The 113,785-nt window shown below is 58.5% G+C and carries 110 protein-coding genes and 1 tRNA gene; 52 read left to right on the top strand and 59 right to left on the bottom strand.

Features of this window, described 5'->3' with window-relative positions; all coding sequences use genetic code 11:
- Positions 1-71 precede the first annotated feature (71 nt).
- The 5 genes from GOX88_RS21145 to glyA all read right to left on the bottom strand — a co-directional run bounded on the left by GOX88_RS21145 (position 72) and on the right by glyA (position 5,570).
- Positions 72-494 carry a universal stress protein gene (locus GOX88_RS21145; protein ID WP_170328709.1) on the bottom strand — a complete coding sequence of 141 codons (423 nt, stop codon included), beginning with the start codon at positions 492-494 and terminating at the stop codon, positions 72-74.
- A gap of 77 nt (positions 495-571) precedes the next feature.
- Positions 572-1,945 (bottom strand): alanine/glycine:cation symporter family protein, encoded by a 1,374-nt coding sequence (locus GOX88_RS21150; RefSeq protein ID WP_170406703.1) that lies wholly within the window; start codon positions 1,943-1,945, stop codon positions 572-574.
- Positions 1,946-1,969: 24 nt separating this feature from the next.
- A complete protein-coding gene (lipA, locus tag GOX88_RS21155; protein ID WP_170406706.1) occupies positions 1,970-2,911 on the bottom strand; it encodes a lipoyl synthase in 942 nt (313 codons plus the stop codon).
- 14 nt (positions 2,912-2,925) lie between these two features.
- Positions 2,926-4,305 (bottom strand): dihydrolipoyl dehydrogenase, encoded by a 1,380-nt coding sequence (gene lpdA, locus GOX88_RS21160; RefSeq protein WP_170406709.1) that lies wholly within the window; start codon positions 4,303-4,305, stop codon positions 2,926-2,928.
- Positions 4,306-4,316: 11 nt separating this feature from the next.
- Positions 4,317-5,570 carry a serine hydroxymethyltransferase gene (gene glyA, locus GOX88_RS21165; RefSeq protein WP_170406711.1) on the bottom strand — a complete coding sequence of 418 codons (1,254 nt, stop codon included), beginning with the start codon at positions 5,568-5,570 and terminating at the stop codon, positions 4,317-4,319.
- A 146-nt stretch (positions 5,571-5,716) separates the two neighbouring features.
- Between glyA and GOX88_RS21170 the strand changes: the two genes are divergently transcribed.
- Positions 5,717-6,319: a helix-turn-helix domain-containing protein gene (locus GOX88_RS21170; RefSeq protein WP_170406714.1), complete on the top strand. Its 603-nt coding sequence runs from the start codon at positions 5,717-5,719 to the stop codon at positions 6,317-6,319.
- 46 nt (positions 6,320-6,365) lie between these two features.
- Here GOX88_RS21170 and GOX88_RS21175 read toward each other — a convergent pair whose 3' ends face one another.
- From GOX88_RS21175 to GOX88_RS21195, 5 genes are all read right to left on the bottom strand, one after another.
- Positions 6,366-7,490, bottom strand: coding sequence for a mandelate racemase/muconate lactonizing enzyme family protein (locus GOX88_RS21175; RefSeq protein WP_170406717.1), 1,125 nt, complete (start codon positions 7,488-7,490; stop codon positions 6,366-6,368).
- Between the two features lie 3 nt (positions 7,491-7,493).
- Positions 7,494-8,582 (bottom strand): alcohol dehydrogenase family protein, encoded by a 1,089-nt coding sequence (locus GOX88_RS21180; protein WP_254443396.1) that lies wholly within the window; start codon positions 8,580-8,582, stop codon positions 7,494-7,496.
- Position 8,583: 1 nt separating this feature from the next.
- Positions 8,584-9,693, bottom strand: a complete 1,110-nt coding sequence (locus GOX88_RS21185) for a mandelate racemase/muconate lactonizing enzyme family protein (RefSeq protein ID WP_170406719.1) — start codon at positions 9,691-9,693, stop codon at positions 8,584-8,586.
- 28 nt (positions 9,694-9,721) lie between these two features.
- Positions 9,722-10,273 carry a TetR/AcrR family transcriptional regulator gene (locus tag GOX88_RS21190; RefSeq protein WP_170406722.1) on the bottom strand — a complete coding sequence of 184 codons (552 nt, stop codon included), beginning with the start codon at positions 10,271-10,273 and terminating at the stop codon, positions 9,722-9,724.
- Positions 10,274-10,460: 187 nt separating this feature from the next.
- Positions 10,461-11,342, bottom strand: a complete 882-nt coding sequence (locus GOX88_RS21195) for a LysR family transcriptional regulator (RefSeq protein WP_170406725.1) — start codon at positions 11,340-11,342, stop codon at positions 10,461-10,463.
- Positions 11,343-11,622: 280 nt separating this feature from the next.
- Between GOX88_RS21195 and GOX88_RS21200 the strand changes: the two genes are divergently transcribed.
- The 11 genes from GOX88_RS21200 (at position 11,623) to GOX88_RS21250 (ending at position 23,606) form a co-directional block, all read left to right on the top strand.
- Entirely contained in the window at positions 11,623-14,076 is a 2,454-nt protein-coding gene (locus GOX88_RS21200) for a GcvT family protein (RefSeq protein ID WP_170406727.1), read from the top strand.
- A 15-nt stretch (positions 14,077-14,091) separates the two neighbouring features.
- Positions 14,092-15,612 carry a trimethylamine methyltransferase family protein gene (locus tag GOX88_RS21205; RefSeq protein WP_170406729.1) on the top strand — a complete coding sequence of 507 codons (1,521 nt, stop codon included), beginning with the start codon at positions 14,092-14,094 and terminating at the stop codon, positions 15,610-15,612.
- 57 nt (positions 15,613-15,669) lie between these two features.
- Positions 15,670-16,680 carry an Ldh family oxidoreductase gene (locus GOX88_RS21210; protein WP_170406732.1) on the top strand — a complete coding sequence of 337 codons (1,011 nt, stop codon included), beginning with the start codon at positions 15,670-15,672 and terminating at the stop codon, positions 16,678-16,680.
- 15 nt (positions 16,681-16,695) lie between these two features.
- Positions 16,696-17,940, top strand: coding sequence for an NAD(P)/FAD-dependent oxidoreductase (locus GOX88_RS21215; RefSeq protein ID WP_170406735.1), 1,245 nt, complete (start codon positions 16,696-16,698; stop codon positions 17,938-17,940).
- 223 nt (positions 17,941-18,163) lie between these two features.
- Positions 18,164-18,976, top strand: coding sequence for an RNA ligase family protein (locus tag GOX88_RS21220; RefSeq protein WP_170406738.1), 813 nt, complete (start codon positions 18,164-18,166; stop codon positions 18,974-18,976).
- Entirely contained in the window at positions 18,966-20,117 is a 1,152-nt protein-coding gene (locus tag GOX88_RS21225; protein ID WP_254436325.1) for an AAA family ATPase, read from the top strand. Before GOX88_RS21220 ends, GOX88_RS21225 begins: the two co-directional genes overlap by 11 nt.
- Positions 20,118-20,393: 276 nt before the next feature.
- Positions 20,394-21,527, top strand: a complete 1,134-nt coding sequence (locus GOX88_RS21230) for an RNA ligase RtcB family protein (RefSeq protein WP_170406741.1) — start codon at positions 20,394-20,396, stop codon at positions 21,525-21,527.
- Positions 21,524-22,165, top strand: coding sequence for a peptide chain release factor H (gene prfH, locus GOX88_RS21235; protein ID WP_170406744.1), 642 nt, complete (start codon positions 21,524-21,526; stop codon positions 22,163-22,165). Before GOX88_RS21230 ends, prfH begins: the two co-directional genes overlap by 4 nt.
- Positions 22,166-22,468: a hypothetical protein gene (locus GOX88_RS21240; RefSeq protein WP_170406747.1), complete on the top strand. Its 303-nt coding sequence runs from the start codon at positions 22,166-22,168 to the stop codon at positions 22,466-22,468. It begins immediately after the preceding gene.
- Positions 22,469-22,679: 211 nt separating this feature from the next.
- Positions 22,680-23,054, top strand: coding sequence for a hypothetical protein (locus GOX88_RS21245; RefSeq protein ID WP_170406750.1), 375 nt, complete (start codon positions 22,680-22,682; stop codon positions 23,052-23,054).
- Between the two features lie 123 nt (positions 23,055-23,177).
- The gene (locus tag GOX88_RS21250) at positions 23,178-23,606 is read left to right on the top strand and encodes a MarR family winged helix-turn-helix transcriptional regulator (protein ID WP_170406753.1); all 429 of its coding nucleotides are present in this window, start codon (positions 23,178-23,180) and stop codon (positions 23,604-23,606) included.
- A 40-nt stretch (positions 23,607-23,646) separates the two neighbouring features.
- On the opposite strand, the gene fahA is transcribed toward GOX88_RS21250, so the two are convergent.
- The 9 genes from fahA to GOX88_RS21295 form a co-directional block, all read right to left on the bottom strand.
- Positions 23,647-24,897 carry a fumarylacetoacetase gene (fahA, locus tag GOX88_RS21255; protein ID WP_170406758.1) on the bottom strand — a complete coding sequence of 417 codons (1,251 nt, stop codon included), beginning with the start codon at positions 24,895-24,897 and terminating at the stop codon, positions 23,647-23,649.
- 10 nt (positions 24,898-24,907) lie between these two features.
- Positions 24,908-25,540 (bottom strand): maleylacetoacetate isomerase, encoded by a 633-nt coding sequence (gene maiA, locus GOX88_RS21260; protein WP_170406762.1) that lies wholly within the window; start codon positions 25,538-25,540, stop codon positions 24,908-24,910.
- A gap of 89 nt (positions 25,541-25,629) precedes the next feature.
- A complete protein-coding gene (locus GOX88_RS21265; protein ID WP_170406765.1) occupies positions 25,630-26,175 on the bottom strand; it encodes a VOC family protein in 546 nt (181 codons plus the stop codon).
- A 37-nt stretch (positions 26,176-26,212) separates the two neighbouring features.
- Positions 26,213-27,529, bottom strand: a complete 1,317-nt coding sequence (locus GOX88_RS21270; protein ID WP_170406767.1) for a TRAP transporter large permease — start codon at positions 27,527-27,529, stop codon at positions 26,213-26,215.
- Positions 27,526-28,074, bottom strand: coding sequence for a TRAP transporter small permease (locus GOX88_RS21275; protein ID WP_254436324.1), 549 nt, complete (start codon positions 28,072-28,074; stop codon positions 27,526-27,528). The genes GOX88_RS21270 and GOX88_RS21275 overlap by 4 nt, the downstream gene beginning before the upstream one ends.
- A 3-nt stretch (positions 28,075-28,077) precedes the next feature.
- Positions 28,078-29,112 carry a TRAP transporter substrate-binding protein gene (locus GOX88_RS21280; protein ID WP_170406770.1) on the bottom strand — a complete coding sequence of 345 codons (1,035 nt, stop codon included), beginning with the start codon at positions 29,110-29,112 and terminating at the stop codon, positions 28,078-28,080.
- A 20-nt stretch (positions 29,113-29,132) separates the two neighbouring features.
- Complete coding sequence (locus GOX88_RS21285; protein WP_170406772.1) at positions 29,133-29,321, bottom strand: DUF2783 domain-containing protein; 189 nt, start codon at positions 29,319-29,321, stop codon at positions 29,133-29,135.
- Positions 29,322-29,326: 5 nt separating this feature from the next.
- Positions 29,327-30,949: an FAD-dependent oxidoreductase gene (locus GOX88_RS21290; protein ID WP_170406775.1), complete on the bottom strand. Its 1,623-nt coding sequence runs from the start codon at positions 30,947-30,949 to the stop codon at positions 29,327-29,329.
- Between the two features lie 71 nt (positions 30,950-31,020).
- A complete protein-coding gene (locus GOX88_RS21295; RefSeq protein ID WP_170406778.1) occupies positions 31,021-31,971 on the bottom strand; it encodes an MBL fold metallo-hydrolase in 951 nt (316 codons plus the stop codon).
- 827 nt (positions 31,972-32,798) lie between these two features.
- On the opposite strand from GOX88_RS21295, the gene GOX88_RS21305 reads away from it, so the two are divergent.
- On the top strand, positions 32,799-33,074 hold the full coding sequence (locus GOX88_RS21305; RefSeq protein WP_170432226.1) for a hypothetical protein: 276 nt from the start codon (positions 32,799-32,801) through the stop codon (positions 33,072-33,074).
- 95 nt (positions 33,075-33,169) lie between these two features.
- Here the strand turns inward: GOX88_RS21305 and GOX88_RS21310 are convergent, their stop codons facing one another.
- From GOX88_RS21310 to GOX88_RS21340, 7 genes are all read right to left on the bottom strand, one after another.
- Complete coding sequence (locus GOX88_RS21310) at positions 33,170-34,405, bottom strand: Tm-1-like ATP-binding domain-containing protein (RefSeq protein WP_170406787.1); 1,236 nt, start codon at positions 34,403-34,405, stop codon at positions 33,170-33,172.
- Between the two features lie 23 nt (positions 34,406-34,428).
- A complete protein-coding gene (locus tag GOX88_RS21315; RefSeq protein ID WP_170406790.1) occupies positions 34,429-35,361 on the bottom strand; it encodes a phosphotransferase enzyme family protein in 933 nt (310 codons plus the stop codon).
- Positions 35,358-36,653, bottom strand: coding sequence for an aspartate aminotransferase family protein (locus tag GOX88_RS21320; RefSeq protein ID WP_170406793.1), 1,296 nt, complete (start codon positions 36,651-36,653; stop codon positions 35,358-35,360). The genes GOX88_RS21315 and GOX88_RS21320 overlap by 4 nt, the downstream gene beginning before the upstream one ends.
- Positions 36,654-36,668: 15 nt before the next feature.
- Positions 36,669-38,153: an aldehyde dehydrogenase gene (locus tag GOX88_RS21325; protein WP_170406796.1), complete on the bottom strand. Its 1,485-nt coding sequence runs from the start codon at positions 38,151-38,153 to the stop codon at positions 36,669-36,671.
- 7 nt (positions 38,154-38,160) lie between these two features.
- Complete coding sequence (locus GOX88_RS21330) at positions 38,161-39,693, bottom strand: tripartite tricarboxylate transporter permease (RefSeq protein ID WP_170406798.1); 1,533 nt, start codon at positions 39,691-39,693, stop codon at positions 38,161-38,163.
- Between the two features lie 8 nt (positions 39,694-39,701).
- Positions 39,702-40,238, bottom strand: coding sequence for a tripartite tricarboxylate transporter TctB family protein (locus GOX88_RS21335; protein WP_170406800.1), 537 nt, complete (start codon positions 40,236-40,238; stop codon positions 39,702-39,704).
- Between the two features lie 62 nt (positions 40,239-40,300).
- Positions 40,301-41,230, bottom strand: a complete 930-nt coding sequence (locus tag GOX88_RS21340; protein WP_170406803.1) for a tripartite tricarboxylate transporter substrate binding protein — start codon at positions 41,228-41,230, stop codon at positions 40,301-40,303.
- 108 nt (positions 41,231-41,338) lie between these two features.
- Between GOX88_RS21340 and GOX88_RS21345 the strand changes: the two genes are divergently transcribed.
- Positions 41,339-42,118: an IclR family transcriptional regulator gene (locus GOX88_RS21345; RefSeq protein WP_170406806.1), complete on the top strand. Its 780-nt coding sequence runs from the start codon at positions 41,339-41,341 to the stop codon at positions 42,116-42,118.
- Between the two features lie 32 nt (positions 42,119-42,150).
- The gene (locus tag GOX88_RS21350) at positions 42,151-43,503 is read left to right on the top strand and encodes an aminotransferase class III-fold pyridoxal phosphate-dependent enzyme (protein ID WP_170406808.1); all 1,353 of its coding nucleotides are present in this window, start codon (positions 42,151-42,153) and stop codon (positions 43,501-43,503) included.
- Between the two features lie 36 nt (positions 43,504-43,539).
- Here GOX88_RS21350 and hpaR read toward each other — a convergent pair whose 3' ends face one another.
- Positions 43,540-43,980 (bottom strand): homoprotocatechuate degradation operon regulator HpaR, encoded by a 441-nt coding sequence (hpaR, locus tag GOX88_RS21355; protein ID WP_170406811.1) that lies wholly within the window; start codon positions 43,978-43,980, stop codon positions 43,540-43,542.
- Between the two features lie 105 nt (positions 43,981-44,085).
- Here hpaR and GOX88_RS21360 point away from each other — a divergent pair, with 105 nt between their 5' ends.
- The 11 genes from GOX88_RS21360 to GOX88_RS21410 all read left to right on the top strand — a co-directional run bounded on the left by GOX88_RS21360 (position 44,086) and on the right by GOX88_RS21410 (position 55,041).
- Positions 44,086-44,484, top strand: coding sequence for a 5-carboxymethyl-2-hydroxymuconate Delta-isomerase (locus GOX88_RS21360; RefSeq protein ID WP_170406814.1), 399 nt, complete (start codon positions 44,086-44,088; stop codon positions 44,482-44,484).
- Positions 44,485-44,487: 3 nt separating this feature from the next.
- Positions 44,488-45,999: a 5-carboxymethyl-2-hydroxymuconate semialdehyde dehydrogenase gene (gene hpaE, locus GOX88_RS21365; RefSeq protein ID WP_170406816.1), complete on the top strand. Its 1,512-nt coding sequence runs from the start codon at positions 44,488-44,490 to the stop codon at positions 45,997-45,999.
- 57 nt (positions 46,000-46,056) lie between these two features.
- On the top strand, positions 46,057-46,911 hold the full coding sequence (gene hpaD / locus GOX88_RS21370) for a 3,4-dihydroxyphenylacetate 2,3-dioxygenase (RefSeq protein WP_170406819.1): 855 nt from the start codon (positions 46,057-46,059) through the stop codon (positions 46,909-46,911).
- A gap of 43 nt (positions 46,912-46,954) precedes the next feature.
- Complete coding sequence (gene hpaD / locus GOX88_RS21375) at positions 46,955-47,797, top strand: 3,4-dihydroxyphenylacetate 2,3-dioxygenase (RefSeq protein WP_170406822.1); 843 nt, start codon at positions 46,955-46,957, stop codon at positions 47,795-47,797.
- Positions 47,798-47,821: 24 nt separating this feature from the next.
- The gene (locus GOX88_RS21380; protein ID WP_217354282.1) at positions 47,822-49,303 is read left to right on the top strand and encodes an NAD-dependent succinate-semialdehyde dehydrogenase; all 1,482 of its coding nucleotides are present in this window, start codon (positions 47,822-47,824) and stop codon (positions 49,301-49,303) included.
- Positions 49,303-50,157, top strand: a complete 855-nt coding sequence (locus GOX88_RS21385; RefSeq protein WP_170406825.1) for a fumarylacetoacetate hydrolase family protein — start codon at positions 49,303-49,305, stop codon at positions 50,155-50,157. The genes GOX88_RS21380 and GOX88_RS21385 overlap by 1 nt, the downstream gene beginning before the upstream one ends.
- Complete coding sequence (hpaH, locus tag GOX88_RS21390; RefSeq protein ID WP_170406828.1) at positions 50,154-50,954, top strand: 2-oxo-hept-4-ene-1,7-dioate hydratase; 801 nt, start codon at positions 50,154-50,156, stop codon at positions 50,952-50,954. Before GOX88_RS21385 ends, hpaH begins: the two co-directional genes overlap by 4 nt.
- A 14-nt stretch (positions 50,955-50,968) precedes the next feature.
- Positions 50,969-52,024 (top strand): aldolase/citrate lyase family protein, encoded by a 1,056-nt coding sequence (locus GOX88_RS21395; protein WP_170406830.1) that lies wholly within the window; start codon positions 50,969-50,971, stop codon positions 52,022-52,024.
- A 13-nt stretch (positions 52,025-52,037) separates the two neighbouring features.
- On the top strand, positions 52,038-52,775 hold the full coding sequence (locus GOX88_RS21400) for a metallophosphoesterase family protein (protein ID WP_170406833.1): 738 nt from the start codon (positions 52,038-52,040) through the stop codon (positions 52,773-52,775).
- 388 nt (positions 52,776-53,163) lie between these two features.
- Positions 53,164-53,622 (top strand): phage regulatory CII family protein, encoded by a 459-nt coding sequence (locus tag GOX88_RS21405; protein ID WP_170406700.1) that lies wholly within the window; start codon positions 53,164-53,166, stop codon positions 53,620-53,622.
- A gap of 78 nt (positions 53,623-53,700) precedes the next feature.
- Positions 53,701-55,041, top strand: a complete 1,341-nt coding sequence (locus GOX88_RS21410) for a type IV secretory system conjugative DNA transfer family protein (protein WP_170406836.1) — start codon at positions 53,701-53,703, stop codon at positions 55,039-55,041.
- A gap of 66 nt (positions 55,042-55,107) precedes the next feature.
- Here GOX88_RS21410 and GOX88_RS21415 read toward each other — a convergent pair whose 3' ends face one another.
- Positions 55,108-55,704, bottom strand: coding sequence for a hypothetical protein (locus tag GOX88_RS21415; protein WP_170406839.1), 597 nt, complete (start codon positions 55,702-55,704; stop codon positions 55,108-55,110).
- Positions 55,701-56,477: a hypothetical protein gene (locus GOX88_RS21420; protein ID WP_170406842.1), complete on the bottom strand. Its 777-nt coding sequence runs from the start codon at positions 56,475-56,477 to the stop codon at positions 55,701-55,703. The genes GOX88_RS21415 and GOX88_RS21420 overlap by 4 nt, the downstream gene beginning before the upstream one ends.
- Before the next feature lie 44 nt (positions 56,478-56,521).
- Between GOX88_RS21420 and GOX88_RS21425 the strand changes: the two genes are divergently transcribed.
- Both GOX88_RS21425 and GOX88_RS21430 read left to right on the top strand, forming a co-directional pair.
- Positions 56,522-57,205, top strand: a complete 684-nt coding sequence (locus GOX88_RS21425; protein WP_170406845.1) for a hypothetical protein — start codon at positions 56,522-56,524, stop codon at positions 57,203-57,205.
- Between the two features lie 110 nt (positions 57,206-57,315).
- Positions 57,316-58,152, top strand: a complete 837-nt coding sequence (locus tag GOX88_RS21430; RefSeq protein WP_217354283.1) for a hypothetical protein — start codon at positions 57,316-57,318, stop codon at positions 58,150-58,152.
- A gap of 399 nt (positions 58,153-58,551) precedes the next feature.
- On the opposite strand, the gene GOX88_RS21440 is transcribed toward GOX88_RS21430, so the two are convergent.
- From GOX88_RS21440 to GOX88_RS21465, 6 genes are all read right to left on the bottom strand, one after another.
- A complete protein-coding gene (locus GOX88_RS21440; protein ID WP_170406853.1) occupies positions 58,552-59,610 on the bottom strand; it encodes a ferredoxin--NADP reductase in 1,059 nt (352 codons plus the stop codon).
- Between the two features lie 12 nt (positions 59,611-59,622).
- The gene (locus GOX88_RS21445; RefSeq protein ID WP_170406856.1) at positions 59,623-60,096 is read right to left on the bottom strand and encodes a hypothetical protein; all 474 of its coding nucleotides are present in this window, start codon (positions 60,094-60,096) and stop codon (positions 59,623-59,625) included.
- An 18-nt stretch (positions 60,097-60,114) separates the two neighbouring features.
- Positions 60,115-61,266, bottom strand: a complete 1,152-nt coding sequence (locus tag GOX88_RS21450) for an aromatic ring-hydroxylating oxygenase subunit alpha (protein ID WP_170406858.1) — start codon at positions 61,264-61,266, stop codon at positions 60,115-60,117.
- 9 nt (positions 61,267-61,275) lie between these two features.
- On the bottom strand, positions 61,276-61,539 hold the full coding sequence (locus GOX88_RS21455) for a hypothetical protein (RefSeq protein WP_170406861.1): 264 nt from the start codon (positions 61,537-61,539) through the stop codon (positions 61,276-61,278).
- Positions 61,539-62,126: a TetR/AcrR family transcriptional regulator gene (locus GOX88_RS21460; protein WP_170406863.1), complete on the bottom strand. Its 588-nt coding sequence runs from the start codon at positions 62,124-62,126 to the stop codon at positions 61,539-61,541. The genes GOX88_RS21455 and GOX88_RS21460 overlap by 1 nt, the downstream gene beginning before the upstream one ends.
- Positions 62,127-62,692: 566 nt before the next feature.
- Positions 62,693-62,767: transfer RNA gene (locus GOX88_RS21465), tRNA-Gln, on the bottom strand.
- Positions 62,768-63,186: 419 nt separating this feature from the next.
- Between GOX88_RS21465 and GOX88_RS21470 the strand changes: the two genes are divergently transcribed.
- On the top strand, positions 63,187-63,690 hold the full coding sequence (locus GOX88_RS21470) for a ferritin (protein ID WP_170406867.1): 504 nt from the start codon (positions 63,187-63,189) through the stop codon (positions 63,688-63,690).
- Positions 63,691-63,728: 38 nt separating this feature from the next.
- Here the strand turns inward: GOX88_RS21470 and GOX88_RS21475 are convergent, their stop codons facing one another.
- Positions 63,729-64,196, bottom strand: coding sequence for an SH3 domain-containing protein (locus tag GOX88_RS21475; RefSeq protein ID WP_254436184.1), 468 nt, complete (start codon positions 64,194-64,196; stop codon positions 63,729-63,731).
- Between the two features lie 191 nt (positions 64,197-64,387).
- Here GOX88_RS21475 and GOX88_RS21480 point away from each other — a divergent pair, with 191 nt between their 5' ends.
- The 5 genes from GOX88_RS21480 to GOX88_RS21500 all read left to right on the top strand — a co-directional run bounded on the left by GOX88_RS21480 (position 64,388) and on the right by GOX88_RS21500 (position 72,696).
- A complete protein-coding gene (locus tag GOX88_RS21480; RefSeq protein WP_170407004.1) occupies positions 64,388-65,374 on the top strand; it encodes a 2-hydroxyacid dehydrogenase in 987 nt (328 codons plus the stop codon).
- Positions 65,375-65,420: 46 nt separating this feature from the next.
- Positions 65,421-67,214 carry a gamma-glutamyltransferase gene (ggt, locus tag GOX88_RS21485; RefSeq protein ID WP_170406869.1) on the top strand — a complete coding sequence of 598 codons (1,794 nt, stop codon included), beginning with the start codon at positions 65,421-65,423 and terminating at the stop codon, positions 67,212-67,214.
- A gap of 12 nt (positions 67,215-67,226) precedes the next feature.
- On the top strand, positions 67,227-68,633 hold the full coding sequence (locus GOX88_RS21490) for an FAD-binding oxidoreductase (protein WP_170406873.1): 1,407 nt from the start codon (positions 67,227-67,229) through the stop codon (positions 68,631-68,633).
- An 82-nt stretch (positions 68,634-68,715) separates the two neighbouring features.
- On the top strand, positions 68,716-70,050 hold the full coding sequence (locus GOX88_RS21495; RefSeq protein ID WP_254443397.1) for a hypothetical protein: 1,335 nt from the start codon (positions 68,716-68,718) through the stop codon (positions 70,048-70,050).
- 138 nt (positions 70,051-70,188) lie between these two features.
- A complete protein-coding gene (locus tag GOX88_RS21500; RefSeq protein WP_170406876.1) occupies positions 70,189-72,696 on the top strand; it encodes a GcvT family protein in 2,508 nt (835 codons plus the stop codon).
- A 45-nt stretch (positions 72,697-72,741) separates the two neighbouring features.
- On the opposite strand, the gene GOX88_RS21505 is transcribed toward GOX88_RS21500, so the two are convergent.
- The 3 genes from GOX88_RS21505 to GOX88_RS21515 all read right to left on the bottom strand — a co-directional run bounded on the left by GOX88_RS21505 (position 72,742) and on the right by GOX88_RS21515 (position 74,870).
- Positions 72,742-73,077, bottom strand: a complete 336-nt coding sequence (locus GOX88_RS21505; protein WP_170406879.1) for a carboxymuconolactone decarboxylase family protein — start codon at positions 73,075-73,077, stop codon at positions 72,742-72,744.
- A gap of 69 nt (positions 73,078-73,146) precedes the next feature.
- Complete coding sequence (locus GOX88_RS21510; protein ID WP_170406882.1) at positions 73,147-73,800, bottom strand: DUF938 domain-containing protein; 654 nt, start codon at positions 73,798-73,800, stop codon at positions 73,147-73,149.
- Positions 73,797-74,870 carry an NAD(P)/FAD-dependent oxidoreductase gene (locus GOX88_RS21515; RefSeq protein WP_170406885.1) on the bottom strand — a complete coding sequence of 358 codons (1,074 nt, stop codon included), beginning with the start codon at positions 74,868-74,870 and terminating at the stop codon, positions 73,797-73,799. Before GOX88_RS21515 ends, GOX88_RS21510 begins: the two co-directional genes overlap by 4 nt.
- A gap of 143 nt (positions 74,871-75,013) precedes the next feature.
- On the opposite strand from GOX88_RS21515, the gene GOX88_RS21520 reads away from it, so the two are divergent.
- Together GOX88_RS21520 and GOX88_RS21525 are read left to right on the top strand one after the other, a co-directional pair.
- Positions 75,014-75,394: a hypothetical protein gene (locus GOX88_RS21520; RefSeq protein WP_170407010.1), complete on the top strand. Its 381-nt coding sequence runs from the start codon at positions 75,014-75,016 to the stop codon at positions 75,392-75,394.
- Positions 75,395-75,397: 3 nt separating this feature from the next.
- Positions 75,398-76,630, top strand: coding sequence for an HlyD family secretion protein (locus GOX88_RS21525; protein WP_170406888.1), 1,233 nt, complete (start codon positions 75,398-75,400; stop codon positions 76,628-76,630).
- Between the two features lie 277 nt (positions 76,631-76,907).
- Here GOX88_RS21525 and GOX88_RS21530 read toward each other — a convergent pair whose 3' ends face one another.
- The 10 genes from GOX88_RS21530 to xdhA form a co-directional block, all read right to left on the bottom strand.
- Positions 76,908-77,591, bottom strand: coding sequence for a hypothetical protein (locus tag GOX88_RS21530; protein ID WP_170406891.1), 684 nt, complete (start codon positions 77,589-77,591; stop codon positions 76,908-76,910).
- A gap of 47 nt (positions 77,592-77,638) precedes the next feature.
- A complete protein-coding gene (locus GOX88_RS21535; protein ID WP_170406894.1) occupies positions 77,639-77,782 on the bottom strand; it encodes a hypothetical protein in 144 nt (47 codons plus the stop codon).
- A gap of 189 nt (positions 77,783-77,971) precedes the next feature.
- A complete protein-coding gene (locus tag GOX88_RS21540) occupies positions 77,972-79,045 on the bottom strand; it encodes a BMP family ABC transporter substrate-binding protein (RefSeq protein WP_170406897.1) in 1,074 nt (357 codons plus the stop codon).
- A 31-nt stretch (positions 79,046-79,076) separates the two neighbouring features.
- Positions 79,077-79,997, bottom strand: coding sequence for an ABC transporter permease (locus GOX88_RS21545; protein ID WP_170406899.1), 921 nt, complete (start codon positions 79,995-79,997; stop codon positions 79,077-79,079).
- 3 nt (positions 79,998-80,000) lie between these two features.
- Positions 80,001-80,312 (bottom strand): hypothetical protein, encoded by a 312-nt coding sequence (locus GOX88_RS21550; RefSeq protein ID WP_170406902.1) that lies wholly within the window; start codon positions 80,310-80,312, stop codon positions 80,001-80,003.
- Positions 80,312-81,394, bottom strand: a complete 1,083-nt coding sequence (locus GOX88_RS21555; RefSeq protein ID WP_170406904.1) for an ABC transporter permease — start codon at positions 81,392-81,394, stop codon at positions 80,312-80,314. The genes GOX88_RS21550 and GOX88_RS21555 overlap by 1 nt, the downstream gene beginning before the upstream one ends.
- Before the next feature lie 35 nt (positions 81,395-81,429).
- On the bottom strand, positions 81,430-82,947 hold the full coding sequence (locus tag GOX88_RS21560) for an ABC transporter ATP-binding protein (RefSeq protein ID WP_170406907.1): 1,518 nt from the start codon (positions 82,945-82,947) through the stop codon (positions 81,430-81,432).
- Positions 82,944-83,891, bottom strand: coding sequence for a xanthine dehydrogenase accessory protein XdhC (xdhC, locus tag GOX88_RS21565; RefSeq protein WP_170406913.1), 948 nt, complete (start codon positions 83,889-83,891; stop codon positions 82,944-82,946). Before xdhC ends, GOX88_RS21560 begins: the two co-directional genes overlap by 4 nt.
- Positions 83,891-86,293: a xanthine dehydrogenase molybdopterin binding subunit gene (gene xdhB / locus GOX88_RS21570; protein WP_170406916.1), complete on the bottom strand. Its 2,403-nt coding sequence runs from the start codon at positions 86,291-86,293 to the stop codon at positions 83,891-83,893. Before xdhB ends, xdhC begins: the two co-directional genes overlap by 1 nt.
- A complete protein-coding gene (xdhA, locus tag GOX88_RS21575) occupies positions 86,290-87,648 on the bottom strand; it encodes a xanthine dehydrogenase small subunit (protein ID WP_170406918.1) in 1,359 nt (452 codons plus the stop codon). The genes xdhB and xdhA overlap by 4 nt, the downstream gene beginning before the upstream one ends.
- A gap of 344 nt (positions 87,649-87,992) precedes the next feature.
- Here xdhA and dnaE point away from each other — a divergent pair, with 344 nt between their 5' ends.
- The 4 genes from dnaE to GOX88_RS21595 all read left to right on the top strand — a co-directional run bounded on the left by dnaE (position 87,993) and on the right by GOX88_RS21595 (position 93,210).
- A complete protein-coding gene (gene dnaE, locus GOX88_RS21580) occupies positions 87,993-91,493 on the top strand; it encodes a DNA polymerase III subunit alpha (protein ID WP_170406921.1) in 3,501 nt (1,166 codons plus the stop codon).
- A gap of 85 nt (positions 91,494-91,578) precedes the next feature.
- Positions 91,579-91,803, top strand: coding sequence for a YMGG-like glycine zipper-containing protein (locus GOX88_RS21585; protein ID WP_170406925.1), 225 nt, complete (start codon positions 91,579-91,581; stop codon positions 91,801-91,803).
- 5 nt (positions 91,804-91,808) lie between these two features.
- The gene (locus tag GOX88_RS21590; protein ID WP_170407013.1) at positions 91,809-92,177 is read left to right on the top strand and encodes a hypothetical protein; all 369 of its coding nucleotides are present in this window, start codon (positions 91,809-91,811) and stop codon (positions 92,175-92,177) included.
- A gap of 127 nt (positions 92,178-92,304) precedes the next feature.
- Entirely contained in the window at positions 92,305-93,210 is a 906-nt protein-coding gene (locus tag GOX88_RS21595; protein WP_170406927.1) for a hypothetical protein, read from the top strand.
- 14 nt (positions 93,211-93,224) lie between these two features.
- Here the strand turns inward: GOX88_RS21595 and GOX88_RS21600 are convergent, their stop codons facing one another.
- Positions 93,225-93,419 carry a SlyX family protein gene (locus GOX88_RS21600; protein ID WP_170407015.1) on the bottom strand — a complete coding sequence of 65 codons (195 nt, stop codon included), beginning with the start codon at positions 93,417-93,419 and terminating at the stop codon, positions 93,225-93,227.
- 130 nt (positions 93,420-93,549) lie between these two features.
- Here GOX88_RS21600 and hisS point away from each other — a divergent pair, with 130 nt between their 5' ends.
- Genes hisS through hisG form a run of 3 tightly spaced genes read left to right on the top strand, consistent with a single transcriptional unit; the run spans position 93,550 to position 96,815 of the window.
- Positions 93,550-95,037 (top strand): histidine--tRNA ligase, encoded by a 1,488-nt coding sequence (gene hisS, locus GOX88_RS21605; protein ID WP_170406930.1) that lies wholly within the window; start codon positions 93,550-93,552, stop codon positions 95,035-95,037.
- Between the two features lie 3 nt (positions 95,038-95,040).
- Positions 95,041-96,129, top strand: coding sequence for an ATP phosphoribosyltransferase regulatory subunit (locus GOX88_RS21610; RefSeq protein WP_170406933.1), 1,089 nt, complete (start codon positions 95,041-95,043; stop codon positions 96,127-96,129).
- Entirely contained in the window at positions 96,126-96,815 is a 690-nt protein-coding gene (gene hisG / locus GOX88_RS21615; RefSeq protein ID WP_170406935.1) for an ATP phosphoribosyltransferase, read from the top strand. Before GOX88_RS21610 ends, hisG begins: the two co-directional genes overlap by 4 nt.
- On the opposite strand, the gene GOX88_RS21620 is transcribed toward hisG, so the two are convergent.
- Positions 96,812-97,243, bottom strand: a complete 432-nt coding sequence (locus GOX88_RS21620; protein ID WP_170406938.1) for a DUF1489 family protein — start codon at positions 97,241-97,243, stop codon at positions 96,812-96,814. The genes hisG and GOX88_RS21620 overlap by 4 nt on opposite strands.
- Positions 97,244-97,372: 129 nt before the next feature.
- Between GOX88_RS21620 and GOX88_RS21625 the strand changes: the two genes are divergently transcribed.
- Both GOX88_RS21625 and GOX88_RS21630 read left to right on the top strand, forming a co-directional pair.
- Positions 97,373-99,655 (top strand): adenosylcobalamin-dependent ribonucleoside-diphosphate reductase, encoded by a 2,283-nt coding sequence (locus tag GOX88_RS21625; protein WP_170406941.1) that lies wholly within the window; start codon positions 97,373-97,375, stop codon positions 99,653-99,655.
- A 524-nt stretch (positions 99,656-100,179) separates the two neighbouring features.
- A complete protein-coding gene (locus tag GOX88_RS21630; RefSeq protein WP_170406944.1) occupies positions 100,180-101,313 on the top strand; it encodes a ferredoxin--NADP reductase in 1,134 nt (377 codons plus the stop codon).
- A gap of 102 nt (positions 101,314-101,415) precedes the next feature.
- Here the strand turns inward: GOX88_RS21630 and GOX88_RS21635 are convergent, their stop codons facing one another.
- Positions 101,416-101,847: a MarR family winged helix-turn-helix transcriptional regulator gene (locus GOX88_RS21635; protein WP_170406947.1), complete on the bottom strand. Its 432-nt coding sequence runs from the start codon at positions 101,845-101,847 to the stop codon at positions 101,416-101,418.
- 43 nt (positions 101,848-101,890) lie between these two features.
- Positions 101,891-102,355 (bottom strand): MarR family winged helix-turn-helix transcriptional regulator, encoded by a 465-nt coding sequence (locus GOX88_RS21640; protein WP_170406950.1) that lies wholly within the window; start codon positions 102,353-102,355, stop codon positions 101,891-101,893.
- Positions 102,356-102,581: 226 nt separating this feature from the next.
- Between GOX88_RS21640 and GOX88_RS21645 the strand changes: the two genes are divergently transcribed.
- The 5 genes from GOX88_RS21645 to GOX88_RS21665 all read left to right on the top strand — a co-directional run bounded on the left by GOX88_RS21645 (position 102,582) and on the right by GOX88_RS21665 (position 104,937).
- The gene (locus tag GOX88_RS21645; protein ID WP_254443398.1) at positions 102,582-103,073 is read left to right on the top strand and encodes an anthrone oxygenase family protein; all 492 of its coding nucleotides are present in this window, start codon (positions 102,582-102,584) and stop codon (positions 103,071-103,073) included.
- Between the two features lie 38 nt (positions 103,074-103,111).
- Positions 103,112-103,501, top strand: a complete 390-nt coding sequence (locus GOX88_RS21650) for a hypothetical protein (RefSeq protein WP_170406953.1) — start codon at positions 103,112-103,114, stop codon at positions 103,499-103,501.
- Positions 103,502-103,513: 12 nt separating this feature from the next.
- Entirely contained in the window at positions 103,514-103,849 is a 336-nt protein-coding gene (locus GOX88_RS21655) for a c-type cytochrome (RefSeq protein ID WP_170406955.1), read from the top strand.
- A gap of 2 nt (positions 103,850-103,851) precedes the next feature.
- Positions 103,852-104,355: a cytochrome b gene (locus GOX88_RS21660; RefSeq protein ID WP_170406958.1), complete on the top strand. Its 504-nt coding sequence runs from the start codon at positions 103,852-103,854 to the stop codon at positions 104,353-104,355.
- A gap of 246 nt (positions 104,356-104,601) precedes the next feature.
- On the top strand, positions 104,602-104,937 hold the full coding sequence (locus GOX88_RS21665; protein WP_170406961.1) for a hypothetical protein: 336 nt from the start codon (positions 104,602-104,604) through the stop codon (positions 104,935-104,937).
- Between the two features lie 205 nt (positions 104,938-105,142).
- Here GOX88_RS21665 and GOX88_RS21670 read toward each other — a convergent pair whose 3' ends face one another.
- The 6 genes from GOX88_RS21670 to GOX88_RS21695 all read right to left on the bottom strand — a co-directional run bounded on the left by GOX88_RS21670 (position 105,143) and on the right by GOX88_RS21695 (position 110,903).
- The gene (locus GOX88_RS21670; RefSeq protein WP_170406964.1) at positions 105,143-105,901 is read right to left on the bottom strand and encodes a hypothetical protein; all 759 of its coding nucleotides are present in this window, start codon (positions 105,899-105,901) and stop codon (positions 105,143-105,145) included.
- Positions 105,902-106,074: 173 nt separating this feature from the next.
- On the bottom strand, positions 106,075-107,037 hold the full coding sequence (locus GOX88_RS21675; protein WP_170406967.1) for a mechanosensitive ion channel family protein: 963 nt from the start codon (positions 107,035-107,037) through the stop codon (positions 106,075-106,077).
- A gap of 92 nt (positions 107,038-107,129) precedes the next feature.
- The gene (locus GOX88_RS23555; protein WP_170406970.1) at positions 107,130-107,942 is read right to left on the bottom strand and encodes a transporter; all 813 of its coding nucleotides are present in this window, start codon (positions 107,940-107,942) and stop codon (positions 107,130-107,132) included.
- A 114-nt stretch (positions 107,943-108,056) separates the two neighbouring features.
- On the bottom strand, positions 108,057-108,800 hold the full coding sequence (locus GOX88_RS21685; protein ID WP_170406973.1) for an outer membrane beta-barrel protein: 744 nt from the start codon (positions 108,798-108,800) through the stop codon (positions 108,057-108,059).
- A gap of 140 nt (positions 108,801-108,940) precedes the next feature.
- On the bottom strand, positions 108,941-110,338 hold the full coding sequence (locus GOX88_RS21690) for a DUF1214 domain-containing protein (protein ID WP_170406976.1): 1,398 nt from the start codon (positions 110,336-110,338) through the stop codon (positions 108,941-108,943).
- Between the two features lie 220 nt (positions 110,339-110,558).
- Complete coding sequence (locus GOX88_RS21695; protein ID WP_170406980.1) at positions 110,559-110,903, bottom strand: helix-turn-helix domain-containing protein; 345 nt, start codon at positions 110,901-110,903, stop codon at positions 110,559-110,561.
- 59 nt (positions 110,904-110,962) lie between these two features.
- Here GOX88_RS21695 and GOX88_RS21700 point away from each other — a divergent pair, with 59 nt between their 5' ends.
- A complete protein-coding gene (locus tag GOX88_RS21700; protein WP_170406983.1) occupies positions 110,963-112,102 on the top strand; it encodes a helix-turn-helix transcriptional regulator in 1,140 nt (379 codons plus the stop codon).
- 46 nt (positions 112,103-112,148) lie between these two features.
- Positions 112,149-113,537, top strand: coding sequence for an adenylate/guanylate cyclase domain-containing protein (locus tag GOX88_RS23815; protein ID WP_170406986.1), 1,389 nt, complete (start codon positions 112,149-112,151; stop codon positions 113,535-113,537).
- Positions 113,538-113,785: the final 248 nt, after the last annotated feature.

The raw sequence follows: 113,785 nt of genomic DNA on the forward strand, positions 1-113,785 counted from the left end.
TACCGCCCAACTCAACATGCAAGTCATACAACGGTGTGCGCTTAATATCGGTCATCTCAAAAACCTTTCAATCAGCGGGACTGGTCGCGAACGACCATGACGGTGCAATGTGCGTTGCGCACGACACGGGCCAGGTTCGGACCAATCTCATAGTTCGGGAAATCGCCTTTGGTCGAAGCCATGACGATCAGATCGAAGCCGTCCTTGTAGGCGAGTTTCAGGATTTCGCGGTAGACGCTGCCTTCTTCGATGTGGATTGCCACGTCGGAGGCATTGCCGTGATCCAGAATGGCCTGAACAGCATTGCGCACGTGCTCTTTGGCGCCGGCGCCATAGTTGGCGGGCAGGTTCGGCAGCTGGATGATCTCGGGGATGACAGCAACCGCGTGCAGTTCGGCTCCGTAGAATTTCGCCTGTTCCAATGCGACCGGCAGGGCATTTTTCCACGAGCGATCGTCGGTGTGATCAATGGGCAGCAGGATTTTCGTGGCCATCACGTCTCTCCTCGAGATATGGAATTCTGTTTCAAAGGCGGGGGGCCGGGATGGCCCCCCGTTTTTTCGTTCCGAGGTTACTCGGCGGCTGTGCCGCCTGGCTCTTCGGATTTGCCATCGCTGGCGAAGAACTCTTTCGTCAGTTTGAAGACGATCGGGCTCAGCAGGGCCAGGGCGATCAGGTTCGGGATGGCCATCATGGCGTTCAGTGTATCCGCCAGTAGCCAGACAAAGCCCAGATCCGCGGTCGCGCCGAAGTAGATCGCTACGATCCACAGCACGCGGTACGGCATCAGGGATTTGACGCCCAGCAGGAATTCCACGCATTTCTCACCGTAGAAGGACCAGCCCAGAATGGTGGTAAAGGCGAAGATCGACAGTGCAATGGCGATCAGGTGTCCACCAAATCCGGGCAGCGAGGTCTCAAACGCCAGACGGGTCAGAGCCGCGCCAGATTCACCGCTGGTCCAAGCGCCGGACGAAATAATCGCCAACCCGGTGATCGAGCAGACGATGATGGTGTCGATGAACGTACCCAGCATCGCGATCAGGCCCTGGTTGACCGGACCTTTTGTCTCTGCTGCCGCGTGCGCGATCGGGGCGGAGCCCAGACCGGCTTCGTTCGAGAACACACCGCGTGCCACACCAAAGCGGATCGCCGCCCAGACTGCCGCGCCAGCGAAGCCACCTTCGGCGGCCGAAGGCGTGAAGGCATAGGTGAATACCAAGCCCAACGCGTCGCCGATAGCGCCGATGTTGATCAGCAGGACCAGCAGGCCGGCGAGGATGTAGGCAACCGCCATGAACGGAACCAGCTTACCTGCAACAGCACCGATACGGGTGATGCCGCCCAGGATAACGCCTGCAGTCAGGACCATCAGCACAATGCCGGTAACCGAGGTGTTGACGCCAAAGTTCGAATCCAGAACCTGTGCCACACCATTGGCCTGCACCCCGTTACCGATGCCAAACGCCGCTACCGCGCCGAACAGAGCGAAGGCCCAACCCAGCCAGTGCCAGTTCGCGCTGAGACCATTTTTGATGTAGTACATCGGGCCGCCGACAAAGTTGCCCAGCTCATCCTTCTCGCGGTATTTCACCGCGCAGACGGCTTCGGCATATTTGGTGGCCATGCCCACCAGGGCGGTCATCCACATCCAGAACAAGGCGCCCGGACCGCCCAGGAAGACAGCAGTGGCCACACCGGCGATGTTACCCGTACCGATGGTCGCCGACAGCGAGGTCATCAGCGCGTTGAACGGGCTGATCTGCCCTTCACCCTGACCCTCACGGCCTTTGAACAGCAGGCTGAAGCCTGTGCCAATGCGCAGGATCGGCATGAATTTCAGCCCGACCTGCAGGAAGAAGCCGACGCCCAGAATGAGAACCAGCATCAGCGGCCCCCACACGACGCCATTGATGGCCCCTACGATTGAATTTAACGCTTCCATGGTATCCCTCCCATTTGCGTTTGGTTATGCCCCGGCAATGGCCCGTTGGCGGGCCTGCTTGAGGGCGGCAAAGTCTTCGTCCGCGTGGAACGAGGAACGGGTCAGCGGAGTGGCCGACACGTGCAGAAAGCCTTTGGAGCGCGCGATCTGCTCCAGTTGGGCGAACTCTTCCGGTGACCAGAACCGGTCAATCGGGTGATGTTTCGGGGTTGGCTGCAGGTACTGGCCGACGGTCAGGAAATCGACATTCGCGGCGCGCAAATCGTCCATCACCTGCCGCACGTCGTTCATGCTTTCGCCAAGCCCGACCATCAGGCCGGATTTGGTGAAAATCTCGGGGTTTGCGCGTTTGGCATCGTCCAGCAGCCGGAGTGAGGTGTAATACCGCGCGCCGGGGCGGACCGTCGGGTACAGATGCGGGACGGTTTCCAGATTATGGTTGAACACATCCGGGGCAGCCTCAAAGACCACATCCGCAGCGTCACCCTTGCCCAGAAAGTCGGGGGTCAGAACCTCGACCGTGGTGCCGGGGTTCTGATGACGTACGGCGCGGATGGTCTGGGCGATATGCTCGGCACCGCCATCGACCAGATCATCACGGTCGACCGAGGTGATCACCACGTGACGCAGACCCAGTTTTTTCACTGCGGCCGCAACCCGGCCGGGTTCGAAAGCGTCCAGCGCGTCCGGTCGCCCGGTCGCCACATTGCAGAAGGAACAGCCGCGTGTGCAGACCTCGCCCATGATCATCATGGTGGCGTGACGTTTGGACCAGCATTCGCCGATATTGGGGCAGGCGGCCTCTTCGCACACCGTCGCCAGATCATGGTCGCGCATCAGGCGGCGGGTTTCGTAGTATTCCGCACTTTCGATCTTTTTGCGGCGGATCCATTTGGGCTTGCGCGGGACGACACTGTCGGCCTTTTTGGCCTTTTCGGGGTGGCGGGGGCGAAGCTGGATGGTCATCTGGCGGTTCCCTTTTAAGCGTGGATCGCGCGGCCCATGGCGTCGAGGCAGGCTTCTTTGACCGCCTCCCCCATGGCTGGGTGTGCATGACAGGTGGCGGCGACTTCGGCGATGGTGGCGCCTTTGGTCATGGCCAGAACCAGCTCGGCGATCAGATCGCCACCATGGGCGCCGCAGATATGCGCACCGAGGATTTTGCCGTTCGGGTCGGCCAGAACCTTGACCGCACCATCGGTTTCGCCGGTCGAGCGGGCGCGCGAGTTTGCCATGAAGGCGAACTTTCCGACCGAGTATTCAGCGCCTGTTTCCTTCAGCGCCTCTTCGGTCAATCCGACCGAGGCGACCTCGGGGTCGGTATATACAACGCCCGGAACGGTGTTGTAATCGACGTGACCAGATTGACCTGCCAGCATCTCGACACAGGCCACGCCGTCTTCTTCGGCTTTGTGCGCCAGCATCGGGCCAGGCACACAGTCGCCAATAGCATAGATGCCGGGAACCGAGGTTTGGAACGCATCGTCCACCTCGATGAAGCCGCGCGGGTTCACCGCAACGCCCAGATCTTCCAGGCCCAGCCCACGGATGACAGGGCGGCGTCCGATGGCGATCAGGACCTTGTCGGCCTCAATCACTTCTTCCTTGTCCTTGCCGACACGATCCACAGTAAGCGTTAGCCCGGCGTCAGACTTTTCGACGGACTTCAGCGCACGACCCAGCTGAAACTTCAGTCCGCGTTTCGACAGCGCACGCTGTGCCAGTTTCGCGATCTCTCCATCGATGCCGGGCAGCACGCGGTCGAGATATTCGACAACAGTGACCTTGGCGCCCAGACGCGCCCAGACCTGACCCAGTTCCAGTCCGATCACCCCGGCGCCGACGACGACCAGATGGTCGGGTACGGTTTCCAGCGCAAGCGCACCGGTCGAGCTGAGGATGTCCTGCTCGTCAATCTCGATGCCATTCAGAGGCGTCGGTTCCGAACCGGTGGCGATCAGGATGTTCTCGGCCTCATGCACATCATCGCCAACCTTGACCTGCCCGACGGCGGGAATACTGGCCCAGCCCTCGATCAGGTCCACGCCGTTTTTCTTGAACAGAAACGCGATGCCCTTGGTCAGATCACCGACGATCTTGTCCTTACGGCCCATCATCGCGGGGACATCGATGCTGGCCCCCTCGACCGCAATGCCATGGGAGGAGAGATGTGCAAGTTCGGCATATTTGGCCGAGGAGGTCAGCAACGCTTTGGAGGGAATGCACCCCACATTCAGGCAGGTTCCGCCCAGTGCCCCGCGTCCTTCGACGCAGGCCACTTTCAGTCCCAGCTGTGCCGCGCGGATGGCAGCAACATAGCCGCCCGGGCCGCCGCCGATGACAATAAGGTCGTAGGTCATTTCTTGGTCTTTCAGTAGATCGGGTGGCTTGCGCACAGGGTGCGGACTTTTTCGCGGGTCGCTTTTTCGATGGCTTCATCGCCGTTGGGCGACTGCGCCAGCGCATCCAGCACGTCGCCGATCAGGTGGCCGATCTGCTTGAACTCCTCGGGGCCAAAGCCGCGGCTGCATCCGGCCGCTGTGCCCAGACGGACACCGCTGGTGACGGTGGGTTTTTCCGGGTCGCCCGGTACGCTGTTCTTGTTGCAGGTGAATCCAGCACGCTCCAGCGCCGCTTCGGCGTCCTTGCCAGTCACGCCGACGGGGCGCAGGTCGACCAGCATCAGGTGGTTCTCAGTCCCGCCGGATACGATGTCACAACCGCGCGCCATCATGACGTTGGCCAAGGCCGCCGCGCTGTCGACCACGCGCTGTATGTAGTCCTTGAACTCGGGCTTCAGTGCCTCGCCAAAGGCCACCGCCTTGCCTGCGATCACGTGCATCAGCGGGCCACCTTGCAGGCCGGGGAAAACGGCCGAATTGATCTTTTTGGCCAGCGCCTCGTCATTGGTCAGGATGATGCCGCCGCGAGGGCCGCGCAGGGTCTTGTGGGTGGTCGAGGTGACCACATGCGCGTGACCGATGGGCGAGGGGTGCAGACCGGTGGCAACCAGCCCGGCGATATGGGCCATGTCGGCCAGCAGCCAGGCGCCAACCTCATCAGCAATGGCGCGGAAACGGGCAAAGTCGATCTTTTGCGAATAGGCCGACGCACCGGCGATGATCAGCTTGGGCTTTTCGGCCTTGGCCAGCGCCTCGACCTGATCATAGTCGATCAGACCGGCCTCGGTCAGGCCGTATTGTACCGGGCGGAACCATTTGCCGGATTGCGCGGGCTTTGCGCCGTGGGTCAGGTGACCGCCAGCATCCAGTGACATGCCAAGGATCGTGTCGCCGGGGCTGAGCAGCGCCAGCTTGACGGCGCCGTTTGCCTGCGCGCCCGAATGCGGCTGCACGTTGGCGTATTCACAGCCGAACAACTGCTTCAGCCGGTCGATCGCTTCGACTTCGACCTCATCCACATATTCGCACCCGCCATAGTAGCGGCGGCCGGGATACCCTTCGGCGTATTTGTTGGTCAGCACCGAACCCTGCGCCTCGATCACGGCCTGAGAGACGATGTTTTCGGATGCGATCAACTCGATCTGTTCGGCCTGACGTGTGCCTTCGCGCGCAATCGATGCGGCGATCTTCGGGTCGGCCTCGGCCAGCGACGTCTTGAACATAGTCTCCTCCTCTTCTTCGAATCCCCAGTTCGAGAATTTGTTTCCTATAGTGGAATTAGTTCCCGCAAATCAACAAAAATCTCGTATTCGTAAAGTTGCGTGCGAATAGGGGAACGTGTAACCTGCGGTAGAATAGGGAGATTTTTATGGGCGAAGACCAAAGGAACGAAGCCTCCGCACCTGAGGAGCTGGACGAAGGTGCCGCTTTGGGGCGTTCGATTCGGGATGCGCGGCGGGAAAAAGGCTGGACGCTGGAAGAGGCTGGACGCGCTGCAGGAATCGGGCGTTCCACCTTGTCCAAGATCGAAAACAACCAGACAAAACCCAGTTTCGAGATCGTGCGACGCCTGACCCAGGCGCTGGATCTGAAACCACCGCAGCTGTTTCTTCAATCAGGTCAGACGGGTATCACCGGTCGACGGGATTATACGCCGAAAGGGCAGGGCGAGTTTCGTGAAACCGCAACCTATCTGCACGAGCTGCTGTGCTCGGACCTGACCAGCAAACGGATGCTGCCCTATGTCGCTACGATCCGGGCGCGGGATATTTCCGAGTTCGACCCGTGGGTGCGCCACTCGGGCGAAGAGTTCATGTATGTGCTGAGCGGTGAGTTGATCTTTATCTCGGAGCACTACCGGCCATTGCCGATGAAGGCGGGGGATTCACTCTATTACGACAGCAGCATGGGTCATGGGTGCGTGTCCACCAGCAAGGAGGACGCCCAAGTTCTTTGGGTGTCGCTGGAGTAATCCGAGGAAGGGGGGTAAGCCGGGGCATGCGCTGCCCCAGAGCCCGCTATGCCTCCCAGGTCGCGATCGGGTCGCCTAAGAGGGCGCGATTGACTGTGACACCCAAGCCGGGCGCATTGGGCGGCACCACACCGCCATCCTTGATTGGCGCGTCGAAGCTGCCGGTTTGAACCGTCACCATGTCCCGCGGGTCAAGTACGCAGCGCAACAGGCGCTCGGGCACGGTGGCCCCCATGTGAAAGATCGAAGCGGCTGACAGGGTGGAACCGACCGTGTCCTGCACGCTGATCGTAAGACCGGCGGCCCGACAAATGTCGCGATGGCGGCGGGCGTGGGTCAGGCCGCCCGCCTTCGATATCTTCAGCCCGATCCCGTCCGCCACGTCCAATGCCACCAGTTTGGCGATGTCGCCATCTTCCTGCGCAAGCTCGTCAAGGATGATCGGAACGTCGCATCGTTGGCGCAGTGAAAGGGTCTCGCGCCAGGTGGCGCAGGGGGCTTCCAGCACGAAATCCAACCCGTCCGGCAGGGCGCGGAGCATCCGCAGGGCGGTTTCGGGGATCAGCCCACCATTGGCATCGACGATGAAGTACTCGCCCGGCTGACGATCCGCCAGCGAGGCTGCGATACGTTCGGCATCCAGTTGCGGGCCACCTTCGCTGTCCAGTGCGCCGACTTTCACGGAATGGCCCATATAGCCCATTTTGCGATGTTCGGCGACGCGCGCGCGCATGTCTTCCGGGGTGCCGGCATAGATTGAACTGATCGTCGGAAGCCGGTTTCCCGTGCCGCCGCCCAACAGTGTATAAACCGGCAGGCCCACGGATTTTCCGAACATGTCCCAACAGGCCAGATCGATGGCGTTTTTGGCGTGGTTGTGCCCCAAAAGTGCCTCGTCCATCGCGTCGTTGATCCGATCTACATCGCGCGGATCACGGCCGATCAGATGTGGTGCGATCTCTTCGATCCCGGCGCGTGCGCCACGGGCGTGGGCGGCGATGTAATTGGGGCCGAAGGGGGTGCTTTCACCCCAGCCCTCGGTGCCATCGTCGGCGGTCAGGCAGACCATGACGCTGTCGAACCCGGTATAGATCCGACCGCCCGACAGCTCGTAGCTGCCGCCGGAATAGGGCATGTGCAGCTCGAAAAGGTCGATTTTCCTGATCTTCATCGATCACTCCTGCGGCGGGATCAGCACAAGCTGGCCGGTGTGCTTCTTGGCCAGAAAGTCTTCTTGAGCGGTGGCGATGTCGGACAGCGGATAGGTCTTGGCCACAACAGGACGGATTTCACCCGCCTCGATGTATTTCACCAGGTTTTCGAACACGACGTCTTCCTGGAACGTGCAGCCGTACAGCGTCAGGTCTTTCAGGTAGAGCGTGCGTACGTCGATTTCGCAGATCGGCCCGGCGATGGCCCCTGCGGTGGCATAGCGGCCCCCCCGGCGCAGCACGTCCAGCAGGCTGGGCCATTGCGGACCGGCTACCAGATCGACGACAACGTCGATCGACCCTGCGCCCAGTTCGGCCACCAGATCGGCATCACGATCCAGAATACGGTCAGCACCCAGCGCCCGGACGGCCTCGACCTTAGAAGGAGAACACAATGCGATCACCGTGGCACCGCGCCGCTTGGCCAGTTGCACGGCAGCTGAGCCGACACCGCCCGAGGCGCCGGTGATCAGAACCGTTTCGGCCCCGACACCTGCGCGGTGCAACATGCCTTCGGCAGTGGAATAGGCGCAGGGGATTGCGGCCAGTTCAGCGTCGGACCAGTCACAGTCAACCGCGTGGGTCTCTTGCGCGGGGGCTTTGCAGTATTGAGCGAACCCGCCGTCGCATTCGCTGCCGATGGTCCAGCATTCATAGGGGCGGTAATCCACATAGGTCCGCAGCATGTTGCGTACGATCACCCGCTCGCCAAAACGGGCGGGGTCCACGCCCTCGCCAACGGCAACAATATGGCCGCAAACATCCGCGCCCTGAATGCGCGGAAAGGTCAGCGGCACGCCCGACCAGCTTGCGTCATCGTCATCGACCGTGTCGAACCCTTCGGCCCCGCCGGTTTCGGTATCGGCCGTCACGGCCTTGGAATACCACCCGATACGCGTATTGATATCGGTGTTGTTCACACCCGCTGCGGCGACGTGGATCAGCACCTCGCCCGGCCCCGGCTGCGGCGTGGGCACGTCGGCACGATAGTCCAGTTTGTCGATACCGCCATGGCCTGTCAGCAGGACGGCTTTCATTGTTTCAGGGATCATCTCAGCCACCAAAAGACGCAACGGGTGCGCCAAAGAGCGCCTCATCAGGGGTCACGCCCAGACCCGGCCCGGTTGGGCGATCGATATGGCCGCCCACAATCTGTATGCCATTCTCGGCGTCGTAGTTGCCTTCGATATAGGGCGCGGCCAGCCAGACCCCTTCGCACAGTTCGGGTTTGACGGTTGCGCCGATCTGGGTGCAGGCGGCGGCAATGATGTCTCCGCCCCAGCTGTCGTCGCAGGTATGCGGCAGGTTGCGGGCCTCGCAAATGTCGCGGAATGTGCGCATATGGGTCAGACCGCCGATGCGTGTGACCTTCATGCCAAATCCATCCACCAAACCGGTGCCAGCGGCCGAAATGACCGTGTTCAGATCGACGCTGTTTTCATCCATGTAGATGCCGTGGCTGACCTGCGGGCGGATCTTTTCCAGATCCTGCACGGTGTTGCAGGGCTGTTCCATGATGAAGGGCACATGCGGCAATTCCCGGCTGACGCGCAGGGCGTCGCGGGTTGTCCAGCCGCGGTTGCCATCCACCGCCAGACGCATACCAGATCCTTTGACGACCTCCCAGACTTTTGAGATCGTCTCGATGTCGATCTCGACCGGGCGACCGCCAACCTTGACCTGCAGACGCGGATAGCCTTCGTCCAGCTTCTCTTTGGCCAGTCTTGCAATGTCGTCCGGCGCGCCGACGCCGGTGGCGTAGTAGGACGGCACACGGTCAGTCACCGCGCCCCCCAACAGGTCGGCGACATTGACGCCCAGCGATTTGCCGAAAAGGTCATAGGCAGCGATATCCAGCGCGGCCTTGGCATAGTTGTGACCGGTCAGCAGAGTGTCCATCTTGCGGCGCAACGTGCCAGGTGTTGCTTCGGCGCCGATCAGCCCTTCGGCCATCACCTTCAGTGCAGCACGCGCGCCGTCCGCATGGGCCTCGGCATAGGTTGGGCCGACCGGGCAGGTCTCGCCCCAGCCGACATGACCCGTGTCCGACACCAGTTTGACGAGAGTGGTGTCCAGTGCCCAGACAGCGCCGCTGGCCATCGTATAGGGGCCATTCTTGACCGGTAGGTCATGGGAATAGATGTGGACTTCCTTCAGTTTCATGTCAGGGCTTTCTGTTGGTTTGAAGGGGTTATTCAATGCCCGCCGCAGCCAGGATCAGGCCTGCGGTTCGGAGTGTCTGGCGGCTGGCCCGCTCCGGCCCGATCAGGCGGGCGGCTTCGGTCAGACCTTCGTGCAGAACAAACAACTGGTCGACCAACGTGTCCGCATCACAATCCGGAGAGACATCAAGAAGCCGACGGCGAAACTGTGCCCGCACTTCGGACTTATGTGCCTCGACCGCTGCAAGTATCGGGGCGCTGTCGGGGTAAGCGGATAAGGCATTGCGAAACAGGCAACCGCTATTCGATATCCCGAACAGCCAATCGGACAACCGTTGAAGAACATGGACAACACGCGCTGCGCCGTCCTCGGGGCCTTCGCCGATCCAGTCTGCATAGGCGCGGTCCCGGTGCTGCAGCGCGCCCACGACCATTGCCTCGCGGCTGGGAAAATACTTGTAGAGGGTTCTCAGCGAAACATCCGCGCCCGCGCGCAGAGCCTCGACGCCGGGTCCGGCAAAGCCCATTTCCTCGAACTGACCATGCAGACGGGCGGCAATCTGGTTTTTCATGTCGATCATAAAAAGGTGGTAGAGTGATCGCTCTACCTTGGGCTTCACTAAAACCGACGTGTTTCAAGGCGGCGGCGACACGACGCCGGGCCGGCACTCAAAGTAATCGTTCGGAATCAATTGAGCACTGAAATTCCACTGTAGTCGCCGAAGGGTGTGTAAAGAATGCTCTAAGCCACGAATAAGGAAAGAAAATTTAGGTGGTTTCCGCCAGCCATTGATACACAAGATTGGCACGATCAGATGCAGTGTTGTGGAGCGCGACGTAGAAGTCCAGCGGTGAGGAGATCGCCTGCGGCAGCAGGCTGACCAGCTTCCCGGATGCGACAAGCTCAGACGTCAGCCCTTCCCATCCCAGCACGGCTCCCATGTCGTCCTGTGCGGCCTGAAGGGCAATGGTGTAATTGTTGACGCGATGTGCCGAGTTCAAAGGCCCGTCGTAGCCCAGTTGGTTGGTCCACTCGCGCCAATCCGTCCACCCCGTTCCCGGCGCATCAAGATGAATCAAAGGGATACGCGCCAGGTCCTGGATGCCGGTAATGCGGTTCTGTTCCAGAAACCGAGGGCTGCCGAGGGCCATGATGCGGTCGCGAAACAGAACACGGTGGTTCGCCTTTTCAAGCGAGGCGTCCCCATAGAAAATGCTGAGATCGCATTTCGAAGTGTCGAACCCCAAATCCGTGACCACTTGCGTCACCGATATATGCCCGTAGCTTTTCCAGAATTGCGCCAGTCGGGGCGTCAGCCAAAGCGAACTGACGGCCGTGCTGGACCGAATTGTCACTCCGGATCTGTCATATTGCGACCGCAGCTGCTGCAAGGCCTCGCTGATACCTTCGAACCCTCGCTGCAGGGCGACCAGCAGGTAGGCCCCGCTTTCGGTCAGCTCAACCCCGCGATGGTGACGACGAAACAACGAGCAGTTCAGCTCCTGCTCCAGTGATTTCACCTGGTGGCTGATTGCCGCAGGGGTCACGTTCAGCTCTGCCGCGGCGTTTTTGAAGCTGACATGGCGCGCCGCAGCCTCAAAGCTGATCAACGAACCAAACGGGGGAAGTTCATATGGGCCTTTGGGCAAGGTTCTCTGACCTGTAGTGGCTGATTTCCGGTATTTTATTTATGAACGCGTCATTCTTGGGTTAGCTCAATTAACTCAAAGTGAATTTTTTTGCAATTGCCTATTGGCCCGCTGACCGCAATGCTAGCCCTCAACATTCGGGGAGGTGCCTGTCTCAGGCAGCAGGGGGGCGTTCATGGTGACGTACTTGCCTGCATTCCCGGACAAACCCGGCTTCAGCGGCTTGCCAGAAGGTCCGGGTTTCTGGCCGGTTTTCGGCGCAAGTTAGGGAGTCGATTGAATGAAGTCGCATGCAAAAGTTGTGGTTGTCGGTGGCGGGTGCGTTGGGGCATCGATCCTTTATGGCCTGACCGAACATGGGTGTTCGGACGCGGTCATGCTGGAGCGTACGACGCTGACCTCGGGATCGACCTGGCACGCAGCGGGTTTGCTGGTGACCTTTGTGCGGTCGCACAATGTCTCGAAGATGACGATGGAAACCATCCGCATCTATTCCGAGGTTGAGGAAAAGATGGGTGCCTCGGTCGGGCTGCGTAAAGTGGGACAGCTGCGTGTCGCCAATACCGAGAAGCGCTGGGATGAGTTTCAGTCCTACATTTCGATCGCCGAAGCCGCAGGCGTGCCCTGCAAACTGGTAACACCGGAAGAGATCGCCGAGATTCATCCGCTGCTGAACCAAAGCCCCGACATTCGCGGTGGCATCCTGCATACCGAAGATGGCTATGTGAACCCTGCCGATATCACCATGGCACTGGCCAAGCTGGCGCGGGATGCAGGTGCAAAAGTCTATCAGAATACCGAAGCGCAATCTTACGAAAAGCTGGACAATGGCCACTGGAAAGTGACCACCAACCAGGGCGAGATCACCTGTGAACACCTGATTTTCGCCACCGGCAACTATGCCCGCGAGAACGCGCGCCGGGTGGGGCTGGACTTGCCCTGTATTCCGATCGTTCACCAATACTGGACCACCGAAACCGTGCCGCTGCTGAAAGAGCGTCGCGCGCAAGGCCTGTCGGAATTCCCGATCCTGCGCGACGAGGATTACGGTGCCTATCTGCGCGAGGACGTCGGTGGTATCCAGTTCGGTCCCTATGAGTTCACCAAAGACCTCAAACTGTTTGCCGAAGACCGCGTGCCGCCCGAATTTGGCGCCGACCTGCTGCCCGAAGATTTCGACGCGGTGGAAACCCAGTGGGAGCGCGCTATCGAACGCGTCCCGACGCTGGGCGAGGTCGGCATCAAGGCCAACACCCGCGGCCCGTTCCAGATGACCCCGGATGAACTGCCGCTGGCCGGTCCCGCACCGGGGCATGACAACCTGTGGCTGGCCGAAGGTATGCCGGGCGGCATCCTGTGGGGCGGCACCGTGGGCCATCGTCTGGCCAAGTGGATCGTCAACGGCGATCCAGGCATGGACATGTCGGAACTCGACCCGCGCCGTTTCTCGGATTACGCGTCCAAGCGCTGGACGATGGACAAGGTGCGCGAGACCTGGGGCACCCACATGAACGCGCATGTTCCGGGTGAAGACTTCCCCGAGGCGCGCCCGATGAAGACCATGGGTTCTTACGATCTGCTGACAGCCCAAGGCGCGGTTTGGACCAGCTTCAATGGCTACGAATTCCCCCGCTGGTTCGCCAAATCGCCGGAAGAGGCCATTCCCGAGCACAGCTTCCGTCGCACCGATCACATGGAACTGGTGCAGGAAGAGGTGCGCCGCACGCGGGAAGAGGCCGGCTTCATCGAGATGTCGCCGATGACCAAGTTCACGGTGCGCGGACCGGGCGCCGCCAAATGGCTGGACGGCCTGATGGCGAACAAACTGCCCAAAATCGGCCGTATGACCCTGTCGCTGATGCTGAACGACCAGGGTGGCATGGATGCGGAATACACCATCGTTCGGTATGCCGAGGATGACTTCTATCTGATCTCGACCCCGAACTGGCGGGCTTATAACTGGGATCAGATACAGCGCTTGCTGCCCAAGGACGGCTCGGTCATCATGGAGGATATCTCGGAGCAGCTGGGCGTGATCGCTCTGGCTGGTCCGAATTCGCGCGAGATCCTGTCGAAGCTGACGGATAACGATCTGTCGAACGAGGCCTTCCCGTGGCTGTCGGCGCAGATGGGCGAAGTGGGGTATGCCAAGGGTGTGCACCTGCTGCGTGTGTCCTACACCGGTGAGCTTGGCTGGGAGTTGCACCACCCGGTTGGCTACAACCGTCACATCGTGGATCAATTGCTGAAGGCGGGCGTGAAGCCGTTCGGGCTTGAGGCGCTTGAATCCATGCGGCTCGAAAAATCCTATCGCGCCATCAATCGCGAAATCTGCAAGGATCTCACCCCGTATGAGGCCGATCTGGGCCGTTTCGTGGCCATGACCGAAAAAGTCGGCGGGCAGGTCTGCGAACGTGACTTCATCGGCAAGGCGGCGCTTCTGGCTCAGAAAGAGGCGGGCGGGTATAATATTCTGGTCACGCTGAAACTGCCGTTCTGCGATACCTCGGTAATGTTCGACGAGGGCGTGTACGCCGACGGCAAACTGATCGGTCGCGTCACCTCCGGCGGGTTCTCGTACTACTGCAACCACGACATTGCGATGGCACTGGTACCGCAAGACATGGCCGCACCGGGCACCAAGATGCAGGTGCAGGTGCACAATGAAATGCGCGATGCCGAGGTGATCGACACCTGCGCCGTTGACCCAACCAGCGCCCGCGCGCGCGCCTGATCCGGAGGAGGTGCAATGACACAAGCAAGAGCACGTTCTGGCCGAGGCGGTCGTGCAGCGCGGGTGCAGGCCCGCACCAATCCGCCGCCGGTTTACCTGCCGACGCTGAACCGCAAAGTCGGGCCGATTGATCTGCTTGGCCCCGAAGGGGTCGAGAAGATCCACAACGCGGCCATGACGATCCTTGAGACCACCGGTATCGAATTCCGTGACCCGGTGGCCCTGGCCGACTGGAAGAAATACGGCGCCGATGTGCAGGGAGAGCGAGTCCGTATTGGTCGGGACATGCTGATGGACCTGATCTCGGCGGTTCCGTCGGAATGGGGTTATGCGGCACGCAATCCGGACCGTTCGTTGCGGGTTGGCAACCGGAACTCGGTGTTCGCCAACGCCTATGGCGCCCCGTTTGTCTATGGTCTTGATGGTGTGCGCCGCCCGTCGATGCTGGAAGATGCGCACAACTTCTTCAAGCTCAGCCAGATGAGCCAGTCGATGATGGTTCCGGGCGTCCTGCCGGTCGAACCGCAAGACGTGCCCGTGCCGCAGCGCCATCTTGAGCTTGTCCATGCGGCGCTGACGCTGACGGACAAGCCGATCAAAGGGTCGGTGCTGTCGGAACAGGCCGCACGCGACTCGGTTGAGATGACGCGCATCGTGTTTGGCGAAGAATTCGTGGACAACAACGTGGTGATGGCCGCGCTGCTGAACTGCAACACGCCGCTGGTGTGGGACGAAACCATGCTGGAAAGCCTGCGGGTTTACGCCAGTGCCAACCAGCCCTGCCTGCTGTCACCCTTTGTTCTGGCGGGGGCGTCAACGCCCGCCAGCCCGCAGGGCGGTGTGGCGCTGCTGATCGCGGAATCGCTGGCGGGTATGGCTTATAGCCAGATCATCCGGCGTGGCGCGCCGATGGTTCTGGGCGTGGCGATCATGGGTGTATCGATGAAGACCGGTGCGCCAATGATGGGCTCGCCCGAGCCGGGCCTGATGAACCTGTTGGTGGGTCAGATGGCGCGCTTCTATGGCGTGCCATGGCGAACCTGCACGATGTGGACCGGGGCAAAGTCCCCGGACATGCAGGCGGCGTTTGATACGGCCAACACCATGTGGCCGGTGCTGCTGGGCGGTGCCAACTACATCGTGCATTCGGCAGGTTTTCTGGAAGGCGCGCTTGGGGTCAGCTACGCGAAATGGGTACAGGACACACGGCAGCTTGAGAACTTCCACCGGTTCTTCAGCGGGCTTGAGGACGAAAACCTGGATGCGATTCTGGATGACATTGCCGAGATCGGTCCCGGTGGCCACTTCCTGGGGACGGACCATACCCGGGAAAATCCGCTGCACATGAACCCGCTGCAGAACAATGACAGTTTCGAACAGTGGGAAGCGGAAGGGTCGAAAACCGCCGAAACCGTCGGCAACGAAGAGGCGCAGCGCATTCTGGACAACTACGTCAAGCCGCCGATGCCGGATGATCAGCGCGGGGCGCTTGACGAATTTGTTGCCAAGAAGAAGCTGGAATATCAGAACTCGTAACTGAAAACGCGGGCGTGCAAGCGCCCGCCAGCCAGACACAAGGACAGGATGAGGCTTATGACTGACGCCCCGACGAAAACGCTCTCACTCGAAGAGGTGAAAGCATTGGCCAAATCTGTCCTTGTGTCCGCAGGCATGGACGAACGCGGAAGTGATATTCTGGCAGATCTGGTTATGCGGTCCGAACGTGACGATCCGCGCAGCCATGGATTGCGGATGCTGCCGGTCTATGCGCAAAGCTTTGAATCGAAATATGCAAACCCTACGGCCAATCCCACCGTTGAACGCATTGCACCGGGCGTTTTGCGCGGTGATGGGGACAATGGCTACTACCAGATCGTCGGGGCGGATGCGCGGGATGAGTTGATTGGGATGGCCCGGGAAAACGGGATCGCGTCCTTCACCTGCGCCAATTGCCACCATCTGGGCGCGCTGCGGTTCGATACGGAGCCGCTGGCGCAGGCGGGGCTGGTCGCGCTGGGGGTTGTGAATTCGTTGTCGATGGTCGTGCCCCAAGGGGGCCTACGTCCGGTCTTCGGCACCAATCCGATGTCCTTTGCCTGCCCGCGCCAAGAGGCCGAGCCGGTGGTCTGGGATCAGGCCTCATCCGTTGCTGCACTGATGGACGTGCGCATGGCCGCCGCCGAAGGGCATGACCTGGCGCGGCCCAGTGGGCTGGATACTTCGGGTCAGCCGACAACCGATCCGAACGCCATTCTGGAAACCCGCAGCCTGCTGCCCTTTGGCGAACACAAAGGTGCGGCCATTGCCTTCCTGATCGAGGTGCTGGGTGCGGCGCTGGCCGGAGGCACCTTGTCGGTCGACAATAAGGAGCGCGAGTCCTTTGGCGCCCTCAACATCAAAGGTGGTGCAACCCTGATCGCGATTGACCCAAGCCGGTTCGGCAATCCCGCGTTCAACGACTACGTTACTCGTATCTGTGCCGAGATCGAGGGCAACGGAACCGCGCGCGTGCCCGGTGACGGGCGGCTGAAAAACCGTGCGGCGACCGAAGCGAACGGAGTTTCGGTCGCGCCGGACCTGATGGCACAGTTGCAGGCGTTGTAGGAAAGGTCGCAAGACATGCCCGATTTGGTGGTGATCGGCGGTGGCGTCGTGGGTATCTCGTGCGCGCTGGCTTTGCAGGCCGAGGGGTTTCATGTCACCGTCATTGAGCCGGGTCCGGTGGGTGAGGGGGCCAGCTGGGCCTCGTGCGGATGCATCGCAGTGGGCGAGATCGTTCCTTTGTCTCAACCCGGAATGCTTCTGAAAGTTCCCGGCCTGTTGATGCATCCCAAGGCGCCTTTGACATTGCGCCCGAGCTCGGCCCTGCGACTGACACCGTGGTTCACCCGGTTTGTCGCCAATGCACGCCCTTCGAAAATGCGGGCAATTGCAGCGGATTTGGCGCGGCTAACCTTTAGGGCAACCAAGGATTTCAAGGCGCAATTGGCCGATATCGGGCGCCCGGAACTGTTGGTGGAACGCCCTGTCATCAAACTGTTTGACGGGGATGACGATCGCGCCAGTATGACTGCGGCCTTTGATCTGGCGCGCGATCTGGGATGTTCGATCGAAGAAGTCAGCGGCGGGGATGCACATGACATGGACCCGGCCATCGCACCGGATTTCAAATATGCCGCCCTGCTACGGGACTGGAGCTTCGTGACCGAACCCAAGCGACTCGTTGAGGCGATGCACGAAACCTTCGTAAATCGTGGTGGAACGGTCATTTCTGGCAGCGCAATCGGGTTCGACCGGAACGGTCGTCAGATAACGGCCGTGAAACTGCAAGATGGCCGCGCCATTGCGGCAGACGAGTTTGTCTTGGCCGCTGGCACGCGGTCCCGTGATCTGGCGGTGGAACTGGGCGTTCCGCTGCAGATAGAAGGCGTCATTGGCTATTCCACGGCCCTGAAGAACAGCGGAGTCGACCTGTCCCATACCGTGTTCTACGCAAAGGGCGGGTTCGGCATCACACCTTACGACGGTGCGCTTGCCGTTGCCGGGACAATTGAATTTGCCGGGGCCGAGGCCCGCCCAAACTGGAACCGTGCGGATATTCTGGTTGAAAAGGCACGGCGGGTTCTGCCTGGGCTACAGACAGGCAGCGCCGAACACCGGTTCGGACGGCGGCCGCTGACACCGGACACTCGTCCGATCATTGGCCGCAGCGGAAGGCTGGCCAATGTCACCTTCGCAACGGGCCACGGGCAATTGGGTTTGACGCTGGGCGCGACAACGGCCCGGCTGGTGGCGGACGAGGTTGCAAACCGGCAGTCGCCGATCGACATACAGGCATACAGCCCGGATCGTTTCTCGGGGTAAACCGCCACCGGGCTATTTCGTGCGGCGTGACTTTTTCGACAACGAAGGTCTCTAACCCAAAGCCCTGTATTGATTTTTTGCAAGGCGGTGGTTATGCAGCGCGTTCTGTTTCACCCCGAACCCCACGGAAGACCAATGTAACGCTTACGCACATATCCAATCCTTCAACCTGACCATTCTGGCCGGGTGATTTTGTGCGGCTTCATTACATTGTGAGACAGTTATGGAAATCTACAAATACCCGCGCACGCGGCACATTGAAGGTTCGCGCCTTCAGGTCGGCGATCTTGCGGATGACAAACCCATCAAAGAACTGGCAGGCCAACATCTGATCGTCGAGGAAAAGCTCGACGGTGCCAACGCGGCCGTTTCGTTTGATAAAGACGGAAACCTGCTGCTGCAAAGCAGGGGGCACTATCTGTTGGGTGGCGGCCGAGAGCGCCACTTTGCGCTGTTCAAAACCTGGGCGGCGGCACATGCACACACGTTCCTGCCTGTGCTTGGCCAGCGCTATGTCATGTATGGCGAATGGATGTATGCCAAGCACACGGTCTTTTACGATCGCCTGCCGCATTACTTCATGGAATTCGACGTGCTTGACCGTGAAGCTGGCGTGTTTCTGAGCACCGCAGCGCGCCGTTCCTTGCTGGCAGGGTTGCCGGTCATGCCAGTGCCCGTCGTGCATGAGGGCGAGATTGCGTCCGTCGATCAGCTCAATGCCATGGTCCGACCTACACCGTACAAATCACACGATTGGCGGGATGCTTTGGCGAAGGCGGCGGTTCTGTCGAACAGCCGCCCTGACATGGTGCAGCAGCAGACCGAAGACAGCGATCTTGCCGAAGGGTTGTACATCAAGCTTGAGGACGCGAGCCAGGTGCAGGACCGGTTCAAATTTGTACGCGGTGACTTCCATCAGGCGATTCAGGCGTCGGATGGCCATTGGCATGATCGCCCGATCCTGCCCAATGCGCTGGCCGACGGGATCGACATCTTCGCGCCGAAACTTGGCGTGGAGGGATCGTATGATGCGTAAATTTGCAAATCCCGCAGTGGCGCATCAGCAGTTGTTGAGCATGGTTCCATCCGGTCCGCTCTGGCGCGTCGATTGGGGGGCGATCTGGAATGTGTGGCCTGAATTGGCCGCAATGGATGACTGCCCACAAGACCCCTTCCACCATGCCGAAGGGGATGTTGGCACCCATACGCGGATGGTGGTTGAGGCGCTTGTCGCCGATGAAGACTGGCGGTCGCTGCCGCCAGACGCGCAGAGTTGTGTGTTCTGGGCGGCTGTTTTGCATGACATCGGCAAGCCCTTTGTCACAAAGCACGAAGAGGACGGGCGCATTACCTCTCGCGGTCATTCGCGGGTTGGGGCGTCTGTCGCACGGCAGCTGCTGTGGCACACAGGAACCCCATTTGCATGGCGCGAAAGGCTGTGCGGCATCATCAGCCAGCACCAATTGCCGTTCTGGCTGATCGAACGGGATGATCCGCAACGGCTGGCCATCGAAACGTCCTGGCGTTGCCGTCCCGATCTTCTTTGTCTGCATGCCAGAGCGGACGCTTTGGGGCGCACCTGTGCGGATCAGCAATCGATACTGGATGGCGTTGAACTGGCCGTCGCAACGTTCGAGGAGGCAGGGTGCCTGAACCGCCCGTTTGCTTTCGCGAATGATGAAAGCCGAGTGTCCTATTTCGATTTGCCGGATCGTGACCCGCACTATGCGGCGCATGAAGAGTTCAGATGCAAGGTGACGGTCATGTCAGGCCTGCCGGGCGTGGGAAAGGATACCTGGATTGGCAACAATCGACCGGACCAATCCGTTGTCAGCCTTGACCTGATCCGCGAGGAGTTGGGCGTTTCGGCAACGGACAATCAAGGCCAGGTCATCCAGACCGCGCATGAACGTGCACGGACGCACCTGCGGGCGGGCAGGGATTTCGTCTGGAATGCGACCAACGTCACAAAGCAGAACCGATCACGGATTTTACGGCTCCTGCGGGACTACAACGCACGGATTGAGATCGTCTATCTCGAGGTAGGCCCGGAACAGCTGAACCGGCAGAACCGAAACAGACCGGACGCAGTTCCGGATGCTGTCATCGACCATTTGGCGAAGAAGCTGGAGCCGCCCGAGGCTTGGGAGGCGCACCGCGTAACGACAGTGGTCTGAGTGGCCGCTTGGCCACGATCCTGTTGCGTTTTGGTGACAAGGAAGTCTGACTGCATCCAAAACACTTTGAAGGAATCGGCGTGGTTCAGTAAATGACGGTCTCCATCCGGTCCATTGGGCCTAAATCGTAACCCCAAACAGGAAAGGGACATACATGCTTATTCGTCAATTTGCCCTTTCGGGGCCGATCAACACCTAAGCTGAAATCAGGTCAGGTTTGATCCAGTCGTCGGCGCTTGGCCGACGTATCTTTATACGTATTTTGGGTACTATCTCATGGGCAATTCTGTCTTGGATGGTCGCGCACCTGCTGTGTCCGGCGGTGGCATCATCACGAAATTCTATACATCTGCGGCCTGGATCGAAGGACGGGCCGAACAACAACTGGAAGAGATCGCCGGCTGGGCCGGCGTGCAAAAAATCGCGGCGTTTCCTGACCTGCACCCCGGTAAGCACGGGCCGGTCGGGTGTGCCGTCCTGACGGATCGGATTTTCCCGCAACTGATCGGCAACGACATCGGCTGCGGTATGTCCCTGTTCCAGCTGGATTTGCCTCTGCGCAAGTTGAAGTTGGAAAAGGCGCTGCGTCGGATGCGGGTTCTGGGTGAACCAGCGTCACAAGATCATCGTGGGCGTCTCGAGGAGGTCGATCTGCCCCCGGATCAGTTTGCCGCCTCTCTGGGCACGGTGGGTGGCGGTAACCACTTTTGCGAAGTGCAGGCCTTAGTTGACGCCGACGAATGCGTCGACCTCGACAAGTCACGGCTTTTTCTGCTGGTGCATTCCGGGTCACGCGGGTTCGGCTCTGCCGTTCTTGATGCTTTGCCGCAAGATGCACTTAAAGGCATGGCCGCTGATGGCGAAGAGTTGCACGAATACCTGCAAGATCACGACAGAGCGGTCCGCTGGGCCAGCCTCAATCGCCGGATCATTGCCGAACGCGCATCCGAGGCCCTGCGGGCCGATCTGACCTTGCTGGTGGATGCGCCACATAACCTGTTGGAGCAGCACGTTGACGGTTGGTTGCACCGCAAGGGTGCCGCTGTCGCGGGGGCAAGGTTTGTACCCTTGGCCGGATCGCGGGCAAGCGCCAGCTATCTGATGTCTTCTGCGGATCATGGCGATGCGTTGAACAGCCTCGCCCATGGTGCAGGGCGGCGGTATGATCGGTCCTCCATGCATGGTCGTGTGCGCGCAAAACGGTCCGACATCGAAGCCATGCAGCGCACGCCCTATGGGGGGCGCATCCTGTGTGAGGATCGCGATCTTCTGATCGAAGAGGCGCCACTGGCCTATAAGTCGAGCAAGGCAGTCGCCGAGGATTTGGAGCGCACGGGCGCTGCGCATTGTGCGGCAGAGTTCCATCCGCTTTTAACGTTCAAGAAAACACGCGAGCGGAGGCGGTCATGACAGCGGCTGGACATCTTACGCTTTTGATCACCAGTGGCAGCGGCCCGGCAGAATGCCAACAGGCCGTTGCGGGTGTGCTGAACGCGATGCGCCACGAGGCCGAGTTTTTCGCGGTGGATTTGGATGCAAGTGGATCGCCCACGAAACACGGGTTCAAATCGGCTGTTGTTTTGCTTGGTGGTGCTGACGCCAAAATCTTCGCCAACCGCTGGCGCGGCACAATCCGGTGGCGGGCGAAAAGCAATCTGCGCCCTCAGCACAAACGCGCCAACTGGTTTGTCGGAGTGTTTGACCTTGCGGCGCCTGCGCTGGCATCGGATCGATTTCATGAGCGGGACGTTAAGTTTGAGACTTTCCGGGCAGGTGGGCCCGGTGGGCAGCACCAGAACACGACGGACAGCGCAGTACGTGCGGTGCACGGGCCGACCGGGCTTGCGGTGGTTGCGCGTGAGGAACGTTCGCAGCATCGCAACAAGTCCCTGGCTTTGGCGCGCCTGCGGCAGTTGCTGGCCGCCCGGATTGCAGCGGATGAAGTTGCGCAAAAGGCCGCCCGAAACCAACTGCACCACACTTTGGAACGCGGCAATCCGGTGCGGTGTTTCAAGGGCCACGACTTTCGCGAAGAGCAAGGGGGCTAGATGGAAATGTTCGATCAACTCCTGTCCAACGCTCCGGCCAGCGATTTCTTGGCGGGTGGTTTGGCGCTTGGCGCATTCGGCGTGGTGGCGGCTTTTCAGCGTGTCGCTCGGATCGCGCTCTATCAAGTGGCGGTCAGGCGCATCTGGGTTAGCCTGACCTTGGACAACCGGAGCGCGGCCTATCGCCAATTTTGCATTTGGATGGAGCACAACAACATATTAGTCCATTTTCGGCATGTGCGTAGGACGGACAGCAGATGGGTCAGTGGCACCAATGGCTATCCGAGGTCAAAATACCGGTGACCCTCGGGCCGCATCCACGGCTGGATATCTCGGAAAAGGCGCTGAAAATCCGCGATCAGGTCCCCGACCCGAGCCGTGTGCGTACGGCCTGACAGGCGCGGCATTGTTGCCCCCTGCCGTCGCCGTTGCGGCGGCCGTCGGCAGGCCCGACGTCTACGCGGGTGAACTGCCTGTCTGTTTATTCCAACTGGTCGACGGGGCCTAGGTCACGATGAATGAACTGCAGGATCATGCCCACGCCTATATCGACGAGCGTCCCGCCTGGCCCAAGCAGATCTTTATCGTGGACGAGGTTCCGCTGACTACTGTGGGCAAGATCTACAAACCAACGCTACGTACCGAGGCCGTCAGGCGTGCCATTACCGAGCTGATCCAAAAGGCGCACAACCTTCCGGACGCAGACATCACCGCCACCGACGGCGGCGCCCGAGAGTTGCACGTGACCGTGACTCTGCCGGAACAGTCCGGCTCTACCGTTGCGGCAGTAGAAGAGGCGCTTGCAGATACCAGTTCTCTGCGCCGGCGCAGATCCGGTAAGCGGTGGCGGATCAAAAAGGGGTGTCGATCCCGGCACCCTCTTTCCTGACCACAAACATACCCACAGCATCGCCTTCGTATAGCGAAGAAAACCCTTTTTTACATCGGCTAAGGACGGTGAGTATTCAGCATCGTTGCAGGTGAAACGATATTGAACTACGCTACACGGAACATGCAGCTCGATTCTTTTTTTCCCTACCGATTGGCCGTGGCGTCCGAAGCTTTCTCACGAAACCTGACAGACGTCTACGAACGTGAACTGGGCCTGTCGCGAGAGGAATGGCGTTTGTTGTTTCTGCTGGCAAACGCAGAAAGTGTCACCTCCCTCGACCTCGCGCGCCGTACAACGCTGGACAAGGTGCAGGTCAGCCGGGCTGCAAAGCGGCTTGACGAAAAGGGGCTGATCGTTCGCGAGATCTCAGACACAGACCGTCGGATCCGTGTGTACCGCTGCACGCCCGAAGGGCTTCGTGAATTTCAGCATTTGGAGCCGAAGGTGCGAGAACGGGCCAACAGTATGCTCGACGCGCTATCGCCCGAAGATCGCGAGGCGCTGGAGCGGGGCATAACAGCGCTGATGAAAGTGGCCAAAACCGACTGAAAAATGGGGCAGAGGCCGAAATGACCTCTGCCCGTTCCTGTTACTGCTGATCGGCGGCCGCAAGCAGTGTGCCCGTGCACGGGCCAAACCCGATACGGTAACCATTGCCATGCGCCGCACCACGCAGGGTCAGCGTATCACCGTCTTCAAGGAAGCTGCGTTCTTCTCCACTGTCCAGGGTCAGAGGTTCTTTGCCGCCCCAGCTGAGTTCCAGCAGGCTGCCACGGTTTTCCTTTTCCGGGCCGGAAATCGTACCCGATCCAAGCAAATCACCCACACGCATCGGGCAACCGCTGGTCGTGTGATGGGCCAGTTGCTGGGCCGCGGAATAATACATTTCATTGTAGTTTGTGCGCGCGATCACTGTTTCCGCTGTACCTTCCGGAGCCAGCCCGACCTCAAGTGCGATGTCGTAAAGCATCGGGCCAGGTTCTTGCAAATAGGGAAGCAGTTCCTTCTCGCGCTCAGGCGTTGAGGTGCGGAAGGGTTCCAGCGCTGCTTTGGTCACGATCCACGGGCTGATCGTGGTTGCTGTGGCCTTGGCCTGAAACGGGCCGAGCGGCTGGTATTCCCACGCCTGAATGTCGCGCGCCGACCAGTCGTTGAGAAGGACATAGCCAAAGATCATGTCATCGGCCTGCTGTACCGATACGGGACCATTCGAAGGCTGCCCGACGATTGCGCCCATCTCAAGCTCCAGATCAAACCGCCGGGACGGCGCAAAGATCGGCGCCTCCATATCTGGGCCTTTGAGCTGTCCCCAGGGACGGCGCACATCGGTACCGCTGACCACGACCGAGGACGCCCGGCCGTTATAGCCGATGGGGATATGTAGCCAGTTCGGGGGCAGGGCGTTTTCAGCGCCACGGAACATGGTGCCGACATTGAACGCATGATTGCGGCCCGCGTAGAAATCCGTGTACTCGGCGACGTCGAACGGCATTGCCATCGTGACCGAGGCCATCGGCACCAGATAGGCGGTCAGTTCGTCCTGGCGGGCCGAACCAGCGGCCAGTGCCTCGGTCAGCATGGCGCGGAACTCTTCCCAGACCCCGGCACCAAGCGCCATGAAGCTATTCCACGATCCGTTCGAAAACACAGACGCCTTGGGAAGATCAAGTTTGTTGTCCACTTCCATCTGCGTCAGGTCGAGGATCATATCGCCAATGGCCACACCACAATGCAGCGCGCCCGGGTCGGTTCCGAAAACGCCGTAGGGCAGGTTGTTGAGCGGAAAGTCGGTCGTGGCAGAGTTTGCGCTTTCGACCCACGAGGGTAGCAGTTTCGTCATAATTTCACCTTTAGGCCGCGTCGGGCTGGTTTTCGGGGCGCGCGTCGTTGAACGCCGCAAGAGACAGGGCGCGTTCCTCGATCTCGAGAAGGCGGGGGAAGGGGGACATATCAACGCCCCAGCGATGCGCGTTGTAAAGCTGAGCAACAAGGCAAATATCGGCGAGGTCGGGAGTTTCCCCGAAGCTGAACGCCGTGCCTTTTGGCAGCAAAGCCTGATAGGCGGCAAACCCTTCGGTCATCCAATGGTGGAACCAGTCAAGCTGCCCGTCGGCTGTAAGCCCCATTTGGGCCTTGAGATAGGTCAGGACCTTGAGGTTGTTCACCGGATGGACGTCCAGCGCAATGGTCTGTACGGCAGCCTGAACGTGGGCGCGCATCAGCGGTTCTGTCGGCAACAGCGGCGGCTCTGGCACCGTGGCGTCCAGATATTCGATGATCGCAAGCGACTGGGTCAGAACGGTGCCATCCTCAAGAACAAGGGTCGGAACCCCCTTGCCGGGATTGAGGGCGGCGTAATCGGGGGCACGCTGCTCTCCGGTTACCAGATTGACCGGGGAGGTTTCATAGCTGAGACCTTTGAGATTCAGGGCAATTCGGACCCGGTAAGAGGTCGTAGAACGCCAATAGGAATAGAGTTTCATGACCTCTTCCAGCAATTCTTAGCGTGTTGCCAAAACCCGTCAGCAATCAGGTCCCGCGCCGGATCAGACACCCGGCGCGGGACAGTGCATCAGGTGTTTTTGTTAAGCTCTTTGGCGTGCAGCCAATCCGCGTGTTTCGGTGCTTTCTTGGTTTTCGACCAATCTTCGAGCATCAGCCATTTCACTTCGTCCATCCGCGCCAGCATCGCTTCTTCCTCTGGATCGGGGCAGGCCAGTTCAATCCGGTGGCCCGAGGGATCGAAGAAATAGATCGAGTGGAAGATCGAGTGATCTGTCACACCAAGAACCTCGACGCCGTTGGCCTCGAGATGCTCTTTGAACTCGAGCAGAGTTGCACGGTCTTTGACCTTGAAGGCAATGTGCTGAACCCAGATTGGCGTGTTCGGGTCGCGGCCCATCTCGGGCTTGGTCGGCAGTTCGAAGAACGCCAGAACGTTGCCGTCACCTGCATCCAGGAACAGATGCATGTAGGGGTCCGGCTCGTGGGTCGAGGGCACGTGGTCCTCGGCAATGGCCAGAATGAAATCCATGTTCAGCATCTTGCCATACCACTCGACGGTTTCCTTGGCGTCTTTGCAGCGATAGGCGACGTGGTGAATTTTTTCGACTTTCATCGTGTCTTCCTTTCCGAATGGGTTGGGTTTGGGTGTTTCACATCAGCCCCACAAGCCAGAGCGACAGTGAGGGAATGAGGATGAGCAAGGCCAGCCGCAGGATGTCAGCGATCCAGAAGGGCAGGACGCCCTTGAAGATGGTCGCTAGCGACACGTCCTGAAGAACGCCTTTCAGTACGAAGACATTCATGCCGACCGGGGGTGTGATCAGGCTGATCTCGGTTGCGACAACAACGACGATGGCGAACCAGATCAGCGCGTTTTCGGGGTCGAGCAACAGTTCGTTGGCAAACTCCAACTCGAACATCAGCGGATAGAATACCGGCACCGTCAGCAGGATCATCGACAGGCTTTCCAGCACACAGCCAAGCACCATGTAGACCAGAATGATGAACACGATCACGGCCCAGACCGGCATTTCGTTGTCGATCACAAAGCTGGACAGCGCATCGGGCAGACCGGCGAAGTTGATGAAATTGGTGAACAGCTCGGCCCCGATGATGACAGCGAAGATCATCGCGGTTGCTCGGATGGAATCCATCGTGGCGGCAAAGAATCCGCCCCAGGTCATGGACCGCAAGGCCACAGCGATCAGCACCGATGCGCCTGCGCCCATGCCCGCGGCTTCGGTCGGCGTGAAGAACCCGCCATAGATGCCGGTCATGATGAACAGGAACAGGCCCAGCACACAGAAGACGCCAACCAGATCAGTACGGCTCATCGGTTCGGTGTTTTCTTCCTCCGGCGCCAGCGCCGGGTTCACGCGGACCGCCACCATTACCGCACCCAGATACAGCACCACACCGATAATGCCCGGGATGATCCCGGCGATGAACAGTTTGGCGATGTTGGTTTCGGTCAACAGCCCATAGATGATCAGGATCACCGAGGGCGGGATCAGGATACCCAGCGTGCCGCCCGCCGCGATTGACCCTGTGGCCAGCTTGTCATCATAGCCAAACTTGCGCATCGAGGGCATCGCCACCTTGGACATGGTTGCAGCCGTCGCCAGCGAGGACCCGCACACTGCGGAGAAGCCACCACAAGAAAAGACCGATGCCATGGCGAGACCGCCGCGCAGCTTGCCGAACAGCCGGTCAGCGCCTGCAAACAGGCCATGCGCCACGCCGGACCCGGCCAGCACGTTGCCCATGAAAATAAAGAGAGGAATGACCGACAGGCTGTAGGACAGCGCGGTGTCGAATGCCACCTGGCCGGTCATCGCCCAGGCGGGCTCCCAACCGCGCATATAGGCAAAGCCGAACCCGCCAACTGCTGCCATGGCAAAGGCAATCGGCACCCGCAAAAGGATCAGCCCGAGGAGGACGGCAAAACCGATCAGCGATTCAATCATGGCAGAGCCTCCGGAGGGGTTCGGTTGGTGTCGCGCTCTTTCGGCGGTTGCAGGCCGCGCAGAAAGGCGATGAAGGCCGAGACCATGCAGGACACGCCAGCCAGGTAGCCAAAGGGGGCCAGCGGAACCTCCAGCGCGTTACTGACCGCGCCGTCATGGGCCGCCTTGGCCGCATGGGTAAACAACCGCCAGGCGAAGGTGGCCAAAAGGGCCGCGGAAAAAAGCCCGGCAAAGGCGGTAAGAAAACGCTGGGCATGTTTGCCGAGGGCCATGTTGAGCAAGTCGACTTCGATATGTTCGCGCCGCTCTGTCGTCAGGGGCAGGGCCAGGAAGACTAAAGCTGCAAGCAGAATTTCGGTAAGCTCGAATGCACCAGCCAGTGGTGCATTCAAAAAGTAACGCCCGATCACATCCACACAGGTAATGAGAATGAGGCAGAACAGGATCAAAGCGGCGCCGACACCAAGCGACCTGTCAAGCAGCAGCCCGATATCCAGCCCCTCTTCCGGGGGCTGGTCGGGGAAACGATGGCGAAGCCGCTCCATGGATCAGAAGTCCACGCCAGACTGCTTGCGCAGTTCGTGCAGGGCTGCTGTTCCGTCATAGCCATCCGCCGAGATTGCTTCGGACCACGCTGTTTCGGCGTTAGCGGCCTGAGACTTGATCGCTTCAACGACAGCGGCTGGTGCGTCATAGACTTCAATCCCGGCCTTTTCAGCAGCAGCGCTGCCTTTTTCGTCGGCACCAACCCAGGCCTCGCCAACCAGGGTGGCAAAGGCTTCGCCCGAGATTGCTTCGATCGCAGCCTGGTCCTCTGCGGAAATCTCGTTCCACTTGCCCTCGTTCATGACCATGAACCAGGTCGTGTTATAGAGACCGCCGGGCACTTTCATCGTGTATTTGACGTCCTCGGTCAGCTTGAAGGCGGCAAGGGCGTCATAGGGGAAGGTCACCCCGTCAATCACACCGCGAGACAGTTTCTCATAAACCTCACCCGAAGACATGAAGAGCGTCGTGGAGCCCATGCCTGACATCAGATCGGAAATATAGCCGCCGGGAACACGGATCTTCAGACCGGCAAAATCATCAGTCGTTTCGATCTTGCGGACGTTGTTGTGCAACATGCCGGGGCCATGCACGAACAGTCCCAGAAGCTTGGTACCTTCATGCTCTTTCTGCGCTTCCAGTGGACCGGCGTAAACATTCCAGAACGCTTTGGAACCAGCAACGGCGTCATCGCCGATGAAAGAGAACTGGCCGATCCGCGAACGTGTGAAACGGTCGTCCGTGGTAAAGGAATGCAGGCCGTAGGTGATGTCGGCAATACCGTCGGCGGCCATGTCGTAATGCGCAGGCGGCGGCCCCAGAGGTTTGGCCAGAACACGGACAGTTACCCGACCATCCGTGACCTCTCCAACCTGTTTGGCCCAGGGTTTGATTGCGCCGGCCACGATCGGGTGGCGCGGTGGCAGCCAGCTGGACAGGGCCAGGGTGGTTTCGGCCATTGCGCTTGTTGCAAGCGACAGGGCGATGGTTGTTGCGCCAACGCAGGCGAGGGCGCGGGTTTGCAGATTCAATTTCATAATCTCCTCCCTAGGAAGTGTTAGATTTCGGCGGCTTTGATCGCCTCGGTCAGAACCGAGCGCTCGCCGATGTGATTGGCAAGGATGAGGATCAGGCGGGCACTGAGTGCGTCGCTTTGGTCTTTTTCCAGCCCGTCATGGGCGGCCAGAAGCTCGGCATAGAAATCGTCGACGCCATCGATGTTGGGGGTCAGGATCAAGTCAGTCATGGGGCTTACTCCTTGCCGACTGTGCGCCGGATCGAGGCGCGGATTGCATTTTCGTCAAAGCTGGGGCGGCGGGCGGCCACGTGCTGATCCGGGCGGATCAGGTAAACCGCGCTGTCGGCATCGCCGAGGTACCGCTTTTTCAGGGCGCCGGTTTTGTCATCCTTGACCGAAAGGGCCAGGCGCGTGACCTGAACGCCGTCTTCCTCGATCATGTCGGGGGCATCGGCATCGATGGTCAAAAGGATGAATTTGTCACCCAGTTTGGACAGCAGGAAATCGTCGCCCAGCGGTGCATCCGGGCATACCGAGCCGGGGCGTGACCGCGCGGGGCCATCCAGAGCATCTGCCGAGTTGAGTGGTGAGCCGTCATAGGTGCAGGGCACCGACAGGCGACCGGAGTTCACCATCGGGCGCGCAAATTCGTACTTATCGGACAGCGACAGCACGGCATCGCGCAGAAGGCGGCTTGTTTCGGATTTCGGGGTGATGAAATCGGTCGAACGAGTCGAATTCAGAATGTTCTCATCCGCGCCGTGGATGCGTTCGACGTTATATGTGTCCAGCAGGCTTTCAGGGGCTTCACCGCGCATCACCATACCCAGTTTCCAGCCGAGGTTATCGACATCCTGCATGCCCGAGTTTGCGCCGCGTGCGCCAAAGGGTGACACCTGATGCGCTGCGTCCCCGGCAAAGAACACGCGACCATGGCGGAAGCTGTCCATGCGCTTGCACTGGAAGGTATAGATCGAGGACCAGACCATATCATATTCGACACCTTCACCCAGGAACGCGTCGAGACGGCGGCGGATGTTTTCCTCTTTCATCTCTTCGGTGCGGTCGACGTCCCAGCCGATCTGGAAATCCACGCGCCAGACATCGTCAGGCTGTTTGTGCAGCAGGGTGGACGCACCCGATCCGTGGGTCGGTTCGAACCAGAACCAGCGTTCGGTCGGAAAGCTGTCGTTCTTCATCTTGATGTCGGCAATCAGGAAACTGTCCTGAAACACTTTGCCGGTGAAATCCAGATCCAGCATCGTGCGCAGCGGTGACGAGGCCCCGTCGCACCCGATCAACCAGTCGGCCTCAAGCGTATAGGGGCCATCCGGCGTCATGATCGACAAGGTGACGTGATCGTCGTGCACTTCGACCGCGTCCACGCGGTTCTTGCCGCGGATTTCAATCGGTGCGCCCTGCGCCTGCAGCTCTTCAAAGCGGTCGAGCTGATAGCTTTCGTAATAGGGTTGCTGCATGTTGATGAAGGCCGGGTATTCGTGGCCCTCTTCGGGCAGCAGGTTGAACTCGAAAACCTGGTCGTCCTTGTGAAAGACCTTTCCGAGGTTCCATACCACCCCTTTGTCGACCATCGGTTTGCCGCAGCCATAGCGGCCGGCAACCTCAAGACAGCGTTTGGCAAAGCAGATCGCGCGGGACCCCATGCCGACGCCTTCGTGGTCGTCCAGCACCAGTGTTGGAATGCCCTGACGGCCAAGATCAAGTGCGGTTGCCACGCCGATCGGGCCACCGCCTATCACCACCACGGGGTGGCGAGCCGGTGTTGTGGCGTCTTGATCGGTCGATTTCTTATAGGGATAGCGCTTGTAGGCAAGCGTGTATCTATCATCGAACATCGGTATTGTCCTCTGGCTGCGCGCGTTTCGTTTCGCTTGGACGCCCGGCCAAAACGGCCGGGCTGGTTGCCTTAGCCCTGCAGGGCCTCCCACATTTCAAGGTCGCGCTGGGCGGTCCAGATGCGGGGGGTGTCGATACCGCGGGCCTCGTCATAGGCACGGGCGACGTTGAAGGGCAGGCAATGCTCGTAAATCGCGTAGTCGGCGAATTTCGGATCGCATTCGGCACGCACGGCGTCCCAGGCTTCTTTCAGCGACCCACCACGGGCCGCTACCTTTGCCGCCGGGCGGTAGGTGCTTTCGACGAAATTGCGGGTCTTTTCGATGGCGGCGTTGACCATGTCCTTGCCGACCAAGGCGTCCCCGCGACCCGGTGCGATGGCGTCGACATCGAACCATTTGATCTGGTCCAGCGTATCGCCCCAATCGTTGAAATGCCCGTCACCGCAATAGCAGGCCGAGTGGTATTCGACGATGTCGCCGGTGAACATGACGTTCTGATCCGGCACGTGGATGACGATATCGCCTGCGGTGTGGGCGCGGCCCAGATGCATCAGGTCGACCCGGCGATTTCCAAGGTAAACGGTCATCGTGTCGCTGAAGGTGGTGGTGGGCCAGGTCAGTCCGGGAATGCTCTCATGCCCTTCGAACAGGCGGGGGAAGCGTTGGAATTCGCTGTCCCAATCTTCTTTGCCGCGTTCCACGACCATCGAACGCGCCATGTCGGACATGAGGATCTGCTGTGCGCCGAAAGCACTGGCCCCCAGCACGCGGACCGCGTGATAGTGGGTCAGCGCCACATGGGTGATGGGTTTGTCCGTCACCGAACGCACGCATTCGATCACCTTGTTGGCTAGACGCGGTGTGGCCTGCGCCTCGACAATCATCACGCTGTCATCGCCGATGATCACGCCTGAATTCGGATCGCCTTCGGCCGTGAAGGCATACAGGCCTTCGCCGACCTCGGTAAACGAGATCTTCTTTTCCGACATGTCCCCCTGGGACGCGAATGCCTTGGCCATGTGTAACCTCCAAAGGTGCGATGCTGCCTGAACTCGGTCAATTTAGCCGAGGTTAGACATATTGTTGCATTTGCAACAAAGTCGTTTCATTTGAAACAAAAGTCAACGAAAATCCGAGTTGCGGCAAAATTGAAACGCGCATCCCTTTATTAACAATGACTTCCGGGATGCTCCAAGGAGTAGGTCTAAGGCGCTAAAGTCTTTGTGGCGAAGGCTGAGCTGAAATTGGCGGCAAGTTCGGCCACTTGTTTCGACCGAATTTCAACTGCGGGCCGGAATCATGCCCAGCCGGTCGAATCGCGGTTACTTGGTCTCTGAGTGAAGTTGAAACTGCCAGCGCATCCAGATGTGACGTTCAGTGGCATCTGATTGCACATGCCAGATGCAGGAATTCGTTTCTGCCGCTGTCGCGAAGGGCAGGGGCCCAGTAAGCGAGCCGGGAAAAGTGGGTTCCCGCAACCGCACAGGTATCAATGCAACCATGTTCGAGCCGGTCAAAACAGTCGTGATGCTGGAAAACCAGGCAGTCTGACGGCGATGTGGTGGGATTGGCCCATCTCTGCCTAAATCTGATCAACGCTTGTTTTTCCGGTCGCGCAGGGCGACATGATCGTGTGATCCGCAGCGCAATAACTCTCGAGACTGTCCGGGGCTGTGCGTTGCGATGCATCGAAGTAAGCCACATCCTGATCATCTTCCAGAACGCTGATTGATGTCGGTTTCCAGTGTCTTGAGCTCGGGGGTCCGTACCAGATCCACGTCGCCGGACCGTAAAAGCTGGATCCGCTCATGATCCGGCAATGCCCGCCTGACGCGGACGTGTACCTGTGGCGCAAGCAGATACCTCTGCGGTTGAAGACTGCGTGTCGGCCGAGGGAATACGCTGTGAAACCCAATTCGCCAAAACGATCGCCATGGGGGACATTGTTCGGGTCCATTCGAAAATGACCGATCTGTCGGTCGAAGGCGATCTGAGCATCGGGTACATGGATATCTTTCGCTTCAACGACGAAGGTCTGATCGTTGAGCCTTGGGATATCGAAGAAGCCAAAACCGGTGAATCCGCCAACGAAAATGATATGCTTGGCTATCCGGCTGAATGAGAGTGACGGGGCGGGGCACCTTTCGGTGCTCCGCAGCCTCTATCTGGTCAGTTGAAGGAGCGCTGGATTCCGACCAACACGTGCATGAACGTCTGCTAGGTTTTGCTGACAACTCCGTTCTCGACCCAGTTATCGAATTGAGCCAAAACGGCGTCGCAAAATGCAGCGTCATTGATGTGCGCATCCAGTTCGGTCATCGGCACCCGGCCCGGCATGACCTTGCGGGCTTCGTCGACCATGTCTGCAAGGGCTGCGGGGTCATGGGCTTCCTCGCCTTCCTTGTCCCATGCCTCGACGCCTTGCACCGGCAGGAAGAAATGAACCGGCCCGGTTGCTGCCTCCAGCCGGTTTGCCAGTTCTCCTATCCAGGCCCGGCGTTCCTCGCCGTTGAAGACCGAGCTTTTGATCAGGCGGTTATGTTCGTGAAAGGGGCGGTCTGCATATTGATCGGGTATCTCTTGCCAGCCCGCAAAGTCCAGCAGGTCGAGCGCCCCGGGGGCGACCATCTGTGGCGTGCCAACACGCCCGGCGTTGGTTACGCGATCCTCTCCGCTTGAGACAACGGAGCCTGCCAGCAAATTGCCGAACTCCTGCATACAGAAGTCCATCACGCAGGCAAAGGCGCCCTCGGCGGCAAGTTTCTCGAAGGCCATGCCGCCCATGCCGGTCGAGTGGAACACTGCGACCTCAAAGCCGCGCTCTTCCAATGCTGGCTTCAGGGTTTTCATGTAACGCAGGCAGGACGACCCAAGGCTGGTCATGCCGATCAGAGGTTTGCTGCGATCCGGCGCGATGGCGGCTTTGGCGGCGCCGACCACGGCCCCTGCGGCCTGAGCCAGCGAGGACCGGCAGATTGAATTCATACCGTACAGCCCCCCGGCCCACAGGATCATCTGAATGTCGGGGGCCAGCCGATGCGGCGGGATCAGCGGCGAGAAGCTGACGGTTGAGACGATGTATTTCGGCACCCCCATCGGCAGAGCCTGCGCGCAATCCAGCGCGAGGTCGGTGCCCATAGTGCCGCCAGTGGCCAACATTCCGTCAAACCGGCCATCGGCATAGGCCTTTGCCACTACTTTCGCGGCCCCGGCAGACATGACACGGAACGCCTTGTTCTCGTCCCCCAGCGCGATCACCTCGTCGATGGACATGCCTTCGGAGGCGGCGACGTCGTGTTTCGAGATATCGGTCGGCGTCTCCGGGTCGCCCAGAACGGACACATCCATTGTCAGTACATCTGCGCCCTGCGCCCGTACGGCGTCCTCGATGAACCGCATCTCGGGGTCTTTGGTGTCGTATGTCCCAATCAGCAGGATCGTTTTGTTGGTCATTGGTTTCCTCCCGTCCATGCGTGTTATCCGAGGTAGTGCGTCAGCAGTCCCCGGGCGGTTTCAATGAACCGCGTATTGCGTGCCTGTGACCCATCTTCGTCCATCCGGGACGATATCCAGCCGACATACGTGACCGCGCGCAGGGCCATGAACAGATCGAGATGCTTAGTGTCGAGCGCTCGTTCTGACCGATATCCCTCAAGCAGAGCCTCTTGCAGAGCGTCGTGGTCCGGCTCGCGCAGGTTTTTCAGCATTGTTGTGGCGAGGTCGAACAGGCGGAACCCAAACCCCGCATCGTCGAAGTCAATCAACCAAAGCTTTTCGCCGTGGATCATCACGTTTTCGCGCACCAGATCGGCGTGGATCAGGCCAAAATCCAGCTGACTTTCGATCTGTTGCAAGTGGCTGTTCGCTGTATCGCGAAACGCGGCGAACAGGGCACGATCCTCGTCCGAAAGCGTGGGGTTCTCCCAAAATCGATCCCACAGAGGGGCATCGCCCAGCAGCCCGGCACGGTCCCAGGACCAACGCGCAAAGCCATCTGGCCGGGTCCAGGCATCGCTGGTCTCGTGCAGCTTTGCCATCTCGCGTCCGAGGGCCCGGAATATCCCGGTGCGGTCGTCATGGTCGATCCCGGATTCGGTCGATCCCAGCGGGCGACCGGACAGCCAGTCCAGCATATCGACCTGAATGCCGTCCAGCAGATGCAGATAGCGTCCGTTCTTGGCCGGCACAGGCGTGGGTACACCGACGCCCTTGGCGCCAAGCTCGATAACCCACTGCAACTCGGACCGCAGGGCGGCGTCCGAATGCAGCCCCTGACGGTGCAGGCGCAGGGCAAAGCTTTTCCCGCCGGTCTGAACCCGATAGACATGGTTTTCACGGGCTGCGACCAGAGACCATTCAGCGTCGTCCATGCCCCAAAGGGTCAGGGCTTGCTCGACAATCCGGGTCATAAGGTCAGCGGGGTTTCGGCCAAAACCTCGTCCAGTGTGTCAAACAGCAGATCGGCATTCTCTTTCGAGAACGGCATCGGTGGCCGGATCTTGAGCGTGTTCTTGTGGCGGCCCAGTTTGGAATGGATGATCCCCCGGTGCCGCATCGCATTGATCACCCGATCGGTGAACTCGCTGGCCGGTTCCTTGCTTTGACGATCCAGCACCATTTCGGCCCCGAAAATCAGGCCCGAGCCGCGCACGTCACCGATGAAATCGTATTTCTGCTGTAATGCCGACATGCGGGCGCGGGCATGATCGCCCACCACCTTGGCATTGGCGACAAGGTTCTTGTCCTCAATCTCTTCCAGCACCGCCATGGCTGCGGCGCATGAGACCGGGTTGCCGCCGAACGTGTTGAAGTACCGATAGCCCTTGCGAAACGTGGTCAGGGCTTCGCTGCGCGTCACCACGCCGCCCACTGGATGGCCATTGGCCATCGGTTTGCCCATTGTCATGATATCCGGCACCACGCCCATTTTCTGATGCGCCCACATATGGGTGCCAGTGCGGCCAAAGCCGGATTGCACCTCATCACAGATCAGCAGGCCACCGGCCTTGTGCACCACTTCGGCCACAGGTTTCAGCCAGCCGTCGGGATGGTCGGGGAAGCCTTCGTTCAGGAAGTATGGGCAGACCACCAAGGCGGCGAACCCAATGCCTGACTTCTCATGCTCGGCGATCTGTTCGGCCACGGCATCGGCAAACTTGCGGCCGTCCGGGTCCGGGGTGCGATAGCTGTCAGGGGCTTCCACAAACCGGAAATACTGATCCAGACCAAAGCCAACGGTCGGCACGTTCGACTTGCTCAGCTGGCTGACCAGAGAGGTGTTGCCGTGATAGGTCGCATCCGTGGCGATGATGCCGCGCTTGCCGGTCATGCCCTCGGCCATGCGTAGGGCGATGTCGTTTGCTTCGGACCCGGTGCAGGTCAGGATGGCTGTGTCCAGCGAGGCATCCATCGTGCCGGTCAGTTTCTCGACATAGTCCAGAATACCGTCGTGCAGATAGCGGGTATGGGTGTTGAGCGTCGACGCCTGACGGCAGATCGCGTCGACCACGCGCGGGTTGCAGTGACCGACATGTGGCACATTGTTGTAACAATCCAGGTATTTGCGACCGTCCGCGTCCCACAACCAGACACCTTCACCCTTCACGATATGAAGCGGCTCATCGTAAAAGGTCGAAACATTCGGGCCCAGCAGCTTGGCCCGGCGTTCAACAAGCTCGGCAGATTTCGGGGGAAGCGTCATGCGGTTGGCCCTTGGTCAGAGTTTTATCCATGCGGTTTTCAGATCGAGGTATTTCTCAAACGCATGAAGGGATTTGTCATGCCCATTGCCCGACTGCCCCATGCCACCCAGCGGAACGGTCAAGTCAGACCCGCCATAGGTGTTCACGTGCACGACGCCCGCACGGATTCCCGCGATCATACGGTGCGCGCGGCTCAGGTTCGACGTCCACACCCCCGAGGACAGACCGTAGACCGTGGAGTTGGCCAACTGTATCGCCTCGTCCTCGTCCTTGAAGGGCGTCACGGCCAAAACCGGGCCAAACACCTCGTTCTGGAACAGGTTGTCGGTGGGCTTCACTTTGGTCATTACGGTCGGCGCCATATAGTAACCGCCGGTTTCCTCAAGAATGCGGCCGCCACCTGTGCGACGCTCGGCGCCTTCGGCCTCGGCCCTGGCGACGAATTCCAGGTTGGAGTCCAGTTCGGGCAGTGAATGAACCGCGCCAATTTGCGTGTCCAGGTCCAGTGGGTTGCCGACGCGCATCGCTTCGGCATGTTTGACAAGTTCGGCAACAAATTCGTCGTGGATGTCCTCTTGTACAAGCAGGCGAGATCCGGCGATGCAAATCTGGCCGGCGTTGCGGAAGATGCCGCCCGCCGATACTTTGGCGGCTTCGCTCAGGTCCGGGGCGTCGTTGAAGACGATGTTGGGGGATTTGCCGCCCAGTTCCAGATAGCAGCGTTTCATATTCGACCGTGCCGAGTATTCCAGCAACCGCCGACCTGTCGCGCCCGAGCCGGTGAACACCATGATGTCTACATCCATCGATAGCGCCAGCGTTTCACCCACCACCCGGCCCGAACCGGTGACGACATTCAGCACGCCGTCGGGCACTCCGGCCTCAGCCGCCAGTTCGGCCAGTTTCAATAGCGACAAGGATGCGCTTTCCGCCGGTTTGAGCACCACTGAGTTGCCGGTTGCCAGCGCCGGGGCCAGTTTCCAGCTGCCGATCATCAGCGGCATGTTCCAAGGCACAATCGCGCCAACCACCCCAACCGGCGCGTGATGGATCAGGCCCAACACGCTTTCGGCCGTGGGGGCGATCTGGCCATAGACCTTGTCAATCGCCTCGGCGTAATAGCGGAACGTACCGGCCGCTGACATCGGCTCGGCCTTCATGGCCATGGTAATCTCGGTGCCATTGTCGCGCACACCCAGAACTGCCAGTTCAAGGGCGTGCTTTTCGATCAGATCGGCCAGTTTCAGCAGTACTTTCTTGCGCTCGGCCGGGGATTGGCGCGACCAGCGACCATCTTCGAACGCAGCCCGAGCGGTGGCAATCGCTGCCTCCATATCCGCCGGAGTGCCTTCGGCAATCTGGGTCAGAACCGTGCCATCAACCGGCGACAGAACATCCCGGTGACCGCCTTCCGAGGCAGCGATCCAGCGACCCCCGATGAAGTGCGAACGGGGGGACAGAACCTGAGATCGCAGGGCGTCAATGTCGGATTGGTTCATGGCAGGGTTACCCTTGCTGATTGGGGTGATCGGAATCGACCGGTAGCGCGGTCGGCTCGGGTTTCAGCTTGTTGCGGAATTCAAAGTACAGCGTGCGGAGATGAAGCAGCAGGATCAATACGATCAGCGCTGTCAGGATCGCGGCAATCGGGCGGTCGACGAAATCGAGCGGTGATTTGACCCGAGCCATGGCGCTGCGCAGTTTGACCTCCATGATGCCGCCCAGAACCATGCCCAGGATGATCGGAACAATCGGCAGGTCCAGCCGTTTGAGGATCAGACCGAACACACCAAATCCGGCGGCAATGGCGCAGTCGGTGATTGAGTTGCGCAAGCTATAGACGCCGACAAAGGCCAGGATCAGGATCATGATGCCCAGGAACCGGGTCGGGATCTGGATGATCTTCAGCAGCAGGTTGGTCGAGAACAGCAGGAACACCAGAACGATGACGTTCAGCAGGATCAGCGCCATATAGAGCGCCATCACAAAGTCCATCTGGTTTTCGAACAGCTGCGGTCCGGGGATGACGTTGTGCACGTAGAACACCGACAGCATCATCGCGGTCAGCGCCTCGCCCGGGATACCCAACGCCAGCAGCGGGATCATGGCCGCGCCGGGTACGGCGTTGTTGGCGGCCTCGGACGCCACCAGCCCCTCGGGTGAACCATCCCCGAATTTGTCGGGGTCTTTCGACGTCTTTTGCGCATAGGTGTAGGACAGGAATTGCGAGGTAAACTCACCCGTGCCCGGCACCATGCCCATGAACACGCCGATACTCGAGGACACGGTGGCAACACGTTTGATGCCCAGCAGTTCCTTGAGACCGGCAAAGATGTTGCCGCTGACATGCGCTTCACCCGGGGCGTGGTTCTTTTCCAGCAACAACAGCAGCGCCTGACTGATCGCAAACAGGCCCAGTACGACCACGATCAGGTCAACGCCAGAGGCCAGCCAGCTTTGGTCAAAAGTAAAGCGGCGGGTGTATTTGACCGGCTCAAGCCCGACGGTGTTAAGGAAGATACCGAAGGCCGCCAGCATACCGGCCGCAAAAATCTGTCCGCGGTGGGCGAGGATCACCAGAATGATCCCAAGAAGGGCGGCCAGGAATATCTCGCGGCTGCCGAAATGCGGTGCGATCAACGCCAGAACCGGAGACAGGATCATCAGGCAGATGATGGCGAAAACGCCGCCAAAGAAGGATGCGGAGTAGGCCAGTGACAGCGCGCGGTGCCCTTGTCCGCGTTTGGTCATCGGATAGCCGTCATAGGTGGTCAGCGCGTTCACCGCTGTGCCCGGCGTGTTGATCAGAATGGCCGGAATGGCGCCGCCATACATGGACGAGCCATAAATACCCAACAGCAGCGTCAGGCCGACAATGGGCTCAAATGCAAATGTAGCGGGCAACAGGATGGCAATCGCCACAGCCGCGCCGACTCCGGGCAGCGCGCCGATGATGACCCCACCGATCGAGCCGATCAGAAGGGCAACAATCACCTGCCATTGCGTCAGAATAGAAAGCCCGGACAGAAACGTTTCCATGGCGAACCTCAGAGATAAGTCAGCGCAAAGGCGCGTACGGATTCCGGCAGGTATTCATAGACGGCGCCTGCCGGAATTTTGACCTGTAGAAAGGCGCGGAAGATGACCGTCACCGCGACACCGAACGCCGCCGCAAGGCCAAGGGCCCCGGCGCTCCGGAACCCGGTGCGGATTGCAAGAAAAACCGCGAATAGAACGGTCGATGGCAGGTATCCCAAAAGCGGGACAATCGCGACATAGACCAGAAAATAGGCGACGTATTCAAAGGACCGCAGCCAAAACGCCACTTCGGGCCAGCGCCCTGGAATACGGTCTGAAATGGCCGAGCTGAGCCAGTGCAAAAAGGCAAAGATTGCCATTGCCCAAAGCGAGACCATTGGCCAGAAGCCGGGTTGTGCAAACCACTTGGTTCGCTTGACGACCTGGGTCTGCTCACCCAATTGAGTCAGTAGGAAAACAGCAAAAACCAGAAAGGCCAAAGCAAAAACAACATCGCCGGGGCGGCGGTACCGTTTGAACATGTCTTGCAGCGTTTTGGCTATCATGGTCCCCTCCCTGACCGCTGAAAAGGTCGCGCGGGAAACGCCCGCGCGACCCTATGGTTCGATTATTCGCCCACAATGGCCTGGATGGCGCCGATCGTTTCGCTATCGCTTGCGATCTGGGCGTTTGATGCGTCGGCATCCAGCCAATAGATCAGAACACCGGTCTCACCGATCAGGTTTTGCGCCTTTTCGGTCTGCAGCGCCTTCTGTGCAGCGGCGGCGATTTTTTCACGCGCTTCCGCCGGAGTGTCCTTGTGTACAAACAGACCGTTCCAAAGCGCCACATTCAGATCGGGGTGCAGTTCGCTGACCGTTGGCGTGTCCGGTGTCAGGCTAATGCGCTCGTTGCCAATGCTTGCCAGAACGTTGACATCGTCCAGGCAGGGCAGGATCAGCTGCAACGTGGTGTTGATCACATCGACATCGCCGGAGGCCAGCGTGTTGCAGTCCAGGGCATCAAATGCAGCCTCGCTTGCAAAATCAAAGCCCGAGCTGATCGCGGCGGCAAAGGTCACCTGGGTGGGCGGCAGGAACGAGCCGAAGTGACCCAGCGCCACGTCGTTTTCCTTGCCATAGGCGACCAGTTCTTCCCAGTTGGTGAATGCCGCGTCTTTGCCTGATGCGATCACGAACGGATAGGTCATGAAAATGCCGATCGGCTCGAACGGGTTGGGGGACAGTTCAGGAATGCCGATCTGGGGGCCGCCGATGGGAACGTCCGTCACGAAGGACCCGATGGTATAGCCATCCGCCGGAGCGGTTGCCACTTCGACAGCGCCGGGGAACGGGCCGCCGCCACCGCCGGGTTTGTTCACGACCGCAGCGGGAACGCCATACATCGCCTGAAATTCGTCCGCGATGATCCGTGTCAGAACGTCTTCCAGATCGCCCGGGGGCCACGGAACGACAAAAGAGACCGGCTTCTCTGGATACTCGGCCAGTGCGGCTGTTGCAGAAGCAACAAACGCTGCGGCTGTTAGAACTTTCTTCATTGACACCTCCCGTTAGTGGTTCATTATTTGATCCGCGTTAACAATAATAATGTTGCTTTGTTAAGCTTGTTCTGTCAAGTATTACCTTAACGGGAGGATGTGAATCATATGGGTACTGCCCTGAACGCCCTGAAAATGCTCAACTACTTTTCAAACGCTCGGCCGGAGATTGGGCTGAGTCAGTTTGCGCGGTTGTCCGGATTGAACAAAGCCACCGCGCTGCGCCACCTTCGGGCGCTTGAAGAGTACGGGCTGATCGAACAGAACCCCATGACCAAGTCCTACGCGGTTGGGCCCGCCGCGCTGCGTCTGGCGGCATTGCGCCAGATCGCCCGTCCCGGGATCGAGAGTGCCCGCCAGCGAATGCAGGTCGCGATGCAGGACGTTGGCGAAAGCCTGCATCTTTCGCTGCTTGAAAAGGATTCGCTTCAAACCGCGCTTGTGGTCGAAACGAACCGCCACAGCGTACGGGTGAGCCTCGACCCCAGCGAGATTCTTCCGATCAATGCGACCGCATCAGGTCTTTGTATGCTTGGCTTTGGGCCATCCTTCTTGCTGGAGCGTCTCGGGCAGGAAGAACAAGTGCGATACACGGACACCACGCTGACCGACCCGGCCAAGATCAAAGAGCGGGTCGCGATAATCAGCCAAGCCGGTTGGGCGAACAGCAGCGGAAGCTATGAAAATGGCGTCTATGGCTATGCGGCCCCCATATTCGGCATTGATCAGGTGGCGCTGGGAACCATTGCGATTGCCGTTCCCGAAGGCCGTGCCGGCGACGAACGGCTGCCCGAAATCCTGACCACCCTGCATGCCCTCTCGACTGACCTGACCGCAAGCTTTGGCGGTCAACTTCCCGATACATTTCCAACCGAATTCCACCCTTGAACGGGTGGACACAAACCCCGGAGACCCGAGACATGAAAGACTCGAACTTTCTGAAAGAAAACAACGCTCGTTATTTCTGGCACCCGATGGCGCACCCCGCTGACAGTCAGAAGAACCCGCCGACCATTCTGAACGGCGGTGAGGGTGTCAGCATTATCGATGTCGATGGTCACAAGGCGCTGGATGCGGTCGGGGGGCTTTGGAACGTCAATCTGGGCTATTCCTGCGAGCCGGTAAAGCAGGCCATCGCCGATCAGCTGAACGCGCTGCCTTATTATTCGACCTTCCGCGGCACCAGCAACGACAAGGTGATTGAGCTGTCGTATGAACTGGCGCAGTTCTTTGAGCCCGATGGCTTGACCCGAGCGTTCTTTACCTCGGGCGGCTCGGATTCGGTTGAAATCGCACTGAAACTGGCGCGGCAATACCACAAGGTCCGTGGTGAGGCCGGGCGCACCAAATTCATCAGCCTGAAGCAGGGCTATCACGGCACCCATTTCGCCGCCGCCTCGGTCAACGGCAATCAGAAGTTCCGCGTGGCTTACGAGCCGATGATGCCGGGCTGTTTCCATGTGCCCGCCCCGTGGACCTATCGCAACCCGTTTGACGAGACCGATCCGGAACGTCTGGCGCAGCTCTGCGTCAAGGCGCTTGAGGCCGAGATCGCGTTTCAGGGGGCAAACTCCGTCGCTGCCTTCATCATGGAGCCGGTTCTGGGGGCAGGGGGCGTTATCCCTCCGCATAAAAGCTTCATGCCGATGGTGCGCGAGGTCTGCTCGAAACACGGCATTCTTCTGATCTCGGACGAGATCATCACCGCCTTTGGTCGTACCGGCAGCGAAAGCGGCGCGCGGCATTGGGGGGTGCAGCCCGACATCATGACCACGGCCAAGGCCATCACCAACGGCTATTTCCCGTTTGGCGCGGCGATGATCTCAGGTGGCGTCGCCGAGGTGTTCGAAAGTGACACCACGGGCAAGGCGTCGGTGGATCAGGGCTATACCTATTCCGGCCACCCGGTTGGTGCCGCAGCGGCCTTGGCCGCGCTGTCCGAGATCAAGCGCCTGCGCGTTTGGGAAAACGCCGCCGCGCGCGGGGAGGAACTGTTTGCCGGATTGCAAAAGCTGGCCGAGAAATACGATGTCATCGGAGATGTGCGCGGAGGCGAGGGCCTGATGTGCGCGCTGGAACTGGTCTCGGATCGCGCGACCAAGGCGCCTGTCGCCAAACACCTGCCACTGCAGGTTCAGAAAGCGGCTTACGAAGACGGCGTGATGGTGCGTGTGTCCGGCAACAACATCATCCTGTCACCGCCGCTGATCATCACCTCCGCGGACGTGGCCAAGATCCTGTCGGCGCTGGATACCGGTCTGGCGACTCTTTAACCACCACTCACCTGACCTCGCCTGCCACGGGCGGGGTCAGACTTTAACCGCCTGTAGTTCTTCAAGTAGGTCCAGCAGTTGATCCAGCTTCTCGCGGCCCATCTGTGCCTCGATATTGCTGGAAATCGCCAACGACGTGGCAAGGTTGTCTTTCAGAACCGCGCGGCCCGCATCGGTGATCCTAACCATGGTGCGGCGCTTGTCTTCGTTGTCCTGGCGACGGGTGATCTGGCCCTCAGCCTCCATCGTGCGCAGAATACGGGTGAGGCTGGGCAGCAGCAAGCAGGCCTCGTGGGCGATAGCGCTTTGTTCAACCTCGCCCAGCTCGTCCAGAACCCTCAGGATGCGCCACTTTTGTTCGGTCAGTTGAATGTCGTGAAGCATATCCCGGATCGGTGCCATGACGGTTTCCCGTGCGCGCAACAGTGCAATCGGAAGGGATCGGGACGTTCTTTTTGTGTGGCTTTGAGTGGTCATGCGGCCTTCTAAAGCGCCGTTTCCGAAATTGCAAAGATTAACAAGGCAAGTTCTTGACAGCGTGATTGTAAAATAGTAAACATGTTAAGCAATAAGGGAGAGCGCATGCCACATTTTCACGTCGAATATTCCGGGAACCTGGAGGACAAGGTCGACATGGGTGGCCTGTGCGAGTGCATCCGGGCCACGGCTGCCGAGATCGATACCTTTCCGATGCCGGGCATTCGCGTCCGCGCCGTTCGGGTTGATCATTATGCCATTGCAGACGGCAATCCGGCGCATGGCTTCATCGATATCTCGATCCGTCTGCGCGCCGGTCGATCCGACGACGTCAAACAGGACGCCACGCAGCGCATTTTCGAAGCGGTCAGGGCGTATCTGGCCCCCGTCTTCCGACACCATTCCATCGCGCTCTCGCTTGAGATGCGCGACATCGACCCCAAGCTTTCGCCCAAGACCGGTACGATCCGCGAACACCTTGGCGCGACCACTCAGGAGACCTGAACCATGAGCGCACTGGACACAAATATCGAAAAACTCGCGGGCTTTTTAGCGCGGTTCAAAGAGACGGGCATCAGGAACCGCATCGCGGGTGAAGACGTTGCCGGGGCCGCAGGGGTGTTTCAATCCACCTCACCGGTCGACAAGTCCGTGATCTGCGATGTTGCTCACGGCACCGCCGAGGACATCGATGCCGCCGCGAAAGCAGCCCATGCGGCCTTTGCCGAATGGCGCGACATGCCCGCCACCGAGCGCCGCCGCATTCTGCTGAACGTGGCTGACGCCATTGAGGCCCGCGCCGAGGAAATAGCGCTGTGCGAATGCTGGGACACGGGCCAGACCCTGCGCTTTATGTCCAAAGCGGCCTTGCGTGGTGCTGAGAATTTTCGTTACTTCGCAGATCAAGTGGTGCAGGCGCGCGACGGTCAGCATCTGAAATCGCCGACCCTGATGAATGTCACCACCCGCGTGCCGATTGGTCCGGTGGGCGTGATCACCCCGTGGAACACGCCATTCATGCTGTCGACCTGGAAAATCGCGCCCGCTCTGGCCGCTGGTTGCACCGTGGTTCACAAACCCGCCGAGGATTCGCCCCTGTCGGCCCGTCTGTTGGTCGAAATCGCCGAAGAGGCCGGTTTGCCCAAGGGTGTGCTGAACACCGTGAACGGCTTTGGCCCCGACGCGGGTAAGGCGCTGACCGAGCACCCTCTGATCAAGGCCATCGCCTTTGTCGGTGAAAGCCGCACCGGCAGCATCATCACCAAGCAAGGTGCCGACACGCTGAAGCGGATGCATCTGGAACTGGGCGGTAAGAACCCCGTCATCGTGTTTGACGATGCTGATCTGGATCGGGCGCTGGATGCGGTGATCTTCATGATCTACTCGATCAACGGCGAGCGCTGCACCTCGTCCTCGCGCCTGCTGGTGCAGGACAGCATCAAGGATGAATTCGAAGCCAAGCTGATCGAGCGCGTCAACAACATCAAGGTTGGCCACCCGCTGGACCCGGCGACCGAAATCGGCCCGCTGGTGACGGAAGAGCACTATAACAAGGTCACCAGCTATTTCGACATCGCCAAAGAGGATGGCGCGACCGTCGCGGCGGGCGGCGTGAAGCTGGGCGACGAAGGCTACTTTATACGCCCGACCCTGTTCACCAACGCCAACAACCAGATGCGTATCGCGCGCGAAGAAATCTTTGGTCCTGTCCTGACCTCGATCCCGTTTTCGTCCGAGGAAGAGGCGCTGCAGATGGCCAATGACACGCCTTACGGTCTGACCGGATATGTCTGGACCAACGACCTGACCCGGGCGCTGCGCTTTACCGACAAGCTTGAGGCCGGAATGATCTGGGTGAATTCGGAAAACGTGCGCCACCTGCCCACGCCCTTTGGCGGGGTCAAGGCATCCGGTATCGGGCGCGACGGCGGCGACTGGTCGTTCGAGTTCTACATGGAGCAAAAGCACATCGGCTTTGCCACCGGTCAGCACAAGATCATGCAACTGGGCAAGCTTTAACGGCCTGCCTCCACAGAAACTGGAAACGCGCTCACCTCAACCTGATAGGAGGAGAATATGGGAGAAATCGTTCTCGCGGCCAAGATGACCCATGTGCCGACCATGCTGATGTCGGAACAGGAAGGCCCGGTCAAAGGCGCGCGTCAAGCGGCGATCGACGGGCATCGGGAAATCGCACGGCGTGCAAAGGAGTTGGGTGCCGATACAGTGGTGATCTGCGATACGCATTGGGTTGTGAACGCAGGTTTCCACATCAATTCGAACAAGCACTTCGAGGGCCTGTTCACCTCGAATGAATTCCCGCAATTCATCAAGGATCTGCCATACGCATATGATGGCGATCCGGCGCTTGGCGATGCCATTGCCGACATCGCCACGAAAAAGGGCGTGCATACGCTCAGCCATCAGGTGGACAGCCTGGAGCTGGAATACGGCACCCTTGTTCCGATGCGCTTCATGAGCCGCGAGGCGGATTTCAAGGTGGTCTCGATTGCCGCCTGGTGCACCGTTCATAGCCATGAGGAAAGCCGCCTTGTCGGCGAAGCCATCCGCGAGGCCGTGGAGGCCAGCGACAGCAAGGTCCTGTTGGTCGCCTCTGGGTCGTTGAGCCACAAGATCTGGCCGAACAAGGATTACGCAGCAAACAATGGTACATTCACCATCAGTTCGGAATTCAATCGCCAGGTGGATCTGCATGTTCTGGACATGTGGCAGGCCGGAGATCACGCCACGTTCCTGAAAATGCTGGGAGAGTATGCGAATTTCTGCTGTGGCGAAGGCTCGATGCATGACACTGCCATGCTCTACGGTGCGCTGGGATGGGACGCGTATGATGCGAAATGCGAGGTTGTTACCGAGTATTTCCCGTCTTCTGGCACCGGACAGACAAACGTGATCTTCCCGGTGACCTGATCGGGCTGACAGGCGCGCAACGCATATTGGAGAGGAGACGATCATGGGAAAAATTGTACAGGCCGCGAAGATTACGCATGTGCCAAGTATCTGGATGTCCCACACGATGCCGAAATACAAAGGCATCCGCCAGCCTGCCATTGATGGCTATGCGCGCCTGCGTCAGGATGCGATTGACCGCAAGGTCGACACATTTGTCGTTTTCGACACCCACTGGATCACCAATCAGGGCTTTCACCTGAACACGAAAGAGCACCACAAGGGCCGGTTCATTAGCCACGAGCTTCCGCATATGCTGGCGGATATGGAGTTCGACTATCGCGGCGATCACGAGCTTGGGGAAACCATCCTTGACGTTCTGCGCGAGCGTGGCGAACGGGCGCTGGGACATTCGCATCCGGATATGGGGATGGAATATGGCACCCTGCTGCCGATGTATTTCATCAATAAAGGCGTAAACGCACGGGTTCTGCCTGTGGCCGTCAACCAGTTCTCGTCGATAGCCGAAAACCGGGTTTGGGGTGAGGCCATTGCCGAAGGCATCCGACGGTCTGACCGGAACGTCTCGATCCTGGCCTCGGGGTCGCTGAGCCATGATTTCACGCCCAACGAACGCTCGGTCGATGGCCTGAATTCGGTGAATGGAGAGTTCAACCGACAGATGGACATGCGCGTGCTGGATCTGTGGGAACAGGGCCGTTTTGAAGAGTTCCTGGAACTCCTGCCCGACTACGCCAAGAAATGCGCGGGCGAATGCGCCATGAACGATACCGCCTTGCTGTTCGGCGCCCTTGGATGGGGCAGCTACAAGGGCAAGATCGACATCTACACCCCGTATTTCGGAAGTTCCGGAACGGGTCAGGCCAATATCAGTTTCTCGGTTTAAGGCCGGAATCACAGGGAAATTCGAATGACTGAACTGCGTCTCAACGATCCCAGCCTGCTTGCCGAAATGGCGCGGGTCGGGTCCAGATGGGTGGATGCCACCGAGGCTGAAAGCGCGATTGATGTAACCAACCCAGCCACGGGTGAATTGATCGGCCGGGTGCCCAATCTGGGTGCTGCAGAAACGGCCGAGGCAATTGCTGATGCACAGCGCGCCCAGAAAGACTGGGCCAAACGCACCGCGAAAGAGCGCAGCCAAGTCTTGCGTCGCTGGTACGATCTGATGATGGAAAACCAGGATGATCTGGGCGCCATCCTGACCGCCGAACAGGGTAAGCCGCTGGCTGAGGCCAAGGGTGAAATCGCCTATGGCGCCAGTTTCATCGAATGGTTCGCCGAAGAGGCGCGCCGTGCTTACGGTGATATCACACCCGGTCATGCGCCGGATAAGCGGATCATTACGGTCAAACAGCCCATCGGTGTTGTGGCCGCGATTACGCCTTGGAATTTTCCCAATGCCATGATCACCCGCAAGGCCGGTCCGGCCTTTGCTGCGGGCTGTTCGATGGTGATGAAACCCGCAAGCCAAACTCCATTCTCGGCCATTGCGCTGGCTGTATTGGCCGAGCGCGCTGGGCTGCCTGCGGGTCTGTTCTCGGTCATCACCGGTTCAGCGCGCGCAATTGGCGGCGAGATGACGTCGAGCCCAATCGTGCAGAAACTGACTTTCACCGGATCGACCGAGATCGGCGCGATGCTTTATGCGCAATGTGCCCCGACGATCAAGAAACTGGGGTTGGAGCTGGGCGGCAACGCGCCGTTCATTGTGTTCGACGATGCCGACCTGGATGCCGCCGTCGAGGGCGCGGTGATCGCTAAGTTTCGCAACAACGGCCAGACCTGCGTTTGTGCAAACCGCATCTACGTGCAGGCGGGGGTCTATGATGCCTTCGCTGAAAAGCTGGCCGCAAAGGTTGCGACCTTGCCAACCGGCAACGGGTTCGACGAGGGCATCATCTTTGGCCCGTTGATCGATCAGGCCGCCGTGAACAAGGTGGTTGAACATGTCGAAGACGCGACTTCGAAAGGGGCGGAGGTGGTGCTGGGCGGCAAGACCCACGCGCTTGGTGGCAGCTTCTTTGAACCCACTATCCTGACCGGCGTGACCTCGGACATGGCGGTGGCGACCGAGGAAACCTTTGGCCCCGTCGCGCCCTTGTTCAAGTTCGATACCGAGCACGAAGTCGTAGTTGCCGCCAATGATACCGAGTTCGGGCTTGCCTCGTATTTCTATTCCCGGGACCTGGCCCGTGTCTGGCGTGTGTCCGAGGGTCTGGAATACGGAATGGTTGGCGTCAACACTGGCCTGATTTCGACCGCCGAAGCCCCGTTCGGTGGCGTCAAAATGTCGGGTCTGGGGCGCGAAGGGTCCCGCCATGGGCTCGATGACTTCATGGAACTCAAATACATCTGCATGGGCGGCATCGAACCCGCCGAGGAGGCCTGATGCGCTTTGCAACATACTCTGCCAATGGCGAAACCTTTTTTGGCGCAGCCACAGATGCCGGCGCCATCGCGCTGAATAGCGAGTTTCCCTATTACGCCACCCTCTACGAGGTGATCGCGGCCGGGGCGTTTGACGAACTGGTCAAAGCCGCAGAGGGCAAAGCGGTGACCCATGCCGACTTTACCTATGAGATGGTGATGCCGGATGCGCGTCGCATCCTGTGTGTCGGGGTGAATTTTCCGGATCGCAATGCGGAATACAAGGATGGCAGCGCGCAGCCGAAATACATGTCGCTGTTCCCGCGCTTTGCCAGCGGCTTCACCGGCCATGACTGCCCGCTGATCCGTCCACCGGAAAACCACACGCTGGATTACGAAGGTGAGGTTGCCATCGTGATCGGCAAGACCGGACGCCGGATTTCGCAAGAGAACGCCTATGACCATATCGCGGCCCTGACCCTGTGCAACGAAGGCACGATCCGCGACTGGGTGCGCCACGCCAAGTTCAACGTGACCCAGGGCAAGAACTGGGACAACTCGGGTGCCATCGGCCCATGGCTGGTGCCCTTCACTGATGCGGCGCAACTGGATGATGCGCGTATTCAGACCCATGTGAATGGTGAGTTGCGCCAGGACGACACCCTGAACCGCATGATGTTCCCGGTCCGGCGCGAGATTGAATATATCTCGACCTTCATGACCCTGCAGCCGGGCGATATCATCGTCACCGGCACACCGACCGGGGCAGGGGCGCGGTTTGATCCTCCGAAATATCTGGCGCCGGGCGATGTGGTCGAGGTCTCGGTCGAAGGTATCGGTACGCTGCGCAACACCGTTGAGGACGAACGGCCATGACCCCCGAGGATCACACAAGTGCCGCCGCTGACCTGCTGCAGGCAGAGCGTACGCGCGAGCAGATCGGCCTGCTGACCCTGCGCCATCCCGAGATGGGGATGGACGACGCCTATGAGGTGCAAAACGCCATCTATCGCCAGAAACTGGCCGAAGGGCGCAAAGTGATCGGATGGAAGATCGGCCTGACTTCGAAGGCCATGCAATACGCGCTGAATATCGACATTCCCGACAGTGGCATCCTTTTCGATGATATGGCTTTTGAACACGGTGGAACCGTCCCCGCGGGCCGGTTTATCCAGCCGCGGATCGAAGCCGAGATCGCCTTTGTGATGAAATCCGCAGTCGGTGGCGAGAATGTCACCCGCGACGATATCATCGCCGCCACGAATTATGTCGCGCCTTCGATCGAAATCCTCGACACCCGTATTCAGCGGGTCGACCCCGACTCCGGCAAAGCGCGCACGGTGTTTGACACGATCAGCGACAACGCGGCCAATGCGGGCATCGTGCTGGGGGCGGAACGGCACGCCGTGGATGCCTTTGACCTACGCTGGGTCGGCGCGTTGACCTTCCGCAATGGCGAGATCGAGGAAACCGGTCTGGGTGCGGGCGTGTTGAACGATCCGGTCGAAAGCGTGGTCTGGCTGGCCCGCCGCATGGCGCAATACGGCCAAAGCATCGAACCCGGTCAGATCATCCTGTCCGGCAGCTTTATCCGCCCGGTCGAGTGCCCATCGGGAACAGAGATCCATGCCGATTTCGGGCCCTTTGGCTCGGTCGATATCAAATTCGCCTGAAAGGAACGTTGCACATGCCTGCGCCGAAGAACACGTTCAAAGCCGCTCTCAGGGCAGGGCAGCCCCAGATCGGTTGCTGGGTCGGAATGGCCAATGCTTATACGGCCGAGATCGCAGCAACCGCGCAGTTCGACTGGCTGCTGGTCGATGGTGAACACGCGCCGAACGATCTGCGCTCGATCCTTGAGCAGATGCAGGTGATCGAGGGATCGGGCAGCACCCCGGTCGCGCGTCTGCCGATTGGCGAGACCTGGATGATCAAGCAGTACCTGGACGCGGGCGTGCAGAACCTTCTGGTGCCCATGGTCGAAAGCGGGGATCAGGCACGTGAACTGGTGCGGGCGGTGCAATACCCGCCGCATGGCGTGCGGGGTGTGGGCTCGGCACTTGCGCGGGCCTCGCGTTTTGCGGCGATCCCGGACTACCTGAAAACTGCGGACGAACAGATTTGCCTGCTGGTACAGGTGGAAAACCAAAAGGGTCTGGCAGCGCTGGACGATATTCTGGCAACCGATGTGGATGGGGTGTTTATCGGCCCATCCGATCTGGCTGCCGATATGGGCCATATCGGCAATGCCGGTCACCCCGACGTGGTCGCGGCCGTGTTGGACGCGCTGACCCGCGTCGTGGCGGCGGGCAAGGCGGCGGGTATCCTGACCCTTGATCCGGCGATGCAACGCAAATGCCTGGATATCGGGGCCAGCTTTGTGGCCACCAATATCGACGTCACACTGTTTGCAACGGCGATGCGCAACGCTGCCAATGCCGGGCTGAGTTTGCTGCCGGATCTGACAGCCTTAGGTGTTGCGGAAACCGCTGCGGCCAGTAAGTACTTGCAGCAACTCTGCAAACACTGGTCGCACAAGGCTGAGGTTTTCTTTGATGAAACGAAGGGCAGCGTGGCCTTCCCGGATGGGGACAGCGTGACCCTCGAAGCGAATGACAACAGCCTGACGATAACTGCAGCAACCGGTCCGCGCGGGGACTTGGCGCGTTGGAAAGACGTGATCGAAGCCCATCTGGTGCGCTTTGCCTTTCGGGAAGAGTTCCGCATCGACTGGTCTGAGTAAGAGCGCCTGAAATATGCCGGAACCTATCTATGCCATCGGTGATATCCACGGTCAGTTGCACATGTTGGAAGACGCGCTGGCGCGCATCGAAAACGATGGCGGGTCCGATGCCCAAATTGTCTTTATCGGTGACTACACCGATCGCGGCGCCCATAGTCGCGAGGTTCTGGACCTTTTGGTGAAAGGACAGTCCGACGGCAAAAACTGGACCTTTCTGCGCGGCAACCACGACCAGATGTGCGCGATGTTCCTAGAGGACTATCCACGCAACGATGCACGCCTGTTGGTCGGATATCATTGGCTTCATCCCCGGATAGGAGGCGTTGAAACGCTGAAGTCCTATGGCGTTGAGGTGAACGAAGGGGATCGAACCTATCGGATCCACGCCAAGGCCAAAGCTGCTGTTCCGCAGGCCCATATCGATTTTCTGGCGGGTCTGTTGCCTTACCACCTACACGAAGACCTGCTGTTTGTTCATGCAGGGATACGGCCCGGCATTCCTTTGCATCGTCAGGATCCCGACGACCTGATCTGGATAAGAGAGGATTTCCTGAACTGCCCGGACCCTCACCCCTGGCTGGTTGTTCACGGTCATACTCACGTCGCTGCTCCTGAACATCACGGAAACCGTGTGAACATAGATACCGGGGCGGGATATGGTAAACCGCTTACAGCCGCAGTTTTTGAAGGCTCAGAATGTTGGGTATTGGAAGGCGACGGGCGAACTCCCCTGACCTGTGACAGGTCCTGAATGGGAAAGAGGAGGTTTTCCGCTTTCTCGCAGGGCCTCGCATAAAAGCCACGCACATGGACCGTTCTGCAACCAACTCTGACTGTATTGAGCGACACCCATAGCCTGATGGCCTTACCACAGATTATCTGATCCAATTGGGCCTTCCGACCATCCGCACCGATTACATTCAACATTGGGACGGGAAAGCCCCTTGGCCTTCGCAGACACGGTCGCTTAAATAAGCACAGGTGCCGGGAATAAAGCGACGGGTCCATGTAACTCGGAACTGGAAATTAGTTCGGAAATGGCGATTAGAAACTCTGACCAAAACAGCTACTTGTAAAGTCGTAGGTATTTCTGAAACTGAAGTGCAATACGCACAACTTGCTTAATGGGATAAAATTTTATGCGTGGATCTGATTTTGCGTCCTTGGTGCATCGGATTTTGACGACCGAACAAACGTACAGCGCAAAGGACGTGGCTGCCCGGATCGGGTTGGAATACGACGCCTTCTATGCTCGGTTGCGAAATCGAACAGTTTTTTCTGCCGATGAAATCAAGTTGCTGATCCAGGCGATGCCCGATGCGCGCTTGGCGGCTTACCTTTTGGATAAGACCCCATTTGTTGCCGCAGACCGGATCGAGACGTCTGTCGGTTTTGAAGAAGAGCATCTTTATCGTGCGACGAACAGGATTGTGCTGGAAGCCACAGAGGTTCTGCGAGCGATGCATCAGGCCCTAACCGATCATCGGATCGACCATCAAGAAGCGATCCAGATTCGGGCGGAAATAGAGCAGGCAGAGCGCGCACTTGTTTCACTGCGTGTCCATATTGGCAAAGTCACAAGTGAGCGCAGCATGTAAAATTCTGCCCCTTCGGATTGATTGCGAAACCCTGTGCGTTAACCCATGTCGAGTCTCCCAAAGAACAGGGAGCAGCACATGGACAAAAGTTTCGACTCGTCGCAGGCAATGAGCATTCCTCTTGGAGTTGCTGGCCCAGAGCAGGTCCAACCAGGCTTTGCAAGCGGCGCAGAAAAATCCATTGATGAAAAGATACAGGCGGGATCAGAGGGGCATCTGATTACCTTCGCACCTACAGGCTCAGGCAAAACGTGGACATTGGCTGTTCCGACGTTGCTGGAGTATCCCGGCTCTATCGTGACGTTTGACCCCAAAGGCGAATTGACGTGCGCGACCGCGGGCCAGCGACAGACCATGGGTCAGGAAATCGTGATACTGGACCCGTTCGGGATAACTGGGTTTGAGAGTGCCAGCTTGAACCCAATGCACTTGATGCTGGAAGCAGAACCCACATTGGAGAACGCCCAGTCCCTCGCCGCATCAATCGTCAACGAAACGACCAGTCCGGACCCGTTCTGGGACTTTAGTGCGCGACATTTAGTGGCTCAGTTACTTCTGTATATTGTTCACGAAAGTCCGAAAGCCCTGCGAGATCTGAACGAACTGAGTTATCTGCTGAATCAGAGCCTGAAAGACATGCATCTGACCATAAGGGACATGGCGCGATCGAAAGCAAGCGAAGTCGCCGGTGCTGCGCATTCACTGCCACTAGAGGCCGACCGCACAGTAGCTTGTATCCTGGCCGCAGCCCGGCGATTCACCGAGGTATTCAGAAGTGACGTGGTCAAAGGGGTGACCAGTAAAACGAGCTTTTCGTTGGATTTGCTGGAAGGTGACACCCCCGTCACAATCTACGTTGTTTTGCCACCTGCCTATCTGCGCAGCCATGGGGCGCTTGTACGGGTGTGGATGGAAACACTCATCGCGCGCCGTGTGAGCAAGGTTGCTGGTTCGGACCGCCCGATTTTGTTTCTGATCGATGAGGCGGCGCAGCTGGGGCAAATGGAGTTTTTGATGACGTCTGTCACCCTTTTGCGCAGCTACGGCGTGCGTTGTTGGACCTTCTGGCAGGACCCGCAACAGTTGCAGGCCTGCTATCCGACGGGATGGCAGACATTGTTCAACAACAGCCGCTATCACACAGTTTTTGGTCGGCAGAGCTTTCTGGCGGCTGAAAGTCTTGCGCCGCTTTATGGGCAGGTCGACCGGGGGATGATGCAGGATGGCTTTTTCACAGAACTGGGAGAGACCCCACGGGCATTTCGCCGTCCCACGGTTGGCGAAGTGCGAGAGCGCGTTGCCAAAGCACCGAAGTACCGGCCGCAGGAAGCGATGTTGAAAAAGACCCGGAATGTATCTGCTGGCGAAGAGCAAAGTGTGGCTCAGGCAAAGCCGCAGGACTATGAGATTCCGTTTTGAGGCCTTTCCTTATGTGATTTCCCCGCGTGTTTCAGGTTCTGCCAAGGGCAGGTCGCTGGTGGAACCTTACGGGCGCAAGTGTTTCATCATATTGCTGCTGACCGGGATCGGTTTCGGGTCTGACGGCCCGCGAATGGCAAGGTCAAATTGGGGATTATATCCGTTGGTATTAGTGCAATAGACTTTTGTTTTTGCTCGGTAGAGCCCAGCCTGAAGCTGGGCGTCTGCGTATGCATTTCGAGGCCCTGCAGCAAGGTTCTTAGTAATTGGTAGCTCGACAAGTTGTTTGCCCTCGAGTTCAAGTTTGGCGCCACATTGCGCTCCGCCTGGCCATTCATACGTAAGGGCAAAGGTGTACGGGCCATTCTCGGTTAGATTGAGAAAGCCATCGTATTCGATGAGCCAGTACCTTTCGTTGTATTTCTTCAGTTCTGGATCCAATTCGAAGGCGTCGTCATAGCCGACCGGAAAACCTCCTGTGTAAAGGAGTGTGGCCAGGGATCGACCGTTTGTGGCGTCGGGCTTGCTGTTGTCCTGGATAGGGTGGAAATGCATCAACCAGCCATCGGCAAGCTTGGATCGATCAATTTCTTCTGCTGTCCCAGCGGCCGGACCAAATAGAGACAGGGCCGCAGCCGCGCAGATTGGCAGTATATGTTTCATTCTTTTTCCTCTGTTACAAAAGCACCCGTCGGAGAGATCGTGGTGCTGTAAGTGTCAATTGGGAGGTCCGGCGATCGCGGTTTTTCCCGTTCTTTGGATGAAAAGGTGCTCGAGGGCGGGATGTCAGATTCAAAGGTAGGTTCTGGATCCAGCGACCAATTTAATGTCGACGCTACCGCACGAAGAATAACCGGCAGCGATAGAAACCTGGCGTCCCACTGTGTTGAGGCCGTGATTGCCATACCGATCGCCTGATCATCATAAAATGCAATCGATCCGCTGGTTCCTTGCTGAACCGCGTTGATGCCGATCTGTTCGGAAACGCGTGCATCGAACTCGCCCGAGGTTTGGAAATTCACCCGCATGGGGATTTCTTTCAATTGGCCGGGGTTCGGGACCTGCCTGAGCTGGATGTCGCGGCCGATGATCGTGTCGGGATGTTTCCAGGATATGATGGTCTGCCAGTCCGTCCCGCATCCGTCAAAGGTTTTGTCCGAGACTTCGGCAATGGCAAGGTCCATTGAGTGGACTTTCCCTTGCATCAGTTCTGCTTTGCCAACACTGGATGGTGCCGAAGAAGACTGGAAACTGAACCTCGAACTGCGTCCCAGAACATGGTTCGGCAGGAAAATAAAGCATTGCCCGCGGTCACCGAACAGGAAGCCATGTCCGTTGCGATCTTTGACTGTGACAGAGACGACTTCACCAACAGCTTGCGTGCCCAAAAGGGCATTTACCGCGCTGAACAACAAAAACAATTTGCGTAACGTCATCAATCACTGGCAGATTAACTCGGGTAAAGAGATTAGAGGGTATTATGAAGCTTAACGCAACAACGATTGCGCTCTTGGCAGTGGTTGCGCCGCAAGCGATGGCAGAGGAATTGGTGCAGGTTACGCCCCTGACTGAAACACTCAGTGAACAGGCTTTGATTTCGGGTAGTATTGTCGCCGGTTTTTTGTCCGTCGGCGAGGCAACAGAGGAAAAACCCTACCTCGAAGCGATGGTACCTGAAGCTTGGGAAGGCTCTTTGGTTTGTCTCACTCTGGTTTCGCAAGATGGACGCTACGAGGCCCTCGGAGAGTATTCGGTTGTCGGGCCGTGGTCCGGTGAACCGATCCGCGTGCCGCTCGAGTCTTTGCACAATGAGTATCTGAGCAAGACTGAGCGATCTCAATTTGCTGGTTTGCTAAGCAAGGGGTCATGTGATGCCAGAGGCCAAACTGTTACACCTGTTGGTTGGAATGAGAAGCTGGACAGCGCCCCGTCGAAGCTTGAGCTGCTAATAAACTCTCGTGCGGCGGATGAAGTATACCTTGTTTTTGAAAACGGGTCAGACGTTGATTGTGTCAAAACGGACTCTGCCATCCACCTTGCTTTTGACTTTGTGTGTGACATCCCGAAGCAAGTTGTTGATGCAGGAGATGTCATCGAGGTGAACCGCATTCGAAAAGGACGCAAGGATCGGCCACATATTGTTCAGGTTTCACCGCTTCCATGAGAAATCCTTCTGTTATTAAAAGAATAACTCGGCCTGAATTTAGGCGCAGAAAAAGAAATGCGAATTCCGCAAAGAGTATAAAACTCTCGCCGATTGTACCGGTTACCTTTTTGGGTTTCATTATTATGTGTTTGCTTTGGGTGATTTACCCAAATCTTTTCAACCGAACATATGTCCTTTCTGTAATGACGTCGGGTTTTGAGGCCAAATTTACACGGAGTTTGGTCAACAACAGTTGGCAGTTTTCGGACATTCTCTTGTGTGAACGCCGAGAAAACAGACTGAAGGGCGGCACCGATAAAAACGGGATGTGCGCGGCCGAACTTTTTTCCGAACGCCAACTTTCACATGCCGAGATCGGTTTTGAGAAGGGCGCGACTGTAAGCGTTGAGCGCGACGTAGAAACAGGCGCGCTTTCAATTGTCGCCCTGAGCGATGATGCTGCCGTGCGCGTCAATGGCGTGGTTATACCGCTTGGGTCTTTGATGATAATCGACCAAGAGGCTTGGCAAGATGCAGGTGCGCTTGCCTTCAGCGGAGAAGTGACCATCGGACAGGTGGCAACCACCGGTGAAACAAGGCTGGTTTCCGGCGGGTCCTATGAGATTTTGGAGTCTGGTTGGCCCTGGGAGGAAGGTGCCATGCTTGTGAAATCCGGCCAGTTTTTCAGAGGCGATCAAATCCAGATCGTGACCAAAAATACTAATACGCCTGTCGAGGTGATCGGGTTCCTGGCGCCTGTTGACGACACCATTTCTTTGCAGGTTACATCGCCAATGGGAAAAAATGTCGTTGATGTGGACCGTATGGCCGGCGAGAACCTATTGATTTTAAGCAGCGCGATTGACCGAAGCAAAGTTGATCCGCTTTTGCAGGTCTTAACGTTTTTTGTAGCCGTGGTACTTGCTTTGGCCACCTTAAGGGATTGGATGAGGCCGCCAAATTAGGCATCAGCGGAGCAATAAGAAACCAACTCGAAAGCTGGAAACAGCATCAAACCGGCCCTTATTCAGCACCCCAATGCCGGACCTCTGAGCCTTGAAGCCGTGCCGGTCCATTTTTTGTGTCTCTGAGCTCGGTTTCCCAGATCCGGCAAAGGTTCACCGGGTTGTCTGCCAAGCCACAAAGACCGGGTTCTTCAGCAACAGCAGCGCCGATGTGGATGGCTTTCTGAAGTTCTCGCTTGGGGTTCATAAGCGCAGAAGTTCGCGAGCGGGCTACTCTGCTCTCAAGGAATAACAGCTCCTGCAGACCCGTCACCATTGTTCCCTTCGGGAAAAACCTGATTTCGAAGGGCCGGCAGGCGTGTGGGCTGAAGCGCATCAAATCGCCGCCTGTCAAAGAAGTTAGTTTTCAAACCTCAAAGCAATGCTCTTTTGGGTGGCAACACTTTGGCAGCACAGAATGAGCCCCTTAGAGATATCATCGTCTTCAAGCGCGATCCGGTTTCGCATATGGACGGCTCCTTCGGTCAGGCGAGCCATGCAGGCCCCGCAAACTCCGGACTGGCAACTGAATGGAGGGTTTAATCCTGCCGATCGGGCAGCTTCGAGTAGGGTTTGGCCCTCAGCAACCGGAACGTCGTACCATACGCCATTTAGCTCAATTCGGGCCGTCGCCGCGATCCCGGATAAACTCAGGTCGCTTTCGGTATCCCCGCCAAAGCTCTCCATGTGAATGCGGTCATCGGGAACGTCCAGATTTTGCAGCGCTGTCCGAAGATCCGTGTTCATGCTGCCGGGGCCGCAGATCCAGTATTGGGCGTCCTGTGCAACCGGAGGCGTTTCGCCAATTGCGGCCCCGATGGCATCGGCATCCAACCGCCCCGTGCGCCAAGGGCTGAACCAGCTAAGCAAGGCGGGGTGGGACAGAACATGGCGCAGAGTGAACCGCTGTGGGTGTTGCGCCAGTAGCTGCTCCAACTCCTGTCGGAAAAGGATGCTGTCGGCGTTTGTGTTGCCAAAGACCAGATGCGCCACGGAATGAGGCTCGTCTGCCAGAACGGCGTTGATCATCGCGTACAATGGCGTGATGCCACTGCCAGCACCAAAGAAATAGTGGGTGCGGCGTTTCAGGGCTCCGGGGTTCAAAGTGAACAGTCCGAAGGGGGGCATGACCTCGACCGTATCCCCCGCCGACAGGGTGTCGCCGATATGGTTCGAGACGATCCCGCCTTTCACGCGTTTGACAGTGATACGCAGCGCGGACCCGGGAGGGTTCGAGATCGTGTAGCTGCGCCGGTGCTCCTCTCCGGCGATCAGAAACCTGACCGTCAGGTGCTGCCCGGCTGTCCATTGATACAGATCGGTCAGAGCCAGGGGGATATCAAAGGTGACACTGGTGGCCGCGCCTCCGATTTCCGTACGGATTTCGGATACGGTTAGTGGATGAAAGTCACGTTGCATCAGGGTATCCCATCATCGGTAGTCATAAGTCGTGGTCAAAGACCGGATCACCGTTCCACCCTGAAAGGGTTCAAAGACAAACTCATCTGTCTGACGCATTTTGCCAGCATATCCCTGCCAATCATAATCGACTTGGGTCACTGCAGTGACGTGCCGGACATCATCCTCGGATCGCGCGGTAATCTGAGGCGCGGATCGTGCGGTTTCCGTGTACCCCTCCAGCGCCTTAACGAGCTCGGGGTCTTCCGCATTGGTGACATCGCCGATCCGGTATGAGAAGACGTCATCCGCTTGCCCCATGCCGTATTTGAGGATGACCCGATGCGTGGCGTCGGGGTGCCAGTTGTCCCATGTGGCCAGCAGGCTTTGTTCGTCTTGGGCTTGCAGGATTCGTGCGGCAATGTCCTCGGGTGCGTCTGCCTGCGCCGTCAGCACCAGAACCGAAGCAAGCGCAACACCGATCAGGGTGGCTTGTACTGGTTTCATGATCAGTCTCCGCATCGTTCAATTGTCCTGCATGAACGCCAGCACTGCCTTTTGGTGCTGCGTGATCGGGCTTTCGCCAATCCCGGCGGGACCGATTTCAAGGTACGGGCTTTTCAAAGACTTCTGCTGTTGTTCGCAGGCATAGATATCCTCGGTTGTAAAATCTCCGGATGCCATCGGGTCGTCTTCACCCGCGGCGTCATCCCCGTGGTATTTTGCACCGCCGAAGCCCTTCCAGAAGCCCCAGCTTTTCCACTGTTGTTTCTGGAACGCCCAGTCCGATACGTTCGCCAGCTTTGTTCGGTTTTCGACCCGCGTCAGGTCCGGGGCAAGCGGAGTGATGATGAACAGGTTCCAGCTTTCCTCGCTGGCCCCGATGCCAATGCCGGGAAACAGCATCGGAACCCATGCACCGACATGCGGTTCAGGGATCGTGCGCGGCATCGGAAGATTGGCTTCGTGGTTCTTTGCATACGCCGCCGATGGGGGTTCCCAAAAGTGATAGTGCGGCCCCTGCCACCCGTATTCGGCCTTGGCGTGGTCATACATATGTAGCGTGTTCGAATGCAGATGGCTCAGGTGGTAGACATCGATGTAGTTCTCAACGACGATCTTCCAGTTGGCCCTGATCTCGTAGCTATTACGTCCTTCCGTGTATTCGACAAGCTCTTCGGGCTTGTGGGGGCCGAGGTGCGGGTCCACTGCCCCGAACCATTCCGCCAAAGTCGGTGCGTCCGGGTCGGGGTGCACGAACAACATGCCGCGCCAGACGTCCACACTGGCCGGCTTAAGGCCAAAGCAGGACTTATCGACACCGTCGGGGAACTCGGTCGTCTCATCGGGCACCGAGATCAGATTGCCTTCCAAATCGTACGTCCAGTCGTGATAGGGGCAGGTCAGCGCTTTCTGCGTCTTTCCGACCGCCCGGATCAGCTGGGTCCCCCGGTGGCGGCAGATGTTGTGAAACGCGCGCAGACGGTGATCGCGCCCCATCACAATGAACAGATTGTTCAGGCCCGCCTGAACTGAAAGATAGTGCCCTGGGCCTTCGATATCCTCGACCAATCCCGCAAACCTCCAGGTACGCGAGAAGATTCGGTCTTGTTCTCGGTCGAACCAGTCCTGTGAGGTATAAGCCTCGACCGGCAGATGGTGATACATTTTGGTCATCTCAAAACCTCAGGCAAGCAGATGGGCGTATTGGGGAAAAAGGCTGGCGGCGATCATCATCAGACCCAGCATCGCCCAGAGAGTGACGACGGCCCAAAACAAAACCGGGTCCTCTGTGCGGTTGATCTCGAAGACCAGAAAGGCCTGCCCGTTCAGAATTGTCGGGACGACCCACCATACAAAGAGTACTCCCCAGACCCAGTAGAGACCCAGCGCAGTGGCTGCCAACAGGATGGGTAGCGCGATATAGTTCGCTGTTCTGGCGTAGCTCATTATTTGGTCTCCAAGGTCGAGGCCAGCAAAGAGGCCGCCAGTTTCAATTCGGCGCGCCAAATTGCCGGTGGCTCCAGCGGAGACAGGGCATCCATGCTGACAAAAATAGCCGAGATTCCCTGTGTCACCGCACGAATGCGGGCACCCGACGCATCCGGGGTGGCGCGTTTCAGGATATCCTCGACCACGTCAAAGAATTCCGTGAGGCTGTCCATCAGGTCCTGCCGCAGATCCGGTCGAGCCGGAACAGCTGTCACCAGCGCTTGATATGCCAGCATCAACCGCGGATCGGTTCCGCTGTTGTCGGCAAACAGCGTGTCCACAAGATCAGACGGCGTCGCCCCGTTCGGCAAGGCCTGTCGAAGCCCGTCCAGCGATTCTGCGAACCCAGCACCGACATAGTCGGCCAGCGCAGTGATCATCTCATCCTTGTTGCCCAGGTAATGACGCAGAAGCGGACGCTTGACGCCAGCCTCCTCAGCAATCCGTTCCTGTGTCGCACCTTCGAGCCCGAACCGCGCCACGCATGTGAGATAAGCATCCAGAATCTCTTGGGATCTTTGGTCTTTCAGCGAAGGTCTTGGCATTTCGGTTCCTTAAATTGTCATTGTTGACAAATAATGATCAGCATTACTTTGTCAATGGTGACAATTTACTTTTTGATTCACCTTTTCAAACGAAACCGCCCTGTGATCAGCAGAGGCTTAAAAAGCGAAGGAGGAGCTGCGCAAAGAAGTTTTCAGAGCGAAAATGTCGATTTGACATAATCGGATTGGTGATGTCGCCCCTGTGAGATGCAAATTACCTCACATACTTCATTTATTCGGCCCAATGTCTCACGCACTCCAACAATCTTGATGAAGAAATGGCTCGCGTGAATCCTTTAAGCGGTATGCAGAATACCGTTCACGGATTGATCAAAAACCGCGGTTAGATAGCATATCAGCACGAGCAGTTCGTTGCGCTTTGATCTAAAGACTCTCCCAAAGTCACCAAACTCGTGTCGTCGGAATCGCGAACGGAGACTGTGACTTGAAATCGACCATTGTTGCGTTCACGTGCGGGCCTCAGCTGAGGGCGCCGCAAGATAACATTCTGAAAACAAGCCACAATCGGCGGCCAAATATGCGTCTTGAGATTTAGAGGAAAATCATGGCTGGGGTGGTAGGATTCGAACCTACGATACACGGTACCAAAAACCGCTGCCTTACCACTTGGCTACACCCCAACGGTGAGCGGCTATCTACGATTGTTGTTCGGAGGGTTCAAGGGGCTTTGAGCGAAAAACTTCAGCTTGGAGTAAAAATTATTTGGCCCGAGTTCCTGACGGTTCGGAGCTCCGAATTTGCGCCCGTCGGTCATCTGTACGGTTTGACGTATTATGGGCACGAGCGGCCGCAACTGGGTAAGGTCTTGCGGGATGGGCCGCGGCGTCAACATCTTGCTCTTTTCGGTTGCCAAATATTTGGCCGCGGATCGCGTGAGGTTGCAAGAAACTTCCGGTATTGCAAGTGCCTTTCACTTGCAGGTTTTGCAGGTAATATACTGAAAAACATTCAAAAAACTTTAAAGCTGCAGTTGCGCCGGATCGTTGGGGAACTTAGCTGTATGATTGACCCCGGCACCCCCTTGAAACAGGAGATGAAGATGAAGTTGAACCCGAAAGTCGCAGAAGCGTTGAACCGTCAGATCAACAATGAACTTCACGCATCCTATACATACCTTGCCATGGCCGCGTATTTCGAATCCGAGGACCTGCCCGGATTCGCGCAGTGGTTTCGTGGTCACTCGGCCGAAGAGGGCACGCACGCCATGCGCATTTTCGACTTTGTGGCCCAACGTGGTGGGAGAATCGAAATTGACGGGATCGCCAAGCCCAAGACGGACTATGCATCACCGGTTGAGGCGCTGGAATACGCGCTGGCGAACGAGGTAACAGTAACCGGCCAGATCAATGCGCTGTTCGAACTGGCCCATGAGGTCAAGGAATACAGCACCCAGAACATGCTGAATTGGTTCCTGGCTGAACAGAACGAGGAAGAAGACCTGTTCGGCAGAATCCTGGATCAGACCAAAGCGGCCAATGGGGATCGCTGGAACCTGTTGTTGCTGGACAAGGAAATGGGCACGCGCACTGCCGCGGGTGCATAACAATCATATTGTTCAGGCGGGGCGGCAGGAACGCCCCGCTATTCGCGAACCTCGGCGGGATCGACGCCCCAGAGGTTCGATTTCTGCGCCCAGCCGCGATAGCCGCCCGCTGAGATTTGGCACCAGTCCAGGCTGCAGCTGCCCAGGCGCGCCACCACGCCAGATTCGAATTTCGCGCTGACCTGAGAATTGGGGTCGGGGCTGGTGTGGACGGGCAGCAGCTCGGATTCGATCAGCACCGTGCGTGCGCCGGACAGCAGGGCATAGTGGACCCAACCACCGGCTCCGTCGCGGTCCTGAACCCGGCGCCAGTTGCCGTATTCAGCCGTAATCTGCAGTGGCATCCCGCGCCGTTTGAACACCCAGTCGATTCGATGGGTCAGCGAGGGGCCGCGGCGAACGTTGCCCTCGGCGGCCTTCATCGAAACATATCGCGGCAGGGGCAGGTTGGTGACGGGGCCACGCTTGTCCTGTGCGCTGGCGGTCAGAGTCCCCAGCGCGACCAGAAATGCGGACGTAACCACCAGAAGGCGGCATTTTACTGGTAGAAAACCACTCACTGACTGTCTGCTCTTGTGCCTGTTGATCGGGTTTCGAAAAAAGGTCGTCTCAATGCGTTGGGGTTCTTGTGCCCCGCCTTATCCTGCGCCACGATGCCATGGCGCGCGAAGATTTGCAAAGCGATGGGAGGGCGAAGGTGCCAAGAGAACGTCTGAGTGTTGTCGTTACGCGACGGTTGCCCGAGGCGGTGGAAACCAGGCTGAGCGAGTTGTTCGATGTGCAGTTGCGCGACGATGACACGCCCATGACGCGTGAAGAACTGGTCACAGCGGTGCAAGGCGCGGATGTCCTTGTACCCACCGTGACCGACGCCATCGATGGCGGGTTGCTGGGACAGGCGGGTGACAAGCTGCGCCTGATCGCTAATTACGGGGCCGGGGTCGACAATATCGATGTGGCCACGGCCCGGCAGCGGGGCATTCTGGTCTCGAACACGCCGGGCGTGCTGACCGATGATACCGCGGACATGACCATGGCGCTGATCCTCTCGGTCACCCGCCGGATTCCTGAGGGGCTGTCGGTCATGCAAAAAGGCGACTGGGAGGGCTGGGCCCCGACCGCGTTGCTGGGTGGCAGGATCGGAGGGCGCCGTCTTGGCATTCTGGGCATGGGGCGGATCGGCCAGGCCGTGGCCCGCCGCGCCTCGGCGTTCGGGATGCAGGTACATTATCACAACCGTCGCCGGTTGCGCCCCGAGATCGAACAGGAGCTTGAGGCGACCTATTGGGAAAGCCTCGATCAGATGGTGGCGCGGATGGATGTGATCTCGATCCATTGCCCGTCTACGCCGTCGACCTTTCACCTGATGAATGCGCGGCGGCTGAAGCTGTTGAAGCCTTCGGCCGTGATTGTGAACACGTCGCGGGGTGAGGTGATCGATGAAAACGCGCTGACCCGTCAGATTCGCGGAGGTGAGATCGCCGGAGCGGGGCTGGATGTGTACGAGCATGGTACGCATGTGAACCCGCGCTTGCGGCAATTGCCGAACGTCGTCCTGTTGCCTCATATGGGGTCAGCCACATTGGAAGGGCGGATCGAGATGGGTGAAAAGGTCATCATCAATATCAAGACCTTCGAAGATGGGCACCGCCCACCGGATCAAGTAGTTCCATCCATGTTGTGACGCGTTTGCGCCGCAGGGACGACAAACGATTTTTCAGGAGGATACGATGAAACGAAATCTGATTTCGGGATTGTTTTTGACGGCGTTGATGCTGGGCGGCGCGGCGTTCGCGCAGGAGACTGCGGATGCAGTAGCCCCCGAGGGGGCCTCGGACGGGCAGGTTCAGGGCCTGACGGATGAGGTCATCGCCGCGCTTGAGGCCAAGATGGCCGGTCAACCGGTGACCTCGCAGAACTGGATGGTTGCCGCCGCGAACCCTCTGGCCGTCGAGGCCGGGGCCAAGGTGCTGCGGGCCGGAGGGTCCGCGGCTGATGCAATGGTCGCCGTGCAGGTCGTGCTGGGGCTGGTCGAGCCGCAATCCTCGGGCCTTGGCGGCGGTGCGTTTCTGGTCTGGTACGATGCCACGACCGGCAAGCTGACCACGCTGGACGGGCGCGAGACGGCTCCGCTTGAGGCGAACCACCGGTTGTTTCACGATGAAAACGGCGAGCCACTGAAGTTTTACGATGCTGTGGTCGGTGGTCTTTCGGTAGGTACGCCCGGAACGCCTGCTTTGCTGGCTGAGGCGCACCGGCGCTGGGGCCGCAGCCCGTGGCCCATCCTGTTTCAGGATGGCATTAAACTGGCTGATGAGGGATTCCTTGTCTCGCCACGTCTGGCCACATTGGTCGAAGCCGATGCGGAACGCCTGTCGCGTTTCCCCGTGACAGCTGAGTATTTCCTGCCGGGCGGAGAGCCTTTGAAGCAAGGTCAGCGGCTGATGAACCCGGATTATGCAGAAACACTGCGGGTTCTGGCACGCGAAGGGTCGGCCGGGTTTTACGGCGGTGAGATCGCCGCCGGGATCGTCCATACCGTCCGCAATGCGCCGGGCAATCCGGGTGTGCTGTCTGGCGTCGATCTGGCGCTGTATCAGGTGACCGAGCGCGACCCGGTCTGCGCCGCTTACCGCGCCTATGAGGTCTGCGGCATGGGGCCGCCCTCGTCCGGGGCGCTGACGGTTGGTCAGATACTGGGTATGCTCGAAGGATATGATCTGGCGACGATGGGACCCGAGGACGTACATACATGGCGTCTGATTGGCGACGCTTCGCGTTTGGCCTTTGCAGATCGCGGTCGTTACATGGCCGATCATGATTTTGTCCCGATGCCCACACAGGGCCTGGTCCATCCCGACTACCTGTCCCAGCGCGGACAGCTGCTGGGCGGCGAGGGGGCGTTGACCGAAGTCGCGCCCGGCAACCCCGAATTCGACCACGCGTCGAACTGGGCGGATGATGTATCGCTGGAATTGCCTTCAACCTCGCATATCTCGATCGTAGACCAGTATGGCAACGTGCTGTCGATGACCACGACGATCGAGAACGGGTTCGGTTCGCGGCTGATGACCAACGGGTTCCTGTTGAACAACGAACTGACCGATTTTTCGTTCAAGACCCACAGCGATGGTGTTCCGATTGCCAATCGGCTGGAACCGGGCAAGCGCCCGCGGTCCTCGATGAGCCCGACCATCGTGATGCAGGACGGCGCTCCGGTACTGGCGATTGGCTCGCCCGGTGGCAGCCGGATCATTGGCTACGTGGCCAAGTCGATCATCGCTTGGGCCGATTGGGACATGGATGTGCAACAGGCGCTGTCGCTGCCGCATTTGGTCAACCGCTTTGGCACCTATGATGTGGAGCAGGACACGGCCGCCGAGGGCTATGCCGATGCGCTGATCGGGCTGGGGTTCGAGGTCAACCCGCGCGACCTGACATCGGGCCTGCACGCGATTGAGATCGGAGATGTTTTGATCGGCGGTGCAGATCCGCGCCGCGAAGGCATCGCGTTGGGCGAATAAGAGAGGTTCTTTATGGCGCAGGCAGTAACGTTGCCCCGAAACGAGGCCGGGATTGAAACGGCTGTCGGCATTCTGAAACAGAAGTTCGGTGATCGACTGCAAACGGGTCAGGCGATCCGCGAACAGCACGGCCACACGACCACTTGGATCGAAAATCAGTCTCCGGACGCGGTGGTGTACCCCCACACAACCGAGGAAGTGTCTGAGATCGTCAAGATCTGCGCCCAGCACAGGGCGCCTGTGATCCCCTTCGGGACCGGCACCTCGCTTGAGGGGCATGTGAACGCTCCGGCCGGTGGTATCTCGGTGGACCTGACCCAGATGAACAAGGTTCTGGCGGTCCATGCGGGCGATCTGGATTGCGTCGTGCAGCCCGGTGTAACGCGCGAAGACCTGAACACCCATCTGCGCGATCAGGGCCTGTTTTTTCCCATCGACCCCGGTGCCAATGCCTCGCTGGGGGGAATGGCGGCAACGCGGGCCTCGGGCACCAATGCGGTGCGCTATGGCACGATGAAGGACAACATCCTCAGTCTGGAAGCGGTGATGCCGGACGGGCAAATCATCCGCACCGGACATCGGGCCAAGAAATCCTCGGCCGGATATGACTTGACCCGCCTGTTGATCGGGGCCGAGGGCACGTTGGGGATCATCACAGAACTCACCCTGCGCCTGCAGGGCATCCCCGAGGCGATCACTTCGGCCCGGTGCTCCTTTCCCACGGTCGATGCCGCCTGTCAGGCGGTGATGATGACGATCCAATACGGCGTGCCCGTGGCGCGGATCGAGCTGCTGGATGAGTTGTCGGTCAAGGCCGCCAACGCCTATTCCGGGCTGGACCTGCCGGAAACGCCGTTGCTGTTGCTGGAATTTCACGGCTCTGAGGCTGGTGCGGTCGAGCAGGCCGAGACATTCGGTCAGATCGCCGAAGAGTTCGGTGGCGCGGATTTCGCTGCGACCTCGACCACGGAAGAACGCAACAAGCTGTGGCAGGCCCGGCACGACATGTACTGGGCCAGCCTGCAACTGCGCCCCGGCGCGCGCGGCATTTCCACCGATGTCTGCGTTCCCATCACGCGTTTGGCGGAGTGCGTTGCGGCCGCGCAGCAAAAGGCACAGAATCTTGGCTTGTTGGCCCCGATTGTCGGGCATGTGGGAGATGGGAACTTTCACACTCTGCTGCTGATCGACATGGAGAACGCGGATGAGGTCGCCAAGGCCGAGGGCTTTGTCGGCTGGCTGAACGATCTGGCGATCTCGATGGAGGGGACCTGTACCGGCGAACACGGAATCGGGCAGGGCAAGCGGCCCTATCTGGTCAAGGAACTGGGGCCGGCAGTCAGTTATATGAGTGCGATAAAGATGGCGTTGGACCCGGATAACATTATGAATCCGGGTAAAATTCTGCCGTCCGCATAGCTGTGGCCCACACCGAGTTTCCGGCACCTCAGCCATAAGACCGCCCCATTTTGGTTCTATCCTTCGCGAAAACGAGCAGTGATTGATTTCGGATATTCAGATGGACGGTTTGCGGATTTTTGGGTTTGTGGTGATCATAGTCTTGGTCATCATCGGTCTGGACTATTATCAACAGGACAAAAAACACGAAGGCACTTTGTCCGCCAATGGCTATGTAGACACGATCAAGCATCGCTTCGCGCAGCAGCAGGTCGAGCGTGACGCCAAAGCCGCCGAGCGGGAACGCGAAAAGCTGTGGAAAGCGGGCCCAAAGCCCTACCTTCCCGCCTCCACCAAAAAATGGTCCCGGTACGAACTGACGGATGCGGATAACGAAGCCGTTTCGACCGCGATCTCAAAATATGGCATGACGCCTCTGATCAGTTCCATTTCTAACACGGCGGAACTGATGAGCCTGACCAACAGTGGCAAAGACGGCATTCTGCGCAAACTCAGCAAGACGGGTGCGGTCTATGCACAAGGTGAGGAAATCGCCTGGTTCGATATCAGCCTGAAACAGGAATCGCCACGCAATACGCTGGCCGGAATTGCTCTGTCCCGTCAGCAGAATTTCATGGATCATGCCGTGATCAAGAAAGGGTTCGCTGTCATCGATGGTGTCGCTTTCATCGAGATTACACAGGACACGACATCTCCGACTGAGGCGCTCGCATATCGCAAGATCAGTGGGCGGATCGGGATCGACGAAGAGGTCGTCATCCGGTTGCACACCAATGCCAGCGACGCCTCGATCCGGGAACTTTTGGGCGCGGTTGACTATGCGGCCCTCAACGCTTTGCTGACGTATCCATCACCTGTCGTCGGGCAGGGGATATCGGTGACACTGGCCAGACAACCAGAGGTCGCCGAGAAAATGGACCGTCTGTATTCCAAAATGAAGATGGTCCAGGAAAAGACAACCAACGATAAGCTCAAGAATCTGGATTTCGCGGCAGTAATGGTGAACACGATGACGGCGTCGGGGTTTAACAGCGAAGGCCTGATGGACATCACCGGCGGAGAGGTCTTCGAAAACCAGGATGTCCTGCAGATCGGTTATGGCCGGGCGCAAAAGCTGCTTCTGGGCTCGGATATACGCCGCGCGGCGTTGGAATACGGGGCTGAAACGGACACCACGCTCGTGGATGATGCGATCGAATTGGATACCGCAACACAGGATAGCGCCGCCGAGCAGGATACGCAGGGCTTTTTCGGGCGACTGAAAGACAAGCTGCCAGCTTTTGGCGCGTCTGAGCCTGACAAGGCCGCTGCAAAACCTGCTACAAACAATCAGCCTGTACGCGTGCACAAAGGTGGGGTGGGTAGCGGCTGTGCCAAGATCGGCAGCATCAAGCGGTGTTCGGTCACCGGGCAATAGGGACAAAAAACGACGAATCCGGTGGTCATCAGCGGCAGCGGGGTCGTTTTCCTTCTCTCACTGGTCGGATGAATGTCGCGTTTGGTCCTGCAAATGCGCCATATGGTTCCAACAGATTCCAAGGAGAGACGTCCGGTTATGAAAACCCAAGTCAAAGCACTGGTCGTAGGCGGCGGCGCCGTCGGGACCTCGATTGCCTATCACCTGGCCAAGGCAGGCTGGGACGATGTGATGTTGATCGAACGGGACGAGTTGACGTCCGGGTCCACCTGGCACGCAGCGGGCCTGCTGCCGCTGTTCAACATGTCCTATGCGACGACCCACATCCACAAGTACTCGGTCGATTTCTACAAGACGCTCGAGGAAGAGACCGGCCTGAACGCGGGTTTCGCCGTGGTCGGCAACCTGCGCATGGCGCAAACGCAAGAGCGTATGGACGAATACATGCTGTATGCGTCCACAGCCGAAACCTGTGACGTTGCATATGAGTGGCTGACGCCTGAGCAGATCAAGGAACGCTGGCCGCTGATCGAGACCTCGGACCTGAAGGGCGCGATCTATCACACCGAAGACGGCTACATTAACCCCGCCGACGTGACCCAGGCGATGGCCAAGGGTGCGCGTCAGCGCGGGGTCGAGATCGTCCGCAAGATGCAGGCCGATGCCTTCCACTGGAACGGCACCCATTGGGAAGTCACCTGCACCAAGATGGTCGAAAAGGGTGGTAACCTGGTCGAGAGTGACGAGCAGGTTGTGATCACTGCCGAGCATGTCGTGACCGCATCGGGCAACCACGCACAGCGCACCGCCAAGATGCTGGGCATCAAGATGCCCGCCATTCCGGTCGAGCACACCTTCATCGTCATGGACAAAGACCCCGAGCTGGTCAAATGGCGCGAAGCCGGCAATCCGGAACACCCCGTTGTGCGCGACGCGGACAACGAATCCTACGCACGTGAAGAGCGCGGCGGCTGGATTCTGGGTATCTATGAACACGGCGCACCCGCGCGGTTCGAGCACGGCGTGCCCGACAGCTTCCGCGCCGACCTGTTCCCGCTGGATCTGGACCGGATCGCCGATCAGTACATGGCAATGGCCGAACGTGTGCCGTCCTGTGCCGAATCCGGCCTGAAGGACGATTTCAACGGCCCGATCTGCTATACCCCCGACGGCAACCCGCTGGTTGGTCCGGCTCCGGGTCTGCGTAACATGTGGCTGGCCGAAGGTTTCTCGTTCGGGATCACCGCAGCGGGCGGCACAGGTTACTATCTGGCGCAGATGATGGTCGATGGCGAAGCCGAGATCGACATGGCATCGCTGGACCCCAAGCGTTACTCGTCCAACTGGATGACCACCGAGTTTGCGGCGCGCAAGAACGAAGAGTGCTATGAGCACGTCTATATCCTGCACCACCCCGACGAAGAACGCGCTGCCTGCCGTCCGCTGCGGACTGTTCCGGCATATGATCGTCAGAAAGCGCGCGGCGCACAGTTCGGCTGGGTCAACGGCTGGGAACGTCCGAACTATTTCGGCCCGCTGGACGCGCCGGAAAACTTCGATGAAGAAGGCCGTTCGTTCCGCCGTGGTAACTGGTGGCAATACGCCGTCGAAGAAGCCAAGGCGATCCGCGAAGGCGTTGGCCTGATCGACGCATCGGCCTTTACCAAGCACGTCGTCAAAGGCCCCGGTGCGACCCAGTTCCTGGATTGGTTCACCTGCAACAAGCTGCCCAAGGTCGGCCGCATCAACCTGACCTACGCGCTGACCTCGCACGGCACCACCCGCACCGAATACACCATCGTCCGCAACGGCGAGAACAACTACTACATCGTCTCCGCCGGTGCCTGGACCGAGTACGACGCCGACTACCTGCGTAAGGCGGCTGAGGACAAGATGGAGGAGTTCGGTTACATCGAGATCCAGGACGTGACAACCCAGTGGGGCGTCTTCGCCATCGCCGGACCCAAGTCGCGTGACGTTCTGAAAGAGGTCATCAAGGACGCCGATCCGGAAACCGCTCTGTCTAACAAGCGCTTCCCGTGGCTTTCGGCCCGTCAGATCGAACTGGGCATGTGCCCGGTCAACGCGATCCGTGTGGCCTATACCGGCGAGCTGGGCTGGGAACTGCACCACCCGATCGAGATGCAGAACTACCTGTTCGACCTGCTGGAAAAAGCCGGTGAGAAGCACGGTATGAAACTGGTTGGGGCCCGCGCTCAGAACTGGCTGCGTCAGGAGAAATCCTATCGCGCATTCGGCACCGAACTGGGCCGCGACGCGACCCCGCTGGAAGCCGACCTGCCGCGCTTTGTTGACCTGTCGAAAGACTTTTACGGCAAGGCCAAGCTGGAAGAGACCGGTGTGCGTGTTAAGTGCTGCACTTTGTTGATCGACGGACCGGACGACGCCGACCCGTGGGGCCGCGAGGCGCTGTATACACCGGAAGGTGAGCGCGTGGGTCGCCTGACCTCGGGCGGTTACTCGGTCGCGTTCGAGAAATCCATCGGCATGGGGTACGTGAAGCCCGAGTTCGCGGTCGAAGGCACCAAGCTGCAAGTCAAAATTCAGGATAAGCTGTGGGACGCGGTCGTCACCTGCGACAGCCCCTACGATCCGAAGAACGAGGTCATCCGCAAGGACGGCTAAACAAACAAAGGCCCCGGATAAGTCCGGGGCCTTTTGCTTTTGGGATCAGGCGCTCAGTTCGTCGTAGCATTCCAACGCTTTGGCGGCATACATCATCGATGGCCCTCCGCCCATCTGTACGGCCATGGCCAGCACATCGGAAAACTCCTCTCGCGTTGCACCCGCTTTGACCAGCGCTTCGGTATGAAGCGTGATGCAGGGCTCACACCGGATCGCGATGGACATGCCCAAGGCGATGAATTCCTTGGTCTTGTAGTCCAGCGTTCCACCCTGTTTGACCACAGCGCTCAGCGCTCCGAATGCGCGGGTGGCGTCGGGTATCGCGCCGTTGAGGTTGCGCAGGCCATTGCGCGTGTCTTTGATCTTGTTCTGCCAGCTCATGTCATCATTCCACTTAACATTAGATAAATGGAATATGTAATGGCGCGCTCAGCCGGGCCTTGATTTTGATCAGGTGCCGGATTTTTCCGCAACAAAAGCCAGGTTATTTGCAGGCATCTCGACAACTTTAAGGACGGTCAGGTTCTGGGCGGTCATCCAGCCGACGATATCTTCGTCATTCTTATAGCCGATTTCGGCATCCTGCAGGACCAGCGCGTCATGGAACCTTTGGTCGCCGTCGCTCGTAAGCTGGCCAGAGCGTTTGAACGGCCCGTAGAGGATGAACCTTCCCCCAGGGGCCAGTGCCTGCGCGGTTTCGGCGATCAGTACCTGCGTTTCGGGCCAGCTGATCAAATGCACCAGATTGATCAGAACGATCAGGTTCTGCTCGGCGAACGCCTCATGCCAGCCTGGCGCCGTTGCGTCCAGCGCGACGGCGTTGGCAACGTTGGGCAGGTCGGCGGCATAAGCGTCGATGCTGGCGCGCCGACCGGGTTCCACCTCGGTCGGTTGCCAATTCAAGCCGGGCAAGGCGCGGGCAAAGGCGCTGACATGCTGGCCGGTGCCGCTGGCGATCTCAAGCGCCTGACCGGTCGTTGGAGTCCATTGCGACAGCAGTTCACACAGCGCCTCGGCGTTGCGGGTTGCCGCAGGGGCAATCAGTCGCCCGTCCTGTCCTTCGGTGGCGACGCTGGCATTAGAGGGCAGGGAACGCTTGGTCATCGGCGCAACCTTTCCGGGCTGAGGGCCGCGATCGTTTCTGCGTCCAGTTCCGGCGCAGCACCGATCACGAGGTCCGCCACCAGTTGCGACGCGGCGGGAGAGGACTGGAACCCGTACCCGCCCTGACCGGCGACCCAGATGAATGACGGATCGGCCGGGTCCGGACCCAGAACCAAAGTTCCGTCGGGCGCAAAACTGCGCAACCCCGCCCAGCTCGTTTCGACCCGCGTGACCGGTTCGGTGACCATCTCTTCGTACCGGGCCAGACCTTCGGCCAGAACCATATCGTCGGCATAGGCATCATGCGGTGAAACCGGGTCGGCCTCGGACGGAGAGACCAGCAGCTTGCCCGCATCGGGTTTGGCGTACCACGCCTCACCCACGCCCAGCATCATGGGCCATCCTCGGACGTCATGCCCGCCCGGCGCAGGCAGGCGTGCCATTGACCGGCGTTTGGGAATGATGCCGATCGGGGCAATCCCGGCCATTGCAGCAACCTCGTCCACCCATGCACCAGCGGCATTGATCAAAATGCGGGCTTCGTTGGTGCCTCCGGCCTCGACAACCCAATGAGGGTTCTTGCGGATGGCAGTGACCTTGGCTTTGGTCAGAACCTCGCCGCCATTGCCGCGAATGACGCGGGCGAAATCCTGCAGCAATCTGTCCGTGTCGATGTCGAACGCCGCATTGCTGATCGCGGCAAATCCCAGCGTCTCGGGGTTCAGGATCGGCACACGGGCCTGCGCGTCGTCCGTAGAGATGACCTGCATGTTCAGATCCGCAACGTCCTGTTCGAACGCCTCACCCTGACCCTTGTGCCCCACCAGCATCAATCCACGTGGCGTCAGATACCCGCCATTTTCGGTGTGCATGAAATCGGCGCTCGCCTTGTTCAGCGCCACAACCGACGGCGGACCATAGCTTTCTTCGAACAACGCGGCCGAGCGGCCCGAGGCGTGATAACCCAGCGCATCCTCGGCCTCGAGCACGGCTACCTTCCCGTGCTGCGACAGCCGCGCCCCGGTGCTGAGGCCCGCAATGCCACCGCCGACAATCAGAAAATCAATCATATTCATCCTTCCGGTCACGTTCCATGTGTTAAGGACGTAAGCGTCTGCAAACATTAAGCAGGCTTGAATTTACGCATCAACCCATCCAAACAAGGATCAAACAGAAACAGGAGGGCAGGGTGAGTACCGCAGATTTACACCCGATGGCCACGGGACATATTCCGTCCTACGTGACCCAGGCGGACGGCAGTGATTTTCTTTTGACGTTCATGTTCGTTTTTACCGTTGTCGTCATCATTCTGATCGGCGTGGGATACTTCACTCTGCACTCGATCCCCGAAAAGATCGCGCATGAATCCAATCACCCTCAGTTTCAGTTGGTTGGCATTCTGGCTCTGTTGGCGCTGTTTACCCATAACGGTCTGTTCTGGGTTGCCGCCATTCTGGTGGCCGGGTTCCAGTTCCCCGATGTGGCCGCGCCTCTGAGGGCCATTGCCGACGCGATCCGATCTTTGGGCAAACAGGACCTGTCAGAACCCGCCCCGGCCCAGCCGACCGAACCCGCCGCGCAGCAGGAGCAGTAAGACATGCTTGAGACTTTGATGTGTGCGCTGGTAACGGTGCTGCCCGACTATCTGTTTCGCCGCTTCGTGCAGGGCAAACGGATCGGTCATGAAATCACGCTGTTCACCATGTGGTATGAACTGCGCTGGGGCCTGACCACTTGTGCCATTCTGGCGCTGACGGTTATCACCACTCTGTTTTACTTCCACCCGGCCAGTAAGACAGCGGCATCCTATTTCCGCACCGTGACGATCCTGCCACAGCTGGGTGGTCGCGTGTCCGAGGTGTATGTCTCCAATAACCAGCAGGTTGTGGCAGGCCAGCCGATCTTTCGGATCGAGGATTTCACCCAGACCGCAATGGTCGAAGCGGCCCATGCCCAGATCGCGCAGGTTCAAGCCTCGTTGAAAGTGGCGGAAACCGATTTGGCCGAGGCCGAAGCCGGGATTGCAGGGGCTCGCGCCTCGCTGGATCAGTCGCTTGAGGATTTGGAGCGCAATACCACGCTGCGCGACGAGGGCTCAAGCGCCGTAAGGCTGGCCGAGATTGACCGGCTGGAAAACCTGGTGGCGGAACGTGAGGCGCAACTGAGGGCTGCAGAGGCGCAGCGTGCCGCTGTCGTTCAACAGATCGAGGAGTTGATCCCCGCGCAATTGGTCAGCGCCAACGCGCAGCTGGATGCCGCGTTGACCGAGCTGGACAAGACCGTGATCAGCGCCGGCGTAACGGGTCGGGTTGAACAGTTCGGCCTGCAGGTCGGTGACTATGTCAGCCCGCTGTTGCGCCCGGCAGGTATCCTGGTTCCGTCAAGTTCGGGACATGACCGGTTCCAGGCCGCGTTCAACCAGATGTCGGCGCAGGTTATCAAGCCCGGTATGATCGGCGAGCTGGGTTGCATGACCAAGCCCTTCACCGTGATCCCGATGGTTGTGGTCGAGGTTCAGGACGTGATCCCGTCCGGGCAAATCCGCCCCACGGATGAGCTGCGGGACGTGCAGGCCAACACCAATCCGGGTTCGATCCTAGTGTATATGGAGCCGCTCTATAAGGGTATGTCCGATGATATCCCGCCGGGCAGCAATTGTCTGGCCAATGTCTATACCGACAATCACGAACGGCTTGAGCATGAGGATCTGGGCTTTTGGCAATCCGCTGCCCTGCATGTGATCGACACGATCGGTGTGGTTCACGCGGCGGGCCTGCGTCTGCGTCTGATCCTGATGCCGGTGAACACGCTGGTGCTGACAGGGCACTAATTGCGACTATTGACCGATGGTAATGTTGCCATCAAGCGGCGGGTCAAGCCCGCGGCTTGATGGCTGTCCCACCCCATACCCCTTAGAGAGGAGCCTGCCGTCGCGTGTTAGGCTCGGGCGCGGGTCGTCTCGTTCGGACCTTAACGGTTCGTGCGCGGCGCGGCGGCAAAAGGCCGGATCACGCGGCGTGCATTTTGCTCACAAACCTGACGCAGAGCCTGCATTTCAGGCGCTGCCGGATTTGCCCATTTGGGCAGTTTGGTTGTGGAGGGGCAGACTATTCGGGTAGTTTGATTTCCACAAGACCTTCCAGATCACCTGGTTTGACACCTTGGTTGAGCAAAGTCTCTGTTACGAGATAGGGTAGTTGGCGCAATGAGGGAAAATATCCCTGCATCTCTCCAAGGGCGACGTTTTGAACTACCTGCCGGAGTTCCTTCAAGTTTAGCCGCTGATTGGGGCGCTCTAAGAAATTGTGTAGGTACCATGCGGCGAGTCGATCAGTGACAAAGGGTTCTGCACTCGCCGGACTGTCTTTTCCCGGATAGGGTGCTGCTGTCGCCTCTCCAATCAAATAGAACTGGTCCTCTCCTTGCTGATGAATAGAGAGTCTGAAGGCTGTAATCGGGTTTTTAGAGGTATTGGATACAGATTGTTTTCGAAACTTCTCGCGTAGTATCAACTTGCCTTCGACACGTAGAAACTGTGCTTCATTATTTGAGGCAGAAAAGGTTTGATACACTTTGAAAGGCACTCGGAATAGCAGATCCCCATAGATTTCCAGCAGTGGCTTGATCTGAGCCTTTCCGGCCAACCTCTCACCATTGCGCCATTTGCTCACCTGTCCTTGTTGAGTACGACACAGATTGGCGATTTCCATTTGCGTCATACCGTCGTTAAGCGCAATGCGCACCAGATCTTTGGTCTGGGGGAACGGGTCTTTCTTCTTCGTGTCACTCATGTCTCGGCCTCCGGTGGGCCGGGCGCTTATGAGCGCCCGGCGAATAGTCACGATTTCTTGGGGCTCGGGGATTTCCGGTTCGGATTAAGCTGCTTTCCCCGGTTGCCCTGATTTTGTGCATGGGTCTTGTTCTGACCCGGAGTACCTTTGTTCGGGTTCTTCATATCGGCCGGACGGTTCGGTTTTTTCATGTCATGCTCCTTTTGTCTGACATGGCCGACGTTAGGTGTATTCCGGTCATTCCCAGAATGGTTGAACGTGGAATATTCTGGAATACTTCGGAATAGAATACAGTTATCGAATAACTTTGTACGATAATGGCGGCTTGAAACGAAAAAGGCCCGCTGATCCAGCGGGCCTTAATCACTCACCATGCAGACCTACTGCGGGATTTCGCCTTCCAGCCCTTCGACATAGAAGTTCATGCCCGCCAGGGTGCCGTCGTCAGCGGTTTCGCCCTCGCCCAGCCAGTCGCTGCCGTCCTGCTTTTTCAGCGGGCCGGTGAAGGGGTGGTATTCACCCGCGGCCATGGCAGCCTTGAGAGCCAGTGCCTCTTCCTTGACGTCAGCCGGAACCGCGTCGGAAATCTCGCCGATCTCGACCATGCCTTCCTTGATGCCGTCCCAGGTGTTCACGGTTGCCCACGAGCCATCCATGACGGCCTGGGTGCGTGCAATGTAGTAGGGCGCCCAGTTGTCGATGATCGACGATACGCGCGGGAACGGAGCGTATTCGCTCATGTCCGAAGCCTGACCGAAGGTGACGACGTTGCCCGCCTCTTGTGCGGCTGCCTGCGGTGCGGTCGAGTCGGTGTGCTGCAAGATCACGTCTGCGCCCTGTTCGATCAGAACGGTGGCTGCGTCAGCTTCTTTTGCCGGGTCAAACCAGGTGTAGGCCCAGACAATCTTGAACTCGACATCCGGGTTCACCTTCTTGGCATGGATATAGGCCGAGTTGATGCCCCGGATCACTTCGGGGATCGGGTAGGAGCCGATATAACCGACTGTGTTCGATTTGGTCATCTTGCCCGCGATGTGACCCTGAACGGCGCGGCCTTCGTAGAAGCGGGCCGAATAGACCGAGACGTTGTCGGCAGTTTTATAGCCGGTCGCGTGCTCGAATTTCACGTTCGGGAATTTCTTGGCGACGTTGATGGTCGGGTCCATGTAGCCGAACGATGTGGTGAAGATCAGGTCTGCGCCTTCCAGCGCCATCTGGGTCATCACGCGTTCTGCGTCCGGGCCTTCCGGAACGGATTCGACGAATACGGTTTCGACGTTGTCGCCAAAGTGCTCTTCAACGGCCAGACGGCCCTTGTTGTGTTCATAGGTCCAGCCGCCGTCGCCCACCGGGCCGACATAGACGAAGCCGACCTTGGTTTTGTCTTCGGCCATGGCCCCCGAGGCCAGACCAAGCGCCATGGCAGCGCTTGCCAGAAGTGTAGTGATTTTCATGTGTTACTCCCCAAGTTGGTTCAGTTGGCCCCTAGTGTGAGGCATGGAAGGTCCGGCCCAATGCGGCAGGTGCGCTGCTCTTGTCGGCCGAAAGGATCACAAGCACAAGGATCGTGATAATATAGGGCGACATTGCCAGATACTCGACAGGAATGGCAACGCCCGCTGCCTGCAAATTAAGCTGCAATACGGTGATGCCGCCGAACAAATAGGCCCCCAGCAAGGCACGCCACGGCTTCCAGCTGGCAAACACCACCAAGGCCAGAGCGATCCAACCGACACCGGCGGTCATGCCCTCGGTCCACTGTGGCACGCGGATCAGGCTGATGTAAGCGCCGCCGAGGCCCGCGCAGGCACCACCGAACAGGATCGCCATGATGCGAATCTTGATGACCTTATAGCCCAGCGCGTGCGCGGCATCGTGGTTTTCGCCCACCGCGCGCAGGATCAGACCGACGCGGGTGTATTTCAGCGTGGCCCAGACCGCGGCGGTCAGAGCGATGCCGACATAGAGGATCGGGTCATGCTGGAACAGGATCGGGCCAATCACCGGGATATCACTGATCACCGGGATATGGATTTCCCCCATGCTGGGCGGTTTGATCCCCACATAGCTTTGCCCCAGAAGGGCACTGAACCCGAGGCCAAACAGGGTCAGGGCAAGGCCACTGGCCACTTGGTTGGCTAGTGCAAACTGCGTCAGCAGCACGAACAACAAGGATAGCACCGCACCACCAATGGCCGCCGCGATGAAGCCCAGCCAGGGCGAGCCGGTCTCGACCGAAATCGCAAAGCCGCTGATTGCGCCGACGATCATCATACCCTCAACACCGAGGTTCAGGACGCCGGCCTTTTCCACGACCAGCTCTCCGATCGCGGCCAGCAGCAGGGGGGTTGCAGCCACCATCAGCGAGGCGACCAGAAGTACGGGATTAATTTCACCAAGGTCCATGAGTCACTCCTTGACCAGAAAGAGGAAGACAGACGCAGCGCTTGCCGCAAGACATACAAACATTGGGACAAGCCGGGTTAAGAAACCAAACTGCTCGGGCCAAGGACCACTTAGGCGCTCCGCGAGTTTATTCATCGGGTGAAACAGGACAGCAATCAGCACTCCTGCGATTAACCTGGCCGCATCGAAATTGCCGGTTACCATCTCCATCAATATCAGGACGCACCCCATGGAAATTGGAAAGAGCAGTCCGAGACCTGCGTGAATAGTCGTGGCGCGGCGATCTGCCTGAATGGCGGTGACTAAGGTATTCATCACGCCACCTCGCTACGGGCCGCACGGATGCGGTAGTTTGTCAGAAGATCGAATGCCAGCAGGAAGAACAGCAGCATTCCCTGGAACACCTGAATGGCGGCGGCAGGCAGGCCCAGCTGAGACTGCGCGATTTCACCGCCGATATAGGTTAGCGCCATCAGACCACCGGCCAGCAGGATGCCTACCGGATGAAGGCGGCCCAAAAAGGCCACGATGATCGCGGTAAAGCCGTAGCCGACGTTAAAGTCGATGCTGACCACGCCCGAAGGACCGGAGACTTCGAACATCCCCGCAAGCCCCGCCAGCGCACCGGACAGGCCCAGACAGAACAGGATCAGGCGGGCCGGGTTCACACCTGCGAACTTGGCCGCGCGGGGTGCCTCACCCGTCAGGCGGATGTGGAAGCCCAGCATGTGCCGGTTCAGCAGGATATAGGCAAAGATCACAGCGATCAGCGCGGTTACGACACCCCAGTGCATCCCCGATCCGGCGATCAGTTCGGCGTTGTGGGCGCTGTCATAGGACTGCAGGTTGCGTGAGCCGGGAAAGCCGAACCCTTCGGGGTTCTTCAGCAGGCCCAGCGAGACCGAGGCCAACATCTGTTCCGCCACATAGACCAGCATCAGCGACACGAGGATTTCGTTGGTGCCAAAGCGGACCTTCAGGAACGCCGGGATCATCGCCCATAGCCAACCGCCGAACGCGCCTGCGATGACCATGATCGGAAAGATGTAGAACGCATCCAGCGGATAAAAGGCTAGACCAGCCCCTGCGCCAAAGATGGCGCCCATGATGTACTGACCCTCAGCCCCGATATTCCAGATGCCGGCACGAAAGCCCAAAGACAGGCCGATGGCGATCAGCACCAGTGGCGCGCCTTTCACCAGCAATTGCGGGCGGTAATAGAATGCGAACTCACCGAACAGAGGTTCCCAGAAAATCGTCCCGATGGCCTCAACCGGGTTCTTGCCCAGAATGGCGAACAGAATGCCGCCAAACACCATCGTCGCCAGCACTGCGACCAGAGGGGTGGCATAAGACCACGCCTTGGACGGCTGTGGCCGTTTCTCCAACACTATCATCTGGTCACACCCCCGTTTTCATTTCTTGTATTGTGTTAGACATGGGCCACCTCCATGCCGTGCGCGCCACCCATCATCAGGCCGATCTCGTCAACCGTCAGGCCCGTGGTCGGGCGCGGGGCGCTCAGGCGGCCTTCGTTCAGAGCCGCGAAGCTGTCCGAGATTTCCATCAGTTCGTCCAGATCCTGCGAGATGCAGATGACCGCTGTTCCCTTGGCCGCCAGATCCAGAATGGCCTGCCGGATCGACGCCGCCGCGGCCGCATCCACGCCCCAGGTTGGCTGGTTCACCACCAGAACGTCCGGGTTCTGCAACACCTCGCGACCGATCACGAATTTCTGCAGATTGCCGCCCGAAAGAGACCGCGCCGCATTCTCGGGCCCCGGTGTGCGCACATCGAAGGCGCTGATAATCTTTTCGGCAAAGCTCTTGGTTTCGGTCCATTTGAGGAACCCGTTGCTTTCCAGCCCCTCGCGAACCGAACCGGTCAGCAGGGCGTTCTCGGTCAGGCTCATGTCCGGCGCCGCCGCATGACCCAGCCGTTCTTCGGGCGCGGTTAATACACCCAGCTTGCGTCGCGCAGTGGGGCCAAGCTTGCCGATCTTCTGACCGTTGAACTTGATCGCATCAGCGGTTGTCAGGATTTCGCCCGACAGCACACCCAGCAACTCGTCTTGCCCGTTCCCGGCGACGCCACCGATGCCCAGAACCTCACCCTTGCGGACCCTCATGTGAACATTGCGCAATGCCGTGCCGAACTCCGACGGCGATGGTACCGATAACCCGCTGACATCCAGCGCGACCTCACCGAACTCGCGACCCGAACGCTCGGGTGTCTGCAGGGTCGAGCCGACCATCATCTCGGCCATGTCGCGGGCCGAAGTCTCGGACGGCACACATTCACCCACGTTCTTGCCCAGACGCAGGATCGTGGCGTGATCGCACAGGGTCCGGATTTCCTCCAGCTTGTGCGAGATATACAGGATCGAGGTGCCCTCGGAGCGCAATTTGTTCAGCGTTTCGAAAAGGATATCAACCTCTTGCGGGGTCAGTACCGAGGTCGGTTCATCCATGATCAAAAGCTTTGGGTCCTGTAGCAGACAGCGGATGATCTCGACCCGTTGACGCTCACCTGCGGACAGGTCGCCGACGGTGCGGAAGGGGTCCAGCGGCAGGCCGTAGGTCTCGGACACTTCGCGGATGCGCGAGGCCAGATCGCCCATCGGCGGCGGGTTCTCCATCCCTAGCGCGATATTTTCGGCCACGTTCAGCGCGTCGAACAGAGAGAAGTGTTGGAACACCATCGCGATCCCGTCAGCGCGAGCGGCGCGGGGTTCGGGCGGTGCAAAGGGCTGGCCGCGCAGCAGCATCGTGCCGCTGTCAGGTTTCACCAGCCCATAAATCATTTTCACCAACGTGGATTTGCCCGCGCCGTTTTCACCCAGCAGGGAGTGAACTTCGCCTTCACCGATGTCAAAGGACACCTGATCATTGGCCACGACGCCGGGATAGGCTTTGGTCAGCCCTTGCAAGCTTAAAAGTGGAGTGGTCACGCGCTCAGGTCCTTCTTCAACTCGTTCTGCCAGGCCGGGCGCAAAAGCTGCGCGGCGACGCCAACGGCGATCATCTGCGGGTGTTTGCCCAGGCCGGGGTCTCCAATCGGGCAGGTGATCCGGCTGATCCGTTCGGGCGAATGCCCGAGGGCCGCCAGCCGCGACCGGAATCGCGCCCATTTCGTAGCCGAGCCGATCAGGCCAGCAAAGCGGAAATCGTGCGAAAGCAGCCGGTTGCACAGCTCTAAATCCAGAGTGTGTGAATAAGTAAGCACAAGATGCTCGGCATCGCGCGGTGCATGACGCACCAGTTCGGCTGGTTTTGCGGCCGGAACCGGTGTCACGCCAGCTGGAATCGTATCCGGAAACCGCTCGGGGCCAGTATCGACCCAGGTGATTGCCAGATCGGGCAGCGGCGACAAGACATCCATCAGCGCGCGGCCTACATGGCCTGCGCCCCAGATCCACAGATTGCGGGTCGGTTTGTGCACCGGTTCCACCATCCAACCGTCGACCAGTTGCGGTTCAGGCGCGACGCCCTGTCCGCGTGCGGCCGCCAGCAGGCGTTTGACCGACAGGGGCATGTCGCCGCCGGACGGGGACCGCACGATCACGGTATCGTCTAGTGCGTTCATAGCCACTTGGTCATAGACCTCGCTGAGCAGTGATACCGCGCCGCCGCAGCATTGGCCCATGTCGGGGCCAAGCGCGTGATGGGTCAGACGGCCTTGTACCGTCTGCGTTCGCGCGGCCTCAGCCGCTTGATACTCCAGCGTGCCACCACCGATTGTGCCGCTTTGCCCGAAGCCGTTTTTTTCTGGCCAAACCAGCATAGCAGCACCGACCTCGCGCGGGGATGACCCCTTGATCGCAGCAATGACCACCCGGGTGACTTTCCCGTGGGTTTTGACCGCCTCCCTCAAAGCCTCTCGATCAAATCCCATCAGGTTCCTCCTTTTACCCTTTGGACGCCGTGCCAGATTTCCTCGGCTGTGGTGGGTGCATCCATTGCCGGATAGCCGTCGCCACAGGCGGCCACCGCGTTGGACAGCGCCAGCCAAGCCGAGATACCCAGCATGAAGGGCGGCTCGCCCACCGCTTTTGAGCGATAGATCGTGTCCTCGCGGTTTTCGCCATCCCACAGTGCGACGTTGAAGATGTCGGGCCGGTCCGAACAGGCCGGAATCTTGTAGGTTGAGGGCGCGTGCGTGCGCAGGTTGCCCTTGCCGTCCCAGACCAGTTCCTCGGTCGTCAGCCAGCCTGCGCCTTGCACGTACCCGCCTTCGACCTGTCCGATATCCAGCGCCGGGTTCAGCGACGCGCCCGCGTCATGCAGGATGTCGGTGCGCAGGATGCGGTTTTCGCCGGTCAGAGTGTCCACGGCGACCTCGGTGATCGAAGCACCATAGGCGAAGTAGAAGAATGGGCGGCCACGTCCGGCGATCCGGTCCCATTCGATTTTTGGCGTTTTATAGAAGCCGGTTGCTGACAGACTGATGCGCCCCTGATAGGCCAGTGCGGCGGCTTCGGCGAAGGTATAGCGTTCTTCGCCGACCGAAACGTGACCGTCCGAGAAGGTGACTGTCGATGGATCGGCCTGATGCCTCTCGGCCAGATAATCGGCGATCCGGTCGCGGATCGTGTCGCAGGCAGCTTTCACGGCCATGCCGTTGAGGTCACTGCCCGAGGATGCCGCCGTGGCCGAGGTGTTCGGCACTTTGGCGGTATCGGTGGCGGTGATCTTCACCATATCGAGCGGAATGCCAAAGCGCGACGCGGCGACCTGTGCAACCTTCTGGAATAGCCCCTGACCCATTTCCGTGCCGCCATGGTTCAGGTGGACCGAGCCATCCTGATACACATGCACCAACGCACCCGCCTGGTTGAGATGGGTCAGAGTGAAGGAAATCCCGAACTTGACCGGAGAGAAGGCGATGCCTTTCTTGATCACGCTGTTCTCGGCGTTCCATTTCTGGATCGCGGCCTTGCGCGCAACATAGTTGCTGGATTTCAGCAGCGCTTCGGTCAGCCCGTGCAGCTCAAAATCGCTGACCTCCATGCCATAGGGCGTGGTGTTGCCACCGGTGGGCAGAGGGCGCACCGGGGCGTCACCCATATCAACTGCACCACGGCTGGTCAGGTCTTCGTGCGGGTCAGGATGGCCCAGCGGTTTCTCTGTCGGCTCAACTTCGGCAACCTTGTGCGCCGGCTCATAGTAGTTACGACGGCGCAGTTCGACCGGGTCCAGCCCCAATTCATAGGCTGCGTGATCCATCACCCGCTCGATCCCGACCATTCCCTGCGGGCCGCCAAACCCGCGATAGGCGGTGGCGGATTGGGTGTTGGTCTTCAACCGGTGGCTCTCGATCCGGGCGTTGGGCAGCAGGTAGGCGTTGTCCGAATGCAGCATTGCCCGGTCTGCCACGGGCAGGGACAGGTCCTGCGCCCAACCGCAGATGGCGTAGTGATGGAACGAGACGCCCTGAATATGGCCGTTCTCATCGAATCCGGCCTTGTACGCGATGCGAAATGCGTGGCGCTTGCCGGTGATGATCATGTCATCGTCGCGGTCATAGCGCATCTTGCAGGCCTTGCCGGTCGCACGCGCGGCCACTGCACAGGCAACGGCCAAAGCGTTGCCCTGACTTTCCTTGCCGCCAAAACCCCCGCCCATCCGGCGAGTTTCAACACGGACTGCGTGCATGGGGACGCCCAAAGCGTCCGCCACCTTGTGCTGAATCTCGGTCGGGTGCTGGGTCGAGCTGTGCACCAGCATATCCGCGCCTTCATTCGGCACGGCCAGTGCAGCCTGACCTTCCAGATAGAAATGCTCTTGCCCGCCAAGTTCAAAAGACCCCTCGATCACATGGGCTGCGCCCGCAATCGCAGCATCCGCGTCACCCTTGGCATAGATGCGCGGGCCGTTCTCGAACCGGCTGTCGGCAGCCAGAGCCTCCTCGACGGTCAGAATGGGCGTTTCTTCGGCATAGTCGATTTTTCCCAAATGGGCGGCCTTACGGGCGGCCAGATGGCTGGTGGCGACAACCATAAAAACCGGCTGACCGATATAGTGGACGGTGCCATCGGACAGCAGGGGTTCATCATGGATCGAGGGCGAGACGTCGTTGGCGAATGGCAAATCCTTGGCCGTCATTACCATCACGACCCCATCGGCGGCTTTCACGGCCGACAGGTCCATCGCGTTGATCTTGCCTTTGGCAATCGGGCTCAGACCGAAGGCCAGATGCAAAGAGCCCTTGGGCGTCGGGATGTCATCCACATATCGCGCCGAACCGGACACATGCAGAGGCGCGGCGTCATGGGGGAGGGGTTTGGTTACGCTCATGCCGACACCTCCAGCACATTGGTCAGTTCGCCCTGATCCTCGAGGAAGTACCGCTCAAGCATCGCCTTGGCGGTTTCCAGACGATAGGTGGCCGAGGCGCGCATGTCCGTCATCGGAGTAAAATCACTGTCGAAAGCTGGGATCGCGGCTTGAACGGTCTCACGCGTCCAGGGCTTGCCGGTCAATGCGGCTTCGACGTTAGAAGCGCGCTTTGGAATGCCAGCCATGCCGCCGAACGCAATACGCGCATCAGCAACAACGCCGTCTGTTACTGTGATATTGAAACACCCGCACACGGCTGAGATATCCTGATCGAACCGTTTGCTGAGTTTGTATGCCTTGAGCCGGTCCGCCTGGCGGGGGAAGCTGACGGCCTCAACAAATTCGCCCGGCGCGCGGTCTTGCTTTCCGTAATCGAGGAAGAACTCCTCCAATGGGAGAGACCGGCGCACATCACCCTTGCGCAGATGCAAGGTGGCGTCCAATGCGATCAGGGCGGGCGGGTTGTCTCCGATGGGGGAGCCATTGGCAATGTTGCCGCCCACAGTCGCCGCGTGGCGGACCTGAACACTGGCATAGCGGCGGATCATTTCGGCGTAAGAGGGGTGCAGATCTGCCAGCGCCTCGCCCATGCGGTTCATATCGACCATGGCACCGAAGCGGGCTTCGTCCTTAGTGATCGTGATCTGTTTCAGGTCTTCGCAGCGGTTGAGGAAGATCACCGGGTCCAGATCCCGCAATTGCTTGGTGACCCAAAGACCCACATCGGTTGCACCGGCGACCAGAGTGGCATCCGGGTTCTTGGCATATACCTTCGCCAATTCGTCCGACGAGCCGGGCAACATCGGCGATGCCTGCGCAGTGACCGGTTTGTCTTTGACCCAGACAGGAACGGGCTGATCCTCAGCAGCCTGAGCTGCGCGGATGATCGGGGCATATCCTGTGCAGCGGCACAGGTTGCCGGCAAGCTGGGTGTCGTGATCCGTCGCGCCATTTGCGTGACTGGCCACCATCGACATGACAAAACCGGGCGTGCAGAAGCCGCATTGTGACCCATGCAGATCGATCATGGCCTGCTGCACCGGATGCGCCTCGCCATTCGGGCCGCTGGCCCCTTCGACCGTGCGGACCGCTTTGCCATGCAATTGCGGCAGGAACAGGATGCACGAGTTCAGCGCCTTGGCGCCGCCCTCATCCGTCACCATGACGGTGCAAGCCCCGCAATCGCCCTCGTTGCAGCCTTCCTTGGTGCCAGTCAGGCCGCGATCCTCGCGCAGCCAATCCAGCAGGGTCGCTGTCGGATCGACATCCGCCAGCTCCACTGTCTCTCCGTTCAGAAGAAACGTGATTTTCATTCGAGAAACCCGTCGCCTTACCCGGTTGCGCCCTTGGGTGCCCTCCTTCGATGCGACGTAGAAAGAGTGGCGGGCAGATAGCTTGCCATCAGATGTTAGAAACACGGCAGGTTCTCTGGCAAGAAAAACTGCCTATATTATGCACCATTAGACTGGCACAGCTTGTGAATGTCGCGTTTGTGTAAAAGGCAGTCGCTTGTAAAGAAAGCACTTTTTGCTGGCGGCGCCCAGTCAATCCCGAAGCACCTTCTGAAAAAGCCGAATAATCCGCACCGATTTTTTAGGCATTCCAAAGCGTCGGTTCCCGCTTTTGCCGGGCCGCTGGCTGGGATAGCGTAGGCGGCATGAGCAGTACTCCTCGATTCATTCACCTCCGCGTTCACACCGAATATTCCCTGCTGGAAGGCGCCGTGCGGCTGAAAAAGCTGCCCGCTCTCTGCGAGAAATTGGAGATGCCCGCCGTCGCCGTCACCGACACGAACAGCATGTTCTCGGCTTTGGAATTCTCGGTCACCGCCAGCGGGGCCGGGGTGCAGCCGATCATGGGCTGTCAGGTTGATCTGACCTATCTGCAGGCACAGCCCGGCGAGAAACCCAAAGCGCCCGCGCCACTTGTGCTGCTGGCGCAGTCCGAGGTTGGGTATGAGAACCTGATGAAGCTCAGCTCGTGCCTCTATGTGGACAAGGGCGGGCAACTGCCACAGGTTACAGTGGAGGAGTTGGCCGACCGGTCCGATGGCCTGATATGCCTGACCGGCGGGCCGGATGGGCCGGTTGGAATGCTGCTACAACAGGGTCAGCGCCCGGCGGCCGAGGCTTTGGTGGATCGGCTGGCGGCGATGTTCCCGGATCGCCTTTACATCGAACTTCAGCGCCATCCGGGTGAAGACGGCCAACCCGAGGCCGAACGTCTGACCGAACGCGGCCATGTCGAGATGGCCTATGCCAAGAACCTGCCGCTGGTTGCTACCAACGACGTATACTTCCCCACGACGGATATGTACGAGGCGCATGACGCGCTGATCTGTATCGCCGAGGGGGCCTATGTCGATCAGCAGGAGGGCCGCCGCCGCCTGACCGCGCAGCACTATTTCAAGTCGCAGCAAGAGATGGCGACGCTGTTCGCCGATCTGCCCGAAGCGATCGAGAACACGGTCGAGATCGCCAAACGCTGCGCTTTCATGGCCTATCGGCGTGATCCGATCCTGCCGAAATTCGCGGATGACGAGGTCGCCGAACTGCGCCGCATCGCCAACGAAGGCCTGCAGAAACGTCTGGCCGTGATCCCGCATGCGGTGACGCCGGAAGAGTATCAGGAACGGTTGGATTTTGAGCTCGACATCATCGAAGGCATGGGGTTCCCCGGGTACTTTCTGATCGTTGCCGACTTTATCCAATGGGCCAAGGATGAGGATATCCCGGTAGGACCAGGGCGGGGTTCGGGTGCGGGCTCGCTGGTGGCCTATGCCCTGACGATCACTGACCTTGACCCGCTGCGCTATTCGCTTCTGTTCGAACGCTTCCTGAACCCGGAACGGGTCTCGATGCCCGACTTCGATATCGACTTCTGCATGGATCGTCGCGAAGAGGTGATCCGTTACGTGCAGCAGAAATACGGGCGCGACAAGGTGGGGCAAATCATCACCTTTGGTGCGTTGCTGTCGAAGGCCGCCGTGCGCGACATCGGGCGGGTGCTGCAAATGCCCTATGGGCAGGTGGACCGCCTGTCCAAGATGATCCCGGTCGAAGGGGTCAAACCCGTCTCTATCGAAAAGGCGCTGAAAGACGAGCCGCGCCTGCGCGAAGAGGCGCGGAATGAAGAGGTTGTTGACCGCCTGCTCACCTACGGCCAGCAGGTCGAAGGGCTGCTTCGGAACGCCTCGACCCACGCGGCGGGGGTGGTGATCGGCGACCGGCCATTGGATGCGTTGGTGCCTCTGTATCAGGACCCGCGGTCCGACATGCCCGCAACCCAGTTCAATATGAAATGGGTCGAACAGGCCGGGTTGGTGAAGTTCGACTTTCTGGGTCTGAAGACGCTAACGGTGATCCAGAACGCGATGGATATCATCTTCAAGTCTGGGCGGCCCTTGCATGTGGCAGCGGACGGAACCGAGCTTTATGAACCCGCCGACGGGGCCGAGAACCAGATCAACGCCATCCCGCTGGATGACGAGGCGACGTACAAGCTTTATTCGGCGGCCAAGACTGTGGCGGTGTTCCAGGTGGAATCCTCGGGCATGATGGACGCGCTCAAGCGGATGAAGCCCACCTGTATCGAGGACATCGTGGCCCTTGTGGCACTGTACCGTCCGGGCCCGATGGAAAACATCCCAACTTATTGCGAGGTCAAGAACGGCCAGCGCGAGATCACCTCGGTTCACCCGCTGATCGACCATATTCTTGAGGAAACGCAGGGTATCATCGTTTACCAGGAACAGGTGATGCAGATCGCTCAGGTGATGGCCGGGTACTCGTTGGGTGGGGCCGACCTGTTGCGCCGGGCGATGGGTAAAAAGATCAAAGAGGCAATGGACGCCGAGCGCCCGAAATTCGAAAAGGGCGCGGGTGAAAATGGCGTGGATGCCAAGAAGGCCAGCGAAGTCTTCGACCTGTTGGAGAAGTTCGCCAATTACGGCTTCAACAAATCCCACGCCGCCGCGTATGCGGTGGTCAGCTATCAGACCGGCTGGCTGAAGGCGAACCATCCGGTCGAGTTCATGGCAGGTGTCATGAACTGCGATATCCACCTGACCGACAAGCTGGCAGTGTACTTCGAAGAAGTCCGCAAGGGGCTGGAACTGCCCTATGTGCCGCCTTGCGTGAACCGTTCATTGGCCACGTTCGACGTGGTGAATGGAGAACTGGTCTATGCGCTGGGCGCGTTGAAAAACGTCGGCGTCGAGGCAATGAACCTTGTGGTTGAAGGGCGCGGCGACAAGCCGTTCGTCAACCTGTTCGACTTTGCCCGCCGGGTCGATCTGAAGAAAGTTGGCAAACGCCCGTTGGAAATGCTGGCGCGCGCCGGGGCGTTCGATCAACTCGACAAGAACCGTCGCCGCGTATTCGAAAGCCTTGATCCTCTGGTGCAGTATTCGGCCGCGATTCACGATCAGAAGAACTCGAACCAGGTGTCGCTGTTTGGTGAGGCGGGGGACGACCTGCCCGAACCGCGCCTGTCGCCCACGCCCGACTGGCTGCCCGCTGAACGTCTGAGTGAAGAGTTCAAGGCGATCGGATTCTACCTCTCGGGTCACCCGCTGGACGACTATATGCCCGCGCTGAAACGCAAGCAGGTGCTGACACTGGATGAAGTGACCGAAAAGGCGCGGTCGGGTCCGTTTATCGCCAAGATGGCCGGCGTCGTGGCTGGGCGGCAGGAGCGGAAATCCGCACGCGGCAACCGGTTCGCCTTTGCCCAGCTTTCAGACCCGACGGGGGCCTACGAGGTCACCCTGTTCTCGGAAACGCTGGAGAAATCGCGCGAGTTTCTGGAAACCGGCGCGCAGGTGGTGCTAACCGCCGAGGCAACCATGGAATCCGATCAACTGAAACTGCTGGGCCGCTCGGTCGGGCCGGTGGATACCGTTGTGGCCGAGGCTGGCGCGACCGGGCTGCGGATATTCGTTGACGAACCGGGCGTGTTGGCGACCGTCGCGAAGGTGCTTGAGGACGCAGCCGGTGCAGCCAAGCGGGCCTCAAAAGGGCCGATCCATGTCTGCCTGATGGATCCGGGTCTGCCGGGCGATGTCGAGATGGATCTGGGGCAGGACTTCCCGATCAATCCGCAGATCAAGGGCGCGATCAAGTCGCTGGACGGCGTCACCGATGTCGAGGAAATCTGAGCCAGCCATTTGTTGCCACAATGTTTTCGCGCGGCTAGGCTGTGATCATTACCTCATTTGCGGCGTGTCACGGGAGGGCACCGGTATGGCAATTTCTAACTTAGGATTGAAAACTCTGACCTTTGCAACAGCAGTGTCGCTGGCCTTGGTCTCAGCATCTGCCGGTTTGGCCGATGACAAGGATGACAAAAAGAAAAAGACGATCGAAGGCGCGCTGATCGGCGCGGGTGTCGGGGCACTTGTCGGTGACGGCAAGGGGGCAGCAATTGGTGGCGTGGCTGGCGCCATTATTGGACATAACTGGAAGTGATGGCGATGCAGTTTACTAGATTCAAAATTTCCGCCTGTGCAGCAGCCCTGTTGGCTCCGTGTGTGGCGACGGCTGATGACGCTGCTGAACAGATGGTACAGGACGCCTTGCCAGTGATGCACTATACTTGCGCCTCGATTGCTGAAGAGGCGGATGGTGACGAAGCCTTTGTTGTCGCTGTTGTTGAAAAGATGACGGCCCTATCGCTCTACAATCGTCAGATCAATATCGAAGATCATGCGACCACTGAGGAGGAAAAGGCGCAACTGCGTGAAGCATTCATAGCTGCGCTGTCGGAAGGATGCGCCGCGGATAAGCATGCCCTCTTGGGCGGTGTGGTCGACAATGCGGTGAAAACGACGCTGGGGTTTTGATCTAGGGATGTCTTGATTCTTCTAATGTGCGGTTCGAGTAATCTCGGTTGCGCACTGGCAGGCCTTATTCTGGACAACATTCTAAACGATAAACTGCTTTAATAACTGATACTTAAGTGTGCAAAGCATGTTTCGACTGATTTACCGCCAACGCCGCCGGTTGCTGTTTGGCACCTTCTTTTTGATGATGACTGTTGCTGCTCAGGAGTGGGGACAAATTGACGAACTGTTTGTCGATATGGTGACGGCTTCGGGACAGTTTATCACATGGCTGGCACTTGGCCTGACCATTCTATTGGTCAGTGTTATTGTTTTTTCTGGATTGGCGCTGTTTGTTTTGGTCTTCCGTCGTGCGCGAATGATGGTTGAAATGATAACATTCTGGGGTTTTCTCAATGTTACGCTTAAACCCGCAGAGCGTTTGTCAGAACAATTCCACCTTTCTGACGTCTTTACGGCACTCATAACCCTTGCATTTCTGCTAACTTTTGTTTCGATCGTTTACGGCACGGTGCTTGACGGGTTTCGTTTTGGTCTGGATTGGAAATCCAAGCGTCGCGTACGCGTCCGGCGACCGATTGAAGAGGTCTGGCCTGCCTTTGCGCTTGCCGAGTGCGGTCCCGAGTCGAATTGGGAGCAGATATTGCATGACGCCCAGCCGGTCCCTGATGAGCCGGACAGTTTCGATATCTCATACTTGATGGGGCCGTCCACTTTTCAACAACAGCGTCATACCGTGATGGAATGCGAGGCGCCGAACCATTACCGCTATCGCTTTTCAGGCAACATAAGCATTAAAAACCGGCGTCTGACGGATGGTGAGTTCGATGTGACACTGGAACCGGATGGTAAAGGGGTCACCTTTGTTACCGCATCACAGCACAACAAGGCTATGCTGCCACGTATGGCGCTGGCCCTCTGGTTCGATGATCAACTTGGCGATGCTCTGGACGGGTTTGCAGCCCGTGCGCGTGGCAAAATGGACTGGTCAATGACCGGTTTGGAACATCGAAAAACCCTTAGCCTGACGTGACAGGCTGATGTTGTTCAATAGTGCGGCGGGCGTTCGTCGCCAAGCACAACCCCGCCGGACCCTTCTTGCGCCCGTTCGCCTTCGCGTCGCATCAGCATCTCGACCCGGCGGGTCAGGCGGTCGATCTCGTCCTGTTGCTGGGTGACGATTGCGTTCAGGTCTTCGACCGTGCGGGTCAGATGGGCGATCTGTTCTTCCAGATGCTGCATGGGGAACTCCTGTATCTTGCGAAGGTCATAGCGACCCTGTGACGCCGTGGCCAGCGAAAGCGCGCCTTGCCCCGATGCGGGCCATGGGATAGACCGCGCGCGGAACATGAAAATCCCAAGGACGCCCCAAATGGCCAAGCCCAAGAAACAGCCCCGCCCCAAGGCAATTACGCCCAAAGGGTTTCGCGACTATTTCGGCCAGGAAGTCTCGCAGCGCACCGAGATGCTGCGGACTATTGCGGACGTCTATCATCGTTACGGGTTTGATGCGTTAGAGAGCAGCGCGGTCGAAACTGTCGAGGCGCTGGGTAAGTTCCTTCCGGATGTGGATCGCCCGAACGAGGGCGTGTTTGCGTGGCAGGAGGTTGACGAGAACGACAAGGGCGATTGGATGGCTCTGCGCTATGACCTGACCGCGCCTTTGGCGCGTGTCTACGCGCAGCACCGCAATGATCTGCCAACGCCTTATCGCCGTTATGCGATGGGTCCGGTCTGGCGCAACGAAAAGCCGGGGCCGGGGCGGTATCGTCAGTTCTATCAGTGCGATGCGGATACGGTTGGCACGGCCTCGATGGCAGCAGATGCCGAAATTTGCGCCATGCTGTCAGACACGCTGGAGACCGTCGGCATTCCGCGTGGCGACTATCTGGTGCGGGTGAACAACCGCAAGGTTCTGAATGGCGTGCTTGAGGCGATGGGCCTTGGCGAAGACGCCGCCGCCCGCGACAACGTCCTGCGCACCATCGACAAGTTCGACAAGGTCGGTGAGGCAGGTGTACGCGAGTTGCTGACCAAAGGTCGTCTGGATGCGTCCGGCGCGTTCATTGATGGCGTTGGTCTCAGCGACGCTCAGGCAGAGCCGGTGATTGCCTTCCTGACGTCGAAGGCTGCGGATACTGCTGGCACGCTGGCCAACCTGCGCGCTGCAGTCGGCGACAGCAAGATCGGCGTGGACGGTATCGCCGAGTTGGAACAGATCGGCGCACTTCTGGATGCAGGTGGGTACGGCGCGGACCGGATCGAGATCGACCCCTCGGTCGTGCGCGGCTTGGGCTATTATACCGGTCCTGTCTATGAGGCCGAACTGACCTTTGAGATTTTCGACGAGAAAGGCCGCAAGCGGCAGTTCGGATCGGTCTCGGGCGGTGGTCGTTACGATGATCTGGTCAAGCGGTTCACCGGGCAGGAAGTGCCCGCGACCGGCATCTCCATCGGTGTTGACCGTCTGCTGGCCGCTCTGCGTGAAAAGGGCCGGATTGCGGCACAGGCTACGGGCCCCGTGGTCGTCACCGTCATGGATCGGGACCGCATGGCCGACTATCAGGCGATGGTGGCCGAGCTGCGCAACGCCGGTATCCGGGCCGAGGTTTATCTGGGCAACCCTAAGAACTTCGGCAATCAGCTGAAATACGCAGATAAGCGCAACTCTCCGATTGCAGTGATCGAAGGTGGTGACGAGAAAGCCAATGGCATCGTGCAGATCAAAGACCTGATCCTGGGTGCCAAGATCGCCGAAAGCGCCACGCTGGAGGAATGGAAAGAACGCCCCAGCCAGTTCGAAGTACCGCGCGGCGATCTTGTCGCCAAGGTGCGTGAAATTCTGGACAGTCAGGACTGAGCCATGGCCAACCGATCCCAGATACAGGCCCGCGCCGCGATGATGCGCGTCCGGTTCGAGGCGGCAGGCGCACAGATCGTCGACCCGCCCTTGCTGCAACCCGCCGAAACGCTGCTGGACCTCTATGGTGAGGATATCCGCGCGCGCGCTTACGTGACTTCGGATGCGTTGCGGGGCGAGCAGATGATGCGCCCCGATTTCACTCTGCCGGTGGTGCAGATGCACATGAGCGAGGGGGCCGAGCCCGCGCGCTACACCTATTCCGGCGAGGTGTTCCGCCGTCAGGAGCACGACCCGGATCGGTCGAACGAGTACATTCAGGTCGGCTATGAGGTCTTCGACCGCGATGACCCCGCAGGCGCGGATGCCGAGGTGTTTTCACTGTTCGCCCTGCAACTGCGCGGCTTGCCTTTGCGTGCCGCGACCGGGGATATCGGTATCCTGACCGCAGCCGTTCAGGGCCTGCGCACGACGGACCGCCGCAAAACCGCGCTGATGCGCCACCTGTGGCGCCCGCGTCGATTCCGGGTTTTGCTGGATCGTTTTGCCGGACGCAAACCCGGCCCGGAAGGACGCGACGCTCTGTTGAGCGCGGAAAACCCGTTGGACAACGATATTCCCATGATTGGCAAGCGCCGCGCTTCCGAGGTTGAGGCGCGGATCGAAGCCCTGCGCGAGGATCGCGACACACCGCCGATTTCCGACAATGAACTGGCCGGGCTGGAAACGCTGTTGAACGTGCGCGAGACCATGCCCTTTGCGCTTGAACAACTGCGCGACGTGGCGGTGGACCTGCCGCAGATCACTCCGGCACTGGACCGGCTTGAGGCGCGGGTCGCATCCCTGCAGGCGCGCGGTGTCAATGTGGATCGGTTGGATTTCGAGGCGGCCTATGGCCGGACCTCGATGGAGTATTACGACGGGTTTGTCTTTGGCTTTTACGCCGAGGGCCGCCCGGATCTGCCGCCGATTGCCACCGGCGGGCGCTATGACGCGCTGACCCGACAACTGGGTAACGGCACCGAAATCCCTGCCGTGGGTGGCGTTATCCGCCCCGACCTGATGCTGGAGATTGAGGAGGACGCGCAATGAGCCTGAAACTGGGCGTGCCCTCGAAGGGCCGGTTGATGGAGAAGACCTTTTCGTGGTTCGAAAAGCGCGGCATAACCCTGTCGCGCAGCGGATCGGACCGGGAATATGCAGGCAAGGTCGAGGGGATTGATGGCGTTTCTCTGGTGCTGTTGTCCGCCGGGGAAATCCCGCGTGAACTGGCCGCGGGGCGCATTCATCTTGGAGTCACGGGCATCGATCTGGTGCAAGAAAAACTGCCCCGCTGGGAGCAGCAGGTCGAAGAAGTCTCGAGACTTGGGTTCGGCAAGGCAGACCTGATCATCGCAACGCCTGCCTGCTGGGTGGATGTGGACACGCTGGACGATCTGGATGCCGCTGCCGCGGCGTTTCGGAAAACCCATGGCCACCGTCTGCGGATTGCAACCAAGTATCACAGGCTTGTGCGTGAGTTCCTGACCGAAGCAGGCGTGGCCGATTACACTCTGGTCGACAGCCAAGGCGCGACCGAAGGCACGGTAAAAAACGAAACCGCCGAGGCGATTGCCGATATCACCTCGACCGGGGAAACCCTGCGCGCAAACCACCTGAAAATCCTGTCGGACGGGCTGATCCTGCAATCGCAGGCGACGCTGTGGCGCAGCCGGGTGGCGAAATGCGATGCAGGCGAAAAGGCGGTTCTGTCCGAGTTGGTGGATCAGCTGCGCTAAAGCACGCCGATTTCCGCCAGCGCGCGGTTGAGGTCATCGGGCAGGGCGTCGTCCTGCTCGCGTCCTTTAGGCAGATCGGCGGGCGTGTCTTCGGGTTTTAGATAGCGCCAGCCCTGAAAGGGTCGTTTCAGGGCGTTCTGAGTGCGATGAACTTCGGGGTCGAGCACAATGGCGCAGCGGCGAATACCATCCTCGCCGCGCACCTCATCCAGTCGCAGGATACACTGACGGCATTGGATGACGCCTTTGATCACCCAATAGATCGATCCGCCGTTCAGAATCTCGGCCTCTCGCTTGGGCCACATGCGGGTGACGTGGCGCGGGTAGCCGTCCTCATAAAGTGGTCTGCGGCTGTCCTGCCACGCGATCAGCGAGTCGACGCTCTCTGATCCGACCGAAAGTTTTATGAGGTTTACGTACTTATCCACAGCTTTCCCACAGAGTCGTCCCGAGGTTTGTCTTTATATTGTAGCTCGGTCTTCGCTGCTATCAAGGTGTTGTGGTTGAGGTGTGAGTTGGGGTAGTCTGGATACCTCTTTCAGCACAGGGAATCACCAATGAGCCGCTTTGCCGCCCCCATCGCCGAGCAGATCTGGGACATGAAATACCGTTTCAAACAGGCGGATGGCACGCCGATCGACCAGACTGTCGAGGATAGCTGGCGACGTATCGCCCGCGATCTGGCGCGGGTCGAGAAAGACCCGGCCCATTGGGAAGAAAAGTTCTTTGAGGCGCTGGAAGATTTCAAATACCTGCCTGCCGGTCGCATCACCGCCGGCGCAGGCACTGCGCGTCAGGTGACCTTGTTCAACTGCTTTGTCATGGGCACCGTGCCCGACAGCATGGGCGGTATCTTCGACATGCTGAAAGAGGCCGCGCTGACCATGCAGCAGGGTGGGGGGATCGGTTATGACTTCTCGACCATCCGTCCGCGTGGCGCGGACGTACATGGGGTGGCAGCAGACGCTTCGGGGCCGCTGTCGTTCATGGATGTGTGGGACGCGATGTGCCGGACGATCATGTCCGCAGGGTCGCGCCGCGGGGCGATGATGGCGACCATGCGTTGCGATCACCCGGATATCGAACAATTCATCACCGCCAAGTCTGACCCGGCGCGTTTGCGCATGTTCAACATGTCGGTTCTGGTGACCGATCCGTTCATGGAGGCCGTCAAGGCGGATGGCCCGTGGGAACTGGTGTTTGGTGACAAGGTCTATCACACCGTTCAGGCCCGTGATCTGTGGAACAAGATCATGCAAGCCACTTACGACTATGCCGAGCCCGGCGTGATCTTCATCGACCGCATCAATCAGGCCAACAACCTGAGCTATGTCGAGACCATCGCTGCGACAAACCCCTGCGGTGAGCAACCCTTGCCGCCCTATGGTGCGTGCCTGCTGGGCTCGATCAACCTTGCAAGGCTGGTGGCCGAACCGTTCGAAGACGCTGCTCATCTGGACGAGGCGGCGCTGCAGGAACTGGTTGCGACCGCCGTTCGCATGATGGACAACGTGGTGGACGCGTCCAAATTCCCGCTGCCGGAACAGGCCGCCGAGGCGCAGGCCAAACGCCGGATCGGGCTGGGTGTGACCGGTCTGGCGGATGCACTGCTGATGCTGGGCCTGCGCTATGGGTCCGACGAGGCGGCGCGTCAGACCGAACGCTGGCTGAAAGCGATAGCCCGCGCCGCGTATCTGGCGTCGGTGGACTTGGCGAAGGAGAAAGGCGCGTTCCCTCTGTTCGACGCCGAGAAATATCTGGCCAGCGGCACCATGCAGCAGATGGACGAGGATGTGCGCGATGCAATCCGCGAGCATGGCATTCGCAATGCTCTGCTGACTTCGATCGCGCCGACCGGTACAATTTCACTGTATGCGGGCAACGTGTCTTCGGGGATCGAACCGGTCTTTGCCTATGCCTATACGCGTAAGGTGCTGCAGAAGGATGGCTCGCGCACCGAGGAAGAGGTCGTGGACTACGCCGTGCAGATGTGGCGCGACAAGTTCGGCGACAAGGACCTGCCGGACTATTTCGTAAACGCGCAGACGCTGTCTCCGTCGGATCACGTGAAGATGCAGGCGGCGGCCCAGAAATGGATCGACAGCTCTATCTCGAAGACGATCAACTGTCCCGAAGATATCAGCTTTGACGCCTTCAAGGATGTCTACATGCAGGCCTGGGATCAGGGCTGCAAAGGCTGCACCACTTATCGCCCCAATGATGTGACGGGATCGGTTCTGACTGTATCTGAAAGCGCAGACACAGCGCCGGGTGAAAGCGCAGCGGCGCCGCATGAAGTTGACGGTGGCGAAGTCGTCTATATGTCCGAGCCGCTGGACCGCCCGCAATCGCTGGAAGGCTCGACCTACAAGTTGAAATGGCCCGACAGCGAGCACGCGATCTACCTGACCATCAACGATATCGTCATCGGTGGTCGTCGCCGTCCGTTCGAGGTGTTCATCAACTCGAAGAACATGGAACACTACGCCTGGACGCTTGCGTTGACCCGGATGATTTCGGCTGTGTTCCGTCGGGGTGGAGATGTGTCATTTGTGGTCGAAGAGCTGAAGGCCGTGTTCGACCCGCGCGGTGGTGCCTGGGTGCAGGGCAAGTACATCCCCTCGATCCTGGCCGCGATCGGCGGGGTGATCGAGCAGCACCTGATCAATATCGGTTTCCTCGAAGGGGAAGGGATGGGGCTTAAATCTGACCCGCAGGCGCAGGTGGTCAACATGGATACACCCCGCGGCAAAGCCTGCCCGTCCTGCGGCCAGTTCGACATGGTGATGATCGAAGGTTGCATGACCTGTCGCAGTTGCGGGCATTCCAAATGCGGTTGACCCAGAGGGTGCAAAACTGTTGATGCTGTGAAAGCTCGCATCAGTTTGCAATTTGACCAGTTCAGATTGCAATTCTGACCGTGAAAAGTTTGCCATCGCTCCTAAGGGGCGGTGGCGTCTGACTTTGAGTGAATGTCAGGCGCGCTTTTGCTTTACAACTTGACTGTTAGCTATGCTTGCCGCCGTTGCCTGATCCTCTGATATGCTAGGGTGAGGCCCGTCAAAGGAGACTTCCGCTGCGCCTGCTAAGTCAAGCTTTCGACGAATTCACAGTTTGCGGACTATAGCCGCAATAGGCGGTACTGGATCGAATGTCTGCTATTCGAGCTTTTCTCCAGCCGCAGCAAATTCGTCGATACGGTGACAGCCCGTCCAGTCAGACGGAACGTCGTGTGTATTTGATCCGTCGGCAGATCATCGGATACGGCCATGCTCCATCAGGTTGAGACGATTGGTCATTGCATAGCTCGCTATGGAATAGTATATAGCAAGCAATGCAAATGGAATCACGCTGGAGCCAAGCTATGAAAACCCGTGTTCACGCAATTGCAGGAGCCATCGGGCTTCTGATGATCCTGACCTTCTGGACCTCGACCATCATTTCCGAGGTCTTCGGGTCATACGAAGCCATTGCCATGGTGAAGGGGCTGATCCTCAAAGGGATGTTCGTCCTGATACCGGCGATGGCCATTGTTGGCGCATCCGGTGCATCGCTTGGCAAGGGACGCAGCGATGCGCTGGTGTCGGCCAAGATGAAACGGATGCCGATCATCGCCGTCAACGGGTTGTTGGTTCTGGTGCCGATGGCCTTCCTGCTGGAGTCCTGTGCCTCGGCGGGGAATTTCGACACCATGTTCTATGTTCTGCAAGGGGTGGAGCTGATTGCCGGTGCGGTGAACCTGACCCTGATGGGGCTGAACATGCGTGACGGCATCCGCCTGAGCGGCAAGGGCAAATCGAAGGACGGAGTCAAGCTAACAGGCCGGGACACGGTTGCCGAGGGCACCATGGCGTTTCACATGAGCAAACCGGATGGGTTCACGCATCAGCCCGGCCAATGGGTTCGGGTGACCTTACCGACCAATGGCGAGTCCCGTGTGCTCTCGATTGTCAGTGCGCCCCACGAAGCGCAGCTGACGGTGGCAACCCGCATGACCGACAGCGCCTTCAAGCGCGCCCTGAAAGACCTGCCTGACGGAACTGAAGTGCAGATTGCAGGTCCGAATGGCAGTTTCACCTTGCATCAGGACGCCGCCCGTCCTGCCGTCCTGATTGCCGGTGGCATCGGTATCACGCCCTTTATGTCGATGATCCGCAACACCATGCAGCGTGGTTCTGTTCAGAAGATCACGCTGTTTTATTCCAACCGTAACCCGGCCTCGGCTGCCTTTCTGGGCGAGTTGGAAGAGCTGGCAAGGGCCAATCCGAATTTCGAACTGGTCGCAACCATGACTGGGCTCGAGGGTGACACTGCCGCCTGGGAAGGCGAGACCAATCTGATCGACCGCGACATGCTGGCCCGTCATCTGCCTGACCTTGGCGCTCCGGTCTACTATTGTGTCGGTCCCACTCCGATGGTTGCTGCCACGAAAGAGATGCTTGAGGAGGCTTCGATTGCCGCCGACCAGATGGTATTCGAAAAGTTCACCGGTTACTGATCGCCGGCCGCCAATGCTTTGCCGCCTTGCAGACCCCCGGTCCCATCGACCGGGGGTCTTGCATTTTCATCTGGCAAAAAGTGTGGGGCAGCCGGTGGCGGCTCAGTCCTTTTGCAAGGTCCGAATGGTGCGTTGCATGAAGTCAATAAACTGCGCGCGTTCGTCCGGCGTAAACCCAACCAACGCCGCATCGTTGACCGCTGAGGCCGCAGCGTAGGCATCATCCCGAACCGAACGTGCCTTCTCGGTCAGGCAGATGATTTTGGCACGCCCGTCGGTCGGGTGATCCTTGCGTTCGATCAACCCGTCCCGTTCCATCCGGTTGAGGGTATTGGCCATTGTCGCTTGTTCCACATCAAGCTTGTCGACCAGTTCCCTCTGCGTTTGCCCGTCCTGTTGCCACAGGGCCAGAAGCGTCGGAAACTGTCCCGGCACGATACCCAGGGGCTCGATTTGCTTACGCAGTTCTTCAAAGAACAGCCGGGCCATGTGGTTGACGAGGTACCCGGCAGAGGTGGCGTGATTGAAAGTCATGCGCCATTGTTAGGGTTGCATAGCACGGAATGCAACCGATCGATCACGCCGCGCTTTCTTTTTCAAGGTTGTGCGATTTTCCTGACTCGAAGCTATGAATGGCCTTGGAAATCAGCTGCACGACCTGTCGTTGCTCCTGGTCACTCAACCCGGCCAGAACCGAGGTGTTCTGCGCCATCGCAACCGCCAGGGCAGGGTCTTGCAATGCCTTGCCATGTTGCGTCAACCATGCGCGGCGAACGCGCCGATCTTCGGTATCAGGACGCCGCTTGATAAGGCCATCACGCTCCATCCGCGCCAGGGTATTAGCCATTGTTGCCTGTTCAATTCCCACATGATCGACCAGTTCCCTTTGTGTCAGTCCGTCCTGATCCCAAAGGTGCACCATGATCGGAAACACGCCGGTTGAAAGCCCCAGCGGCTTTATGCCGTCCTGTAAAGCCCCTGCAAACAACCTTGCAAGATGGTTGATGAGGTATCCGGAAGAGGTTCGCCGAGAAAATGTCATGCTGTGCTCGATTCCTTACATAGCGGGCTATACAATATCTATATAGCCTGCTATACACATGTTGGCAATGAGTCGTTTCCGAGTCGGCTCACCTATATAAATATAGCCGACTATGCAGTCGCGCTGGAAAGAAAAGGAGACGTCTTGTGACCAGTATCTTCCATCCAACACCGGAAACAGGCGCCTGCTGCTTGCCCGGTCGATTGCAGTGCCCGGGGGCAAAACCATGACTTTCACGATCGCAAACCCACCCCGGGTTACGCCCACTCTCGCTCAGCGAGCGGCAGAAGGGGTAACCGTTGTCGCCTCGGGCATGTTCACCGGCGTTATGCTGTTCATCGGGATCACATTGGGAGGGTTCTATCAAAGCCTGCCCGCACAGCGGTTCCTCGACTGGTTTGCCACGAACAATGGCTTCATCCAGGACACGATTCCCCTGGTCGCCTTGCCAACGCTTCTTGGAACCATTCTGTGCACCGTGCTGTTTTGGCGCTTTCCGGCGCGCAAGTGGTGGCTGGCGGCCCTGCTGTCCTGGCTTGTCATTGCGGTGCTGACCTTCGGGTTCTTCGTTCCGACAAATGCGGCATTTGCCTCTGGGACAGCGCCGGTCACCGAGGTCACTGAAACCCTTGCCCTCTGGCTGCAAATTCACTGGATCCGGATCGTTTTCGGCGTGCTCGGAACCACCTTTGCCTACCTAGCCGTGAGCCGGGCCTGAGCAACCTCAATTCCCACCTAATGAAAGAGAGAAGACCCATGAAACGAGCCCTGATCCTGACTGTTGCAATCGTTATCGCCTCGGCTGCGAACGCCGAACCCGGGTTCAAAACCATAAAAACAGCCAAGGCGACCCTGACCGGCGCACCCGCCGAACTCCTGGAGACCTGCATCGGCGAGCCTGCAGCTGTGGTCGCCCAAGAGGGTCAGAAGATAGTCGCTTACAGCTCGGTGCAAGAGCGCGATGCAGATGGCCGGACGATGCCCACGCCGGGTGCAGCAGACGCCCCCAAGGCCTGCATCTTCACCTTCACCATTAAGGACGGCGTGATCACCGTCGTTGACAGCAAGAACCGCGCCGGATGGGGCGGGGGCAGCATCACCAAATGCGCGGACCTCGTGAAGGCCTGCACCAGCAAAGAGAAATAGGAGGATCATCCAATGAAAAACCGGATCACCACAGTGTTTCGCGAAACCACCCCGGCCATCGCCCTGGTGCTGATGGCGGCCACTTCTGCCCAGGCGGGCAGCGTCGACACGTTCAATTCTGTGTGCGCCGAGTGCCATACCGGCGGTTTCAAGGGCTTCATGTCCGGTGCTCCGAATGTCAGAAAACCAGCCTCCTGGCAGAAATTCCTGGAACGGGATTCCGAAGACCGGATGCGCGAAATCGTCCTGCGCGGCACCAAGGACCACAAGGCCAAGGGCGGCTGCACGACCTGTACGGATCAACAGATCATCGAGGTTCTCGACTATCTCCTGGAACGCGTGAGGTAACCATGGAACGCTATCATCCTTCTCTCGTCACCTTGCACTGGCTGATGGCTGTGCTGATTGTCGTGGCCTTGCTGTCCGGAGGCTTCGTGCCTCTGGACTTTCACCTGGCAAGCGGAATGCTCATTGCCGGTTTGTTCCTGTTTCGGATCATCTCGAGGCTGGCAACTCGGGCGGTTCAGCCACACGCCGAACAGACCGGAATACAAGCTCGGATCGCGCGCTGGATGCACTTCGCGCTCTACGGGTTGATTGCTGCCGTTGTCGCCTCTGGCCTGGGCATGGCGATCGATGCGAACCTGTTCCAGGTGGTGCAAAGCAACGCACAACTGCCTGCCGGCTTCGCCGAAAGCCCCATGCATGCGGCCCACGCGCTGCTCACCAAGCTGCTGCTGGTTGCGGTTGCGGGACATGCACTTGCCGCCCTGTGGCATCAGTTCATTCAGCGGGACCATTTGTTATCGCGGATGTGGTTTTCCAAGCGCCGTGAACGAATGGCTGGGAAGTAACCTCATGCCTGAAGACTCGGCAGCCCAGATCGAAACCCAACGCCAAAACGTCGGTGCCTTTTGATGTCTCCAGCGTGGATCGAAGGAGGCTACGATCTGGCGAACAGCTTTCTCCGAACCGACATTCGCCATGAGCCATCCTTTCTCTGCATTTGCAAAGTCAGGTGCCACAAACGGCACAAGTGCGCAGGAGGAGATTACACTATTGGATTGCGAGCTTACTATGGGTTCCTTCTGCATAATTACATGATCGGAACCTTCAACCGCGATGGGTACAGCGTCAAAAAAGTGAATGATGCTGTGTATGAGGCGGTTGCAGAAGAAGAATTCAGTGGAGAGGCGTTCTGGTGCGTGGCGGGCTCCTACGCTCAGATTGACTTAAAAGCGTCTCCGAATGCCAAGGTCTATGTCGTTCGGTGCTTTGGGCCCAGCGAAACAACTGACCGTCGGACGGCTGTCCAATTTACCCTGGACCCGCAAAAGGCAGGCGTCACACCTTCGGAGGGGACAGATGACGTGAATGAACTGTCCATAGGCGAACATATGGCGGTCGATGTCGCACGGAGCCACTGTGAGCGATAAAGTTGGTATTTTGACCATCACCTTCAAAGAATAACCGCAAAAAAGTATTCAGGCAGGTTCGAGTTTTCTCGCCTCTTAGTCGAACAGATTTATCGGACTTTGGCCGCGCAAATGCGCAGCCTCCGTTGTACTTCGATGCCGGCTGCGATGACGTCTCGCCTGGGCTGCCGCTGCTCGATAGTTGCGCCAAAACAAGAGCACAAAACTATTGCCCGATAAGAACTCCAACGCGTGACAGCGCAACCGGCTCAAGGGCTCCGGGAGGCGAATAGGGATTTGCGAATGAGTAAATAAGGAACAACGTAATTCCGTTGTAAACGCCAAACAGAGCCACGAATACAATATTCAGACTCGATGGCGCGAAGGCAAAAAAGCTGATGGAGATTATGACAAGACCGGCAATGGCGGCGAACCAAAAAGGCGCCTGGTTTGAACGATTTGCAATGTTGATCCGCTTGCTGCGAATTTGGTCCAGTTCCCGTGCGTTTGCCACCAAGCTGTCATGCAGACGCTTCTGAACGGCGGTATCTGATGTCAGAATGAGGGAGCCCTGATACACTTGCAACCAGGCGGCCCGTCCGGCGTCAGCAGAGCCATCTGCGGCCGCAAGATCCGGCCATTCCTGAGTCACTACCACATCAATGTAGTCTTTGGCTCCTGCGATAATGTCCTCGCTCCCGTCCCCGGCATGCAACTTTGCGTCAGTGACAATTTGCATAATGGTGTCAGCTTCGGAGCCCAGATCACTCTGCAAACTCCGGTAGTCCAGAGCAAGTTGCGCAAAGACCAGACCAAGGATCAAAGCGTGTATCGCCGACACCCGGCTTAGAATTGAACCAGAAAGCTCCTTGGTTACGGAATCTGGCTCGGGCCCTACCAACCAGTGAGATATGTGATAAACGAGCAGGATCGCAATTACCGTGCCCGAGATAATGACAATTGCAGTTAAAAGTGTCTCATTCATTCGAAATCACTCATTTTTTTTTAGGCCGTCAAACGGTAAAGGAACACTTCAGCTTTTACCCTTATTAACTCGGGACGCTGAGAAAACTGCCAATCATTTGCATTCATCATTCAACCTTTCGGGTGTATTTATCCAAATGTGTAAACTGGACCAGGCGATGCGGTTTCCTGCATCTACGCTTCTTGCAGACTGTCCTCATCATCGGCTGCGGCAAAGTGGTCCGCTGACGTTTCAACTTTGACTGATCGTTTGGCAAACTCGATGCCGTTTGCCTCAAGCTCCGCTTTCAGACGCCTGTAGATTTCCTGTCGGGCATAAAACTGTTCACCGGGAACCGAGGTGAACTTAAGCCGCACGGTCAGACCGTAAAGATCTATGTCATAGATACCCTGGGACTTCAGTGGTGTTATCATGGTCGGGCCAATAATTGGGTCCTGCATGAATTCGGCTGAAATCTGTTTGACGATCCGTTTGACTTTCATGATGTCAGTATCATGCGGTAACTGAAAAGCCATTTTGGTGATCACCCAGTCCCGGCTCAGGTTCGAAACAGAGTCTATGGTTCCGTACGGTACCGTTTGTAGCGCGCCCCTGTGATGTCGGATTTGCAGAGAACGCAGGGAAATACGTTCCACGGTGCCCCGCTTATTTCCCAATTCAACATATTCGCCGATACGGAACGCATCATCAGCGATATAGAATATTCCGGCCAGAATATCCTTCAGCAGGCTTTGCGCTCCCATGCCCAGCACAAGCCCAAGCACGCCTGCTCCTGCCAGCATGGGCCCGACATTGATGCCCAGTTCCGACATCACAACCAAAACTGAAATAATAAAAATGAAGGTGATCAACAGAGCGCGGATCAACGGCAAGACACTCAGAGCTCTTGACGATGAATGAGACGCTTCTTCTTCTCCATGCGATTCAGGTATCTGTGATATAAGATAACGGCGCAATACGCCGGTCAGCACCAATGCTGAGATGCTGCCCAGAACCAGCACAATCAGTACTTTGGCGGTCGACGTGAGTTCCTTTGTCGTACTGTCAATCAATATGTCGTCGAAGACGACCTCAACTATAACAAACACAATTGATAGGACCGCGACGATCATCCAGTGTTTTCTGTCGTTTTTCACCTGAGCCCCCTTTTAACTGAGTACAGGGTAAATTTCCGGTTCTTATTCCTCAGATCGCGGAGCGGACCGTCACAGCCCCGGCCAAGTTGCACTTATTTCGGAAACAGAAACGTGACCTGGAAACGGGCACCCCATCCATCTGGCCCTCCGTCCGGAGCATCCGCCCAATAGCGCGCGCCAAGACCAAACTGGACTGGTTGCTTGCCCAGTTTCACGACCTGAGAGACGACAAAATTTATCGGGATGGACCACTCTTCGGCCTCCCAGTCATAGGTGCTCTCTGTGTCGAGCGTGAATGTCGTTGCCTTGGGCGTTGTGTAAGCCACAAACGGTTGAAGGAAGGTCGCGGATTGTTTGCCGTATTTTGAATCGCCGCTGACGGACCAAATGTGGTTGGCTAGACCGCCAACTGTCCAGGGTCCTTCTTGCTTGAGGACAACCGCAGTCGGACCAATCCCCCATTGGTCCGGAGAAATGTCATCAGACGCGGTTGGCAACTGGATCACCGGCCCCACGCCCCAGACTATTCCGTTTGAAGTTGGTTTCTTAGGGGAAAAGAAGAAGCTCTGAATTATATTCCCGATACCAGTTTGTGAGCCAGATCCCGGCCTGATGTCATCCTGGTTTACCAGGGGAATGATCGTACGCGAAATGACGTTCCAGTCCGGGCTGATCGAGATTGGAATAACAGGTTGAATGTTGACGAAGCCCTTGCTGCCGGATCCATCTCCATACCCATCATCATAATTGAATTGAAACGGTACGCTGATGAGATCGGCAATTGGATTGGAGAGTTTTTTCGCGAGATCTGCGCTCCCGCCACCAGACGAGCTTTTATCTGCCTGCGCTTGTGCACTCGCCGGAAGGGCAAGAGCGAAAGTCAAAATCAATGCGCTACGTAGCATGTTGTCATCCTCAAAACTGGTCAGGTCAATTTCTTGATCCGCGCTGGCGAAACCTCTTTTTCAAAGTTCTGTTCATCTGACAGGCCTGTGCTTTCGTGCACCTGGGTTCTTGGGCTAAAACTGATAGGTGGCGCCAAAGACCGGGCCTGACTGGCTGAACCTAAAGTCATTTCCATCAATCTTGTGATCGACGGTGATGTATCTGTACCCACCCCGGAGTAACCACCTGTCATTGAGCGCATAATCGGCTGTCAGCAAAACCTGCCAGGTTTCATTTCCACTGCTGAAACCGCCGTAATCCACGAATGCAGTCCCGGCCCATCGATCAGACATCCTGAATTGGGCACGGGCACCTATGACCGGATCTATCCAGTTGTCATCAACGGAAGTCGACCGCTCCGATGCAACGCCGGGGTCCAGCACAAAGGTGGTCTTGGTGCCGAACCACCGAAACCCGGCCGCGGCGTCCAGTTTCACATCGTCAGCTTCATAGACGCGATAGGCAACATATCCATTCAGAATTTGCGTTGTTGCCGTCGTGTTCACACCGGAAAATACTGGGCCCGGCGTCCCATCTGATGTCGAAAGGTCGGTATACATGTAGTCGGCCAGGATGCTCCAGCGACCGTTGCATGCGCTGAACGCTCCCATGAATGCAAAATCCAGATCGCTCAGCGCGTCGCTGAAACTCAGGGTGCTTTCAACTTCGCCGAAACGCGTGTCCATCGATGTCTTTGTTTCGGCTGCAAACAGATAAATGGTTGCATCAAAGCTCCAGTCACTCTCTTGCGCCGCCAACGGCGTGCAGACCAGAGCAAAGCCGGTACAAAGCGCCAGTTTCTCTGGAAAACAGGTCATCTGGCCCTCCGTTTTTGATTAATGGTGAAGACCCGTGACGTGATTGGGGAAGAGTGTTGTGCGCTAGAGCGCTGACCCATCTCTGTTGGCGCCCCGGCGTTTCAGAAGTCACACCGGAGCGCTCACCCAATGTCACGCTCTTATTTCACGATTTCGGCCTTCGGCGCTTTCCAGGTCTTCATCTTTTCAAGATCGGGCTGGTAGATCCGCATGATGATGTCGATCCCAAGGTTTTCGCGATTGATCGGCAGCCAGTTCTCCGCCGGAACCCCGTCCGGCTGTTCGGCTGCGATGTGGATTTCAATGCCACCTTCCGCGTTCAGTTTCATGCCGGCGTTTTGACCAACGCTGTATTTGTCTTCTTTGTTCGGAATGAAATAGCCATGTTCGGTGTCGTAAAGTGTGGCCGACCAAAATGCGATTGCCGGGGGCATCTCATCCTTGGTCATCTTGATGACATAGTCATGTTCGGCATTCATCGGTTTGCCACCTGTGGTGGTGATGCCCGGATACATCGCCTCGCTCGCGGGCTGGCCGAGTGGCCCGACAACGGATTGCAGGAACATTGTGTCGATATCAATCTTCCCTTTTGGCTGGAACACTTTGTAGAGGTAAGGCGCGACCTCTTTAGGTGAGTTCCAGATGTCGTTCTCATGGGCGTACATTTTGGCCGCAGTTTCCGCCAGGCGTTTGTAATCTAAGGTTTTCGGCGCGTTCGGATCGAAGTCCTTGCCCGGCTCGACCCCAACCTGCTTGAGCGCAGCCAGCGCTTCTTTGTCCATTTCATATTTGTCTGGATCGAACGTGGTATAGTTGAACACCCATTGCATCACCTCCAGGAAGTTCTCTGCATAGACGTTTGCGTCAGTCGAGTACTTGGGTGTGTTCAGCGGTGTAACCGGTTTGGCGGGTTTGCCCTGAAATTCCGACAGAGTTTGCAGTTTCACGGCGTTGATCGCTGCCATGTTTGCCTTGAATTTCGCGGGATCGTTCGCCTGCGGCATGACGCGCAAGAAGGCCATCCCAAACTCGCCCGACATTTCAAATATCTGGTCGACCCCTTTCACATCTTCACCGGAGTACCCGTCGGTTCGCTCGGAGTAATAGAGTATCTTGGTCGGTTTCTTGAAGTCACCTTTCGCTGTGGCAAGGGGAATATTGACGTAGTGATCCATCGCCGAGACCTCAAGCGACACGAACTTTGAGTCAAATGCCGGATATTCGATCACCACCGCATCGTCGCGCATGTCCAACATTGAAAGCACATAGAGCGTGTCGTTGTTGGGCCGCGGAAGGGCCCGAACAGACGCGTTGGCCAGACCTTTCGGGTAAGCCGTCTTGTTCCATCCGCCCGAGGCCAGCGGGTTTTTGGGGTCATCCACAAAATTGTTGAGCGTATTGAACAGCGCAACGTACTGCGTGGAACGTTTGACAAGGTTTTCCAACTCTGCGTCGGTAAGTTGATCAGCTTTTGCCGGGGATGCGACGGCAAGCCCAACAACGGCAGCCGAAACGATGCCTTTTATCAATCTGTTCATAATGCCCTCCGAATAAGTATGGATGTCGAATTATTTGTAATGGGTGGTTCAGGCGCAGCCCCTGTTGTTACTCGTCCGCTTTGAAATGGTGCAGCAACAAGCGTGTGCGTGTTCAAATCAAACATCCAGCGACAACGTTGAAAGCTCTCCACGTTGCCAGGATGAAATCACGTTCAGTTCGGGATTTCTGACCATTTCGCGCCACTTCAGATCTAAGGCGTCACTTTTGAATGCGGCGCCTATAGATAACCGGTGTTATCCCGTTCCAGCGTGCAAATGCCCGCGTAAAGCTGCTGGGGTTATTGTAGCCTAATCGCTCTGAGATCGACGCGATTGAAAGTTCAGAATGAGCAAGCATGGTCAAAGCTGCACGGTTCAAAGACTGATCGCGCAAGTCCGAAAACGTGACACCCGAAGCGGCAAGATATCTCTGTAATGAGCGACGGCTCACTCTCAATTCATCCGCCGCGCGCTGGATTGTTGCCCGGCCGTCACGCGCCAGGGCATCCACCACATCCGAGATTGCAACAATATCGAGTGCTTTTCCTGCATTTGCCTGAAGCATGGGTGTCTACCCCTGTGACCCTCCTTTTCTGAGTTGATTGTAACTTTTGGAGTTTCACATTGTCTGACCAAGATGCGCCGCCGCCCTCGGAGATTGCGATATGGCGCAAATTGTGCATAGATTTCAATGGCGTCGGGCAGCTATTTGCAAGAACTCAGCCAGAGAGGGTTTTCTGGATGAAAGCATTACCTTTAATTCGCGCCGCACACCTACTCACGTACACGTCTTCCTTGCGTGACATCGGCGCGCCGGTTGATCGAGAGCTGAAACGTGCAAAGCTTCCTACGATGATCGAGGAATGCCCGGACGCCTATCTCAGCCTGCCGCAGGTTCTTGAGTTTATTGACCGATGCAGTCGAGACCTGAATATCGTTGAGTTCGGGCATCATGCAGCCCTTTCAGCACGGATTTCCAGTCTGTCACACAAAACGCTGTCCGTGTTGCTGAACGCACCTTCCGGTCTGGCGCTTGTTCAGTCGTTCGCCGGCGTGGCGCATTTAGAAAGTACGGCCTCTTCTGTGGGCGTACAGCAAGAAGGGTCCGTTTATAGAATATTTTTTGATCTGGAAGATTTTCGAAACCACAAAGCCCTGGCTGCGCCGAATTGGGTCGCAGTTCATTCATTTATCGAACTGCTGCGAAGCGTCTGTGGCCCGGAGTGGTGCCCTGGTGAAATTACACTTATGTCGTATTCCGCAGACCATCTCTCGACCGAGGCAGCTTACCCGAATACCCAAATCAGGTTCGGTCACCTGCATACCTCCATCACCGTTCCGATAGCCAGCCTGGCCGCACCCTGCGCGTCGCCAGTTGAGAACGGCTCTGCTGATGTAACGGTTTCTCCGGAAAAGATTGATTTTGTCGGGAGTCTCCGACGGGCCGTCGCCCCCTATATTCAGGATGCTTATCCATCGCTGAACCTCGTGGCGGAGATCACGGGTATACCGCGCAGGACCCTTCAACGTGCGTTGGCCCGGCATGGCAAATCCTACACCGCTATTGTTCAGGAAGCGCGCTTCGAGAACGCTTGCCGTCTGCTTGACGACCCGGGAACAAAAATAATCGATGTTGCATTCGCTGCGGGCTACGAGCATCCGCAACATTTTACGCGGGCCTTCCGAAAGTACACTGGCCTCACACCAAGCCAATATCGGGTATGCAATGCCAACGCCAAAAGGACAAATCTGTATTGCTACTAGTCCGTGACGACGACCGCTATGCTGTTCGATATCGGAGGGAAGCGGTGTGACGCATCTTCAGAAACCCGTAACGGCTGATCGTTCAGTTGTAGAGCGCGCACAAGAACGGCTGACGCGTCGCAACGAAGACAGATTTGCCGAGGCAGAGCGACAGGGTCTTTTGCTGGCCGCGAAGGTTCGAACCACAGCACTTTGTATTGTTATGATCTGGGTTGCGATAGACACACAGAACCGCGGTGCCAGCTTTCTCTACGATATTTCCCAGGTTGCAATATTCGCAGTGCTTGGAATCTTGCAGTACTTTTCAGCCAAGCATAGCGCGAATGCCAGTGTAATGAACTATGTCTTCGTTGCCATCGACTGTGCTTTGCTGGCTTTCCTCTCCAGCACTCCAAACCCTTTCGCTGAGTATGATTTACCACCCGCGATCCTGATGAATGGAAGCCAGTTCACCTATTTCTATCTCTTCCTGATGCAGGCAGCATTCAGCTTTCGTCCAAGCCTGGTTCTTTGGTGTGGCTTTTGCATCGTCACAGCGCGCACAGGAATGCTGGTTTGGTTTGTGAACCAACCTGGTGCATATACCAACCTCGATCTTAGTGAGCGCACTGTGGAGGACTTATTGATGGCGCGCTCTGATCCGAATTTCATTTTTCTGGGATTTTGGGTTCAAGAGATCATTGTTTGCTTGCTTGTAACCGCTGGCCTTGCCGCCTTGGTGCGTCGCTCTCGTTGGCTTGTAGAAAGTCGAATTCGTACGGAACGGTCACGCGCCAACCTTGCACGTTACTTTTCACCAAACGTTGTGGACCGTCTCAGTAGTGCCGAGGACAGCTTTGGCGAGGCGCGTGAACAAGACGTCGCCGTCATGTTTGTTGATATCATTGGGTTTACCACCATGTGCGAGAACGACGCCCCTGGCGATGTCGTTGATTTCTTGCGCGGGTATCATGACAGGTTGGGCAAGGCAGTTTTCGAGAATGGGGGTACGCTGGACAAATACCTTGGCGACGGGTTGATGGCGACCTTCGGGACACCAGAACCCAGTGAGAACGACGCCAGTAACGCACTTCAATGCGCCTTTGACATGCTTGAGGCATTGAGCATCTGGAATCGTGACAGGAATGCTGAAGGGGTTCTTCCGGTACGCATTGGAATTGGCATCCACTTCGGTCCCGTCATCTCTGGTGACATCGGAAACCGGCGCCGTCTTGAATACAGTGTTATCGGCGATACCGTGAACGTCGCAAGCAGGCTTGAGCAGCTGTCCCGCAAACTAAATGCTTCTTTGGTGGTTAGCGATTTGTTGATCAAGGCAATAAGTCCTACAGACAAGGTCGGGCAAACTTTAATCAAAAGATTGGTTCCTGCCGGAGTGCAAGATTTGAGGGGACGACGCGGAAAGATCGGCGTTTGGATCTACCAACCGAAATAGTAAATGCTTACGAAATAGTTGTGCCACGCCCCAAATTGACCTCTCGCAATCGATGTCCGGTTTGGGCAGAAACCGGACATGGCGTATATGCCGAGCACTCTGCTTCAAGGGCATTGAGAGCGGGAATTGACTTATCTCGGAAACCCTGGGCGAAGGAGGGACAGCCATGAAAAACTATGTTGGCTTAGGCTCGGGACCCACTGATTTCCGGCAGGCCTGGTGATTCACGGTTCGAAAGCCGATCGGTG

Source organism: Ruegeria arenilitoris, assembly GCF_013030985.1.
Lineage (GTDB): Bacteria > Pseudomonadota > Alphaproteobacteria > Rhodobacterales > Rhodobacteraceae > Ruegeria > Ruegeria arenilitoris_B.

Coding starts and splice junctions, on each gene's coding strand:
- GOX88_RS21145 (WP_170328709.1), bottom strand. CDS start 494: ATGGCCACGAAAATCCTGCTGCCCATTGATCACACCGACGATCGCTCG.
- GOX88_RS21150 (WP_170406703.1), bottom strand. CDS start 1,945: ATGGAAGCGTTAAATTCAATCGTAGGGGCCATCAATGGCGTCGTGTGG.
- lipA (WP_170406706.1), bottom strand. CDS start 2,911: ATGACCATCCAGCTTCGCCCCCGCCACCCCGAAAAGGCCAAAAAGGCC.
- lpdA (WP_170406709.1), bottom strand. CDS start 4,305: ATGACCTACGACCTTATTGTCATCGGCGGCGGCCCGGGCGGCTATGTT.
- glyA (WP_170406711.1), bottom strand. CDS start 5,570: ATGTTCAAGACGTCGCTGGCCGAGGCCGACCCGAAGATCGCCGCATCG.
- GOX88_RS21170 (WP_170406714.1), top strand. CDS start 5,717: ATGGGCGAAGACCAAAGGAACGAAGCCTCCGCACCTGAGGAGCTGGAC.
- GOX88_RS21175 (WP_170406717.1), bottom strand. CDS start 7,490: ATGAAGATCAGGAAAATCGACCTTTTCGAGCTGCACATGCCCTATTCC.
- GOX88_RS21180 (WP_254443396.1), bottom strand. CDS start 8,582: ATGATCCCTGAAACAATGAAAGCCGTCCTGCTGACAGGCCATGGCGGT.
- GOX88_RS21185 (WP_170406719.1), bottom strand. CDS start 9,693: ATGAAACTGAAGGAAGTCCACATCTATTCCCATGACCTACCGGTCAAG.
- GOX88_RS21190 (WP_170406722.1), bottom strand. CDS start 10,273: ATGATCGACATGAAAAACCAGATTGCCGCCCGTCTGCATGGTCAGTTC.
- GOX88_RS21200 (WP_170406727.1), top strand. CDS start 11,623: ATGAAGTCGCATGCAAAAGTTGTGGTTGTCGGTGGCGGGTGCGTTGGG.
- GOX88_RS21205 (WP_170406729.1), top strand. CDS start 14,092: ATGACACAAGCAAGAGCACGTTCTGGCCGAGGCGGTCGTGCAGCGCGG.
- GOX88_RS21210 (WP_170406732.1), top strand. CDS start 15,670: ATGACTGACGCCCCGACGAAAACGCTCTCACTCGAAGAGGTGAAAGCA.
- GOX88_RS21215 (WP_170406735.1), top strand. CDS start 16,696: ATGCCCGATTTGGTGGTGATCGGCGGTGGCGTCGTGGGTATCTCGTGC.
- GOX88_RS21220 (WP_170406738.1), top strand. CDS start 18,164: ATGGAAATCTACAAATACCCGCGCACGCGGCACATTGAAGGTTCGCGC.
- GOX88_RS21225 (WP_254436325.1), top strand. CDS start 18,966: ATGATGCGTAAATTTGCAAATCCCGCAGTGGCGCATCAGCAGTTGTTG.
- GOX88_RS21230 (WP_170406741.1), top strand. CDS start 20,394: ATGGGCAATTCTGTCTTGGATGGTCGCGCACCTGCTGTGTCCGGCGGT.
- prfH (WP_170406744.1), top strand. CDS start 21,524: ATGACAGCGGCTGGACATCTTACGCTTTTGATCACCAGTGGCAGCGGC.
- GOX88_RS21240 (WP_170406747.1), top strand. CDS start 22,166: ATGGAAATGTTCGATCAACTCCTGTCCAACGCTCCGGCCAGCGATTTC.
- GOX88_RS21245 (WP_170406750.1), top strand. CDS start 22,680: ATGAATGAACTGCAGGATCATGCCCACGCCTATATCGACGAGCGTCCC.
- GOX88_RS21250 (WP_170406753.1), top strand. CDS start 23,178: ATGCAGCTCGATTCTTTTTTTCCCTACCGATTGGCCGTGGCGTCCGAA.
- fahA (WP_170406758.1), bottom strand. CDS start 24,897: ATGACGAAACTGCTACCCTCGTGGGTCGAAAGCGCAAACTCTGCCACG.
- maiA (WP_170406762.1), bottom strand. CDS start 25,540: ATGAAACTCTATTCCTATTGGCGTTCTACGACCTCTTACCGGGTCCGA.
- GOX88_RS21265 (WP_170406765.1), bottom strand. CDS start 26,175: ATGAAAGTCGAAAAAATTCACCACGTCGCCTATCGCTGCAAAGACGCC.
- GOX88_RS21270 (WP_170406767.1), bottom strand. CDS start 27,529: ATGATTGAATCGCTGATCGGTTTTGCCGTCCTCCTCGGGCTGATCCTT.
- GOX88_RS21275 (WP_254436324.1), bottom strand. CDS start 28,074: ATGGAGCGGCTTCGCCATCGTTTCCCCGACCAGCCCCCGGAAGAGGGG.
- GOX88_RS21280 (WP_170406770.1), bottom strand. CDS start 29,112: ATGAAATTGAATCTGCAAACCCGCGCCCTCGCCTGCGTTGGCGCAACA.
- GOX88_RS21285 (WP_170406772.1), bottom strand. CDS start 29,321: ATGACTGACTTGATCCTGACCCCCAACATCGATGGCGTCGACGATTTC.
- GOX88_RS21290 (WP_170406775.1), bottom strand. CDS start 30,949: ATGTTCGATGATAGATACACGCTTGCCTACAAGCGCTATCCCTATAAG.
- GOX88_RS21295 (WP_170406778.1), bottom strand. CDS start 31,971: ATGGCCAAGGCATTCGCGTCCCAGGGGGACATGTCGGAAAAGAAGATC.
- GOX88_RS21310 (WP_170406787.1), bottom strand. CDS start 34,405: ATGACCAACAAAACGATCCTGCTGATTGGGACATACGACACCAAAGAC.
- GOX88_RS21315 (WP_170406790.1), bottom strand. CDS start 35,361: ATGACCCGGATTGTCGAGCAAGCCCTGACCCTTTGGGGCATGGACGAC.
- GOX88_RS21320 (WP_170406793.1), bottom strand. CDS start 36,653: ATGACGCTTCCCCCGAAATCTGCCGAGCTTGTTGAACGCCGGGCCAAG.
- GOX88_RS21325 (WP_170406796.1), bottom strand. CDS start 38,153: ATGAACCAATCCGACATTGACGCCCTGCGATCTCAGGTTCTGTCCCCC.
- GOX88_RS21330 (WP_170406798.1), bottom strand. CDS start 39,693: ATGGAAACGTTTCTGTCCGGGCTTTCTATTCTGACGCAATGGCAGGTG.
- GOX88_RS21335 (WP_170406800.1), bottom strand. CDS start 40,238: ATGATAGCCAAAACGCTGCAAGACATGTTCAAACGGTACCGCCGCCCC.
- GOX88_RS21340 (WP_170406803.1), bottom strand. CDS start 41,230: ATGAAGAAAGTTCTAACAGCCGCAGCGTTTGTTGCTTCTGCAACAGCC.
- GOX88_RS21345 (WP_170406806.1), top strand. CDS start 41,339: ATGGGTACTGCCCTGAACGCCCTGAAAATGCTCAACTACTTTTCAAAC.
- GOX88_RS21350 (WP_170406808.1), top strand. CDS start 42,151: ATGAAAGACTCGAACTTTCTGAAAGAAAACAACGCTCGTTATTTCTGG.
- hpaR (WP_170406811.1), bottom strand. CDS start 43,980: ATGACCACTCAAAGCCACACAAAAAGAACGTCCCGATCCCTTCCGATT.
- GOX88_RS21360 (WP_170406814.1), top strand. CDS start 44,086: ATGCCACATTTTCACGTCGAATATTCCGGGAACCTGGAGGACAAGGTC.
- hpaE (WP_170406816.1), top strand. CDS start 44,488: ATGAGCGCACTGGACACAAATATCGAAAAACTCGCGGGCTTTTTAGCG.
- hpaD (WP_170406819.1), top strand. CDS start 46,057: ATGGGAGAAATCGTTCTCGCGGCCAAGATGACCCATGTGCCGACCATG.
- hpaD (WP_170406822.1), top strand. CDS start 46,955: ATGGGAAAAATTGTACAGGCCGCGAAGATTACGCATGTGCCAAGTATC.
- GOX88_RS21380 (WP_217354282.1), top strand. CDS start 47,822: ATGACTGAACTGCGTCTCAACGATCCCAGCCTGCTTGCCGAAATGGCG.
- GOX88_RS21385 (WP_170406825.1), top strand. CDS start 49,303: ATGCGCTTTGCAACATACTCTGCCAATGGCGAAACCTTTTTTGGCGCA.
- hpaH (WP_170406828.1), top strand. CDS start 50,154: ATGACCCCCGAGGATCACACAAGTGCCGCCGCTGACCTGCTGCAGGCA.
- GOX88_RS21395 (WP_170406830.1), top strand. CDS start 50,969: ATGCCTGCGCCGAAGAACACGTTCAAAGCCGCTCTCAGGGCAGGGCAG.
- GOX88_RS21400 (WP_170406833.1), top strand. CDS start 52,038: ATGCCGGAACCTATCTATGCCATCGGTGATATCCACGGTCAGTTGCAC.
- GOX88_RS21405 (WP_170406700.1), top strand. CDS start 53,164: ATGCGTGGATCTGATTTTGCGTCCTTGGTGCATCGGATTTTGACGACC.
- GOX88_RS21410 (WP_170406836.1), top strand. CDS start 53,701: ATGGACAAAAGTTTCGACTCGTCGCAGGCAATGAGCATTCCTCTTGGA.
- GOX88_RS21415 (WP_170406839.1), bottom strand. CDS start 55,704: ATGAAACATATACTGCCAATCTGCGCGGCTGCGGCCCTGTCTCTATTT.
- GOX88_RS21420 (WP_170406842.1), bottom strand. CDS start 56,477: ATGACGTTACGCAAATTGTTTTTGTTGTTCAGCGCGGTAAATGCCCTT.
- GOX88_RS21425 (WP_170406845.1), top strand. CDS start 56,522: ATGAAGCTTAACGCAACAACGATTGCGCTCTTGGCAGTGGTTGCGCCG.
- GOX88_RS21440 (WP_170406853.1), bottom strand. CDS start 59,610: ATGCAACGTGACTTTCATCCACTAACCGTATCCGAAATCCGTACGGAA.
- GOX88_RS21445 (WP_170406856.1), bottom strand. CDS start 60,096: ATGAAACCAGTACAAGCCACCCTGATCGGTGTTGCGCTTGCTTCGGTT.
- GOX88_RS21450 (WP_170406858.1), bottom strand. CDS start 61,266: ATGACCAAAATGTATCACCATCTGCCGGTCGAGGCTTATACCTCACAG.
- GOX88_RS21455 (WP_170406861.1), bottom strand. CDS start 61,539: ATGAGCTACGCCAGAACAGCGAACTATATCGCGCTACCCATCCTGTTG.
- GOX88_RS21460 (WP_170406863.1), bottom strand. CDS start 62,126: ATGCCAAGACCTTCGCTGAAAGACCAAAGATCCCAAGAGATTCTGGAT.
- GOX88_RS21470 (WP_170406867.1), top strand. CDS start 63,187: ATGAAGTTGAACCCGAAAGTCGCAGAAGCGTTGAACCGTCAGATCAAC.
- ggt (WP_170406869.1), top strand. CDS start 65,421: ATGAAACGAAATCTGATTTCGGGATTGTTTTTGACGGCGTTGATGCTG.
- GOX88_RS21490 (WP_170406873.1), top strand. CDS start 67,227: ATGGCGCAGGCAGTAACGTTGCCCCGAAACGAGGCCGGGATTGAAACG.
- GOX88_RS21500 (WP_170406876.1), top strand. CDS start 70,189: ATGAAAACCCAAGTCAAAGCACTGGTCGTAGGCGGCGGCGCCGTCGGG.
- GOX88_RS21505 (WP_170406879.1), bottom strand. CDS start 73,077: ATGAGCTGGCAGAACAAGATCAAAGACACGCGCAATGGCCTGCGCAAC.
- GOX88_RS21510 (WP_170406882.1), bottom strand. CDS start 73,800: ATGACCAAGCGTTCCCTGCCCTCTAATGCCAGCGTCGCCACCGAAGGA.
- GOX88_RS21515 (WP_170406885.1), bottom strand. CDS start 74,870: ATGATTGATTTTCTGATTGTCGGCGGTGGCATTGCGGGCCTCAGCACC.
- GOX88_RS21520 (WP_170407010.1), top strand. CDS start 75,014: ATGGCCACGGGACATATTCCGTCCTACGTGACCCAGGCGGACGGCAGT.
- GOX88_RS21525 (WP_170406888.1), top strand. CDS start 75,398: ATGCTTGAGACTTTGATGTGTGCGCTGGTAACGGTGCTGCCCGACTAT.
- GOX88_RS21530 (WP_170406891.1), bottom strand. CDS start 77,591: ATGAGTGACACGAAGAAGAAAGACCCGTTCCCCCAGACCAAAGATCTG.
- GOX88_RS21535 (WP_170406894.1), bottom strand. CDS start 77,782: ATGAAAAAACCGAACCGTCCGGCCGATATGAAGAACCCGAACAAAGGT.
- GOX88_RS21540 (WP_170406897.1), bottom strand. CDS start 79,045: ATGAAAATCACTACACTTCTGGCAAGCGCTGCCATGGCGCTTGGTCTG.
- GOX88_RS21545 (WP_170406899.1), bottom strand. CDS start 79,997: ATGGACCTTGGTGAAATTAATCCCGTACTTCTGGTCGCCTCGCTGATG.
- GOX88_RS21550 (WP_170406902.1), bottom strand. CDS start 80,312: ATGAATACCTTAGTCACCGCCATTCAGGCAGATCGCCGCGCCACGACT.
- GOX88_RS21555 (WP_170406904.1), bottom strand. CDS start 81,394: ATGATAGTGTTGGAGAAACGGCCACAGCCGTCCAAGGCGTGGTCTTAT.
- xdhC (WP_170406913.1), bottom strand. CDS start 83,891: ATGGGATTTGATCGAGAGGCTTTGAGGGAGGCGGTCAAAACCCACGGG.
- xdhB (WP_170406916.1), bottom strand. CDS start 86,293: ATGAGCGTAACCAAACCCCTCCCCCATGACGCCGCGCCTCTGCATGTG.
- xdhA (WP_170406918.1), bottom strand. CDS start 87,648: ATGAAAATCACGTTTCTTCTGAACGGAGAGACAGTGGAGCTGGCGGAT.
- dnaE (WP_170406921.1), top strand. CDS start 87,993: ATGAGCAGTACTCCTCGATTCATTCACCTCCGCGTTCACACCGAATAT.
- GOX88_RS21585 (WP_170406925.1), top strand. CDS start 91,579: ATGGCAATTTCTAACTTAGGATTGAAAACTCTGACCTTTGCAACAGCA.
- GOX88_RS21590 (WP_170407013.1), top strand. CDS start 91,809: ATGCAGTTTACTAGATTCAAAATTTCCGCCTGTGCAGCAGCCCTGTTG.
- GOX88_RS21595 (WP_170406927.1), top strand. CDS start 92,305: ATGTTTCGACTGATTTACCGCCAACGCCGCCGGTTGCTGTTTGGCACC.
- GOX88_RS21600 (WP_170407015.1), bottom strand. CDS start 93,419: ATGCAGCATCTGGAAGAACAGATCGCCCATCTGACCCGCACGGTCGAA.
- hisS (WP_170406930.1), top strand. CDS start 93,550: ATGGCCAAGCCCAAGAAACAGCCCCGCCCCAAGGCAATTACGCCCAAA.
- GOX88_RS21610 (WP_170406933.1), top strand. CDS start 95,041: ATGGCCAACCGATCCCAGATACAGGCCCGCGCCGCGATGATGCGCGTC.
- hisG (WP_170406935.1), top strand. CDS start 96,126: ATGAGCCTGAAACTGGGCGTGCCCTCGAAGGGCCGGTTGATGGAGAAG.
- GOX88_RS21625 (WP_170406941.1), top strand. CDS start 97,373: ATGAGCCGCTTTGCCGCCCCCATCGCCGAGCAGATCTGGGACATGAAA.
- GOX88_RS21630 (WP_170406944.1), top strand. CDS start 100,180: ATGAAAACCCGTGTTCACGCAATTGCAGGAGCCATCGGGCTTCTGATG.
- GOX88_RS21635 (WP_170406947.1), bottom strand. CDS start 101,847: ATGACTTTCAATCACGCCACCTCTGCCGGGTACCTCGTCAACCACATG.
- GOX88_RS21640 (WP_170406950.1), bottom strand. CDS start 102,355: ATGACATTTTCTCGGCGAACCTCTTCCGGATACCTCATCAACCATCTT.
- GOX88_RS21645 (WP_254443398.1), top strand. CDS start 102,582: ATGACTTTCACGATCGCAAACCCACCCCGGGTTACGCCCACTCTCGCT.
- GOX88_RS21650 (WP_170406953.1), top strand. CDS start 103,112: ATGAAACGAGCCCTGATCCTGACTGTTGCAATCGTTATCGCCTCGGCT.
- GOX88_RS21655 (WP_170406955.1), top strand. CDS start 103,514: ATGAAAAACCGGATCACCACAGTGTTTCGCGAAACCACCCCGGCCATC.
- GOX88_RS21660 (WP_170406958.1), top strand. CDS start 103,852: ATGGAACGCTATCATCCTTCTCTCGTCACCTTGCACTGGCTGATGGCT.
- GOX88_RS21665 (WP_170406961.1), top strand. CDS start 104,602: ATGATCGGAACCTTCAACCGCGATGGGTACAGCGTCAAAAAAGTGAAT.
- GOX88_RS21670 (WP_170406964.1), bottom strand. CDS start 105,901: ATGAATGAGACACTTTTAACTGCAATTGTCATTATCTCGGGCACGGTA.
- GOX88_RS23555 (WP_170406970.1), bottom strand. CDS start 107,942: ATGCTACGTAGCGCATTGATTTTGACTTTCGCTCTTGCCCTTCCGGCG.
- GOX88_RS21685 (WP_170406973.1), bottom strand. CDS start 108,800: ATGACCTGTTTTCCAGAGAAACTGGCGCTTTGTACCGGCTTTGCTCTG.
- GOX88_RS21690 (WP_170406976.1), bottom strand. CDS start 110,338: ATGAACAGATTGATAAAAGGCATCGTTTCGGCTGCCGTTGTTGGGCTT.
- GOX88_RS21695 (WP_170406980.1), bottom strand. CDS start 110,903: ATGCTTCAGGCAAATGCAGGAAAAGCACTCGATATTGTTGCAATCTCG.